At 63.2% G+C, this 97,350-nt stretch carries 87 protein-coding genes and 1 tRNA gene; 59 read left to right on the top strand and 29 right to left on the bottom strand.

What is annotated here, in order from left to right:
* Window positions 1–122: 122 nt before the first annotated feature.
* Complete coding sequence (gene serB / locus LRQ04_RS19570; RefSeq protein WP_235521978.1) at window positions 123–1,016, bottom strand: phosphoserine phosphatase SerB; 894 nt, start codon at window positions 1,014–1,016, stop codon at window positions 123–125.
* A gap of 111 nt (window positions 1,017–1,127) precedes the next feature.
* Between serB and LRQ04_RS19575 the strand changes: the two genes are divergently transcribed.
* The 5 genes from LRQ04_RS19575 (at window position 1,128) to LRQ04_RS19595 (ending at window position 5,117) form a co-directional block, all read left to right on the top strand.
* Window positions 1,128–1,913, top strand: a complete 786-nt coding sequence (locus LRQ04_RS19575; RefSeq protein ID WP_235521979.1) for an ABC transporter ATP-binding protein — start codon at window positions 1,128–1,130, stop codon at window positions 1,911–1,913.
* 17 nt (window positions 1,914–1,930) lie between these two features.
* Complete coding sequence (locus LRQ04_RS19580) at window positions 1,931–2,716, top strand: sulfite exporter TauE/SafE family protein (protein ID WP_235521980.1); 786 nt, start codon at window positions 1,931–1,933, stop codon at window positions 2,714–2,716.
* A gap of 6 nt (window positions 2,717–2,722) precedes the next feature.
* Window positions 2,723–3,532, top strand: coding sequence for an RNA methyltransferase (locus LRQ04_RS19585; protein ID WP_235521981.1), 810 nt, complete (start codon window positions 2,723–2,725; stop codon window positions 3,530–3,532).
* Between the two features lie 141 nt (window positions 3,533–3,673).
* Window positions 3,674–3,931 (top strand): type B 50S ribosomal protein L31, encoded by a 258-nt coding sequence (locus LRQ04_RS19590; RefSeq protein ID WP_066275740.1) that lies wholly within the window; start codon window positions 3,674–3,676, stop codon window positions 3,929–3,931.
* Window positions 3,932–4,007: 76 nt separating this feature from the next.
* Window positions 4,008–5,117, top strand: coding sequence for a lipoate--protein ligase family protein (locus LRQ04_RS19595; protein ID WP_374198985.1), 1,110 nt, complete (start codon window positions 4,008–4,010; stop codon window positions 5,115–5,117).
* Window positions 5,118–5,136: 19 nt separating this feature from the next.
* Here the strand turns inward: LRQ04_RS19595 and pepN are convergent, their stop codons facing one another.
* Window positions 5,137–7,743, bottom strand: coding sequence for an aminopeptidase N (pepN, locus tag LRQ04_RS19600; RefSeq protein WP_235521983.1), 2,607 nt, complete (start codon window positions 7,741–7,743; stop codon window positions 5,137–5,139).
* 4 nt (window positions 7,744–7,747) lie between these two features.
* Window positions 7,748–8,794 carry a YeiH family protein gene (locus LRQ04_RS19605; RefSeq protein ID WP_235521984.1) on the bottom strand — a complete coding sequence of 349 codons (1,047 nt, stop codon included), beginning with the start codon at window positions 8,792–8,794 and terminating at the stop codon, window positions 7,748–7,750.
* 111 nt (window positions 8,795–8,905) lie between these two features.
* Here LRQ04_RS19605 and LRQ04_RS19610 point away from each other — a divergent pair, with 111 nt between their 5' ends.
* Genes LRQ04_RS19610 through LRQ04_RS19620 form a run of 3 tightly spaced genes read left to right on the top strand, consistent with a single transcriptional unit; the run spans window position 8,906 to window position 12,295 of the window.
* Window positions 8,906–10,462: a circularly permuted type 2 ATP-grasp protein gene (locus LRQ04_RS19610; RefSeq protein WP_235521985.1), complete on the top strand. Its 1,557-nt coding sequence runs from the start codon at window positions 8,906–8,908 to the stop codon at window positions 10,460–10,462.
* Between the two features lie 58 nt (window positions 10,463–10,520).
* Window positions 10,521–11,447, top strand: a complete 927-nt coding sequence (locus LRQ04_RS19615; protein WP_144648266.1) for an alpha-E domain-containing protein — start codon at window positions 10,521–10,523, stop codon at window positions 11,445–11,447.
* The gene (locus LRQ04_RS19620) at window positions 11,444–12,295 is read left to right on the top strand and encodes a transglutaminase family protein (RefSeq protein ID WP_235521986.1); all 852 of its coding nucleotides are present in this window, start codon (window positions 11,444–11,446) and stop codon (window positions 12,293–12,295) included. Before LRQ04_RS19615 ends, LRQ04_RS19620 begins: the two co-directional genes overlap by 4 nt.
* A 66-nt stretch (window positions 12,296–12,361) precedes the next feature.
* Here LRQ04_RS19620 and LRQ04_RS19625 read toward each other — a convergent pair whose 3' ends face one another.
* Complete coding sequence (locus LRQ04_RS19625; protein WP_235521987.1) at window positions 12,362–13,813, bottom strand: SDR family NAD(P)-dependent oxidoreductase; 1,452 nt, start codon at window positions 13,811–13,813, stop codon at window positions 12,362–12,364.
* 63 nt (window positions 13,814–13,876) lie between these two features.
* On the bottom strand, window positions 13,877–15,289 hold the full coding sequence (gene glgC / locus LRQ04_RS19630; protein ID WP_235521988.1) for a glucose-1-phosphate adenylyltransferase: 1,413 nt from the start codon (window positions 15,287–15,289) through the stop codon (window positions 13,877–13,879).
* A gap of 93 nt (window positions 15,290–15,382) precedes the next feature.
* On the opposite strand from glgC, the gene glgA reads away from it, so the two are divergent.
* Entirely contained in the window at window positions 15,383–16,579 is a 1,197-nt protein-coding gene (gene glgA / locus LRQ04_RS19635) for a glycogen synthase (RefSeq protein ID WP_235521989.1), read from the top strand.
* A 118-nt stretch (window positions 16,580–16,697) separates the two neighbouring features.
* Here the strand turns inward: glgA and LRQ04_RS19640 are convergent, their stop codons facing one another.
* Both LRQ04_RS19640 and LRQ04_RS19645 read right to left on the bottom strand, forming a co-directional pair.
* On the bottom strand, window positions 16,698–18,800 hold the full coding sequence (locus tag LRQ04_RS19640) for an acyl-CoA dehydrogenase (RefSeq protein WP_235521990.1): 2,103 nt from the start codon (window positions 18,798–18,800) through the stop codon (window positions 16,698–16,700).
* Window positions 18,801–18,846: 46 nt separating this feature from the next.
* A complete protein-coding gene (locus tag LRQ04_RS19645) occupies window positions 18,847–19,611 on the bottom strand; it encodes a TetR/AcrR family transcriptional regulator (protein ID WP_235521991.1) in 765 nt (254 codons plus the stop codon).
* Here LRQ04_RS19645 and LRQ04_RS19650 point away from each other — a divergent pair.
* The 3 genes from LRQ04_RS19650 to LRQ04_RS19660 are packed head-to-tail and all read left to right on the top strand — an operon-like array spanning window position 19,610 to window position 23,234.
* Entirely contained in the window at window positions 19,610–20,962 is a 1,353-nt protein-coding gene (locus LRQ04_RS19650; RefSeq protein ID WP_235521992.1) for an acetyl-CoA C-acetyltransferase, read from the top strand. The genes LRQ04_RS19645 and LRQ04_RS19650 overlap by 2 nt on opposite strands.
* 8 nt (window positions 20,963–20,970) lie before the next feature.
* Window positions 20,971–22,311, top strand: a complete 1,341-nt coding sequence (locus LRQ04_RS19655; RefSeq protein ID WP_235521993.1) for a 3-oxoacyl-ACP reductase — start codon at window positions 20,971–20,973, stop codon at window positions 22,309–22,311.
* Window positions 22,308–23,234, top strand: a complete 927-nt coding sequence (locus LRQ04_RS19660) for a MaoC/PaaZ C-terminal domain-containing protein (RefSeq protein ID WP_235521994.1) — start codon at window positions 22,308–22,310, stop codon at window positions 23,232–23,234. Before LRQ04_RS19655 ends, LRQ04_RS19660 begins: the two co-directional genes overlap by 4 nt.
* 86 nt (window positions 23,235–23,320) lie before the next feature.
* On the opposite strand, the gene LRQ04_RS19665 is transcribed toward LRQ04_RS19660, so the two are convergent.
* Together LRQ04_RS19665 and LRQ04_RS19670 are read right to left on the bottom strand one after the other, a co-directional pair.
* Entirely contained in the window at window positions 23,321–24,292 is a 972-nt protein-coding gene (locus tag LRQ04_RS19665; protein ID WP_235521995.1) for an alpha/beta hydrolase, read from the bottom strand.
* Window positions 24,293–24,408: 116 nt separating this feature from the next.
* Window positions 24,409–24,494: transfer RNA gene (locus LRQ04_RS19670), tRNA-Leu, on the bottom strand.
* 264 nt (window positions 24,495–24,758) lie between these two features.
* Between LRQ04_RS19670 and LRQ04_RS19675 the strand changes: the two genes are divergently transcribed.
* Together LRQ04_RS19675 and LRQ04_RS19680 are read left to right on the top strand one after the other, a co-directional pair.
* Window positions 24,759–26,063 (top strand): M20/M25/M40 family metallo-hydrolase, encoded by a 1,305-nt coding sequence (locus LRQ04_RS19675; RefSeq protein ID WP_235521996.1) that lies wholly within the window; start codon window positions 24,759–24,761, stop codon window positions 26,061–26,063.
* A gap of 27 nt (window positions 26,064–26,090) precedes the next feature.
* Window positions 26,091–27,251, top strand: a complete 1,161-nt coding sequence (locus tag LRQ04_RS19680) for an acyl-CoA dehydrogenase family protein (protein WP_235521997.1) — start codon at window positions 26,091–26,093, stop codon at window positions 27,249–27,251.
* A 19-nt stretch (window positions 27,252–27,270) separates the two neighbouring features.
* Here the strand turns inward: LRQ04_RS19680 and LRQ04_RS19685 are convergent, their stop codons facing one another.
* On the bottom strand, window positions 27,271–27,504 hold the full coding sequence (locus LRQ04_RS19685; protein ID WP_017200923.1) for a DUF5703 family protein: 234 nt from the start codon (window positions 27,502–27,504) through the stop codon (window positions 27,271–27,273).
* A gap of 39 nt (window positions 27,505–27,543) precedes the next feature.
* Between LRQ04_RS19685 and LRQ04_RS19690 the strand changes: the two genes are divergently transcribed.
* The 12 genes from LRQ04_RS19690 (at window position 27,544) to LRQ04_RS19745 (ending at window position 41,252) form a co-directional block, all read left to right on the top strand.
* The gene (locus tag LRQ04_RS19690; protein ID WP_235521998.1) at window positions 27,544–27,801 is read left to right on the top strand and encodes a hypothetical protein; all 258 of its coding nucleotides are present in this window, start codon (window positions 27,544–27,546) and stop codon (window positions 27,799–27,801) included.
* Window positions 27,802–28,071: 270 nt separating this feature from the next.
* Entirely contained in the window at window positions 28,072–29,751 is a 1,680-nt protein-coding gene (locus LRQ04_RS19695; RefSeq protein ID WP_235521999.1) for a sugar transferase, read from the top strand.
* Window positions 29,752–29,808: 57 nt separating this feature from the next.
* Window positions 29,809–30,918 (top strand): Gfo/Idh/MocA family protein, encoded by a 1,110-nt coding sequence (locus LRQ04_RS19700; protein ID WP_235522000.1) that lies wholly within the window; start codon window positions 29,809–29,811, stop codon window positions 30,916–30,918.
* The gene (locus LRQ04_RS19705; RefSeq protein ID WP_235522001.1) at window positions 30,915–31,934 is read left to right on the top strand and encodes an NAD-dependent epimerase/dehydratase family protein; all 1,020 of its coding nucleotides are present in this window, start codon (window positions 30,915–30,917) and stop codon (window positions 31,932–31,934) included. Before LRQ04_RS19700 ends, LRQ04_RS19705 begins: the two co-directional genes overlap by 4 nt.
* On the top strand, window positions 31,931–33,097 hold the full coding sequence (locus LRQ04_RS19710; protein ID WP_235522002.1) for a DegT/DnrJ/EryC1/StrS aminotransferase family protein: 1,167 nt from the start codon (window positions 31,931–31,933) through the stop codon (window positions 33,095–33,097). The genes LRQ04_RS19705 and LRQ04_RS19710 overlap by 4 nt, the downstream gene beginning before the upstream one ends.
* A complete protein-coding gene (locus LRQ04_RS19715) occupies window positions 33,094–33,756 on the top strand; it encodes an acetyltransferase (RefSeq protein ID WP_235522003.1) in 663 nt (220 codons plus the stop codon). Before LRQ04_RS19710 ends, LRQ04_RS19715 begins: the two co-directional genes overlap by 4 nt.
* A 5-nt stretch (window positions 33,757–33,761) precedes the next feature.
* Window positions 33,762–34,826, top strand: coding sequence for a glycosyltransferase family 2 protein (locus tag LRQ04_RS19720; protein ID WP_235522004.1), 1,065 nt, complete (start codon window positions 33,762–33,764; stop codon window positions 34,824–34,826).
* Window positions 34,823–36,331: a lipopolysaccharide biosynthesis protein gene (locus LRQ04_RS19725; protein ID WP_235522005.1), complete on the top strand. Its 1,509-nt coding sequence runs from the start codon at window positions 34,823–34,825 to the stop codon at window positions 36,329–36,331. Before LRQ04_RS19720 ends, LRQ04_RS19725 begins: the two co-directional genes overlap by 4 nt.
* Window positions 36,328–37,599: a glycosyltransferase family 1 protein gene (locus tag LRQ04_RS19730; RefSeq protein ID WP_235522006.1), complete on the top strand. Its 1,272-nt coding sequence runs from the start codon at window positions 36,328–36,330 to the stop codon at window positions 37,597–37,599. The genes LRQ04_RS19725 and LRQ04_RS19730 overlap by 4 nt, the downstream gene beginning before the upstream one ends.
* On the top strand, window positions 37,596–39,056 hold the full coding sequence (locus LRQ04_RS19735) for an O-antigen ligase (protein WP_235522007.1): 1,461 nt from the start codon (window positions 37,596–37,598) through the stop codon (window positions 39,054–39,056). Before LRQ04_RS19730 ends, LRQ04_RS19735 begins: the two co-directional genes overlap by 4 nt.
* Window positions 39,044–39,898 (top strand): chain-length determining protein, encoded by an 855-nt coding sequence (locus LRQ04_RS19740; protein ID WP_235522008.1) that lies wholly within the window; start codon window positions 39,044–39,046, stop codon window positions 39,896–39,898. The genes LRQ04_RS19735 and LRQ04_RS19740 overlap by 13 nt, the downstream gene beginning before the upstream one ends.
* 10 nt (window positions 39,899–39,908) lie before the next feature.
* Window positions 39,909–41,252 carry a hypothetical protein gene (locus LRQ04_RS19745; RefSeq protein WP_235522009.1) on the top strand — a complete coding sequence of 448 codons (1,344 nt, stop codon included), beginning with the start codon at window positions 39,909–39,911 and terminating at the stop codon, window positions 41,250–41,252.
* On the opposite strand, the gene LRQ04_RS19750 is transcribed toward LRQ04_RS19745, so the two are convergent.
* The 3 genes from LRQ04_RS19750 to rfbB all read right to left on the bottom strand — a co-directional run bounded on the left by LRQ04_RS19750 (window position 41,253) and on the right by rfbB (window position 46,532).
* A complete protein-coding gene (locus tag LRQ04_RS19750) occupies window positions 41,253–43,934 on the bottom strand; it encodes a WecB/TagA/CpsF family glycosyltransferase (protein WP_235522010.1) in 2,682 nt (893 codons plus the stop codon).
* Window positions 43,935–44,112: 178 nt separating this feature from the next.
* On the bottom strand, window positions 44,113–45,534 hold the full coding sequence (locus LRQ04_RS19755) for a sugar nucleotide-binding protein (RefSeq protein ID WP_235522011.1): 1,422 nt from the start codon (window positions 45,532–45,534) through the stop codon (window positions 44,113–44,115).
* Window positions 45,534–46,532: a dTDP-glucose 4,6-dehydratase gene (rfbB, locus tag LRQ04_RS19760; RefSeq protein WP_235522012.1), complete on the bottom strand. Its 999-nt coding sequence runs from the start codon at window positions 46,530–46,532 to the stop codon at window positions 45,534–45,536. Before rfbB ends, LRQ04_RS19755 begins: the two co-directional genes overlap by 1 nt.
* A 52-nt stretch (window positions 46,533–46,584) precedes the next feature.
* On the opposite strand from rfbB, the gene rfbA reads away from it, so the two are divergent.
* A complete protein-coding gene (gene rfbA, locus LRQ04_RS19765; protein WP_235522013.1) occupies window positions 46,585–47,451 on the top strand; it encodes a glucose-1-phosphate thymidylyltransferase RfbA in 867 nt (288 codons plus the stop codon).
* Window positions 47,452–47,471: 20 nt separating this feature from the next.
* Here the strand turns inward: rfbA and LRQ04_RS19770 are convergent, their stop codons facing one another.
* Window positions 47,472–48,404: an aldo/keto reductase gene (locus LRQ04_RS19770; RefSeq protein ID WP_235522014.1), complete on the bottom strand. Its 933-nt coding sequence runs from the start codon at window positions 48,402–48,404 to the stop codon at window positions 47,472–47,474.
* A 52-nt stretch (window positions 48,405–48,456) separates the two neighbouring features.
* On the opposite strand from LRQ04_RS19770, the gene LRQ04_RS19775 reads away from it, so the two are divergent.
* Both LRQ04_RS19775 and mshC read left to right on the top strand, forming a co-directional pair.
* Window positions 48,457–49,290: an undecaprenyl-diphosphate phosphatase gene (locus LRQ04_RS19775; RefSeq protein ID WP_235522015.1), complete on the top strand. Its 834-nt coding sequence runs from the start codon at window positions 48,457–48,459 to the stop codon at window positions 49,288–49,290.
* Between the two features lie 15 nt (window positions 49,291–49,305).
* Window positions 49,306–50,583 (top strand): cysteine--1-D-myo-inosityl 2-amino-2-deoxy-alpha-D-glucopyranoside ligase, encoded by a 1,278-nt coding sequence (gene mshC, locus LRQ04_RS19780; RefSeq protein ID WP_235522016.1) that lies wholly within the window; start codon window positions 49,306–49,308, stop codon window positions 50,581–50,583.
* A gap of 79 nt (window positions 50,584–50,662) precedes the next feature.
* Here the strand turns inward: mshC and LRQ04_RS19785 are convergent, their stop codons facing one another.
* Window positions 50,663–51,568 carry a PAC2 family protein gene (locus LRQ04_RS19785; RefSeq protein WP_235522017.1) on the bottom strand — a complete coding sequence of 302 codons (906 nt, stop codon included), beginning with the start codon at window positions 51,566–51,568 and terminating at the stop codon, window positions 50,663–50,665.
* A 30-nt stretch (window positions 51,569–51,598) separates the two neighbouring features.
* On the opposite strand from LRQ04_RS19785, the gene LRQ04_RS19790 reads away from it, so the two are divergent.
* The 18 genes from LRQ04_RS19790 to LRQ04_RS19875 all read left to right on the top strand — a co-directional run bounded on the left by LRQ04_RS19790 (window position 51,599) and on the right by LRQ04_RS19875 (window position 72,624).
* Window positions 51,599–52,411, top strand: coding sequence for an HAD family phosphatase (locus LRQ04_RS19790; RefSeq protein WP_235522018.1), 813 nt, complete (start codon window positions 51,599–51,601; stop codon window positions 52,409–52,411).
* Window positions 52,412–53,575 (top strand): site-2 protease family protein, encoded by a 1,164-nt coding sequence (locus tag LRQ04_RS19795; protein ID WP_235522019.1) that lies wholly within the window; start codon window positions 52,412–52,414, stop codon window positions 53,573–53,575.
* Window positions 53,576–53,691: 116 nt separating this feature from the next.
* The gene (locus LRQ04_RS19800; RefSeq protein ID WP_235522020.1) at window positions 53,692–54,756 is read left to right on the top strand and encodes a tRNA (adenine-N1)-methyltransferase; all 1,065 of its coding nucleotides are present in this window, start codon (window positions 53,692–53,694) and stop codon (window positions 54,754–54,756) included.
* A 97-nt stretch (window positions 54,757–54,853) separates the two neighbouring features.
* Window positions 54,854–56,662 carry a proteasome ATPase gene (gene arc / locus LRQ04_RS19805; RefSeq protein ID WP_235522021.1) on the top strand — a complete coding sequence of 603 codons (1,809 nt, stop codon included), beginning with the start codon at window positions 54,854–54,856 and terminating at the stop codon, window positions 56,660–56,662.
* A 50-nt stretch (window positions 56,663–56,712) separates the two neighbouring features.
* Window positions 56,713–58,332: a depupylase/deamidase Dop gene (dop, locus tag LRQ04_RS19810; protein ID WP_235522059.1), complete on the top strand. Its 1,620-nt coding sequence runs from the start codon at window positions 56,713–56,715 to the stop codon at window positions 58,330–58,332.
* A gap of 116 nt (window positions 58,333–58,448) precedes the next feature.
* Window positions 58,449–58,652: a ubiquitin-like protein Pup gene (locus tag LRQ04_RS19815; protein WP_235522022.1), complete on the top strand. Its 204-nt coding sequence runs from the start codon at window positions 58,449–58,451 to the stop codon at window positions 58,650–58,652.
* A gap of 79 nt (window positions 58,653–58,731) precedes the next feature.
* Window positions 58,732–59,541, top strand: a complete 810-nt coding sequence (gene prcB / locus LRQ04_RS19820; RefSeq protein ID WP_235522023.1) for a proteasome subunit beta — start codon at window positions 58,732–58,734, stop codon at window positions 59,539–59,541.
* A gap of 1 nt (window position 59,542) precedes the next feature.
* Window positions 59,543–60,250 carry a proteasome subunit alpha gene (gene prcA / locus LRQ04_RS19825; protein ID WP_235522024.1) on the top strand — a complete coding sequence of 236 codons (708 nt, stop codon included), beginning with the start codon at window positions 59,543–59,545 and terminating at the stop codon, window positions 60,248–60,250.
* Window position 60,251: 1 nt separating this feature from the next.
* Window positions 60,252–61,616, top strand: coding sequence for a Pup--protein ligase (gene pafA / locus LRQ04_RS19830; RefSeq protein WP_235522025.1), 1,365 nt, complete (start codon window positions 60,252–60,254; stop codon window positions 61,614–61,616).
* A gap of 112 nt (window positions 61,617–61,728) precedes the next feature.
* Window positions 61,729–62,655 (top strand): FKBP-type peptidyl-prolyl cis-trans isomerase, encoded by a 927-nt coding sequence (locus LRQ04_RS19835; RefSeq protein ID WP_235522026.1) that lies wholly within the window; start codon window positions 61,729–61,731, stop codon window positions 62,653–62,655.
* Between the two features lie 86 nt (window positions 62,656–62,741).
* Window positions 62,742–63,137 carry an FKBP-type peptidyl-prolyl cis-trans isomerase gene (locus tag LRQ04_RS19840; RefSeq protein ID WP_017200957.1) on the top strand — a complete coding sequence of 132 codons (396 nt, stop codon included), beginning with the start codon at window positions 62,742–62,744 and terminating at the stop codon, window positions 63,135–63,137.
* A gap of 95 nt (window positions 63,138–63,232) precedes the next feature.
* Window positions 63,233–65,263: a YafY family protein gene (locus LRQ04_RS19845; protein ID WP_235522027.1), complete on the top strand. Its 2,031-nt coding sequence runs from the start codon at window positions 63,233–63,235 to the stop codon at window positions 65,261–65,263.
* Between the two features lie 9 nt (window positions 65,264–65,272).
* A complete protein-coding gene (locus LRQ04_RS19850; protein WP_235522028.1) occupies window positions 65,273–65,623 on the top strand; it encodes a hypothetical protein in 351 nt (116 codons plus the stop codon).
* A gap of 36 nt (window positions 65,624–65,659) precedes the next feature.
* Entirely contained in the window at window positions 65,660–65,929 is a 270-nt protein-coding gene (gene tatA / locus LRQ04_RS19855; RefSeq protein ID WP_235522029.1) for a Sec-independent protein translocase subunit TatA, read from the top strand.
* Window positions 65,930–65,935: 6 nt separating this feature from the next.
* Complete coding sequence (tatC, locus tag LRQ04_RS19860) at window positions 65,936–66,772, top strand: twin-arginine translocase subunit TatC (protein ID WP_235522030.1); 837 nt, start codon at window positions 65,936–65,938, stop codon at window positions 66,770–66,772.
* A 24-nt stretch (window positions 66,773–66,796) separates the two neighbouring features.
* The gene (locus LRQ04_RS19865; RefSeq protein ID WP_235522031.1) at window positions 66,797–69,772 is read left to right on the top strand and encodes an RNA helicase; all 2,976 of its coding nucleotides are present in this window, start codon (window positions 66,797–66,799) and stop codon (window positions 69,770–69,772) included.
* Between the two features lie 48 nt (window positions 69,773–69,820).
* Window positions 69,821–71,479: an amidohydrolase gene (locus LRQ04_RS19870; protein ID WP_235522032.1), complete on the top strand. Its 1,659-nt coding sequence runs from the start codon at window positions 69,821–69,823 to the stop codon at window positions 71,477–71,479.
* A gap of 401 nt (window positions 71,480–71,880) precedes the next feature.
* Window positions 71,881–72,624 carry a polyprenol monophosphomannose synthase gene (locus tag LRQ04_RS19875; protein ID WP_235522033.1) on the top strand — a complete coding sequence of 248 codons (744 nt, stop codon included), beginning with the start codon at window positions 71,881–71,883 and terminating at the stop codon, window positions 72,622–72,624.
* 77 nt (window positions 72,625–72,701) lie between these two features.
* On the opposite strand, the gene LRQ04_RS19880 is transcribed toward LRQ04_RS19875, so the two are convergent.
* The 4 genes from LRQ04_RS19880 to LRQ04_RS19895 form a co-directional block, all read right to left on the bottom strand.
* Window positions 72,702–73,049: an RNA polymerase-binding protein RbpA gene (locus LRQ04_RS19880; RefSeq protein ID WP_011774875.1), complete on the bottom strand. Its 348-nt coding sequence runs from the start codon at window positions 73,047–73,049 to the stop codon at window positions 72,702–72,704.
* A 257-nt stretch (window positions 73,050–73,306) separates the two neighbouring features.
* On the bottom strand, window positions 73,307–74,284 hold the full coding sequence (locus LRQ04_RS19885; protein ID WP_235522034.1) for an SPFH domain-containing protein: 978 nt from the start codon (window positions 74,282–74,284) through the stop codon (window positions 73,307–73,309).
* A gap of 90 nt (window positions 74,285–74,374) precedes the next feature.
* Window positions 74,375–74,836 (bottom strand): NfeD family protein, encoded by a 462-nt coding sequence (locus tag LRQ04_RS19890; protein ID WP_235522035.1) that lies wholly within the window; start codon window positions 74,834–74,836, stop codon window positions 74,375–74,377.
* Window positions 74,837–74,917: 81 nt separating this feature from the next.
* Window positions 74,918–75,760, bottom strand: coding sequence for a methyltransferase domain-containing protein (locus tag LRQ04_RS19895; protein ID WP_235522036.1), 843 nt, complete (start codon window positions 75,758–75,760; stop codon window positions 74,918–74,920).
* A gap of 69 nt (window positions 75,761–75,829) precedes the next feature.
* Between LRQ04_RS19895 and LRQ04_RS19900 the strand changes: the two genes are divergently transcribed.
* Window positions 75,830–77,845, top strand: coding sequence for a S9 family peptidase (locus LRQ04_RS19900; RefSeq protein ID WP_235522037.1), 2,016 nt, complete (start codon window positions 75,830–75,832; stop codon window positions 77,843–77,845).
* Window positions 77,846–77,876: 31 nt separating this feature from the next.
* On the opposite strand, the gene LRQ04_RS19905 is transcribed toward LRQ04_RS19900, so the two are convergent.
* Window positions 77,877–78,551 carry a peptide deformylase gene (locus tag LRQ04_RS19905; protein ID WP_235522038.1) on the bottom strand — a complete coding sequence of 225 codons (675 nt, stop codon included), beginning with the start codon at window positions 78,549–78,551 and terminating at the stop codon, window positions 77,877–77,879.
* Between the two features lie 50 nt (window positions 78,552–78,601).
* On the opposite strand from LRQ04_RS19905, the gene LRQ04_RS19910 reads away from it, so the two are divergent.
* Window positions 78,602–79,009, top strand: a complete 408-nt coding sequence (locus tag LRQ04_RS19910; RefSeq protein WP_235522039.1) for a nuclear transport factor 2 family protein — start codon at window positions 78,602–78,604, stop codon at window positions 79,007–79,009.
* Here the strand turns inward: LRQ04_RS19910 and LRQ04_RS19915 are convergent, their stop codons facing one another.
* The 3 genes from LRQ04_RS19915 to LRQ04_RS19925 are packed head-to-tail and all read right to left on the bottom strand — an operon-like array spanning window position 79,010 to window position 81,997.
* Entirely contained in the window at window positions 79,010–80,143 is a 1,134-nt protein-coding gene (locus LRQ04_RS19915) for an NAD(P)/FAD-dependent oxidoreductase (RefSeq protein WP_235522040.1), read from the bottom strand.
* Complete coding sequence (locus tag LRQ04_RS19920) at window positions 80,136–80,864, bottom strand: class I SAM-dependent methyltransferase (protein ID WP_235522041.1); 729 nt, start codon at window positions 80,862–80,864, stop codon at window positions 80,136–80,138. Before LRQ04_RS19920 ends, LRQ04_RS19915 begins: the two co-directional genes overlap by 8 nt.
* Window positions 80,861–81,997, bottom strand: a complete 1,137-nt coding sequence (locus LRQ04_RS19925; protein WP_235522042.1) for a type III polyketide synthase — start codon at window positions 81,995–81,997, stop codon at window positions 80,861–80,863. Before LRQ04_RS19925 ends, LRQ04_RS19920 begins: the two co-directional genes overlap by 4 nt.
* 130 nt (window positions 81,998–82,127) lie before the next feature.
* Between LRQ04_RS19925 and LRQ04_RS19930 the strand changes: the two genes are divergently transcribed.
* Window positions 82,128–84,521 carry an excinuclease ABC subunit UvrA gene (locus tag LRQ04_RS19930; RefSeq protein ID WP_235522043.1) on the top strand — a complete coding sequence of 798 codons (2,394 nt, stop codon included), beginning with the start codon at window positions 82,128–82,130 and terminating at the stop codon, window positions 84,519–84,521.
* Between the two features lie 32 nt (window positions 84,522–84,553).
* On the opposite strand, the gene LRQ04_RS19935 is transcribed toward LRQ04_RS19930, so the two are convergent.
* Window positions 84,554–85,774 carry an NAD(P)/FAD-dependent oxidoreductase gene (locus tag LRQ04_RS19935; protein ID WP_235522044.1) on the bottom strand — a complete coding sequence of 407 codons (1,221 nt, stop codon included), beginning with the start codon at window positions 85,772–85,774 and terminating at the stop codon, window positions 84,554–84,556.
* 102 nt (window positions 85,775–85,876) lie between these two features.
* Here LRQ04_RS19935 and LRQ04_RS19940 point away from each other — a divergent pair, with 102 nt between their 5' ends.
* Window positions 85,877–86,371 carry a MarR family winged helix-turn-helix transcriptional regulator gene (locus LRQ04_RS19940; protein WP_235522045.1) on the top strand — a complete coding sequence of 165 codons (495 nt, stop codon included), beginning with the start codon at window positions 85,877–85,879 and terminating at the stop codon, window positions 86,369–86,371.
* Between the two features lie 77 nt (window positions 86,372–86,448).
* Here the strand turns inward: LRQ04_RS19940 and LRQ04_RS19945 are convergent, their stop codons facing one another.
* Window positions 86,449–87,264, bottom strand: coding sequence for an RNA polymerase sigma factor (locus tag LRQ04_RS19945; protein WP_235522046.1), 816 nt, complete (start codon window positions 87,262–87,264; stop codon window positions 86,449–86,451).
* 94 nt (window positions 87,265–87,358) lie between these two features.
* On the opposite strand from LRQ04_RS19945, the gene LRQ04_RS19950 reads away from it, so the two are divergent.
* Window positions 87,359–88,342: an Lrp/AsnC family transcriptional regulator gene (locus tag LRQ04_RS19950; protein ID WP_235522047.1), complete on the top strand. Its 984-nt coding sequence runs from the start codon at window positions 87,359–87,361 to the stop codon at window positions 88,340–88,342.
* Between the two features lie 62 nt (window positions 88,343–88,404).
* Here the strand turns inward: LRQ04_RS19950 and LRQ04_RS19955 are convergent, their stop codons facing one another.
* Window positions 88,405–88,830, bottom strand: coding sequence for a VOC family protein (locus tag LRQ04_RS19955; RefSeq protein WP_235522048.1), 426 nt, complete (start codon window positions 88,828–88,830; stop codon window positions 88,405–88,407).
* Between the two features lie 87 nt (window positions 88,831–88,917).
* A complete protein-coding gene (locus LRQ04_RS19960; RefSeq protein ID WP_235522049.1) occupies window positions 88,918–89,376 on the bottom strand; it encodes a VOC family protein in 459 nt (152 codons plus the stop codon).
* A 126-nt stretch (window positions 89,377–89,502) separates the two neighbouring features.
* Here LRQ04_RS19960 and LRQ04_RS19965 point away from each other — a divergent pair, with 126 nt between their 5' ends.
* Together LRQ04_RS19965 and LRQ04_RS19970 are read left to right on the top strand one after the other, a co-directional pair.
* A complete protein-coding gene (locus LRQ04_RS19965; RefSeq protein WP_235522050.1) occupies window positions 89,503–89,892 on the top strand; it encodes a DUF3054 domain-containing protein in 390 nt (129 codons plus the stop codon).
* A gap of 72 nt (window positions 89,893–89,964) precedes the next feature.
* Window positions 89,965–90,243 carry an Lrp/AsnC family transcriptional regulator gene (locus LRQ04_RS19970; protein WP_235522051.1) on the top strand — a complete coding sequence of 93 codons (279 nt, stop codon included), beginning with the start codon at window positions 89,965–89,967 and terminating at the stop codon, window positions 90,241–90,243.
* Window positions 90,244–90,261: 18 nt separating this feature from the next.
* Here LRQ04_RS19970 and trpD read toward each other — a convergent pair whose 3' ends face one another.
* A complete protein-coding gene (trpD, locus tag LRQ04_RS19975) occupies window positions 90,262–91,320 on the bottom strand; it encodes an anthranilate phosphoribosyltransferase (protein ID WP_235522052.1) in 1,059 nt (352 codons plus the stop codon).
* Between the two features lie 112 nt (window positions 91,321–91,432).
* On the opposite strand from trpD, the gene LRQ04_RS19980 reads away from it, so the two are divergent.
* From LRQ04_RS19980 to LRQ04_RS19995, 4 genes are all read left to right on the top strand, one after another.
* A complete protein-coding gene (locus LRQ04_RS19980; protein ID WP_255774424.1) occupies window positions 91,433–92,107 on the top strand; it encodes a heme-copper oxidase subunit III in 675 nt (224 codons plus the stop codon).
* 89 nt (window positions 92,108–92,196) lie between these two features.
* Window positions 92,197–92,985: a c-type cytochrome gene (locus LRQ04_RS19985; RefSeq protein ID WP_235522054.1), complete on the top strand. Its 789-nt coding sequence runs from the start codon at window positions 92,197–92,199 to the stop codon at window positions 92,983–92,985.
* 95 nt (window positions 92,986–93,080) lie between these two features.
* Window positions 93,081–94,151 (top strand): ubiquinol-cytochrome c reductase iron-sulfur subunit, encoded by a 1,071-nt coding sequence (locus LRQ04_RS19990; protein WP_235522055.1) that lies wholly within the window; start codon window positions 93,081–93,083, stop codon window positions 94,149–94,151.
* Window positions 94,129–95,802 carry a cytochrome bc complex cytochrome b subunit gene (locus LRQ04_RS19995; protein WP_235522056.1) on the top strand — a complete coding sequence of 558 codons (1,674 nt, stop codon included), beginning with the start codon at window positions 94,129–94,131 and terminating at the stop codon, window positions 95,800–95,802. Before LRQ04_RS19990 ends, LRQ04_RS19995 begins: the two co-directional genes overlap by 23 nt.
* A 127-nt stretch (window positions 95,803–95,929) precedes the next feature.
* On the opposite strand, the gene LRQ04_RS20000 is transcribed toward LRQ04_RS19995, so the two are convergent.
* Window positions 95,930–96,718, bottom strand: coding sequence for a GntR family transcriptional regulator (locus LRQ04_RS20000; protein ID WP_235522057.1), 789 nt, complete (start codon window positions 96,716–96,718; stop codon window positions 95,930–95,932).
* A gap of 155 nt (window positions 96,719–96,873) precedes the next feature.
* Between LRQ04_RS20000 and LRQ04_RS20005 the strand changes: the two genes are divergently transcribed.
* Window positions 96,874–97,167, top strand: coding sequence for an HPr family phosphocarrier protein (locus tag LRQ04_RS20005; protein WP_235522058.1), 294 nt, complete (start codon window positions 96,874–96,876; stop codon window positions 97,165–97,167).
* Window positions 97,168–97,350: the final 183 nt, after the last annotated feature.

Consider the following 97,350-nt stretch of genomic DNA (forward strand, 5'->3'; position numbering starts at 1 on the left):
AGTGGGACACGAGGACCTCCTGGTATCTGTGTTTGCTCTCGACAAGCTCCACATAACACCCGGAGGTCCTCTTTACTTCGTCAATTCCAGCCCCGTGTCATCAACCTGCCGGGACAGTACACCTAGACGTTGGCGATGTGCCGGACTGCGTCCAGATACGGCATGTTGATGGCGGCGTCCGCCACGGCGCGAACGGCCGGTTTGGCATTGAAGGCAATGCCGATCCCGGCTGCACCCAGCATGTCCAGGTCGTTGGCGCCGTCACCCACCGCAATGGTGTGCTCCAGGCTGATGCCCTCGGCAGCGGCCCATTCGCGCAGGTATTTCTCCTTGGCTGCGCGGTCAATAACCGCGCCCAGTACCTTGCCGGTCAACGCGCCGTCGACAATTTCCAGCTCGTTGGCGATCCAGTAATCCAAGCCCAGCCCGCCCGCAATCGGTTCAAGGATCTGGTTGAACCCACCTGACACAACGGCCACGGTGTGGCCCGCGGCCTTGAACGCCGCAACCAGTTCAGCGGCGCCGAGGCTGAGGCGAACTTCTTCCCGGACGGAATCGACGACGGCGGCAGGCAGCCCGGCGAGCACCGCAACCCGCGCGTGGAGGCTCTGTGCGAAGTCGAGCTCGCCCCGCATGGCTGCCTCTGTGACGGCAGCGACTTCCTCCCGCTTGCCGGCGTGGGCAGCCAAAAGCTCGATCACTTCCTGTTGGATCAAGGTGGAGTCGACGTCCATGATGAGGAGCTTGCGCACTGCCTGCCGGAGCCCCTGGGGAACAATGGCCGTATCAACTCCGGGGCCTGCCACCTCAGCTACCTTGCGTCGCACGCCGGCGAGGTCCGAGGCCGCATCCTCGAGGGGCGTGAGTTCCACTGTGTGAACGGCGAAGCGCTCATCTGCGGAGTGTGATTCGGACGACACTGTGACGCCGGCGCCAGCCAGGGCAAGGCGGACATTTTCCAGGGATTCGGGGGTCAAGTTCACGCCATAGCTGACCGCAGCCAAGTTCGAAGTCATGGACCCAATCCTACTGAGGGCACCGCACCCGCCCGAATTCATTTCATGTCACCGGGCATGCGCCGCAACCGGTTATCAGTCATGTGGATTTTTGTCCTAGTGTCTACTGCTATGAGTGATGTTCTGGAATTGGCTTCCGTCAGCGTTGTCCGAGGCAAAAAGACCCTGCTGGACAAGGTTGACTGGCAGGTCAACGAAGGCGAACGCTGGGTCATCCTGGGCCCCAACGGCGCCGGCAAGACGACCCTCCTCCAGATTGCCGCAGCGCGACTGCACCCCAGCAGCGGCCAGGCAGGGATTCTCGACGAAGTCCTGGGCCGCGTGGACGTCTTTGAACTGCGCCCCAGGATCGGACTGTCGTCGGCAGCACTTGCGACCCAAATCCCGGAACACGAGAACGTGCTCAATGTGGTGGTCACGGCAGCCTATGGCGTAACCGGCCGCTGGCGGGAAGGCTACGAACGTGACGACGAACGTCGTGCTTTCCGGCTGCTCAACGACTGGGGAATGGGCCCGCTGCTTAACCGCACCTTTGCCACCCTGTCCGAAGGGGAGCGCAAGCGCGTCCAGATTGCCCGGGCCCTCATGACCGATCCTGAACTGCTTCTCCTCGACGAACCTGCAGCCGGCCTGGATGTGGGGGGCCGCGAAGAACTCGTCCACAAGCTAGGCGAGCTCGCCAGCGACGAGGACGCCCCTGCCATGGTCCTGGTGACCCACCACCTTGAAGAAGTGCCCCCGGGCTTCACCCACGCCATGCTCCTGCGCGAAGGCGGTGTCGTGGCCGCGGGTCCCATCAAGGAAGTGCTGACCGACGAACACCTGAGCAATACCTTCGGCCTGCCCCTGAACGTTACCGAAAACGCCGGCCGCTACTCGGCCGTCGCCCGCCGATAGGCAGCCCCGAAACCACAATGGAAATCCTTAACGACATACTGGTCTTTTTCGCGGGCCTGTGGGCCGGAACCATCAATGCGGTGGTCGGCTCCGGCACGCTGGTGACCTTCCCTGTACTTATTGCCATTGGTGTGACGCCGGTGGTTGCCTCCATGAGCAATGCCATGGGCCTGGTAGCGGGCAACGCCGCCGGTGCATGGGGCTACCGGCGCGAGCTTGCCGGTCGCGGCAGGCAGTTGATGAAACTGTTGCCGGCCTCGTTGCTGGGCGGTATCACCGGGGCCTGGCTGCTCCTGCACCTGCCGGAGAAGGTGTTCCACTATGTTGCCCCGGTGCTGCTGGTGGTGGCCCTGCTGATGGTGGTCTTCCAGCCCAAGCTGCAGGCCTGGGTGCGCAGCAGGGAACAAAACCCCGAGCATGCGATCCGCGATCGAAGCCACGGCATCCTGCTGGTGGTCCTCGTGTATCTTGCCGGTGTTTATGGTGGCTACTTCGTCGCAGCCCAGGGGATTCTCCTGGTGGGAATCCTGGGGGTCTTCCTCTCGGGAACCATGCAGAACGCGAATGCCATGAAGAACATCCTGGTGCTCGGCGTCAACATGGTTGCCGCCGTTTCCTACCTGATTTTCGCCTTCGACCGGATCGAATGGTTCTTTGTCCTGATCATCGCCGTGAGTTCCACCATCGGTGGCCTCATCGGTTCGAAAGTGGGGCGGAAGCTCTCGCCGAAAGTCCTTCGGGCCGTCATTTTCGCGCTCGGCCTCGTTGCACTGGGCTTCATGATCGCCAACCTGCTGAAATAATCCCCTGTGACCTTTCACTACCTCGAGTCCGCCGATGATCCACGCGTCACGGACTACACCACCCTCACCGACGTCCACCTTCGCAAACTCCGCGAGCCGGAGGAGGGCATGTACATCGCCGAATCCTCCCGGGTTCTCCGCCGGGCGCTGGCTGCGGGACACCAGCCCCGTTCTTTCTTCCTCGCCGAAAAGTGGCTGGCGGACCTCGACGACGTTTTCCGGCAATACCCCGACGTTCCGGTTTTCATTGGCAAGGCCGAGCTGCTGGAACAGATCACCGGGTTCCACCTCCACCGCGGAGCGATGGCAGCCATGCACCGGCCAGCGCCTGTTCCCTTGGAAGAACTCCTCGCGAAAGCCCAGCGGGTGGCCGTGCTGGAGGACATAGTGGACCACACCAACGTGGGCGCAATCTTCCGGTCGGCGGCAGCGCTGGGCGTCGACGCAGTCCTGGTCTCGCCACGTTGCGGTGACCCGCTGTACAGGCGCAGCGTCCGCGTGAGCATGGGCACGGTCTTCCAGGTCCCGTGGGCGCGCCTGGAAAGCTGGCCGGATGACCTGTCCCGGCTGAAGGAGCAGGGCTTCACGGTGGCCGCCATGGAGCTGACGGACAATGCGGTTGACCTGGACGACCTGGCCGCACGGCAGATTCCGAAGCTCGCCTTGGTCTTGGGCACTGAAGGCGCAGGCATGAGCGAGGACACGCTGGCCGCCGTCGACCTCGCCGTCAAAATCCCGATGCGCGCCGGCGTGGATTCACTTAACGTAGCCGCTGCCTCGGCGGTGGCGTTCTGGGAACTCCGGCCGCGGGACTGACGCCGGTTCGTATGGCAAGGCCGTTTCCGCTATGATTGGTTGTTGGCCCGGCCGCTGGAATATTCACTGTCCAGTAACGGACCACCTCCATTCATACCTGGCAGCTGGCAAAATCCAGCTGCGTGAACAAAAGGTCCCATTATGAAGTCTGATATCCACCCGAAGTACGAAGCTGTTGTCTTCAACGACCTGGCCTCCGGTACCAAGTTCCTGACCAAGTCCACCGTGTCTTCCTCGAAGACCATCGAGTGGGAAGACGGAAACACCTACCCGGTTATCGACGTCGAAATCTCTTCGGAGTCCCACCCGTTCTACACGGGCAAGCAGCGCATCATGGACTCCGCTGGCCGCGTCGAGCGCTTCAACGCTCGCTTCAAGGGCTTCGGCGGCAAGAAGTAACCACTTCCCCCGAGTCTTTTCAAAAGCCCGCACTGCCGGATTTCCGGCAATGCGGGCTTTTGCGTTTTCCGGCAAGATGGACAGCATGACTTCCCAGCCCACGCCTGAAACCGTGAACCACGACGACGACACCCGCCTTCACGGCGAATATAAGGTTCCCGGCGGAAAACTGGTGGTGGTTGACCTTGAGGTGGCGAACGGCCACTTCGCCAATGTCTCCCTGAGCGGAGACTTCTTTTTGGAGCCCGACGAGGCCCTGCAGGACATCAACAAGGCACTGACAGGACTGCCGGGCACGTCAACGGCAGCGGACATTGCCGCGGCCGTAACCGCGGGCTTGCCTGAAGGTGCCGTACTGTTCGGCTTCTCCGCAGAAGCCGTGGCCATAACAGTTCGGCGGGCCTTGTCCAAGGCCACCGGCTGGTCAGACCACCAATGGGAAGTCATCCCGCCGACGGTCCTTCCAACGGAGGTCAACGTGGCCCTGGACGAAGTCCTCACTGAGGAGGTCGGTGCCGGGCTGCGGAATCCGACGCTGCGGTTCTGGGACTGGGAAGAGCCCTCCGTGGTGATTGGCAGCTTTCAGTCCGTGCGAAACGAAGTGGACCCCGAGGGCGTGTCCCGGCACGGCATCACGGTGGTGCGCAGGATCAGCGGCGGGGGAGCGATGTTCATGGAGGCCGGAAACTGCATCACGTATTCGCTGTACCTGCCGCAGACTCTTGTGGACGGCATCAGTTTCGCGGACTCCTATGCCTTCCTTGACTCCTGGGTCATGGCCGCGTTGGAGAAGCTCGGCATCAACGCTTTCTACGTCCCGCTCAACGACATTGCAACGGACCAGGGCAAAATCGGCGGAGCAGCACAGAAGCGGCTTGCCAACGGGGGCATGCTCCATCACGTCACCATGAGCTACGACATCGACGCCGACAAGATGGTGGAGGTTCTGCGCATCGGCAAGGAGAAGTTGTCCGACAAGGGAACCCGGAGTGCCAAGAAGCGCGTGGATCCCTTGCGTCGGCAGACCGGCCTGGCCCGGTCCGCCATCCTCAAGGCCATGCAGGAAGTCTTTACCGAACGCTATGGCGCAATCGAGTCCCGGCTCAGTGAAGCGGAGCTCGATGAAGCCCGAAAACGGGTTGACGCGAAGTTCGGCACGGACGAATGGCTGAACCGGGTTCCCTGACGGGTTCTATTCCGCCGGCCTAGCCCTTGGCGGCCTGCGCAGTCAGGGCACGCAACAGGTGGCTGCGCTGTTCGATAATGATGCGCCGCAACGCACGCGGAGCGTCACTGTGTGCAGTGAGCCATTTGTCGGTACGCATTACCACCGGATGCGTCTCAGCCTGCATGCCGGGCGCAAGGTCCTGGGCCGCCGGGAACAGTCCCCGGACGATCCTCCCGGCGATCTCGATGCTCCGCTCCGCCCACACCTTTTCGAGGCAGTCGAAGTACGGCTCCACGTAGGGTTCCAGCATGGCAGCCGGGGCCGTGGCGAAGCCGGCGATGGTGGCGCTCAGGATTTCATTGGAGAGTCCGGTACCCAGGACCGCCGAATCCCATGCCGCGGCCTTCACCGAAGGGTCTGGGCGGGCCGCCGAGGCAAGAGCGTGGCCCTCCCGTCCTGAGGCTGTCTTGTCCGCTTCCAGTTCCCGGTCGAGCTCAGCTTGCGTGGCCTGTCCGTGGGCTGCCAGCGCCTGCCAGAGGCTCCAGCGCAGTTCGGCATCCACTGCGAGGCCGTCAATGACAACGCCGCCGTCAAGGATGCTGCGCAGCAGCGGGAGCTCAGAGTCGCCGTGCCGGGAAACATCCGCGAGAGCCCTGGCCCAGGCGAGTTGGTGGTCCGACCCCGCTGGGGCAGCCTTCAACTGCGCGGCAGCAACGGCCAGGAAGTCCTTGCGGACAACGTCCCGCGTCGCAGCGGGCACGAAGCGCTCAATGGCGGTGGATGCGTTGCCCAGGACGTTGAGCAGGACTCCAATGCCGGTTTCGGCCGGAGCGAACTGTTCCACCGCGGCGACATACCGGGCTGCGGGGGTGACGCCGTCGCGGGCCGAATCCCATAGCGCCGTCCAGCACAGTGCCCGGGCCATGGGGTCCTGGATCTTGTCCAGCGAAGTCCTCACCGTGTGCTCGGATCCGGAGTCGAGCCTGATTTTTGCGTAACTCAGGTCGTCGTCGTTGACCAGCAGCAGGGCCGGCCGGGGCTTGCCGTTCAGCTCGGCCACCAGGGTGCTGGGACCGTCCACATCAATTTCGATACTTTCGGTCCTGACAAGGGCACCGTCTGCGTTGGGGTCATACAAGCCAAGCCGCATGCGGTGGGGGCGGAGTTCCTGGTGCCCTGTGATGGGGTCGATGGCGTCCTGTTGGAGCGTCACCGCGCCCAGCGTCCCGTCGTCTTCGACAATCCCGGCTGAAATGGTGGAGATTCCGGAAGTCTGCAGCCATTGGCGCGCCCACCCGGACAGGTCCCGGCCCGAGGAGGCACTTAGCGCTTCCAGGAGGTCCTTCAGGGAAGTGTTGCCGTAGGCGTGGTCGCGGAAATATTGGCGTGACCCGGCGATGAAGGCGTCAAAACCGACGTAGGCAACCAACTGTTTCAGGACCGAAGCGCCCTTGGCGTAGGTGATGCCGTCAAAGTTCTGCTTGGCCGCCTCAAGGTCAGGAATGTCAGCCACGATCGGGTGGGTGGTGGGCAGCTGGTCCTGCAGGTACGCCCAAGCCTTGCGTTTGCTGGCGAAGTTCACCCATGCGGAGTCCCAGTCAGTGGCACGATCCACGCCAAGGGTTCCCATGTAGTCAGCGAACGACTCCTTGAGCCAGAGGTCGTCCCACCAGTTCATGGTGACGAGGTCGCCGAACCACATGTGTGCCATCTCGTGCATCAGGGTGTTGGCGCGTCCCTGGTACTGGGCGTCGGTGGCCCGCGAGGCGTAGACATACTTTTCCGTGAAGGTGACCAGTCCGGGATTTTCCATGGCCCCGAGATTGTATTCGGGCACGAATGCCTGATCGTACTTGCCCCAGGGGTAGGGATAGTCGAAGAGGGCGTTGAAGAACTCCAGCCCGTTCTTGGTCAAGCGGAACAGCTCGTCGGCGTCGAAAGCGTCTGCCAATGAGGCGCGGCAGTAAAGTGCCAGCGGCACCTCAAGCCGGGTGTCGCCGTCGAGCGTTGCTCCCCAGTGGTCCGTCGCTTTGAAGTATGGCCCGGCCAGCACCGTGGTGATGTACGTGGACATCCGCTTGGTGGTTTCGAAGTTCCATTGGGCCGCTTTGGGGTCATCCACCAAGGGTTTCCGCGCGGACTCCACGCCATTGGACGCGACCTCCCAGCCAGCAGGCGCGATCACGTGGAAGGTGAATTCGGCTTTGAGGTCCGGCTGTTCGAAGTTGGCGAAGACGCGGCGGCTGTCTGCCGGTTCGTACTGGGTGTAGAGGTAGCACTGCCCGTCAGCAGGGTCCACGAAGCGGTGCATTCCTTCCCCGGAACGGCTGTAGAGCGCTGTTCCGGATACCGTCACCTGGTTGTCCGCAGCGAGGTTTTCGAGGATGACCCGGTCCCGGTCCACCACCGCATCGACGTCCAGGGCCTGGCCGTTCAGCACCACCGACTGCACGCCGCCGCTGATGAAGTCCAGGAACGTCGCAGAGCCGGGCTCGGCGGAGAAAGTGATGGTGCTGGTGCTCGGATAGCCGGCGACTGCGGGATCTGCCGCGTCGCGGACATCGAGGATGACGTCGTAGCTGTGGGTGGTGATCAGGGCTGAACGGGTGGCGGCTTCGTCGCGCGACAGATTGTGATTCGACACACGGCTATCTAATCATGATCCAGGCGGCAACCAGGCCCAGCGATGCGATGAGCAGCCAAGAGCCCAGGGCCACCATCACCGCGCGTCCACCCGTGTGGATCAGCGTGCGGACGCGCACGGCGGATCCCAGTCCGAAAAGCGCCGATGCGAGCAGGATGTCCTGGACCAGGGCGGCTCCTTCCAGGACCGCCGGGGGAGCCCAGCCCACGGATCGCACAGCGACCATGGCAAGGAAGCCGAGCACAAAAAGCGGAACGATAGGCGGGAACTTACCGTCGGTCCCGTCATCCTTGCCGGCACCATTGGCCCGCTTCCGCACATGGTCGACGCGCTGATGCAGTCCCGCCGCCGCCACTACCGGAGCCAGCAGGACAACCCGCGTCAATTTCACGACGACGGCGATCGCCAGGGCCGCCGTCCCCGCAGTTTGCGCCGTGGCCACCACCTGGCCCACATCGTGCACGGAAGCGCCGGTCCATGCCCCAAACTGTTCCGGGTTCAGGTTCAGGGGGTGCATGAGGAGGGGCAACACGCCAATGGCAAGGGTGCCGCATAGCGTTACGAGCGCCACCGGGAGCACAGTGTCCTGATGCCTGATGCGCCGTACCGCGGCCATCGCACCGATGGCCGAGGCGCCGCAGATGGAGAAACCCGTGGCGATCAGCAGGGCGGTCTCGCCACGCAGCCGCAGCAAGCGGGCCAGCCCGTAGGTGCCCACAAAGCTGACCAGCACAACACCGGCTATGAGGACCAGCGACAACCAGCCCAGCCCCAGCACGTCGTGGATGCTGACCTTGAGGCCCAGCACCACGATTCCGGCCCGCATAAGGTGCTTTCCGGCGAAGTCCAGGCCCGGGCGGGCGCGCCCTGCGGTGAGGACTGAGGTGCCCGGTATATTTGCTGAGAGCAAGCCCAAGGCAACTGCGAGGGTCATGGCGGGAATCGCTGGAAGCACCGCGTGGATGGTGAAGGCAAGGCCCGTTGCGGCGAAGCACAGGACCAACCCCGGCCCCAACCGGGACAGCTGGGAAGCGGGACTCTTGAAGGGCATGCCTCAACCCTGCCGGATGGGGGCACGGAAAGGCGAACCGGGGGTTCCCGGAAACAGCGACACAATCAACACGAAATGCGCTCGACTCGAAAAGGTGATTGTCTAATTCCCATGTCTGACCTATTCCAGGATTACTCCGAGGCCGCCGCCCGCAGTGGCGCCTACGACGAGATGTTTGCCCCGGGCCACGTAGCCAGAAAATCCTACGGTCAGGTCTCCGGTGCCTTGCGCGAGCTATCCCTCGCCGATGTCACCGCCAGGGCGGACTCCATGGCCCGCACCTTCCTGGACCGCGGAGTGACGTTCGACTACGCGGGGGAGGAGCGGCCCTTCCCGCTCGATATTGTTCCCCGCGTCATACCGGCCGACGAATGGGACGTTCTCGAACGGGGTGTAGCCCAGCGCGTCAAGGCCCTCGAAGCGTTCCTCAACGACGTTTATGGACGTATGGCGGTGGTGGCCGATGGCGTGATCCCACGGCAGCTCGTCACCACCAGCGCGCACTTCCACCGGGCGGTCCACGGCTTTGAACCGTCCGGCGGGGTCCGTGTGCACGTCTCGGGTATCGACGTCGTCCGCGATGCTGCCGGAACATTCCGCGTGCTGGAGGACAACGTCCGTGTCCCGTCGGGCGTAAGCTACGTCCTGGAAAACCGCCGGGCCATGGCAAAGGGCCTGCCCGAAGCGTTCGGCCAGCAGCACATCAGGCCCGTGGAGGAATACCCCCGGCGGCTGCTTTCGGCCCTGCGCAAAACAGCACCGGCCGGTGTCGACGATCCGACGGTTGTTGTCCTGACTCCGGGCGTCTTCAACAGCGCCTACTTTGAGCACACCCTCCTCGCAGGCCTGATGGGCGTGGAACTGGTGGAAGGGCGCGACCTCATCTGCCGTGGCAACCGCGTCTACATGCGGACCACCGCCGGTGAACAGCGTGTGGACGTGATCTACAAGCGCATCGATGACGACTTCCTCGATCCCCTCCAATTCCGCTCCGATTCGATGCTGGGTTGCCCCGGATTGGTCAACGCTGCCCGCGCGGGCGGAGTCACCATCGCCAACGCAGTAGGCAACGGCGTAGCCGATGACAAGCTCGTGTACAGTTACGTGCCTGACCTGATCCGGTACTACCTCCACGAAGAGCCGATCATCGCCAACGTCGACACTTTCCGACTCGAGGAAAAGGAAGCCAGGGAGCAAGTTCTGGACCGCCTCGATGAATTGGTGGTCAAGCCGGTTGACGGCTCGGGCGGCAAGGGCTTGGTTATTGGCCCGGACGCCTCCAAGGACGAACTGGATGCCTTGCGCAAGCGCGTGATCGCCGACCCCCGCGGGTGGATCGCCCAGCCTGTCCTGCAGCTCTCCACGGTGCCGACCCTTTCGGGCGACAAGTTCGGTCCCCGCCACGTGGACCTGCGTCCGTTTGCCGTGAACGACGGCGACGACGTCTGGGTCCTGCCCGGTGGCCTGACCCGGGTTGCGCTGAAGGAAGGGTCCCTGATTGTGAACTCCAGCCAAGGCGGCGGTTCCAAGGACACCTGGGTGCTGGCCAATTCGCCGGAGTTGCCTGCCGAGTTCATCCCGCGCCAGTCGGTGACCGTGCGTGAGCAGGTTTCTGTGTGGCCTGTGGAAAGCAACTGGCGCGACCGGCAGACGGAGCAACAGCAGTGAAACCCCTCCACCAACTACTTGAACTCCGACAGGCACCACGTGAAGGAGGCACAGTTCCATGCTGAGCCGTATTGCTGAGTCACTCTTTTGGATCGGACGCTACGTAGAACGCGCCGACGGTACTGCCCGGATCCTTGACGTGCACCTGGAGCGCCTGAACCATCTTCCCCTCGAGGAGCAGCGCAGCGTGGCGCGGGAACTGCTCGCCGTCATGGGCGCCAAGCCACAGAGTGAGGACTTCGGCCTGCCTGAACTGCTCCATGCCCTGGCTTACGACAAGCAGAGCGCCTCCTCGATCGCCGGTTCCCTCGGGGCAGCCCGGGAAAACGCGCGGCGTGCCCGGGAGACCGTCTCGCAATCCCTGTGGGAAAGCCTCAACACGACGTACTACGGCCTCAACCAGCACCGCAAGGACGTCGTTGGGACATACCGTTTCTGCAACTGGGTGCTTGAACGGACCGCGATGGTACGAGGACTGGCTGACACGACCGTCAGCCACGACGAAAGCTGGCTGTTCATGGTGCTGGGGCGCTCCCTTGAGCGTGCCGACATGACCGCCCGCATGCTGTCCACCCGTGATGTCCAGTCGGCTGGTATGTCCTGGGTCAACATGCTGCGCTGTGCCGGTGCCTACGAATCCTTCATCCGCACCCGCCGGGCAGCCTTCGGGGACCAGCATGCAGCCGAATTCCTGCTCCTGGACCGCTTGTTTCCCCGCTCGATCGTGTACGCGTTGCGCGACGCCGATGAGTGCCTTGCCAAGCTGGACCCCTCGGCGCAGCGCGTTGGTTTCATCAACGACGCCCGCCGGATCGTGGGCCAGGCCCGGACCTTCCTTGAGTTCCACCGCACCGATGACCTCATGTCTGAACTGCCCGAGCACATGGAACGTGTGCAGAAGGCCGTGACACAGGCTTCTGATGCCATTTCCCGTAAGTACTTCAATCAGGCTGATGAGCACGCCTGGGTGGGAGAAGTTTCATGACCCGGCTGAGCATCGTCCACAAGACGGCCTACAAATACAACCGCCGCGTGACCCTGTCCTACAACGAGGCGCGGATGACCCCGTTGACAGACGGCCAGCAGGTGGTCCTGGAAGCGTCCCTCAAGGTCTCACCGAACCAGGCTTCCGTGAGCACCTACCGCGACTATTGGGGCACCCGGGTCACGGCCTTCGATATGCAGATGCCGCACGAAAGCCTGGAAGTGCTCGCAACGGCCACGGTGGAGGTCCACCGCAGTGAGCGCGTGGCAACGGAAGACGACATTGTGGGTTGGGACGTCATCGCCTCGGACAAGATCCAGGACGAATTCAGCGACTGGCTGCCCCAGTCCCGGTTGAGCGGCCCCGGTGAAGAGGTACTCGACATTGTTCCCGGCATTGTCGAAGGAAAGAACCCCCATGAGGCGGCGTTGGCCGTGTTCGCGTGGATGGCTGGCGAGATGACCTACATGAAGGGCACCACCGGCGTGACGACGAATGCCGAGCAGGCGTGGTCGCAGCGCCAGGGTGTCTGCCAGGACCTGGCCCACCTTGCCATTGGAGCCCTGCGCTGCAGCGGTATCCCGGCGCGCTACGTGTCCGGTTACATCCACCCGCGGTCCTCGGCTGACATCGGGGAAACAGTAGCCGGACAGTCACACGCCTGGTTGGAATGGTGGGATGGCGAATGGCGCAGCTGGGACCCCACCAACCACAAACCGGCCGGCGACTACCACGTCACTGTGGCGAGGGGCCGCGACTACCGCGACGTTCCTCCGCTGAAGGGAATCCTTTCCGGCGGCGGAGGCTCGGGGCTCGCCGTTTCGGTGGAGATCACCCGCCTCGCGTAGGGGATTCTTAACAGCCAAGGCCCTTAAGACGAATTCTTAAGGGCCCTGGCTGTACTCAATATTTTTTTACCAGGGGGACGGCTTGTAGTCCTTGAGGAACACCCCGTACTGGTCCTCGCCCTTTTCGCCCATCACGATGGGGTCGTAGACGCGCGCGGCACCGTCCACGAGGTCCAAGGGAGCATGGAAACCTTCTTCCATGAGCCTGACCTTGGTGTAGTGCGGACGTTCATCGGTGATCCAGCCCGTGTCCACGGCAGTCATGAGGATGCCGTCGGAGTCCAGCATCTCCTGGGCGCTGGTCCGGGTCATCATATTCAACGCAGCCTTGGCCATGTTGGTGTGGGGGTGTCCGGGACCCTTGTAGGCGCGCGAGAACTGCCCTTCCATCGCTGAGACGTTCACGATGTACTTGCGATGTGCCGTGGAACGCTTCATCGCACCACGCAGCCGGCTGACCAGCAGGAAGGGTGCGGTGACGTTGCACAGCTGGACCTCGAGCATCTCCAGGGGATCCACTTCGTCCACTACCTGGGTCCAGCTGTTGATCGAGGCCAGGTCCGGGACGAGTCCGCCGGCATCAATGGCTGTCCCCGACTCGATACGCTCCAAGGACGCCGAACCCGTCGAGAGCGCCAAGGACGTGATCGCGTCTCCAGCCAGCACCGGATGTTCTGTGACGCTGCTGGCCAGAGCCAGGGGGTGCTTGTCATGCGCATGACCGAACGTCACCAGCTCGGGTCCGCCGTTGGCCGCTTCCAGGGCGGCAGGCAACGGCTCGTCTTCGGCATCCACCAGCGGTTTGTAGGCATTGCCTGAGCGCCGCACGGTCTGGGCTGCATTGTTGATGATGATGTCCAACGGACCGGCCTCGTTGAGCGAATCCGTGAGCGCCATGACCTGGGCCGGGTCGCGAAGGTCGATGCCGACGATACGTAGGCGGTGCAGCCATTCCGAGCTGTCTTCCATCGCGGCAAAACGGCGGGCGGCGTCCTTGGGGAAGCGCGTGGTGATGGTGGTGTGGGCGCCGTCCCGGAGCAGGCGCAGGGCAATGTACATGCCAATCTTGGCGCGTCCGCCGGTCAGCAACGCCCTCCGGCCGGTGAGGTCGGTGCGGGCATCCCGCTTGCTGTGGCTGAAGGCCGCACATTCCGGGCACAACTGGTGGTAGAAAGCATCCACCTGGGTGTAGTGCGTTTTGCAGATATAGCAGGGACGGGACCGGATCAGGTGCCCGGCGATCTCGCCTGTGGCCGACGGCGCAAGCTTGTTGCCGCGGGTCTCGTCATCGATCCGGTCCGGGGCTGCTGTTGCTGTCAGGGCAATAACAGCACGGTCGGCCTCTGCGATGGAGTCGCGTTTGGTGACACGGCGGTGGCGCTTGACGGCCTTGAACATCTTGCCGGTGGCACGCCGGACGGCAACATAGTCCGGGTGCTCTTCGTCATAGACGTGGATCGTTGTCAGAACCTTGAGGCAGGCCTGGATCTCTTCAGGCGTCAGATCGGTGGAACTCATTGACCTGATTTTACAGCCTTGGGAGCCTCCGGCCTGCCTCGGGTTCTGTCAGTGGACTGCGCGTTAGTGCGCGGCGCCCTGGGATGCAGCGTCCGCCACGCGGGCCTGGATTCCAGCGGCTACCTTTTCGGCGGAGTCACGGATGTCGGGATCGTGGTGTGTGGCTGCCTTGACCGCTTCCGGAAGGCTGCGGCGATGCTGGGCTGACAGAGCGAGCTCGGCTTCGCCTGGCTCCGGGACCACCTGGCCCTTCGCGAGGACAGTGATTCCGGACTCCGTGACCTTGTACCCACGTGCCCTGTCCAGCTCCGGGTCCAAGCCGATGGCAGCACCCGCGGGGACCTTGACGTTCTTGTCCAGGATGGCGCGCTTGATCACGGCGCCTTCACCCACACGGACCTTGTCCATGAGGACGGAGTCCTGGATACGGCTTCCTGCCGCCACGTATGCATCGTTGGAGAGGACGGATCCTTCAACGATGCCTCCGGAAATGACGACGCCGCTGGCCACGATGGAATCGAGGGCGGTGCCCACCGTGTTGTTTTCGCCGCGAACAAACTTTGCCGGCGGGGAAATGCTCTGGCGGGTGTAAATGGGCCATTCGGAGTTGTAGAGGTTGAAGACAGGGACGGGGGAGATGAGGTCCATGTGTGCGTCGTAGAACGAGTCGATGGTCCCTACGTCCCGCCAGTAAGTACGATCCCGGTCCGTAGCGCCGGGGATGTCATTGAGCGTGAAGTCGTACACGCCGGCTTCGCCCTGGTCAACGAAATAGGGGATGATGTCGCCACCCATGTCGTGCTTGGTGTCGAGCCGTTCCGCGTCAACGTGCAGTGCCTCAACCAACGCATCGGCGTCGAAGACGTAGTTGCCCATGGAGGCAAGGAACTGCGTGGGGTCGGCTGCGAGCCCGGGGGTGCTGGCAGGCTTCTCCACGAAGGCGGCAATCTTCTGGGGATCGTTCTGGTCTACCTCGATCACGCCGAACTGGTTGGCCATGTTCAGCGGCTGGCGGACCGCAGCCACGGTGGCCTTGGCGCCGCTGGCGATGTGCTGCTCCACCATCTGCGAGAAGTCCATGCGGTACACGTGATCGGCGCCGACCACTACCACGATGTCCGGGGCGTCGTCATGGATGAGGTTCAGCGATTGGTAGATGGCGTTGGCGCTGCCAAGGAACCAGCTCTTGCCCACGCGCTGCTGCGCCGGAACCGACGCCACGTAACGGCCCAGCTGCGTGGACATGCGCCACGTTTCCGAGATGTGCCGGTCAAGGCTATGCGACTTGTATTGCGTCAGCACAACTATTTTCAAGTATCCCGAGTTAACGAGATTGGATAATGCAAAGTCGATGAGCCGGTAGCCGCCGGCAAACGGAACCGCGGGCTTGGCCCGGTCCGCCGTCAGCGGCATGAGTCGGTTGCCCTCGCCGCCAGCCAATACAATTGCCAAAACTTTCTTCAACGCCATGGTCACTGCTCCCCGTACGTCTTCGTAGCCCCCAAAAGTCCGATTTTCCGGACTCTTTCACACTAGAACACATACGCCGGAACGACTACGTTGGTTAGCGTGCGAATAGACATTGTGACTAAAGAATTCCCTCCGGAAATTTATGGCGGTGCCGGTGTCCACGTTGCCGAGCTCAGCCGGGTGCTGGCAAAGCACGTCGACCTTCACGTCCGGGCGTTCGGTGCGCCCCGTGATGCCGACTACCACGGGGCTACTGTGGCGTCATACGCCACGCCCGAAGACCTCGGCGATGCCAACGCCGCAATCCAAACGCTGGGCGTGGACCTGAGGATCGTTCCGGACATTGCGGGAGCGGACCTCGTCCACTCGCACACCTGGTACGCCAACATGGCCGGCCACCTCGCTTCGCTGCTGCACGGCATTCCGCATGTCCTCAGCGCCCACAGCCTTGAGCCCCTGCGCCCGTGGAAGGCTGAACAGCTTGGAGGCGGCTATGCCCTGTCCTCCTGGGTGGAAAAGACCGCCTATGAGGCTGCCGCTGCCATCATCGCCGTATCCGACGGCATGCGCCAGGACATCCTCCGCAGCTACCCTAACGTGGATCCGGACAAGGTCCGCGTGGTCCACAACGGCATCGACGTCTCGCTGTGGGAGCGTGATGAAGAGGACGATGCGATCCGGGCGTTGGGGATCGATCCCGCCAAGCCGAGCGTGGTGTTCGTCGGGCGCAACACGCGCCAGAAGGGTGTTCCTTACCTGCTTCGCGCGGCTTCGAGCTTGCCGGCGGACGTCCAGCTGGTTCTCTGCCTCGGTGCCGCGGACACCCCGGAACTCGCTGCCGAAACCGCCCGCCTCATCGAGGAACTGCAGGCCAAACGCGAAGGCGTGATCCTGATTGAGCGGATGCTTCCGCGGCGGGAACTGATCCAGGTCCTCAGCCATGCCACCGCTTTCGCCTGCCCGTCGATCTACGAGCCCCTGGGCATCGTGAACCTTGAGGCCATGGCCTGCGGCGCAGCTGTGGTGGCCAGTGCGACCGGTGGCATCCCTGAGGTAGTCCAGCACGGCGACACCGGCTTGCTCGTCCAGTTGGAGCAGGTCACCGACGGTACCGGCACCCCGCTGGATCCGGAAAAGTTTGTCAGCGACTTTGCTGCAGCCTTGAACGAGGTGGTGGCTGACCCGGCCCGGGCCCGCGAAATGGGTATTGCCGGCCGGCGCAGGGCAGAGGAGCACTTCTCCTGGGAGTCCATCACCGAAACAACCCTTGAGGTGTACCGCTCGGTCCTGCGCTGACGCGCAACGTCCGACAAGCAGCCCAAACGACGACGGCGCCGCCCCCTTCGGTGGGGACGGCGCCGTCGTACGTTAACCAAGGTTCCGCAACTGTTCACCGCCTGTCAGCGGAGTACTGCTAACGGGACTTGGCGGCCTTCAAGGCAAGCAGGGCTTTCTCGTCGGCAGGAGCGGTGCCACTGGCGCGCTGCCCACGGAAATGATCGCGGGCCTGGTCCTGACGGGTGGCTTCAGCCCCGGTCGCGATGGCAGCGCGCAGGTGTTCCGGGCCGTATCCAAAGGCATCGACGAGGTCCAGTGCGTGTGGCCGGATCTTGACCAGCAGGCGGTTGATATAGGTGCCCACGGTCCGGCCACGCTGCATGGACAACCTGCCGTTCATGAGGTACCAGGAGAGGTGCTTCTCGATCAGCGACAAGCCGAACAGATCACGCAGCCAGGTCAGGACACGCTTGGTTCCCTCATCGGCAACGTGGGGGAGTGCCTCTGTGAAAGCCTCCCACTGCAGGAGTTCTGCGTGGGCCTGTGCAGCTTCGATGAGTTCGTGCTGGTGCTGGTTGAACAGTGCGGCGGCCTGGTGCTGGGGAAGCTTGTTGGCACCCTTGAGTGCCGCACCCACCTCAGCGACCATGGACTGGACCCGGTCAGCGAGCAAGGTCCGCTGGCCTTCTTCGTCCCGCAGCGCCAGCGCCGCTTTTTGGACCGAGCCAGTGTCGGCAACGAACTGTGCAACCTGCCGCAGCCCCGTCCTGTGCAAGGCCACCCCGGCGGCCTGATCCACAACGTAGCGGGCAAGGACGCCGAAGTCGGCGCTGCGGAATTCCTTGGCGTAATCGGCCAGCAGGCGCTTTGCCACCAGCTGCAGCAGGACGGTGTTGTCGCCCTCGAACGTCACATACACGTCCAGGTCCGCACGCAAGGAGGCGAAGCGGTTCTCGATCAGGAAGCCGGCACCGCCACATGCTTCGCGGCATTCCTGCAGCGTATCCAGGGCATGCCAGGTGCTGAGCGGCTTGAGTGCGGCAGCGAGCGTCTCCAGGTCCTGCCGGTCGGCGTCGGTGTCGTGCGCGCCTGAGAAGACGTCGTCGAATTTCTGCAACAGCTGTTCGTGCGCGAAGCTGGCTGCATACGTTGTGGCCAGCCTGGTGAACAGGCGCCGCTGGTGCCGCTGGTAATCCAACAGTACCTCCTCATCCGTGGCGGACGAGGCATTGAACTGCCGGCGTTCGGTGGCGTACTGGATGGCCGTCTTGAGCGCGAGCTTGCTCGCCGCAACCGCGGCGCCGTCCAGAGAAACCCGCCCCTGGACCAGGGTTCCCAACATGGTGAAGAAGCGGCGCCCCGGGCTCTCGATGGTGGAGGTGTAGGTGCCGTCCGCAGCCACGTCGCCATACCGGTTCAGCAGGTTGGTCCGGGGGATACGGACATTGGTGAAGTGCAGCCGGCCGTTGTCGATGCCGTTCAGGCCACCCTTGATGCCGTCGTCCTCGCCGCCGATGCCGGGCAGGAATTCCTTGGTGGCGGGGTCGCGGAGTTCGACGTAGAAGGCGTGGACGCCGTGAGTGACATTCTTGGTAATCAGCTGCGCGAATACGACGGCGGCAAGGCCGTCAGTGGCAGCGTTGCCGATGTAGTCCTTCCAGGCAGCACGGAAGGGCGTGTTGATGACGAATTCCTGGCTGGCTTCGTCATACGTGGCGGTGGTGGCAATGCTGGCCACATCTGAGCCATGCCCTGTTTCTGTCATCGCAAAGCAGCCGGGTATCTCCAGGCTCATGATGCCGGGGAGCCACTTGTCCTGGTGTTCAGCGGTGCCCAGGTGCATCACGGCGGAGCCGAACAGGCCCCACTGCACACCGGCTTTGATCTGCAGGGAGGGATCTGCGGTGACGATCTCCTCGAAGCCTGCGATGTTGCCGCCGTGATCGTCGGAACCGCCCAGGCGGGTCGGGAAGGCGCGGTGGACGGTGTTGTTGTCCACCAGGAATTTCAACTGCTCGAAGACGCGGGCGCGGTGCTCGGTGTGGTGCAACCCTTCGATCTTTTGCACGGCCGGGTTGCCTGCCACCTTGCGGGCCTCGTGACGGATATGGGCCCACTTGCCGAGGAGTTGCTCCCCGAGCGCGGCCACATCCACGACGGGTTCAGTGGCAGCGGTGGCGGCGTCGTCGCGGCCGGAGGATTTCTGGGCCGATGAGGCCTTGTCCACTACTTCAGTCATGTTGCTTCCTTCTTTGGTTCCGACAACTGATGAGTCATTGCTGGTGTCAGGTGGTGGTCTTGAGGGCCGGAGCGATGCCCAGGCACAGCCAATCGGTAATCTGCCCGGCCATGGTTGCCTGATCGGGCTTTGCGCTGTCCGCGGGGCTTCCCAACCACATCTCGCCGGCATTCCTGACCAGCCCGATTGCGGCCGTGGGCCAATAGACGATTACCGACTCGTGGTGGTCGCCGAGGTATTCACGCATGGGCGTGGCGATCATCCCGGTGATCTGTTCGAAAAAATTGCCCAGCGCACCGGATGCCGCGATGGCGTCCTGGGCGGATGCCTCGCCTGGCGAGAGCCGGGTAATAAAGGCGTAGACATTGGGACTTGATTCGGCCATTTGAAGATAAGCGGACACCATGGCCAGCAAACCTTCCCGGGGCGTTTGGGCCTGTTGGGCTGCTTCCTGCATGCGGCGTTGCATTTGTCCGAGGACTACCTCACCCATGGCCTGCTGCAGCCCTGCCTTGTCACCGAAATAGCGGTAGAAAACCGACTTCGATGTGCCCGCTGCGCTTGCGATGTCCTCCATGGAGGAGTCGCTGCCCAGCTTATGCACGGCCTTGCGGGCCGCCTTGATGAGTTCCCGCCGGCGTTCTTCCCGGTGCGACTGCCAGCGGGCGGCCCGGCCGTCAACCACCCCAACGGCACCGGCTTGCGGGGTCGCTGTTGAGACGGCGGATTCATCGTGGCTGTTGTTCACGATACCCAGCGTATCAGGTACGCTGGGTATCAGTAACCCGCATTGATCGAAGGAGACCAGCATGGCTGCATCAGATCTGAACCCGAACGCTTCCCGGGAACACACCGCTAGGCCCACGGCGAACCGCGCCGCCGTTATTGTCGGCGGCAACCGCATCCCCTTCGCCCGGACCGGCGGCGCCTACGCCAAATCCTCCAACCAGGACATGCTGACCGCCTCACTTGAGGGGCTCATTGCCCGGTTTGGCCTGCAGGACGAACGCATCGGCGAAGTCGCGGCCGGAGCGGTGCTCAAGCACTCAAGGGACTTCAACCTCACCCGCGAAGCCGTCCTCGGCTCGGCCCTTTCACCCGAGACACCGGCCTACGACCTTCAGCAGGCCTGCGCGACCGGACTGGAGACAGTCCTGGGGCTGGCCAACAAGATCAAGCTGGGCCAGATCGACTCGGCGATCGCCGGCGGCGTTGATTCAGCCTCGGATGCGCCCATCGCAGTGAGCGAGGGCCTCCGCGAGATACTGCTGGACCTGAACCGCGCCAAGACCCCGGTGCAGAAAGTGAAGATCCTCAGCCGCATCAGGCCCAAGGATCTGGCACCCGATGCCCCGAACACCGGCGAACCGCGGACAGGCCTCTCCATGGGGGAGCACCAGGCCCTCACCACCGCACAGTGGAAGATCACCCGTGAGGCCCAGGATGAACTGGCTTTCAACAGCCACCGCAACCTGGCAGCCGCCTACGAGCGGGGCTTCTTCGATGACCTCATCACTCCCTACCGCGGACTCAACCGCGACTCCAACCTCCGCCCCGATACCACGCTGGAGAAGCTGTCCACACTGAAGCCGGTCTTCGGCAGGAACCTTGGCGCCGAGGCAACAATGACGGCCGGCAACTCCACCCCATTGACTGACGGCGCCTCCACCGTCCTGCTGGCAAGCACGGAATGGGCCGATACCCACGGCCTGCCGAAGCTGGCCACGGTCCTGGATGGTGAGGCGGCCGCCGTCGACTTCGTCCACGGCAAGGACGGCCTGCTGATGGCTCCCGTCTTCGCTGTCCCGCGCCTGCTGGCCCGCCATGGACTGACCTTTGAGGACATCGACTTCTTCGAGATCCATGAAGCCTTTGCCGGAACCGTCCTGAGCACGCTGGCCGCATGGGAAGACGAGGAATTCGGCCGCACCCGCCTGGGCCTGGACGGTGCACTGGGCAAGGTGGACCGCGCAAAGCTCAACGTCAATGGCTCCTCGCTCGCGGCAGGACACCCTTTCGCCGCAACGGGTGGGAGGATCGTGGCATCGCTTGCCAAGATGCTGCATGAGAAGGGCACCGTCAACGGGCGGCCCGCGCGGGGCCTGATCTCCGTGTGCGCCGCCGGCGGGCAGGGCGTCGTCGCCATACTGGAAGCAGCTTAGGGGGAGTCTTGGCAGATAAATACACACAATTGGTGAGCCAAGGGCTCGGCAAGGACCTCGCCAAAAGGCTCGGCCTTCCCCAGCCGGTGGAACTTCGGCGTTACAGCGCCGGTGCACCGCTGGTCACCGGCCCTGTCCTCGTCAGCGGGGACAGCCCGGGCGCCGACGACATCGCCACAACCCTGCTGGGGTGGGGCCTGGATGTCCGGCGGAACGCCCTGCCCAAGGAAAAACTCGGCGCGATCGTACTGGTCCTGGATGCCGTGCAGCACCCCGACGACCTCGCAAAACCCGTCCTCACAGCGGGGTCCTCGTTGCGTGACCTCGCCGTCAACGCCAGGGTAGTCACCATCTCGCGCACTGCGGACTCCGCCCAGTCTCCGGCCTCCGCCGCCGCGCGGCAGGGCATTGATGGCTTTTTGCGGTCCTTGGCCAAGGAGCTTCGGGCAGGGGCAACGGCCAATGGCATTCTCCTGGCCGACGACCTTGCAACCACCAGTCCCTCGGCACTGGGAGCCCTGCGCTTCTTCCTGTCGGGACGTTCTGCCTATGTTGACGGACAGTTCCTGACGGTCAGCTCCACCAAGGGCATCATGCCGGGCGATCCGGAGAAGCCACTGGCCGGAAAGGTCGCCGTGGTGACCGGCGCGGCGCGTGGCATCGGGGCAGCTATTGCCCGGACGCTTCACCGTGACGGTGCCACCGTAGTCGCTGTGGACATTCCCGCCGCCGGTGACCACCTGGCGAGGGTCGCCAACGAGGTCCGGGGGACCGCCCTGCAGCTGGACATCAGCCGCGACGACGCCGGCCACCGCATCATTGAGCACGCCGTGGAACGCCACGGACGGCTCGATATCGTTGTCCACAACGCGGGGATCACCCGGGACAGGCTGCTGGCCAACATGGATGAGGGCCGCTGGCGCTCAGTTATCGCGGTCAACATTGCGGCCCAACTCCGGATCAACGAGGCCTTGCTGGCCTCGGAACATTTCAAAGACTCGCCCCGTATCGTCTCGGTCGCCTCCACGAGCGGCATCGCCGGCAACCGGGGACAGACAAACTACGGAGCGTCAAAGGGCGGGGTGATCGGCATGGTGCGTTCCACTGCCGACCACATGGAACCATTCGGTGGAACCATCAACGCAGTTGCCCCGGGCTTCATAGAAACGGAGATGACAGCCAAGATGCCGTTCGCCATCCGCGAGGCGGCCCGCAGGCTCAACTCCCTCAAGCAAGGCGGCCAACCCCAGGACGTCGCCGAGGCCATAGCGTTCCTGGCCAGTGACGCCGCCGGCGGAATCACGGGAGGGGTGCTGCGGGTGTGCGGCCAACAACTGGTGGGAGCATGAGCACCCTGCAGCCGGTCCTTCTTGGCGAACTTCCGTCGCTGTCCAAGCTGTACGTGAATGCGGCGGCCACGGCAGCACGGCGCCGGGTCCTTGGTGCGGCGGGTGGGACAGGGCAATTGCCGGCCGTCAGCCATGAGGTACGGAACGTCCATGCCGACGTCGGAAACCTCACCGCCTACCAGCACCTGGTCGGCGAGACCGCCAGCGACACCCTGCCCGCCGGGTACGTGCATGCACTGGCGTTTCCCATCTCCATGAGCGTCATGAACCGGGACGATTTTCCCCTGCCCCTCCTGGGGATGATCCACTTGAAGAACAAGGTGGAGCAAAGGGTTCCCATCGTATTCTCCGAGTCCCTGGACATCCTTTCCTGGGCAGAGAACCTGTCCGGGCACAGGGCAGGGACCCAGGTGGACATTGTGGCCGAGGTCCGTTCACATTCAACCGGTGAATTGCTCTGGCGGGGCGTCTCTACCTACCTCGCCAAAGGAAGCTTCCTTCCTGGCATCGACAAGCCGGGGGCCCCGAATGGCGCCGCTGGGACCGGGGATTTCTCCCCGCCCAACCCTACGGCGCTCTGGCAACTTGGCCTCGATACCGGGCGGAACTACGCCACGGTTTCCGGCGACTTCAATCCGATCCACCTGAGCGTCCTGTCGGCCAAGGCGCTCGGCTTGCGTGGTTCAATTGCCCACGGAATGTACCTGGCATCCCGAGCGTTGGCGGACGTTGGAGCGGTGAAGCCGGATTCGTTCGCCTGGGAGGTGGCGTTCGAGGCTCCAGTGTTCCTTCCGGCACGGGTCGCGTTGGACATCACCACGGTCCCGTCGGAGTCCGGTGGCTGGGAGCGCTCGGATTACGTCGCGTGGAATCCCCGAAGCGGGCGTCGGCACTTCACAGGCACAGTCTCCGCGCTGGCCTAAGACAACACGGACGACGGCGGCGGTCACCTTCGGGGGACCGCCGCCTTTTTCGTACCTGTGTTGTGCATCTGTCCGTGCGGCCTAGGTTAGTCCTTCTTGCTGTCAGCACTTTCCGGCACATATGCGCCAGCCCAGCGGAAGACTTCCTGGAAAAACCGGCTCCTCGCCGGTTCGGCCGAGAGCGCCAGGTCGTGGATGCCGCCGTCGATCCTTGCCAAAGTCACCAGGCGGCCGAGCCGTGTACTGCGGTCAGCGATGTGCCGCACGTCCAGGACGATGTCCGCGGAACTGATGGTCTCCAGCGGTGCTGTCTCTGCGGCGCTGGCCGTCGACGCGCACACCAGGACCGGGCAGCGGATGTCCAGCCCTTTGGCGAGTTCGGCGTGACCGCGCCGGATCGCACGAAGCCAGCCTGCCAGCACCGGAAAGCCTTCGAGCGGCTTCCAGGCGAGGTTGAAATCCCAGGCACCCCCGGTGGTTACGTGCAGGCTCTGGCCGTACCGCTGACCCAGCACGCCCACCTGGCGTCTCGGCTGGTAGTTGGCAAGGCGTTCGACGACGGCGGTACCCACCGTGCGCTGGAAGAAAGGCTTGTTCAGGTCGAACCACGGGCTATTGAGGACCAACGCGTCCACGATGCCATCGAAACGCCGCCGATGCGCCCACAGGCTGGTCACCAAACCGCCCGTCGAGTGGCCAAGGACAACCAGTACGTCGTGTCCGTCCTCGTCCTTGATGATCCGCGCGGCCTCGTCCAGCTCTTCGTCATAGCTTTGGAGTGACTCGATGTAGTTGGGCGTCTGGTGGGGCAGGAGCGAGCGTCCGTATTTTCGGAGGTCCAGGGCATAGAAGTCGTACCCGGCCTTGATCCACTCATCAGCCAGGTGCCCTTGGAAGAAGTAGTCCACGAAGCCGTGAACGTACAGCACCGCCCGCCCGGTCGGCGCCGTGGCTTTCCGCGACAGGAGGGTAGCTGTTACTTCACCCTCGTCATCGGCCTGGAGTGCCAGCGTCCGTACCGTGTACTCGGCGCCGAGGATGACTTCTGAGCTGTCCATCGTTTCCTTATGTGAGCTGGGAAGTGATACGTGTGATCAAACTCGCATTGTATGGGCCGGCGAACTCCCGACAAAACAAACAAGGCCCGGAATCCTTTGGATTCCAGGCCTTGTGTTGGTGCGCGGAGGGGGACTTGAACCCCCACCCCCTTTCGAGGACTAGCACCTCAAGCTAGCGCGTCTGCCATTCCGCCACCCGCGCAGGTGGTGTTCAGAGAAGTGATTAAGGACCTTGCGGTGCTTTGCTTTCCTCCGAAGCAGCGAGAAAAACTCTAACACGGTTTGGGGTTACGGAAAAATCGGGGCTGGTCAGGGCCCCTTCCTTGGTTGTCCGGCGACCCATGGCGCAACGAATTCCTGACTCGTACCGCTGCTGGTGAGTAGGCTGAGGGGACACGGGACGGGCTGCGGAAGCCGCAGAGCGCGTCGCCGGAACCTGCAGCCCAGCCACGCAAGGAGAGTTTCCATGTCTGTCATCCGCCCCGAAGACGAAGTAGTCCGGATCTGCCAGGAGCTCATCCGCATTGACTCCTCGAACTTCGGCGACGACACCGGCCCGGGGGAGCGCGCGGCGGCCGAATACACTGCCGGACTCATCACCGAGGTAGGCCTCGAGGCTGAAATCTTCGAGTCCGCCCCGGGCCGCGCCAATGTGGTGACCCGCCTGGCAGGAGAAGATCCCTCGGCGGACGCTTTGGTGGTGCATGGGCACTTGGATGTGGTTCCTGCATTGAAGGACCAGTGGAGCGTTGATCCCTTCAGCGGGGAGTTGAAGGACGGGCTGGTATGGGGTCGGGGTGCCGTGGACATGAAGGACATGGACGCCATGATCCTCTCAGTCATGCGCGATTTTGCCCGGACCGGCCGTAAGCCCAAGCGGGACATCATCTTCGCCTTTTTTGCCGATGAGGAAGCTGGCGGCACGTACGGTGCCCGCTACGCCGTGGAACACCGGCGCGAGCTTTTCGATGGCGCCACGGAGGCCATCTCCGAAGTGGGTGGCTTCTCCGCCACGATCGGTGGGCAGCGGACCTACCTGCTCCAGACCGCTGAAAAGGGTCTCTCCTGGCTGCGGTTGGTGGCCCATGGACGTGCGGGCCACGGCTCCCAAATCAACACCGACAACGCGGTCACCCGGCTGGCTGCTGCGGTAACGAGGATTGGGGAGTACAAATGGCCAGTGGAACTGACCCCCACCACCCGCCAGTTCCTGGACGGCGTGACGGAACTGACCGGCGTCGAGTTTGACGCCGACAACCCGGACATCCTCCTGAAGGAGCTCGGCACAGTGGCCCGTTTCGTGGGTGCGACGCTGCAGAACACCTCGAATCCCACGCTGCTTCGTTCCGGCTACAAGCACAACGTCATCCCGGAGTCGGCGGAAGCTTTCGTTGACTGCCGCACTCTTCCTGGCCAGCAGGAACTGGTTTTCGAGACGATCAAGGAGCTCTCGGGGGACGGCATCGAGATCAGTTACGTCAACAAGGATGTGTCCCTTGAGGTGCCCTTCGCCGGGAACCTGGTGGACTCCATGATCGACGCCCTGCATTCGGAGGATCCCGGGGCAAAGGTCCTCCCATACACACTCTCCGGCGGCACCGATAACAAGTCGCTGAGCAAGATCGGCATCACCGGCTACGGATTCGCGCCGTTGATGCTGCCCGATGAGCTCGACTTCACCGGCATGTTCCACGGGGTGGATGAGCGGGTTCCGGCCGAGTCCCTCCAGTTCGGCGCCCGTGTCCTGAACAGGCTGCTGAGCAACTACTAGACGCCACCACCAGAAGAAGGCACGTCGATGAATTCCGAAGAAATCCTGCCGGATGTCCTGCTCGAGCGCCTGCGCGGCCGTGCCGCAGGGTACGACCGCGACAACCGCTTCTTCCACGAAGACCTGGAGGAGTTGGCCGACGCCGGGTACCTCAAGCTTTTCGTACCGGAGGCCGACGGCGGACTGGGGCTTGGTCTTGAAGCGGTGGCGGCGTTGCAGCAGCGTCTCGCCACGGCGGCCCCGGCCACGGCGCTGGCCGTCAACATGCACCTGGTGTGGACCGGCGTCGCGCGTGTCATGGCGGCCAGGGGCGACAATTCTTTGGACTTCGTGCTGAAGGAGGCCGGTAAGGGGGAAGTCTTTGCGTTCGGCATTTCAGAGGCGGGCAACGACTCCATGCTTTTCGATTCCGGAACAGTGGCCGAAGCGCTGCCCGATGGGGGCTACCGGTTCACGGGCAGGAAAATCTTCACCAGCCTTTCCCGCGGTTGGACACGCCTGGGGACGTTCGGTAAGGACGCCGCCGCCAGGGACGGGGCAGGGGAGCTGGTGTTCGGCTTCATCCGCCGCGACGAACCCGGCCACGAAACGCTAAGTGACTGGGACACTTTGGGAATGCGGGCCAGTGCCTCGAACACCACCCTGCTGCATGGTGCCCTGGTTCCTCCGGACCGGATCTTCCGCAAACTGCCGGTGGGCCCCAACCAGGACCTGCTGATTTTCGCCATCTTCGCCTGTTTTGAAACGCTTCTCGCCGCCGTGTACACAGGCGTGGCAGAGCGTGCGTTCTTCCTGGGCGTCGAGAACGTCAAACGCCGTGTTTCGGCCAAGAATGGCGGCCGCAGCCTCGCCCAGGACCCCGACATCCGTTGGAAGGTAGCAGATGCCGCCTTGGCCATGGACGGGATCCAACCTCAAATAGCCACCGTTGCCCGGGACGTCGACAACCTCGTGGATCACGGCGCGCAGTGGTTCCCCAAGCTGGTGGGCATCAAGTCCAGGGCCACCGAGAATGCGCGCCACGTGGTGGACCTGGCAATCCGGGTAACGGGCGGTTCGAGCTTCTTCAGGGGTTCTGAGATGGAACGGCTGTACCGGGATGTGCTGGCGGGCATCTTCCATCCCTCCAACGACGAATCCGCGCACAACACTGTCGCCAACGCATGGCTTGGGCCCTTGGAAAAGTAGTGTGGCCGGGCGGTGGCGCCTAGACGGTGCGCTGGACGGAATACACTTTTCGCCGCAGCCAGAAACGGCGCCCACCGCCCAAGTACAGGACGCTGCGTTCGAGTTCCCATTTGCCGTACTCGGAATGCTCGGCCAGCCGGCGGCGGGCCTCAGGCAGTGAATCGTCAGGGCCCACCGTCAATACGAGGTACTCGTACTGACGTGCATAGTCTCGTTGGCGCTCCACGGAGCTGCCCGGAAATTGTTCTCTCATCCCTCTCCATTTTCGTCTTTTTCCGGCTAACGTGAAGTCATGAGCATCGATCCGCGTGTCGCGCTTCAATCACTGACCGCCGCCTTGGAAGAGCACCTGGTTGCCGCATCCGCCCGAAGGGGCGAGGGGGACCCCAATGTCGAGGCCGCGTTCTTCGCGGTTGCCGACGCTTTCGAAGTTTACGAGGACGCACTTTACGAGGCATTCTCCGAGGTCACTCCGCTTCAGGTCTTCGACGACGAGGATGAGGACGACGACGAGGCACTCGATGAGGACCTCGAAATAGTAGAGGACTAAGACTCTCCGCTTTGCACCGGCTGCCTTCGGGTGGCCGGTTTTTTGTGCCCATTGCCGTCACGGCATTGCCGTTGATGACCCATGATTCCGGGCTTTTTTACCCGGCGTGCAGGGCCCGGGACACGTAGTCCCAGCGGTGCCGGCTAGGTACTTGCACGTAGGGGGATTGGGTAATGCTGCGCAAACTTGAGTACACACTACTGGTGCGCCCCCTGACAGCCGAGGCTTCACTGATATGTAGGCAATGGCAGGTCTGCGAAGAAGGCTGACATGGTGAAAGTTCCAGTCTTGCGTCTAGGCAAGGTAGCGGCACCCACGGGTCCAAACCATGCCACCGTGGGATCAGTCTTTCCAACGGAACCTGCCACTGCCGATGTCAATCCGCCGGCGTCTCCCTGGATTGACAAGTCCGTTGCTGCACAACGGACTGAAAAGGCGGGACTGGCGGCGCCGAGGCCGGATGTCACCCTGGACCTTGTGCCGCCAGTCACCCACCGGCGCTCCCGGGTCGCCGCACCGCCCAAGGACCGCCTGACATGGACGCACCGGCTGACCACCAGCCTCCGACTGGCTGACACCATGTTGGTAGCGGCGGCCGTCACCGTCGGGTTCCTGGTGGATACGGCGGGATGGCCGTTCACCGCCGACCCCCCGGCGCAGGCAAACCACCTGGTGCTGGGCGGGATACTGGGCTTCGTTTGGCTGGCAGCACTGGAGGTCTACAGGACCCGGGATCCCAAAGTCCTGGGCGTGGGCCCGGAGGAATACAAGCGGATCTTCTCAGCGAGCATCCGCGTCTTCGGTTTCCTTGCCATCGTGGCTGTAGTCTTCCGCCTTGAAACTGTCAGTTCCTTCGTCCTGGTTTCCCTGCCGCTTGGCCTGATATCGCTGACAGGCAGCAGGTGGGGGTTCCGCCGGTGGCTGAGCCAGGAAAAATCGCGGGGGCGCTGCCTCTCGCGCGCCCTGGTAGTCGGGGAGCCGCAGGACGTCCGGTACGTGATCAAGCAAATCAACAGGAGATCAGGGGCGGTCTACGAGATTGTGGGCGCCTGCCTGCCGGGTGCCCGGCGGGGAGCGGTCCTGGCTGTAGACCACCAGCGCGTCCCGGTCCTGTCATCAATCTACGGGATCGCGCACACTGTACGGCAGACAGGCGCGAACGCAGTCATTGTGGCGGGCCCTGTTCCCGGTGGCAACCAGTTCATCCAGGAACTCGGATGGCGGTTGGAGGAGAACGCCGCAGAACTCGTCCTCGCGGCAACCCTCACCAACGTCGCCGGTCCGCGCATCCACTGGCGGCCGGTCGAGGGGCTTCCGCTGATGCATGTCGATATCCCGCATTACTCCGGCGGCAAGCACACACTGAAACGCCTTATGGACATCGTCATCTCAGCGGCCGCGCTGATCGCCCTGGCACCGGTGTTGATGCTGTTGGCCGCGATAGTCCACGCCGACAGTCCAGGCCCGATCCTTTTCCGGCAAGAGCGGATCGGCAAGCAGGGGACGACCTTCAGGATGCTGAAGTTCCGCTCCATGGTGGTAGATGCCGAATCCCAAGTGGAAGCCCTGGGCAGCCAGGACGAAGGTGCGGGTGTCCTGTTCAAGATCCGGGGCGACCCCCGGATCACGCGATGTGGTCGATGGATGCGCAAATACTCCCTCGACGAACTGCCCCAATTCTGGAATGTCCTCATGGGCGATATGAGCCTCGTTGGCCCCCGCCCACCGTTGTCCCGCGAGGTCAGCGCCTACGAACAACACACGCACCGGCGCCTGCTGATCAAACCGGGCATTACCGGCCTGTGGCAAATCAACGGACGTTCCGACCTTCCCTGGGATGAAGCGGTCCGGCTGGATCTCTACTACGTGGAGAACTGGTCCCTGGCCGGTGACCTAATGATCATGTGGCGAACTTTCCGGGCGATGACCCGGCCATCCGGCGCCTATTAGCGGCGAACTGCAGTACAGACCGAGTACCGGGCTACCAGCACAGAAGTTGAGTGGGAAATGAGCATACGCACTGTTCCAGCAGGACCATTGAACGGACATGACCTCAGGCCGAAGCTTCGCGCGGCGGTGGTAGGGGCAGGCTACTGGGGTCCAAACCTCGCAAGGAACCTCAAAGCAAGCCCCGATTGGGACCTGGTTGCCATCTGCGACCTGGACATCGAGCGCGGACTGAAGCTCGCCGGAACCGTGGGCGGGGTGGCCGTCGTCGAGTCCTTGGACGAACTGCTGGACACCTACAACCTGGACGCGATCGCCGTCGCCACACCGGCGCACACCCATCACGGCGTGGTGATGACGGCCCTGCGCGCAGGAAAGCACGTGCTCGTGGAAAAGCCGCTCGCGGACAGCCGAGCCAAGGGACTGGAAATGGTGGAAGAAGCCAACGCCCGCGGGCTGGTCCTGATGGCCGACCACACCTACTGCTTCACCCCGGCAGTCCTGAAGATCCAGGAACTGGTCTCCAGCGGAGTGCTGGGTGACATCCTGTACGTTGACTCAGTCCGCATCAACCTGGGACTCGTCCAACCGGACGTCAATGTCTTCTGGGATCTGGCACCCCACGACCTCTCAATCCTCGACTTCGTGCTCCCCGGCGGGCTGCATCCCACGGAAATCTCGGCCCACGGCGCGGATCCCCTCGGCACCGGCCGGGACTGCGTGGGACATCTGACCTTCGGCCTGCCCAACGATGCGATCGTGCACATCCACGTGAACTGGCTCAGTCCCACCAAAATCCGCCAAATGATCATCGGAGGGTCAAAGCGGACCCTTGTGTGGGACGACCTGAACCCGCAACAACGGCTCAGCGTCTACGACCGCGGAGTCAGCCTGGACCAGCAACCCAGATCAGCGGCCGACAAGAAGGCCTCAGCGATCTCCTACCGCTTGGGCGACACGTGGTCCCCGGCGCTGCAGGAACGCGAACCCCTCGGCCAAGTAGTAGCGGAACTGGCCACCTCCATCCGGAACCACACCCGGCCCCGCACCAGCGGTGAATCCGGGCTGCGGGTCCTGTCCGTCCTTGAGGCCGTGACACAGAGCCTGGGTACCGATGGCCAGGCAACAGTGGTAGCCGGCAACGAGGTAAATCTCCAGGTCGCACGATGAAGAAACTACTGGGCGCCAACCTGCTGGTCACCGGAGGCGCCGGAACCATCGGATCCACCCTGGTGGACCAACTGCTCGACGCCGGTGCGGCGCATGTGGACGTCCTGGACAACCTGGTCCGGGGACGCCGGGCCAACCTGGACGGCGCACTGGCCACCGAACGCGTCCAACTCGTCGAAGGCGACCTGCGGGACAGGGATCTCGTCCACGACCTCACCCACGGCAAGGACCTGGTCTTCCACCAGGCGGCCATCCGTATCACCCAATGCGCGGAAGAACCCCGGCTCGCCCTCGAAGTGTTGGTGGATGGGACGTTCAACGTGTACGAGGCAGCCGTAGAACACAAAGTGGACAAGCTCATCTCGGCGTCCAGCGCCTCTGTTTACGGGATGGCCGAGCAATTCCCCACCAAGGAAAGCCACCACCACCACAACAACGACACCTTCTACGGAGCCGCAAAATCCTTCAACGAGGGGATGGCCAGGAGCTTCCGCGCCATGTCAGGCCTGGACTACGTCATCCTGCGCTACTTCAACGTCTACGGGCCCCGCATGGACGTGCACGGGCTCTACACCGAAGTGCTGGTGCGCTGGATGGAACGGATCGTCGATGGCAAGCCACCTATGATCTTCGGCAGCGGAGAGCAAACAATGGACTTCGTCCACACCGCGGACGTGGCCAGGGCCAACGTCCTGGCAGCCGTCAGCGACGTGCGCGAAGGGGCCTACAACGTGGCCAGCGGCACCGAAACCAGCCTGGCCGAACTGGCTCAAACCCTGCTGACGGTCATGGAATCCTCACTGCACCTTGAACACGGCCCGGAACGCGCAGTGAATGGGGTTGCCCGGCGCCTGGCGGACGTCACCGCTGCCCGGGAAGACCTCGGCTTCGAAGCAGCGGTCGGCCTGGAAGACGGGCTGCGGTCGCTGGTCTCCTGGTGGCGTCCCCTCCGCGACGAGATTGCAGCGGCCCGGCTGGTGGACCGCCCTGGGGCCCCGGCAGTTGGTGCGCGATGACCATCTCCGGGACACACTTGGGCCGCATCGACGTCATGAAACCCTGGCTGGGCGAGGAGGAAGCCCAAGCCGTGGCCGAAGTGATCGCTTCGGGTTGGGTCGCGCAAGGCCCCAAGGTCCGCCAGTTCGAAGAAGCGTTCGCAGTGGAACAGGAATCCCGTCATGCGGTGGCAACCTCCAGCTGCACCTCGGCCCTTCACCTGGCGCTCGCCGTCGCCGGCGTCGGCCCGGGAGACGATGTGGTGGTCCCGTCTTTCTCTTTCATTGCCACCGCCAACGCACCCACCTACATGGGGGCGCGTCCCGTGTTCGCCGACGTCGATATCCAGACGGGCTGCCTGACCGCAGAGACGGTCGAGCAGGCCCTCACACCGGCCACCAAGGCCGTCATCGCCGTAGACCAGGGCGGGGTTCCAGTTGACTTGGACCCCATCAGGTCCCTCTGCGATGGCCGCGGCATCATCGTGGTCGAAGACGCGGCCTGCGCCATCGGCTCCCGCTACCGCAGCCGTCCGGTAGGCGCCGGTGCCGAGGTGGCCGCGTGGTCCTTCCATCCCCGCAAGATCCTCACCACCGGTGAAGGCGGAATGCTCTCCACCCCGCGCCAGGACTTCGCGGACCGGGCACGGCGCCTCCGGGAACACGCCATGAGCGTTTCAGCCACGGACCGGCACGCCAGCATCCTCGCTCCCGCGGAAGAGTACCTCGAAGTCGGCTTCAACTACCGGATGACAGACCTTCAAGCCGCCGTCGGACTCGTCCAACTGGGTCGCCTCCACGAGGCTGTCCAGCGGCGCCGTGAACTGGCCGCCACCTACGCGAACGCGTTTGCCGGCGTCGAAGGCCTCCGGCTGGTCAGCGACCCCGGATACGGCACCAGCAACTTCCAATCCTGCTGGCTGGAAATCGGTGCTGCATTTCCGTTGGGGAGGGATGCCCTGATGATCCGCCTCGCCGAAGACGGCATCTCCGCGCGGCGCGGCATCATGGCGGCCCACCGCCAGCCCGCCTACGCCGGGAAGGACACAGGCGGAGCCGAACTTCGGGCCACGGAATGGCTGACCGATCACACCCTGATCCTCCCGGTGTACCACCAATTGGCTCTCCACGACCAAGTCCGCGTCATCGATTCCGTACTCCGCGCGGCAGGACAAGGACGATGACCGAGCTACTCCTTATCGCAGCCAGCGGACTCGCCCGCGAAGTCCTGGCGATGGTCCGCAGCAGCGGCCCGTTCGACGTCATCGGCATCCTCGACGACGACGAAGACAAACTCGGGCGCGTGGTCGATGGCGCCCACGTGCTCGGTCCCATCAAGGACGCGCTCCTCTTCCCACACGCCTTGTTGTTGGTCTGCATCGGTTCAGGGGCGGGCCGGGAGAGCGTCGTGATGCGGTTACGGTCCCTGGGGCTTGCAGAGAACCGCTACGCCACCGCCATCGATCCCACAGTCAATGTCCCCGAAGGGTGCGTGATCGGCGCAGGCAGCATCCTCCTGGCCCACGTCAGCATGACAGCCTCCGTCACCATCGGCAACCATGTTGTCGCCATGCCAGGGGTCACGTTCACCCACGACGACATCATCGGCGACTTCGCGACCTTCGCTTCCGGGGTCTCACTGGGGGGTAACGTCCGCGTCGGCCGCGCCGCCTACATAGGAATGAACGCCAGTGTCCGCGAGCGCCGGTCCATTGGCGCGAAAGCCACCATCGGCATGGGCGCGGCGGTCCTCAACGACGTACCCGATGACGAGACGTGGGCCGGTGTCCCGGCCCGGGTGATAAGGCGCGGCAACTCTCCGGCGCTGGAGGGGGCCCAATGAGGGTGATGCGTCCAGTCCCGGCCTCGGCCCCGCCCACTGTGAGTGTGGTGGTTCCCTGCTACAACTACGGCCACTACCTGCCCCAGGCCGTGGGGAGTGCACTGGCCCAGGAGGGCGTGGACGTCGAGGTCATTGTGGTGGACGATGCGTCTACGGACGGCAGTGCCGCGGTGGCCTGGCGGCTGGCTTCCTCGGATCCTCGCATCAGCGTGGTGCATCACGCCACCAACCAAGGGCATATCGCCACCTACAACGACGGTCTTGCCCGGGCCGGGGGCCGCTATGTGACCCTGCTCTCCGCAGACGACCTGCTCGCGCCGGGCGCCCTGGCCCGGGCAGCTGCCCTCATGGAGGCCAACCCGCGGGTGGGCATGGTGTACGGCTTGCCGAAGGACTTCACGGATCAGCCACCCGCCGTGGCCCAGCACGAACGCTGTACATGGACCGTGTGGGGTGGCCGGAGTTGGATCGCGTTGGCGTGCGCCCGTGGCAGGAATTTCATCCTGTCACCAGAGGTAGTGATGCGGACGGAGGCTGTCCTTGGCATTGGGGCCTACAGTTCCACCCTGCCGCACTCCGGGGACCTGGAGTACTGGTTGCGGGCTGCTGCTTCCTGGGACGTGGGACGGATCAACGGACCCGTCCAGGCTTTCTACCGTGTTCACGGGGCGAACATGCACCAAACACAGTTCGCTGCCGCTGCGGTGGACCTTCAGCATCGGTTGGATGCTTTCCGTGTCCTGGAGGACCCCCGGTTTCCGTGCCCTACGGACAAGCGGTTCAGGCAGTTGGAGCGGGCGAAGCGGGCCTTGAGCAAGGAAGCTGTGCGGCTTGGTTCGAAGGAGACCGCCCGGGGCGGGTCAGTGGAAGCGGCCATTGAGCTGCGAAAGTTCATTGAGCGCCTCCAGGATGTTCCAGGCAACGTCCACCGGGCCAACGTCCTCCAAGCCCGGATCTCCCGCCTCTCGCAGGGCAGGGGACCAGGCACAGGACGGGTCGCTGCACAATTCGTCCATACCCAGCTGGACAGGGCCCGTTGGCGTTTCTGGGCCATGACGGGCATCTCATGACCACCGCCAGCGGGCAGGACCGCACCCTGGGTCACCGGGCTGCGAGCGCGACGCTCTGGGGCGGGGTCAACATGGCCCTGGGCAGGGTCGTCCAGTTCGCCACCACCATCATCGTGGCCCGGCTGCTGGCACCTGAACACTTTGGGGCACTCGCAGTAGCCATCGTGGTACAGACGATCGCGACGAACATGGCTGAACTCGGCGCGACGGCGGCACTGGCCAGGGGAGAGGGCGATCCGGACAGGATCGCTCCAACGGTGTTCTCCATTGCCCTCCTGACCAGCGGGATCATGACGGCCGCTGCGGTCATCCTTGCCCCGGCCCTGGCAGCGGCCTTTGACGACCCCGCAGCGACACCGGTCATCCAGGTACTCTCGATCACCATCCTCCTGCAGGGCCTTGGTGCCGTGCCTTCGACCATGGTGTGGCGGGAGTTCCTGCAGAAGCCGCGTGTCGTCGTCGATCTTTGCAGCCTGGTGACAGTGCTGGTCCTGGTGGTTCCGATGGCGCTGGACGGCTGGGGTGCCATGGCGCTCGCCTGGTCCAGGGTGGGCGGTCAACTGGTTGCGATGGCCGGGTACTGGATCATTACGCCGAAAAGGTATGGACCGGGTTTCGACCGCCAGGTGGCTGCCGGGATTTTGACCTTGGGAATGCCGCTCGCGATGGCCAACCTGGTGGTGTTTGTCACCCTGAATGTTGACTATTTGCTGGTGGGGCGGATGTTGGATCCGACGGCGTTGGGCCTGTACCTGCTCGCGTTCAACCTGGCAGGGCTGCCAAGTTCGGTGATCACTGCCGTGATCCGGGCTACAGCGGTTCCAACTTTCGGCAGGCTTTTCGCTGAAGGCACCTTGGGCCCGCTTGCAGCGAAGTTTGTGAGCGGGGTGTCCTATTGCGCCTTTCCGATCTCGGCCATGGTCGTAGCGCTGGCACACCCGTTGATCGTGACCGCCTACGGTGGGCCGTGGGCGCCGGCGAGCGTCGCACTGGCAACACTGGGGGTCTTCGGTGCCACGAGGATCCTGGTGGAACTCTTCGCTGACCTGAGCGTCGGGGCAGGCCGGACCGGTTGGCTGTTCTGGGTGCAGGTCGCCTGGCTCCTCACCCTCACGCCTGCGCTCTTCTTCGGCATCGCGTGGTGGGGGATAGCGGGTGCGGGGGTAGCCCACGCGACAGTGGCCTGCCTGGTGGTCATTCCGCTCTACGTAAAGTCCCTGACGACGGTACTGCACGTTTCAGCGTGGCAGCTCCTGCGCGGCAGTACCGTTCCGCTGCTGGGCGCAACGGTGGCCGGGCTCGCCGCATGGCTGGCCACCCGGGGGATGGAAAACCCGGCAGCAGCGCTCGCCGTCGGGACCGTTCTCGGTACGGCACTGTATGCCCTCCTGACTTTCCGCCAAGGCAAACTCCTGTTCGCCGACATTCGAGCATTACTGAGGCCCAGGGCCGCCGCCTACGATCCGGCCGGCTCCGCCCCTCCCGGAGAGGCGGCAAGACCATGACAACACGGCTCCCGGCAACAACCCGGCTTGCTGCCGACCGTCTGCGCAGGGACGGCTGGCGGGCACTGGCCAGAACAGTGGCCGCGAAAGCAGCAACCATCGCCACCGACAGGTGGAACCTCGCCGAACCGACCCTTCCCTTGCGGGAAGAGGACATCATGGACTCCCGTTCCAGCGTCCGGACTTCCCCTGAACCGAAGATGGCTGGCTCCCTCAACGTCGGCTGGATTTGTACGCCTCCGGCACCGGGCTCAGGGGGGCACACCACGTTCTTCCGAATGGTCGAGGAGATGGAACAACGCGGCCACCATTGCACCCTGTTCCTCTACGACACCAATGATGACGAGGTACGCCGTCACGAAGACACCATCCACAGCCACTGGCCGGCGCTGCGTGCCGGGGTTCGCAGCGCCACACAAGGGATGGAAGGGGTGGACGCCATGGTAGCCAGCTCATGGCCCACGGCACATGTTGCTGCGGGCAGGGCCCCGGCCGGCGTCCACCTCTTCTATTTCATCCAGGACTACGAGCCTTACTTCTACCCCCGCGGGTTCCTCTACGCCCTGGCCGAAGACAGCTACCGGCTGGGACTGACCACAGTCGCCCTCGGCCCGATGATCTCCGAGGTGATGCGCAACGAACTTGGCCAACCTGCCCAGGCCGTCATTCCTTATGGCACCGACACCGCAACGTACCGGCGGCTCAGTCCAGCCCCAGCCGCCAACCGCACGGGCGTTGTGTACTACGCCAAGAAAAAGGTGGACAGGCGCGGCTACCTCCTGGCCAAACTCACGTTGGAACGGTTCCACTCCCTCCGACCCGAACAGGAAATCCACGTTTACGGGGACACTGTCACGGGTTGGCCGATACCTGTGACCAACCACGGCAACCTCAGCCCCGCCGACTTGAACGTCCTGTACAACCAAACAATCGCCGGCCTGGCTGTTTCGTTCACCAACGTCTCCCTGGTTCCCGGCGAATTGCTCTCGGCAGGATGCGTTCCGGTGCTCAACGAAGCGGCCTTCGCGTCGGGGCTGCTCACCGACCCTGACGCCGTCTGGGCCCCGGCAACACCCGCTGGCCTGGCCATGGCGCTCGCAGATGTGGTCGCCACTCCGGGCGTGGAGGCACGCGCGGCAGCCATCGCGGGCAGGAAACGGCTGGACTGGTCCGACTCCCGCCAGGCGTTCGCGCAGCTGATCGAATCGTGGTGCGCGGGCCAACCCTTGGACGTTCCGGGCAGCTCTTTGCGGGGAGCCAGGCCATGAAGTCCCTTCGGAGGACCCTCATCTTCCCGGCCCCACGCGAGGTGCAGCCCAGCGAGCTGTCGGAGTTCACCGGCAAGGGTGGCCACGTGGGACTATTGCTGAAATTCGCAGTTTTCGGCATCTTTTTCTTCCCGTCCAACATGGTCATCAAGCCCATCGGTGCTGCGGGCACGGTTCCGATCATCCTGGCTGTCCTGCTACTGGCGGTCTGGCTGTCGTCGGCGCTTTTTGGACTGCACAATCCGCTGAAGTCCAGTAATCCAGGTCGTCTGGGCCTGGGACTGCTGTGGGTGGGTTCATGCGCCTCCTACGCAGCTTTGTTTTCGGGCTTTACGGGTAACACCAACGTGTCGGCGCAGGCCGCGGCCGATCGCTGGCTGATCCTGATTCTTGCCTGCGGCGGAATAGCCCTGGTGACCAGCGAGGCTGTGCGCACCCTCGACAACGCCATGTCACTGGTGCGGGCCATCCTTGCCGGCGCGTTCTTCTGCTGCATCGTCGCATTGATCCAGTTCCTCTTCCGCGTCAACCCCATGGTGTGGATCCAGGAAGCCATGGTGGGGTTCACGGACAACGGCGGCAACACGGCCTTCCAGGTGCGCGGATTCATGACACGCGTTGCCGGCAGCACCTTCCACTCGATTGAGCTGGCAGTCGTCTGCGCCATGTTGCTGCCATTATCCATCTGGCGCGGGCTCTATGACCGCTCGGGATACAAATGGTTCCACTGGACGGGGACAGCCCTGCTGGTCGTCGCCATCGCATCCACCGTGTCACGGTCCGGTGTTCTCGGATTGTTCCTCGGGCTTGCAGTCTTTATCCCCTTCATGCCCCGGGTGGCCCGCCGATGGGCGGTGATAGCCGCACCAGCAGCCATGGCTGCACTGTTTGTCGCCATCCCCGGACTCGTTGGCACTTTGACGTCATCCTTCACCGCCGGGAACAGTGACCCGTCCCTGACCACGCGGACAAACAACTATCCCCGCGTCGCGGAGATGTTCGGCGAGCTCCCATACCTGGGGCTTGGACCCGGGAACTATATGCCCGACAACGCGCTTTACATCCTGGACAACCAGTACCTCAACTCCCTGGTCACCCTGGGCCTGGTGGGCTTCGTCGGTACGTTGGCGTACCTGGCCTTGCCGGCCATTTCATCGTTCATCGCGGCGCGGGCATCCCGGATCGCTCCGCTCCGCTGCCTTGCCGGGGCGGTAGCTGCGGGCGGGGCGGTGGCTGCAGGCTGCTCACTGACGTTCGACTCCATGGCGTTTCCCGTTTTCGCACTGTCCTACCCCCTCATCGTCGGGCTCGGAGGAGGGACCTGGGTCATGATCCGCCGCGAAATCGAGCTTCGGAACAACAAAGCACCGGATCACCACAACAGCGGGCCGCCCTCGCAGGGACCTCCAAGCCAACCGTCAACACCGAATGCAAAGGCAGACACATGGACCCGGTAGCAGTCATCAGAACGTTATGGCACCACAAACTCATCGTGCTGCCGGTCCTGCTGGTCACGGCCCTAGCAGCAATCTATGTCTACACCTTGGCCCCACGGTCCTACGAGGCCAAGGCGACCTACGCGATCGTCAACCCCAAGATCCCCACAGCAGCAGAACTGGAGAAGAACCCTCAGCTCAGCAACCTCAACTCGGACAACCCCTACCTCCGATCGGCGGACTCTTCCCTGATCGCGCAGGTGGTAGGCACCCGCTTGAGTGACGACGCCACCGGCGACGCGCTGCTCCGGGACGGACTCAGCACCGATTTCACGGTGCAGCGACCACCGGCATCTTTCCTGATCGAGATTTCGGCAGTCTCGAGCAGCAAGGACAAAGCAGTCGCCACGGTCAAGGCGCTCGGAGCGCGGCTGGAGTCCGACCTTTTGGCGATCCAGACTGTCAACGGCGCCGACGCACGGTACCTGTACACATCCCTGATGATCGCCGCACCGGACAACGCCACTGAACAGTTCTCCAGCCGGCTGAGGTCACTCATCGTCGTCCTGGTTGCCGGGGTGGTCCTCACCTTCGGTGCCGTGTCCATTGCCCGGGGCTTGGAATCATCCCGGTCACGGATCCTCTCAGCCGCCCCAGACGGGGATCGGCGGAAGAGAGCACGCCGCCGGCATGAGAAAGACCACGATGACCTGCCGGTGGGCGGAAAGCTTGACGAACTGACCATCGAGGACGTGCTGAATCCCGCCGAGGCTGATCAGTTCTTCGCCGCCAACGCACCCTTGGCCAAGACCTTGAAAACCAGCAGCAACGGGAAAACGCCCGTCAAGGAAACGTCGGCCTGAAAGGTAGTCCGTGAAACGAAGGACAATAGGCGTCCTGGCAGGCACTGCTTTGGCCGGCGTCGCCGTTGCCGTGGCGGCCGCCAGCGGAGTCCCTCCCTTCACCGGCCCTCCTGCACCGGCCAGCAGCCAGCCCGGGACCACAGCGACCCCGCCACCGTCCTATGAGGGCGTCGTGCTGCGACCCGTCGACGGGGGCGCGGACTACTACGGACGATTCAGGAACGGGCTCCCCGCCGATCCCGCCTATTTCCCTCTTGCCGTCTGGTTCGAGAGTGTCCTGGACAAGGGCAACATCGCCCTGGACACCCAAGCCGGCCTCAATACCTATGTCGAGCTGACCGCCAACTCCGACCTCCAACTGGTGCGGGCCTCGAACATGTACGCCATCCCCACCTTCGACTCTGCCTATGCCTCCGGTTTCGCGCTCAGTGATGAAGTGGACATGTGGGCTGGACCGGGCAGCACTCCCTGGACCGGAAAGTACCCCGGGGAGGGGCCACTCTGCATTCCCGAGGAGAGCAAGTGCGGGTACACGGTACAGAAAGAACGCCGCGCCGTTGCCCCGACAGGTGCCATGCTCTACGCCAACTACGGCAAGGGCGTGGCCTTCTGGCTCTCAGATGAAGAATCCGTCGAGTTCTTCAAAGGCGTCCAGGACGTCGTCTCAGCCGACACATACTGGTTTACCGACCCCAGCATCTGCGCCAAAGGCGAAGGAGGCGCCATCGTGGGCTACACACGGGACCTCACCCCTGGCGAATGCCGGCTCGCAGCCAACTACGGCTGGACCATAGACCGGATCCGAAAGCTGCAACCGGCCGGAAAGGCCACCCCCATCTGGGCCTTCGTGGAAGCCGGGCATCCCTTCAAGGATTCGCCCAACGCCACAACCATCACCGCCCCCCAGATCCGCGCTGCCGTATGGAGCAGCCTGATCCATGGTGCAAGGGGAGTGATCTACTTCAACCACAACTTCGGGGGCGACTGCATTTCCCAGCACGTCCTGCGGGACTGCGGCACCCAAGTCCGACCAACAGTGACGGCACTGAACCAACAGATCACTAAGCTCGCGCCCGTCCTCAACGCACCCTTCCTGGACGGTGCCACCACAGCAACCGGCCCGGTGGACCTCAGCACCAAAATGTACGACCATACGGCCTACATCTTCGCCGGTGCCACCAAGCCAGCCGGCGGTCAGGCGACCTTCACCCTCAAGTGCGGCGGCAGCTCCGCCGTCGTGATCGACGAAAACCGGACCATTCCCATCCTCGACGGCCACTTAACCGATACCTTCCAGGACGGCAACGCCGTCCACCTGTACCGCATCGAAGGAGGCGGGAACTGCGGCTTCTGACTAGCGGCTGGTCTCGTCCCGCTCCCAGGCAGTAACGGGCCTACGGCCCACCAGCGGACGACGACGGCCCGCAACGGCGAAGACGGCGTACACGGCGGCGTCAACAGCAGTCAGAGGCCCCCGCACGGACGTAAGCAGCTCACGCAGGGTACGGGAGGCCGATTGCCCCGCGAATCGTTCATCCTGCTGCGCGTTCCCACGATACGTCCGCCGAAGAACGGCCAGCAAGGAAGCCGGGGTGCGTGGCGTCCGCACCACCACAGGTACCGTGGCCACGACTGCCTTCTCCGAACCACTGAACAGACGATCCACGTAGTAGTCGTCCCCGGTCAGGGAAGGAAATACACCCAAACGATCGTGCCCCGCGTGGCTCAGGGCGTACGCCCCCGCACCCCACAGGCCCTGCGCATTGGCCGGCACCCGGCCGCGGGCCCGGTAGTAAGAGCGCACCAACCCAGAAGCGCCACTGGTGTCGTAGCGGAACACCGGGCGGGCAGCAAGCAACGGCCCCTCGGCAAGGGACCGCAAAACGTCCGCCACCGCTTCCGAGCTGACCTCGATGTCCGCGTCCAAATACAGCCGTGGCCAAAGACCCGCAACCTGGTCGGCGGCATTCAACGCCGCAGACTTCGAAGCAGCCTCAACGTGAAGCACACGCACCCCCTGGAACGTCGATGCGATGGCCTCCGTCTCGTCCGTGCACCCATTACAGGCAACAATGACCTCCACCGTGCCCCAAGCAAGGACACCAGCCAGCGATTCAAGCGTCCGCCCGATCACGGCCGCTTCGTTGTGGGCAGGAATGATCACAGCACCCGCAGGAGGCGGCCCGTCCCCCAACGGGTCCGTAGTGGCCCTCGTGGCGTGCGGCAACCCTTCCCACTGTCTCCGGCTGCCCACCGCAAACGCAGCCTCACGATGCCCCGGCTTACCCATGCGTACAAGCTCCCCGGCCAGCACGACGGCGGTAAAGGCCCCCAAACGGGCCGGCGGGAAATACTTCGACGCGTAACGCACACGATTGACCGCCATCAACGCCGTCAACTGCGGCGAAGAACCCGAACCCCCTCGTTCATGCCACATCCGGGCCAGCGGCTCAAACCACATCGAACCGCCGGACTCCCGGACACGCCGGCAATAATCCGTCTCCTCCGAGTAGAGGAAGAACTGTTCATCCCAATCACCCACGGCCCGCGCTGTGTCGCCGCTGATCAACAGCGCAGCACCCGTCGCCCAATCCACCAGGTGTGCGTGCCGGTAGCTTTCCGGGTCGTAGTCCATCTCCGATAACCAACCGGGCCTGCCCTGCACCCGGCTCCCGAACACCGCATCGCCCAGCGCTCGCAGAACACTGGGCTCCCGTCGCAGCGACGGATAGACAGTGCCATCGTTGTCCAGCAAGACCGGCACCACCACTGCCGCCCCGGATTCGGCCATCCGGCGACGCATGGCCAAAATCGCCCCTTCCTCGACCCGCAAGTCAGGGTTGAGGACGAGGTACGCATCAGCGGCCCCGGCGACGCGCATGGCGGCATTGATTCCGCCCGCGTATCCGAGGTTGCCACCTGTCGGCACGGCCACGACATCCCGATGCCGTGACAGTTCCAGCATGGTGCGATCGTCCGGGGAGTTGTCGGCCACCACCACCTTGATGCTTTGCGCAACGGTTTCCTGCCGCAACCCCGCAAGCAGGGGTCCGACGTCGTCGGCATTGTTGTAGGTGACCACCACTACGGCAACGTCGGCTCTGGACTCCACCGGGACAAACGATCCCGGAGCACGGCTGGGCTCATGCTCCGGGTCGGCTGGGACGAAGGCGGCAGCAGCATTCGGCACTGTGTCGGCAGCTGGAAGGGGCGTGGCATCGCTGCGCATCCGCAGCTTGAGATAGGCCCCCGGCCCATCCACAAGGTAGCGGTGGGCGAGCCTCGTGGGCTCAAGCATCAGTCGCCACGCCCACTCAAGGCCATGGGCGCTCACCCAAACCGGTGCCCGCCGGATCCGGCCGGACAGGAAGTCGACAACCGCCCCGAAAGCCAGGAGGACCCTGGCCCCGGTCAATGGCCCATATTCAGCGATCCAGAGTTCCTGACGCGGCTTGCCCAAGCCCACCACCAGGATGTCCGTTCGGCTGGCAGCTATGTCGGCGGCCAGGCGGGAGGACGCGTCGACGTCGCTCAGGACTGAACGCTCGGGGGCCCACCATCCTGCGACCACCAGCCTGGGACGCTCCACGGCGAAACGCTCGCGGATGAGGGCCTGGGCTTCCGGTGATCCTCCCAGGAAACCCACGCGGAGCCCACGCTGCTCAGCCTGGTCAAGCAACGGCCCTATGAGGTCACTGCCGGCCAATCGGGGCCAGTCACGGTGAGTGAGCCTCCGGGCTTGAGCCACCAGTGGTGCCCCATCAAGCAGCGTCAGCCAGTCCACCGGCACGGGCGGGTTCAAGGTGCCCGCCCAACGGCTGCCGGCACCGAAGTGCCGGAGGTGATCGAGGTTGGCCGAGCAGACGCCCAGGGGTTTGGCCCCATCCGCAGAGGCACGATCAACGATGTCGCGCAGGGCGTCCTCGAATCCCATCAGCTCTACCGGTGCGCCGCCGAGCAGCAGGGAGCGGGCGTTGACGGCGGTACCGCGGTGGGGGAGGACGGTCCTCTGCGGGGCGATCTTCGGCAGCAACATTCTTGGCTCTCCAGGCTTCGGGGTCCAGCTCAAGGCACAACACATAGCCGGCGATCCTGGGCCGCTGCACAGCCCTGGGTCGCCGTGGCCAGCGTGGTGCCGGCCTGCCAGTTTGTTTACTTAAGGTGTCTCCCGGCCCGCCCGGACGGGCTGCCGTACGCCAACTCTAGGACGAATGTCACCCCTTCGCTAGGGTTTCCCGCGCAAGGAGGTACTCAACGAGGCGCTGCGACGCGTCCGGGGGAGAGAACCCGGCACCCTTGATTTTTGCCAGGTCCAGCACACTGCTCCGCGGTCTGGGGGCGCTGCCCGGCCCCGCGTAGGCCGCGGTGCTGACAGCGGTCACCTTGAGGGGATCCACTCCGCTCAGCCGATACACCTCCCTGGCCACCTGGGCCCACGAAACCGGCGAGCCGCTGTTGCTGATGTTGTAAGTCCCGTAGGCTGCCTGCGTATCCAGCAGATGCTTGATCCCGGCGGCGAGGTCGTCGGCGAAGGTCAGCCTGCCAAACTGGTCATCCACGACGTTCGGCGACGCTCCGCGTTCAGCCAGGGCGGCCATGGTCCGGACAAAGTTCCGGCCGTCACCCACCACCCAGCTTGTCCGCACGAGGTAGTGCCGCGGCACCGTCGACGCCGCCAGGTCGCCTGCCGCCTTGCTTTGGCCGTACACCCCCAGGGGAGTCAGCGCCTCGTCCTCGCCGTGAACCTCCGCCGAGCCGTCAAAGACGTATTCGCTGGAGAGATGGACAAGCGTCAGGGAATGCTCGACGGCGGTACGCGCCAGGGCAGCCACGGCACCGGCGTTGATCAGCCAGGCAGCGGTCCGGCCTTCAGCGGTTTCTGCGGCGTCCACGGCTGTGAACGCTGCTGCGTTGATAACGGTGGAGTAATGGGGCCAATCGACCGAGTCGAAGGACTCTTCCGAGGTGATGTCGAACTGGGGATGCCCGGCGAAGTCAACTGTCGCGTCACCGGCAAAAGCCTTCCGGAGCGCCGAACCCAACTGGCCATCGGCCCCGAGTACCAAGGTGCGCTTTTTCTGCATCGGACGGACGTCCGCCAGGTGCGGATGCTTCCGGTCCTGCGGAGAGACTGTTGCCTGCTCCACGGGAATTGGCCAGGGGACGGCGACGTCCTCGTCCGCAAGGTTCAGGAAGGTGTACTCCTCCTGGGCTTCCGGGCTCCAATGATCGTTGACGAGATAGGAGTACACGGTGCGGTCTTCAAGGGTTTGGAAGGCATTGCCCACGCCGCGTGGCACGAAGATTGCGTCGCCCGGGGTCAGTTCGGCCGTGAACAACACACCGAAGGTCGGTCCTTCCCGCAGGTCCACCCAAGCACCAAAGATCCGCCCTGCGGCCAACGAGACGAATTTGTCCCAAGGCTCAGCGTGTATACCGCGGGTGGTGCCGCGTTCGGTGTTAAAGGAGATGTTGTTCTGCACCGGACCGAAATCCGGGAGCCCGATGTCCATCATCTTGCGACGATGCCAGTTCTCCTTGAACCATCCGCGGCTATCGGCGTGAACCGGAAGCCGGAACAGAGTCAGTCCCGGAATGGACGTGGCCGAGGACTGCAGCCGGTATGCCCCGTCCATCAGTGGCCTTGGCCTGCGTACTTGGACTCGGTGGCGGCTTTCTGGGGACGCCACCAGTCCTCGTTGTCCCTGTACCACTGCATGGTGTCCGACAACCCGGCGTCGAAATCCCGGTAACCCGGCATCCAGCCAAGTTCGCGGCGAAGCTTGCTGGAATCAATGGCGTAGCGCAGGTCATGGCCCGGGCGGTCATGGACGAGGTCGTAGGCGTCACGGGGTTTACCCGCAATCTCCAGCAGCATCTCCACAACCTCACGGTTGGACCGTTCGCCGTCGGCACCAATCAGGTAGGTTTCACCGATCCGCCCGGCCTCAAGGATTTTCAGCACCGCCGAGGAATGGTCTGCCACGTGGATCCAGTCCCGCACGTTGCGCCCCTGACCGTAAAGCCGGGGACGAACTCCGTCCAGGATGTTGGTGATCTGACGCGGAATGAACTTTTCCACGTGCTGGTACGGGCCGTAGTTGTTGGAGCAATTACTGATGGTCGCCTGAAGTCCGAACGACCGGACCCACGCCCGGACCAACAGGTCCGAACCCGCCTTCGTGGCGGAGTAAGGACTGGTGGGGCGGTACGCGGAGCTTTCCGTGAACCTGTCCGGATCGTCCAGGGCCAGGTCACCGTACACCTCATCCGTGGAGATGTGATGGAACCGGGTGCCGTGCTTCCTCGCCGCTTCGATGAGGGTGAAAGTACCCCCCAAATTGGTGTCAAGGAACGGCCGTGGATCCTCCAACGAGTTGTCGTTGTGTGACTCTGCAGCAAAATGGACCACCGCATCGACCGTGGGAATCAGGGCGTCCACCAAGGCGGCATCGCAGATATCGCCTTGAACAAATTCATAGCGGCGGGACGGCAGCCCCGAAAGCGAATCAATAGTGCCGGCGTAGGTCAGTTTGTCCAGGACAGTGACATGGAGGCGGGTGTGCTCCATGATGAAGTGAACAAAATTGCATCCGATGAATCCGGCCCCGCCGGTGACAAGGATTCTCTGCATGGCCATAGCGTAACCGCAGGATACTGCAGTGCGCAGCGGGAGAGGACAGTAGATGCGCGGAATTATTCTTGCCGGTGGCACAGGTTCCCGGCTTCATCCAATTACGCTCGCCATCAGCAAGCAGTTGGTTCCCGTCTTCGACAAACCCATGATCTACTACCCGCTGTGCACTCTGATGCTGGCTGGCATCCGCGACATCCTCGTCATCACCACACCTGCCGACGGCCCGCAATTCGAGAACCTCCTGGGCGACGGTTCCCAGTTCGGGATCAACCTGACATACGCCCGGCAGCCGACGCCGGATGGCCTGGCCCAGGCGTTCATCCTGGGGGAGGAACATATCGGGGCCGGCAAAGTGGCCCTGATCCTTGGAGACAACATCTTTAACGGCCCCGGAATGGGCAACCAGTTCCGCCACTACGCCGATGTCGACGGCGGCGCCATCTTCGGGTATTGGGTCAAGGACCCAAGCGCTTATGGCGTGGTGGAATTCGACGACGACGGACTGGCGGTATCCATCGAAGAGAAGCCGGCCAAACCCAAGAGCAATTACGCCGTTCCGGGGCTCTACTTTTACGACAACGACGTAGTTGCCATGGCAAAAGACCTAAGACCCTCGCCCCGCGGCGAATTGGAAATCACGGACATCAACCGCAAATACATGGAGCTCGGAAAGCTGCATGTGCAGAAATTCCCACGGGGAACCGCGTGGTTGGATACCGGAACCTTCAGCGACTTGAATGACGCGTCGAACTACGTGCGCACCACCGAGAACCGGCAGGGCCTGAAAATCGGAGCCCCGGAGGAAGTGGCCTGGCGGATGGGTTACCTGAACGACGACGGACTGCGTCAACAGGCCGCGAAGTTGGCCAAAAGCGGTTACGGAAGCTACCTTCTCGATATTCTGGATCGCCATTAGGCAATCCGCGGCAGCCCTGGCTACAACGACGAAACGTCCTCAAGGGCGCGCGATATCTCGGCGGGCAGGTCAGTCAGCGCGGCGTCCAGGAGCTCTTTGAGCTGGACGGCGTTCCTGGCGCCCACGACGGCGGTGGCAACGCCGGGCCGGGACAGCAGCCAGCTCAGGGAGACATCCAGGGGAGATCTGCCGAGGCCGCGTGCGGCCATGGCCACAGCTTCAACCACCCTGGAAGCCCGCGGCTCCAGGTACGGCTCAACGTACGCCGCGAGGCGGCTTTGGGCGGCACGGGAGTCTGCGGGAATTTGTCCGCGGTATTTGCCGCTCAGGACACCCCGGCCCAGCGGCGCCCACGCCATGATCCCCAGCCCGGCGTCCTCCACCGCGGGAATGAGCTCGTCCTCCGCCTTGCGCTGGACCAAGGAATATTCGGACTGGTTGGCCACCAAAGTGAAACCGGCGATGGCCGCGGCCTTCGCTGTCTGCCAACCGTTGTAGTTGGAGATGCCCACGTAACGCGCCCGCCCGGTCCGCTGCGCCAGTTCCAAAGCGGAAAGGGTCTCCTCCAAGGGCACGTTGTGGTCCCACTCCTGGGCGAACCAGATGTCGACGTAGTCAGTTCCGAGCCTGGCAAGGCTGGCGTCAAGTGCAGAGAGCATTGCGCCACGTGAAGCATCGACGCTTCGCCTGGACTCCGTGGACGACACGCCTGCCTTTGTGGACAAAACCACCTCAGACCGTGCCACGACATCACCAAGCATGGAGCCGATCATGGCCTCAGCCCGCCCCTGGCCGTAGGACGCGGCAGTGTCTATGACGGTGCCGCCTGCAGCTACGAACGCGTGAAGGACCTCGGCAGCGTCCTGCTCATCAGTTTCCTGGGCCCAGGACATGGTTCCGAGGGACAAGGAGGACACGCGAAACCCGCTGTTTCCGACATAACGCTGCTGCATAGCTGCTAGCTTACGGGCAGTTCCCAGTCTTCATGACGTAGGGTCTATTCACGTGAACTGGATAGAAGCAGCCTTGCTGGGCCTCGTGCAGGGCCTCACCGAATTCCTCCCGATCTCCTCAAGCGCGCACTTGAGGATCGTCGGATCATTCCTTCCCGGCGCCGCCGACCCGGGCGCCGCTTTCACTGCGATCACGCAGCTGGGAACCGAAACCGCCGTCATTGTGTACTTCTGGCGCGACATCGTCCGGATTGTCCGTGCCTGGTTCGGCTCCTTGAGGGGCAAAGTCGAGCGCAACGATCCCGATGCCCGCATGGGCTGGTTGGTGATCCTGGGCAGCCTGCCGATCATCATCCTTGGCCTGCTGTTCCAGGACCAGATCGAATCGGTGCTTCGCAGCATGTGGATCGTAGCCACCATGTTGATCGTCTTCGGCATGATCCTGGCCGTCGCCGACGCCACCGGGCGGCAGGAGCGGGACCTCACCCAGCTGAGCTACAAGCACGGCATCCTGTATGGCTTCGCTCAGGCAATGGCCCTGATTCCGGGCGTTTCGCGGTCCGGCGGCACCATCACTGCCGGCCTGCTCATGGGCTACACGCGTGAAGCCGCAGCCCGGTATTCCTTCCTGCTGGCCATTCCTGCCGTGTTCGGCAGCGGGCTTTACCAGCTCTACAAGACGGTCTCCCACGAGGGCCTCACCGGACCGTACGGCCTTCCGGAGACAGCCTTGGCCACAGTCATCGCCTTCGTTGTGGGCTACGTCATCATCGGCTGGTTCCTGAAATTCGTCTCGACCAGGAGCTACCGCCTCTTCGTTTGGTACCGGATCCTCCTCGGCCTGGCCTTGTATGTCCTGCTCGGTTTCGGTGTCATCAGTGCCTAGCACTAAGGTTGAGTCGTGAAATCGTGGACTTCCCGCCCTGTTCCTGAGCTGCCCGGCAGCATGCCGCAACTACGCCTGTTCGACACTGCCCTGGGCCGTGTCGTGGAGGTTGAGCGGCAACCGGAGCAATCGATGTACGTCTGCGGCATCACGCCCTACGACGCCACGCACATGGGGCACGCCTCAAGCTATGTTGCCTTCGATCTGCTGAACCGCGCCTGGCGCGATGCAGGGATCCGGGTGTCCTACGTGCAAAACGTCACGGACATCGACGACCCCCTGCTTGAGCGGGCCAATGCCACAGGCGTTGACTGGCAAGACCTGGCCCAGAGCCAGATCGAACTGTTCCACACCGACATGGACGCGCTGAACGTCCTGGCACCTGATCACTACATCGGTGCCGTTGAAGCCATCCCGGACATTGTGCCGGCCATCGAAAAACTCATAGCCGACGGCGTGGCCTACCGGGTTCCCGGCACCGACGGTGAACCCGACGGTGATGTCTATTACGACGTCGAAACGGCCGGGAAACGCTCGGACGCCACGGATGCGTGGACTTTGGGCGATGTGTCGGGGCTCGGCGAAAAGGACATGCTCGCCCTCTTCGCGGAGCGCGGCGGCGACCCGGCACGGCCCGGGAAACGCCACGCGCTCGACCCCCTGCTCTGGCGTGTGGCCCGCGAAGGTGAACCCAGTTGGCCCGGTGCAAGCCTTGGCTCCGGCCGCCCCGGTTGGCACATCGAATGTACGGTGATCGCCCAGAAATACCTTCCGGCACCCTTCACGGTCCAAGGCGGCGGCTCGGACCTGGTCTTCCCGCATCATGAGATGGGAGCCGGCCATGCTTATTCGCTGTCTGGAGTTCCCCTGGCACGGCACTACTCCCACGCGGGCATGGTGGGCCTGGACGGCGAGAAGATGAGCAAGTCCAAGGGAAACCTGGTCCTTGTGTCCAAACTTCGCGCAGCAGGCGAGGAGCCCGCAGCCATTCGCCTGGCCATCCTCGCCAACCACTACCGCTCAGACTGGTCATGGACCAATGAGGGCTTCGCCGCGGCCAAGGAACGCCTGGTGCTGTGGCGCGAGGCGCTGGACCACGCCGAGGATGGTTCGGCGGCCCCCTTGCTCGAAGCGATGCGCGCGGCAATGGCCGATGACCTCAATGCGCCCGCAGCCCTTACCGCCGTCGATCAGTGGGCCCAAGAGGCACTGCGCTCCGCCGCCGAAGGCTCGGCCACGGGGAGGGCAGTCATCGCGGATGCCGTCAACGCGTTGCTCGGCGTGGAGCTGTAACCGGACCTGCTGATGTTCAAACGCCAACGGCCCTGACATTCCTGTCAGGGCCGTTGGCGTTTACCGATAGTGGGAACGGTCAGGGACGGTCTTTGCCACGGCGCTTGAGGTAGCGCTCAAACTCGCGGGCAATGGATTCGCCGGAAGCTTCCGGGAGGTCGGCCGTGTCCTTGGCGTCCTCCAGTTGCCGCACGTACGCCGCGATCTCCGGGTCCTCAGTGGCCAGCTCGTCAACGCCGCGTTCCCACGCCTCGGACTCTTCTGCCAAGGCCTGGCTGTCCAGTGGGACCTGGAGCAGGTCTTCCACTTTGTGCAGGATTGCGAGCTGGGCTTTGGGGGAGGGGGGCTGGGCTACGTAGTGCGGCACGGCAGCCCACAGTGAAACCGTCGGCAGCCCTGCAAGCATCGCAAATTCAGCCAGGACGCCTACGATCCCCACCGGCCCCTCGTACTGGGACGCCTCCATGTTGAGGCGCTCACGCAGCGAACTGTCCTCAGTGCTGGTGCTCACGGGAATGGGGCGGCTGTGCGGCACATCGGCCAGCAGGGCACCCACCAAAATCACTGAGTCCACCTTGAGTGCCTCGGCGTGGACCAGCAATTCCGTTGTGTACGCACGCCAACGGTAGGAAGGCTCGGTGCCCAACACGAACACCACGTCCACGTTGCTGTCCGGAACTGCCGCCTTGTAGATCCTGGTGGATGGCCACTTGACCTTCCGCGCACCCGAGGACGTGCGGCGCACAGTGGGCCGGGTGAACTGGAAGTCGTAATACTCCTCCGCGTCCACAGTGGCAACCTTCTTGCCGTCCCAGAGCTTGTTCAAGTAGTGCAGGGCGTCGCTGGCTGCCTCTCCGGCGTCGTTCCAGCCTTCGAACGCGGCGAGCATCACGGTGACACGTTGGCCTTCCGCGGGTTCCTTGAGGAAACGCTCGGGCTCCGCGGTGATGTCCTGTCCTTCGGGGGTCCCGTCCACACTGTTCATCCACTCACCCTACGTCCAAGACCCTCCGGGATGCATGGCATTTCACGCCGGTGCGTGTCCCCTCTTCGCCCACAGCGCAATGCGCGCACAGGCGCCCGCCCGGTTCCACGTAGACTTGAAGCCATGCATTCCTTACCCAGCCAGCCCCTCCTCAAAGCCGTGCTCTGGGATATGGACGGCACCCTGGTGGACACTGAGCCCTACTGGATCGCGGCTGAACGCGCCCTGGTGGAGTCCCATGGCGGCACGTGGTCGCACCAGCAGGCGATGCAGTTGGTGGGCCAGTCCCTGCTGCACTCTGCGGCCATCCTGCAGGCCGCGGGGGTCAAGCTTGAGGCCCGCCAGATTGTCGATACCCTGAGTGCCCAAGTGATCGAGCAGGTGCGCCAGAACGTTCCATGGCGGCCGGGCGCGCGGGAGCTCCTCGATGAACTCCACCAGGCCGGCGTCCGGTGCGCGCTGGTAACCATGTCCGAAGGTCCCCTGGCCGGAGTGGTAGTGGAGAGCTTGGCCAAACCGTACTTCGAGTTCATGGTCACCGGAGACACCGTCACCAACGGAAAGCCGCACCCCGAGGCCTACCTGACTGCGGTTGAAAGACTCCGCCTGGATGATCCGGCACTGACCATCCACCACTGCGTTGCGCTGGAAGATTCCGTTCCCGGTGCCACGGCCGCCATTGCTTCAGGCGTCGTGACGGTGGGCATACCCCACCAGGTGCCGCTGCCCGAAGACCCACGCATGGTCCTGTGGGACACGCTCACAGGCCGGACCGTCGAAGACGTGAGGCAACTCGTCGTCGATCGCTTCCCGGCTGGAAACGTTCTTGAAAGGGCCAACTAGGTGAGCAGTCCCACCACACCGCACCACGCCTCCGCCAAGAAAGAGGGCATCCCGCTGGGGAGGATCGCCGGCATTCCGGTCTACCTTGCGTACTCGTGGTTTGTTATTGCAGGGTTCACCGTCATTGTTTACGGGCCGGCCCTGCTGGTGCAGATGCCGCGCCTGGGCCTGGGCGCCTACTTCGTAGCATTGGGCTACGCCCTGCTGCTGGCCATCTCCGTCCTGCTCCACGAACTGGCACATGCGCTCAGCGCCAAGGCCTTCAAATGGCCCACCGAGAAGATTGTCCTGAATCTCTGGGGCGGACACACGCAGTTTGAGAACTTCACGGCCTCGCCTGGCCGCTCAGTCGTGGTGGCCCTGGCCGGGCCTGCCTCAAACTTCGTCCTGGCAGCCGCCATGTGGGGTGTCCTCTCCGCCGATGTGCTGGGCGGCGTATCCGAAATCCTGGCCAACATCCTCATGTGGGCCAATCTCCTGATCGGCCTGTTCAACGTGCTTCCGGGTTTGCCGCTCGACGGTGGTCGTTTGGTGGAATCCGCAGTGTGGAAGGCCACCGGAAGCCAGGACAAGGGAACAATTGCTGCCGGCTGGTCCGGCCGCATCATCGTCGCGGCGCTGGTCATCTGGTTCATTGCGTTGCCACTCCTGAGTGGTGCTCCGCTGGATATCAGCCTGATGCTCATCACCGTCCTTGTTTGCGGATTCCTCTGGATGGGTGCTTCCAGCTCCATCCACCACGCGAAGCTCCGCAGCCGCCTGTACCTGGTCAGCGCGGCGGGACTCGCGGATCGCGCCGTCGGGGTGCCTAACTCGGCTTCCGTGGCCGATGTCCTGGCCATCGCTCCGAACGGCATCCCCGCCGTCGTCGTATGTGGACCGGACGGTAAGCCGCAAGGCGTCGTGGACCCGGGCGCCGCCGCTTCGGTCCCGCTTGAGGCCGCTACGACGATGCCGGTCACCGCAGTGGCGCACGCCCTGGGGGCCGGGGCCTATGTCCCCGAATGGTCCAAGGGACAGGAACTCATCCAGTACTTGGCGCGCTTGGAAGGGGGCGAATACGCTGTGGTGGACCACAACGGAATCGTCACCGGACTGCTGCGCCAACAGGCCGTGGTGACCGCCATTACAGGTAAGGAAGGCCGCCGCAGCGGTCGCCCCTGACCCCGCAACCGGTAGAGTTACATGCCGGCCGACTTAGCAAACAACTCCGGGGCCTTTGGGCGCCCACCAGCCAGCAACACGTCGCGGCCCAGCCGTACAACAGCGAGGAACACCACATGAGCAGCGAAAACGCCGCCCCCGAGGCCAGCGCAGGCCCTGACGCGGCAGTTACCGGAACTGCCGAGCAGCCGACGGGCGCAGCGCGCCGCCGTGGCCCTTTCCGCGTGGGCGAACGGGTGCAACTCACGGACGAACGTGGCCGAATGAACACCGTGATGCTGGAAGTCGGCGGGGCGTTCCATACACACAAGGGCTTCCTGAACCACGATGAGATCATCGGCAAGATGGATGGTTCCGTGGTCACCAACAACGTCGGCCAGCAGTACCAGACGCTCAGGCCGCTGCTGTCCGACTTCGTCTTGTCCATGCCTCGCGGTGCAGCCGTTGTTTATCCGAAGGACGCTGCCCAGATCGTCACCATGGCCGACATTTTCCCGGGCGCACGCGTCGTGGAAGCCGGAGTCGGTTCCGGTGCCCTGTCCATTTCCCTGCTCCGGGCTGTCGGCGACGGCGGTTACCTGCACTCCTTCGAGCGCCGCTCGGAATTCGCCGACATCGCCCGCGGGAACGTCGAGACAATCTTCGGTGGTCCGCACCCGGCCTGGCAGATCTCGTTGGGTGACTTCCAGGAAGAGGTCGTCAAGGCCGAAGCCCCCGGATCCGTCGACCGCGTCGTGCTCGACATGCTGGCTCCCTGGGAGTGCGTGGACGCCGTGGCTACCGTGCTGGCGCCTGGCGGTGTGTGGATCAACTATGTAGCGACGGTCACCCAGCTGTCCCGCACTGCCGAAGCCATCCGCGCTGACGGACGTTTCACCGAGCCTGATGCCTGGGAGTCGATGGTACGTGGCTGGCACCTTGAGGGTCTGGCTGTCCGGCCGGATCACCGCATGGTGGCGCACACCGGCTTCCTGCTGGTCACCCGCCGCCTCGCCGATGGCGTCACCGGAATCTCGGTAAAGCGCCGCCCTTCCAAGACCGAGTTCAGCGAAGAAGACCTGAACGCCTGGACCCCCGGCGCAGTTGGGGAACGCGCGGTTTCGGACAAGAAACTCCGCCGCGCGGCGCGTGATGCCATCGCCGGAACCAACGTCCAGGATGACCCCACAGTCACAAACTGACAAAGGTCACAATAGGGTCCGCATTCCGAATGTCACCCAGCACCCTGAGCTTTTCGGGACTAAGGTCTTGTTAAGCGCAGGAAGGGGCTGATGATTCGTGGACACGTCAAACAACGACCTTGGACGGCAGACGCCGGAAGAAGGACACGCCGCACCGGAAGAGGCAGCAAGCCGGGGGCTGGCCCCCGCGCAACCGTCGGAGGCCTCGAGTGAACTGACTGTTGCCGAGCGGCAGATCAACATCCTCCGGGACAAGCTCCGCCACATCGACCGCCAGCTGGCCGCCGCTACGCAGAACAACGGCAAGCTCGTCAGCATGCTGGAAGCAGCGAAGTCCGAGATCCTGCGCTTGAAGGGTGCGTTGGAGCAGGAGGGGCAGCCGCCCTACAGCTTTGGGACCGTGGTGCAGGTCAACCCCCGGAAGCAACCCTCGGCCGGGAGCTCAGGCCAGGCCGCAACCGAAGAGTCGGTCGATATCTTCAACGCCGGCCGCAAGATGCGCGTGGGTGTCAGTCCCTTGGTCAACATCAACCAGCTTGCCGTCGGACAGGAAGTCCTGCTCAACGAAGCACTTCTGGTGGTAGCCGGTCTGGGTTACGAGCGCGCAGGCGAACTCGTCACGCTGAAGGAGATGCTCGGCAAGGACCGGGCACTGGTAGTGGGCCGGGCTGATGAGGAACGCGTCGTGCGGCTTTCCGGGGCCCTGCAGAACATCCACCTGAAGGTGGGCGACGCGTTGTCACTGGACTCACGCACAGGGTATGCCCTGGAAAAGGTCCCGCGCGCCGAGGTGGAAAACCTTGTCCTCGAAGAAGTACCCGACATCACCTACCAGGACATCGGCGGCCTCGGCCCGCAGATCGAACAGATCCGTGACGCCGTCGAACTGCCGTTCCTGCACCCTGATCTTTACCGTGAGCACGGCCTGAAGGCGCCGAAGGGCATCCTGCTGTACGGCCCTCCGGGCTGCGGCAAGACGCTGATCGCCAAAGCCGTGGCCAATTCATTGGCTGCACGTGCAGCCGAGCGTGCCGGCAACACGGAGGTCAAGAGCTACTTCCTCAATATCAAGGGCCCGGAGCTGCTCGACAAATACGTGGGTGAAACGGAACGCCACATCCGTCTGATCTTCTCGCGTGCCCGCGAGAAGGCCTCCGATGGCAGCCCGGTGGTGGTCTTCTTCGATGAAATGGATTCGCTGTTCCGTACACGCGGCACCGGTGTGTCCTCCGACGTCGAAACCACCATCGTTCCGCAGTTGCTCAGCGAGATCGACGGCGTGGAACGGCTCGATAACGTGATCGTCATCGGTGCTTCAAACCGTGAGGACATGATCGATCCCGCGATCCTTCGCCCGGGTCGGCTCGATGTCAAGGTCAAGATCCAGCGGCCCGATGCCGAGGCTGCAGCGGACATCTTCGGGAAGTACATCACCACGGACCTGCCTTTCCACGCCCAGGACCTCGCTGAGTACGGGGGAGACGTGCAAGCCACCGTGGACGCCATGGTCCAGCGAACGGTGGAGGCCATGTATTCGACGGAGAAGTCCAACGAATACCTCGAAGTCACCTACGCCAACGGCGATACGGAGATGCTGTACTTCAAGGACTTCAACTCCGGCGCAGTGGTCCAGAACGTGGTGGACCGGGCCAAGAAATACGCCATCAAGGACCTGCTGACCAACCACCAAAAAGGCCTTCGCATCGAGCACCTGCTGCGGGCCGTGGTGGACGAATTCCGTGAGCACGAGGACATGCCCAACACCACCAACCCGGACGACTGGGCCAGGATTTCGGGCAAGAAGGGCGAACGGATCACGTACATCCGCACGATCGTTCAGGGTAAGGCCGGGCAGGAGCCTGGCAAGTCGATCGAGACTACCGCCAACACGGGCCAGTACCTGTGACAGCAAGAATCGAAGGAACACCGGCCGGGCAGTTGCCCGAAGGTGGCGCGATGCGCGTCATGGGCTCGGAAACCGAATACGGAATCCACGCACCGTCGGCCCCCGGCGCGAACGCCACCATGATGTCTGCCCGGATCATCCAGGCTTACGCCACGGTGACCCGCCAACGCGCCGCCGGGGGAGCGGAGACCCGCTGGGATTACACCGACGAGGAACCCTTGCATGACGCCCGGGGGTGGACCTTGGACCGGGCGGCAGCGGACCCCAGCCAGCTGACGGACCAGCCGCCGGTGCTCGACGCCGAGGCTGTGGCCTTGGCTTATGGCCGCCAGGAGTTGGAACTGGACGGCGCGGACGAGTCCGGCTCCCTGCTGATGAACATGGTCCTGGGAAATGGCGCGCGCCTCTACGTGGACCATGCGCATCCCGAGTACTCGAGCCCGGAAGTCACCAACCCGCGTGACGCCGTCGCCTGGGACGCAGCCGGGGATCTCGTCGCGCTGGCCACGGTCCGGAAAGTCGCGGCTGATACCAGCCTTCCACCCATCAATCTGTACAAGAACAACACAGACAACAAGTCCGTGTCCTACGGGTCGCATGAGAACTACCTCATGCCCCGGTCGGTGCCCTTCGGTGACATCATCCGTGGATTGACCCCGTTCTTTGTTTCCCGCCAGGCGATATGCGGTGCAGGACGGGTCGGCCTTGGCCAGGACAGTTCAACGCCCGGGTACCAGATCAGCCAGCGCGCCGATTTCTTCGAAGCTGAGGTGGGGCTGGAGACCACCATCCGGCGGCCCATCATCAACACCCGGGACGAGCCCCACGCCACCGCTGACAAGTACCGGCGACTCCATGTGATCATTGGGGACGCGAACCTCAGCCAGGTGTCCAACTACCTCAAATTCGGCACCACGGCCATGGTTCTGAGCCTGATCGAGGCCGGGCAGGCCCCAAAGATCGAAGTCCATGAGCCGGTCCAGGCCCTCCAGGCCGTCAGCCATGACACGACACTCACGGCCACCGTGCGGCTCATCGACGGACGCAGGGTGACGGCCCTCGACCTTCAGTGGATGTACTACGAAGCGGCTTCGAAGCTGGCGCAGGAAACAGGGGTGTCGGATTCGGTCACGGGCGACGGCCACACCCACGGGGTCTTGTCCCAGTGGGAGTCCACGCTCACCACGCTCGGAACCGACCTCGACGCCGCCGCTTCCTCAGTGGAGTGGGTGGCCAAGAAATCACTGCTGGAGGGGTACCGCAACCGGGACGGACTCGCCTGGGACGACGCCCGGCTGGGTCTGGTGGACCTGCAGTGGGCTGATATCCGACCGGAGAAAGGCCTCTACTACCGGTTGCTCTCCAGGGACCGCATGGCACGCATAGTCGACGACGGCGACATCGCCCGGGCGGTGAGCGAACCGCCGTCGGACACCAGGGCCTACTTCCGCGGCCGCTGCGTCACCAAGTACGGCAAGGACGTCGTCGGTGCCAGTTGGGACTCGGTTATTTTCGACGTTCCAGGGCTCGGCAAGCTCCAGCGGGTGCCCACTCGGGAGCCTTTGAGGGGGACCCGTTCCCTGACCGGAGCGCTGTTCGACCGCCATCCGGAGGCCGGCCCTTTCCTTGCCGAATTGATGGGGCAAGGCCAGCCACCGGCAAAGGCCTGATCCGGTTCGCCACAGGCGGCTTGGCTGCGGGCCAAAGCCGTCCGCAACGGCCCGCAGCGTGGCAATATTGCAGTAGGAAGTCTCCGTCCCCGGAGACGGACAGTAGGGAGAAGGAAATGGCAGCTCAGGAGCAGCAACAACCGCAGTCACGGGAAACCGAAACTGAAGTGGACCTCCCGGAGGCGCCGCCGGCAGCACCCGAAGCGAAGGCCTCGGAGGCGACCCAGGGCGTGGATGACCTCCTGGACGAAATTGACGGCGTTTTGGAGTCCAACGCCGAGGAATTCGTCCGGGCGTTCGTTCAAAAGGGTGGCCAATAACGCCCAGCCACCACGGGTTGTACGGCCCGGCCGCGTGAGGCCGCCGGGCATCGGAACGCAGAGTCGAAGGAGTGCAGCAATGCAGGACCCATCAACCGGCCCCCTGGCCAACCAGGCAACGTCTTCCTTTACGGAGCATCTCCAACGATCCCGTCCCGAGCTCCTGCCGTTCAACCAACTACTGCCGGCCGGTACCGTGCCGTCGTCCCCCCACGCCACCACGATCGTCGCTTTGACATATGCCGGCGGGGTGCTGATGGCCGGTGACCGCCGGGCTACCATGGGCAACGTCATTGCCAGCAGGCACATCGAGAAGGTGTTCCCGGCTGACGAGTACTCTGTGCTTGGTATCGCCGGGACGGCCGGCCTGGCCATCGATATCACGCGCCTGTTCCAGGTTGAGCTCGAACACTACGAGAAGATCGAGGGAACACTGCTCAGCCTCGTGGGCAAGGCCAACCGCCTCGGGGCCATGATCCGGGGGAACCTGCCCATGGCGATGCAGGGAATGGCCGTCATACCGCTCTTCGCCGGATTCGACCATTCATCCGGAGTCGGCCGCCTGTTTTCCTACGACGTCACAGGTGGACGCTATGAAGAGCAGGAGCACCACTCCGTGGGATCGGGGTCGGTGTTCGCCCGCGGCGCCCTGAAGAAGCTCTGGAAACCGAACCTCCCGGAGGAGGCTGCCGTCGCCGTGGCTGTCGAGGCCCTTTACGACGCCGCCGACGACGACTCCGCCACAGGCGGGCCGGACCCTGTCCGGCAACTCTGGCCGGTGGTGTACACGGTTAATCGCGCTGGTCACCGACGGGTTCCCGAAAGGGACCTGGCGGCCATCGCCGGGGCCATTGTTGAGTCGCGGGCCATCGCCGGACGGGAGGCCTGAGATGACGCAGCAGTTCTATGTATCGCCCGAGCAACTGATGAAGGACCGTGCGGACTTCGCACGGAAAGGCATCGCACGTGGCCGTTCCGTTGTGGTCATCAGTTGCGCGGATGGCATCGCCTTGATAGCCGAAAACCCGTCACCCTCCCTGCACAAGATCGGCGAGATCTATGACAAGATCGCCTTCGCCGCAGTGGGAAAGTACAACGAATTCGAAAGCCTTCGACAGGCCGGCGTCAGGTACGCTGACGTCCGCGGCTACTCGTACGATCGCGAAGACGTGACTGCCCGCGGACTGGCGAGCGTCTACGCCCAGAGCCTGGGTGCCGTGTTCACCGCCGAACAGAAGCCGTTCGAGGTAGAACTGGCCGTAGCCGAGGTTGGCCCCACCCGGGAGCAGGATCACCTCTACCGGCTCACTTTTGACGGATCGATCGCTGACGAGAATGGTTTTGTGGTCATGGGCGGCCTGGCTGACCAGATCTCCGACATCGTCCGTGAGGCTTGGGAGCCGGAAATCACCCTGGCCGGGGCCATGCGTTTGGCGTTGCGCGCCTTGGCGACAGACAAGGAAGCGGATGAACTGCCCGCCACCGCCGTCGAGGCAGCAGTGCTGTACCGCGCCTCCGAAAGCCACCGTGGCTCGCGCAGGGCTTTCCGGCGGTTGCTGCCCGAGGATATGACCCGGTTGCTCACAGAGGAGACCTGAGATGGACAAGCGAATATTTGGCATTGAAACGGAGTTTGGAATCTCCTATTCCAGCCCGGATTCGCGCCCGCTGGCACCGGAGGAAGTCGCACGATACCTCTTCCGCAAGGTGGTCAGCTGGGGCAGGTCGTCGAACGTGTTCCTGACCAACGGCTCCCGCCTGTACTTGGACGTTGGTTCGCACCCTGAATATGCCACGGCTGAATGCGACGACCTCGCCCAGCTCATCGCCCATGACCGGGCCGGCGAACTTATCCTGGACGACCTCGTGGACGAAGCCCAGTCGAGGCTTGCTGCGGAGGGCTTCAACGGCACGGTTTATCTCTTCAAGAACAACACCGACTCCGCAGGCAACTCCTACGGCAGCCACGAAAACTACCTCATCCCGAGGCGCGGGGAGTTTTCCCGCCTCGCTGAGATCCTCATTCCCTTCCTGGTGACCCGGCAGTTGATCGCCGGTGCGGGCAAGGTCCTGAAGACCCCGCACGGCGCCACGTTCGCGTTCTCCCAGCGCGCCGATCACATCTGGGAAGGCGTGTCGTCGGCCACCACCCGATCGCGTCCCATCATCAACACCCGTGATGAGCCGCACGCCGATGCCGAGTTCTACCGCCGCCTTCACGTAATCGTGGGCGACTCCAACATGTCCGAGACCACCGCGCTGCTCAAAGTCGGAACCGTCGACCTCATCCTGCGCATGATCGAGGCCGGCGTCATTATGCGTGACATGCGGATGGAGAACCCCATCCGCAGCATCAGGGAAATTTCCCATGACCTGACCGGGCGCGCACTGGTACGGCTTGCCAATGGCCGGCAACTGACGGCGCTGGACATCCAGCGGGAGTACCTGGCAAAGGTCACCGACTTCGTGGCCAGCAACGGGGCGCACAACGCCCATGTACCGCTCATCCTTGATCTGTGGAAGCGGACTCTGGATGCGATCGAAAGCGGCGATACCAGCACCATCGACACCGAAGTTGACTGGGCCATCAAGAAGAAGCTCATGGATGGCTACATGCGCCGGCATAACCTCGGCCTGGACTCGCCCCGCATCGCCCAGCTCGACCTCACCTATCACGATATCTCCCGGCAGCGCGGCCTCTTCTTCCTGCTGCAGGCCCGTGGAGCAGCCCGCCGCCTCGTGACCGAGACTGACGTGAAGGACGCCGTGGACGCGCCGCCCCAGACTACCCGCGCCAAGTTGCGTGGGGACTTCGTCCGGAGGGCTCAGGAGCTTGGCCGTGACTACACGGTGGACTGGGTGCACTTGAAGCTTAATGACCGCGCGCACCAGACGATCCTGTGCAAGGACCCGTTCCGCAGTGTCGACGAGCGGGTGGACGCCCTCCTGGACTCTATGAGCTGACTCCCAGCTTCACGGGCTATCCTGAGTAGTGGTCTCCTCTAGAGGGGCCACCTGCTTGGATGCGCAGTGCGTCATTCCAAGTCTCCCTTGCCCCGACGAAAGTGTCTTTTTTGTGCGCCGACTCCTAGCAATTCTCCTTCCTGCCCTGCTGCTGATGACCGCGTGCGGAGGAGGAACAACCCCGGCCAGTGAGCCCACCAGCCAGTCGACGGGAGACCTCTCCAAGCTCGACTCCCTCAAAGTGACGGACAACGGCGACAAGAAGACGCCGGGCGTTGAGTTCGCCAAGCCGCTCACGGTCGCCGAGCCCACCGTGAAATTGGTCAGTGCCGGCACGGGTGACGCTGTCAAGGCCGGACAGACGGTACAACTCACCTATGTCGTGATGGATGGCAATGACGGCTCTTCGCTGGAGGACACCTACGCCAGCGACCCCGAAAAGCTGGACATCAACGATCAGTTGAAGTCTTCCAACGCCGCCATGTACAACGCCATCGTCGGCGCCAAGGTGGGAAGCTACATTGCCATCGCCGCTCCGGGCAACGCGACGGCGTCACCTGCAACTTCTGCCAAGCTGATCGTTTTCAAGGTGGTCGGAGCCCAGGACGCGGCACCTGTTCTGGACAAGCCTGAGGGCGAGACCGTGACGCCGCCGGCAGGGCTGCCCACCGTGAAGGAAGACGACAAGGGCATTCCGCAGATTTCCGTGGACGGGGTTGCCGCTCCGAAGGAACTCATCTCCCAGGACCTGATCAAGGGCAGCGGTGCTGAAGTCAAAGCCACTGACACACTCACGGTGAACTACGTAGGCGTCACCCTCGTCGGCGGAACCAAGTTCGATTCCAGCTACGACCGCGGACAGTCCACCAGTTTCCCCCTCAGCGGCGTCATCAAGGGCTGGACCCAGGGCCTTACCGGCAAGACCGTAGGCTCCCGCGTCCTACTGGTCATTCCGCAGGACCTGGCCTACGGCGCTGCCGGCCAGGGCGAAGCCAAGGGCGACCTCGTCTTCGTCGTAGACATCCTCGGCGTCAAGTAATCACCGACGCACGTCGACATCCCTGCCGGGTGCTGGCTTAGGCTGGTATCCGACAACCATTCGTCCATCCTGCAAAAGGAGCAACCATGTCATTTGGTCAGCGTGACTTCGACCGCACCAAGCCTGAAATCGACTTCCCGGAAGGTGACGTCCCCACGGACCTCGTCATCACGGACCTCATTGAGGGCACGGGCCCGGAGGCAAAAGCCGGAGACACCGTCTCCACGCACTACGTTGGCGTCGCCTGGTCCACGGGCGAAGAGTTTGACGCTTCCTGGGGCCGCGGCGCTCCGCTCGACTTCCGTGTCGGCGTCGGCCAGGTCATCCAGGGCTGGGACCAGGGCCTCCTGGGCATGAAAGTTGGCGGCCGCCGTCGACTGGAGATCCCGTCGGAGCTGGCTTACGGCTCCCGGGGTGCCGGCGGAGCGATCAAGCCCAACGAAGCACTGATCTTCGTGGTTGACCTCGTCGCTGTCCGCTAGGACCCGCGTTCCGCGCAAGGCGCGTTGCCCTCCGGTTTTACCGGTCGGTGACGCGCCTTGCTGCTTTCCCGCCGGACTTTAGTAACGTAGCAACCGTGTCTGCATCCCGCACCGAACGACTCCTGAACCTCCTCCTGGCTTTGCTCAATACCAAGGTGGGGCTTCCGCGTTCCGTCCTTCGCGAAAAGGTCTACCACGATTCAGCCGAGAACGACGTCGCTTTTGGGCGCATGTTTGAGCGCGACAAAGTGGACCTGAAGCAGTTCGGCTTCGAAATCGAAACATTGACCGATCCCCGCAGCTTTGGGGCCGACGACCCCGCGTCCACCCGATACCGGATCGGCAAGGACTCCAACCGGCTTCCCGAGGTGAACCTGACACCGGCAGAGAGCACGGTGCTCCTTCTCGCTGCGCAGTTGTGGGAACGCGCTGCTTTGGGTACCGCAGCAGCAAACGCCGTCCGGAAGCTGCAGGCTGCCGGTGGTTTCACGGACGTCGACCTGCCTGCCGGGGTCCAGCCCCGCATCAAGCCCGCCGGACAAGCGTTCGACGACGTCGTGGCGGCCATGCACGGCAGGCATCCGGTCCGTTTCGGCTACCTTGCGGTCAGCACCGGACGCGAAGAAGTGCGTGAAGTGGAGCCGTGGGGTCTCGGGAGCCGGTTCGCCCAGTGGTACCTCGTGGGCTTCGACCGGGGGAGGGGAGCGAAGAGGCTCTTCAGGCTCTCGCGCATGACGACAGCGGTAACGGTCGTAACCGGAGGCAGTTTCGAGCCCCCGGCGGGATTTAACGCCCGGGCCGAGCTCGACGCCCTCAACGAGCTGCCCATCCAACGAGCTATCCTCGACGTCGACAGGGGCCGGCTCCTCGCGCTCCGCAAGAGGGCTGTCCGGCCCGGCTCGACTCCTGCCATCAGCGACCCTGACGGTGACCGTGACCGCATCGTGGTGGAGTTCAGGGATCCTGAGCAGCTCGCCGAAGAGCTGGCATCCTATGGACCACACGCCGTGGTGATCGAACCCGCAGAGTTGCGGTCCGCCGTCGTCCGCCGCCTTAAAGCTGCCTTGGACTTCGACGCCGCGCCTGAGCCACCGGTGATCTTCCCCGAAGCCGGGCCGACGCCGCGGGCGCGCAAGCGTACATCGGAGGACCAGCTGGCCAGGATGCTGCAGCTCGTCCCGTTCCTGGTCCACCACCAGGGCCTGCACATCCAGGAAGTCGCAGACCACTTCGGCATCAGCCGCAAAGCGCTGATAGACGACTTGAAAATCCTGATCTGTTCCGGCTTGCCGGAAGGCTATCCGGACGACCTCCTGGACATCCAATGGGAAAATGACCATGTCTACATTTCCGAGCACCTGGACCTGAACCGCCCCGTGCGCTTCAGCGAAGACGAAGCAGCGGCCCTTCTGACCGGGCTGGCCATGCTGGGGGACCTGCCGGCGCTGGCGGGCATGCCTGAGGACGAACCCGGGAGCGCACTGGAGTCCGTCACCATCAAGTTGACCGGCGCTGCGGGGCAGGCTGGTCGGCTGGCGGGGTCGGTCGCAGGCCAATCGGTGGCGCCCGAACAGTCCCAGGCCTTCGCCACCATTACCAGGGCCATCCGGGACGGGGAGCAGCTCCGGCTGAGGTACTTGTCGCTCCAGCGGGACGAAGTTTCAGAGCGGGATGTCGACCCCCTGCGGCTCTTTTCCCTCGACAACACCTGGTACTTCGAAGCGTATTGCCACAGCAAGGAAGGGCTCCGGAATTTCCGGCTGGACAGGGTTGAGTCCCTGGAGCCGAATGGCCGTCCGGTATCCGGGACGGTGACGGCTCCGGACGCCTTCCCGGCGCGGCTCTACACACCCAGTGATGACGACGTGCTGGTAGTGCTGCAGCTTACCCGGCAGGGCGTGGGGCTGGCTGACGACTACTACGCCGAGCGCACGGCGCAATTGGCCGACGGCGGCCTCCTGGCCGAGGTCCGGTTCGGCAGCGCGGAGTGGCTTCCCATGTTTGTTTCCCAGCACGGCGGGTCGGTGCGTATTCTCGCTCCTGGGGCCTTGCGGCAGGCAACCCGCGCATGGATCAACGAGGCCCTGGCCGGATACGACTCTTCGTCGGCCGGCCGGGCTGGCTAGACTACTCAGATGCCTTGGTGGTTCTGGATCCTGTTGTGGATCGCGCTCATTGCCCTTTCGTTGCTCCTCCACGTGACGCTGGGGTATCGGTTGTTCAGGAAATTCATGACAACTGTTCATGAATTGGCTGACGCAGGTAAACGTTTCAGCAACCTTCCACCGGTCCCGAAAACCTCCGATGTTGAAACGCCTGCGGACCGCCCTGAACCGGGTTCCGCCATTTTTGCCTCCCCGGAGCAGATGCGTCATGATTACCTGACGGCCAAAGCCTCCCGACAGGAAGTTCGGCGTCAAAAACGCGTCAAACGCAAAGCCGAGCGGGGTCAGCCACAATCCCTGCACGACATAGAATTCAGATAGACGTAGGATGTATCCAAAAGGAAAGGACCTCCCCACATGAGGCTCGAAGGCTGGCATCTCATCATCATCATCGTCCTGGCTCTGGTGCTTTTTGCCGCACCGAAGCTGCCGTCGATGGCGCGCAGCATTGGACAGTCGATGCGCATTTTCAAGTCTGAAGTCCGGGAAATGAAGAAGGACGGTTCTTCCGAAACGAAGGATACGCAGCAACCTTCCGACGCCGTTGAAGGCAAAGTGGTAGGGCACCCGGATGTGAAGGCACAGAACAACGGCGAAACCGACGTTCCGCCCGCTAACCGCGTCTAAGAAGAAGTGGTAGAAACGAAGGGGCGCAAGGCCAACCCCGAAGCCCGGATGGCGCTCCTTGACCACCTCAAGGAGCTCAGGAACCGGCTCTTCAAGGCTGCTATCGGCGTCATTGTCGGAACCGTGGTGGGCTTCATCGTCTACCAGCCGCTCCTTGAAGCGCTGATCAAGCCAATCAAGGACCTCAACGCCAAAGAGGGCAGGGCAGCCACCCTGAACTTTGACGGCGTGGCCAGTTCCTTTGACCTCATGGTCCAGGTGTCGGTGTTTCTTGGCGTGATAGTTTCCAGCCCCGTCTGGATTTATCAACTGTGGGCGTTCATTGTCCCCGGGCTTCACAAAAAGGAGCGCCGCCTGGCGCTGTCGTTTGTGGCGGCGGCAGTTCCCCTGTTCGTGGGTGGTGTCCTCCTCGCGTGGCTCGTGCTGCCCAACGCAGTGCGCGTGCTGACCGACTTCACCCCGATCGGCGGTTCAAACTTCATCAGCGCCGAGATCTACTTGGCGTTCGTCCTCCGGCTGTTGCTGGCTTTCGGTATCGCCTTCCTTGTTCCGGTGGTGCTGGTTGGCTTGAACCTCGCGGGAATCATCAAAGGTAAGCAACTCGTAAAGAGTTGGCGCATCACCATCTTCCTTGTGTGCCTTTTCGCGGCCATGGCCGCTCCGGGTGCCGACGCAATGAGTATGTTCTACCTGGCCGCCCCCATGTTGCTGCTGTTCTTCGCCGCCGTTGGACTGTGCCTCGTCAACGACAGGCGCCGGGAACGACGCTCCCTGAAGCGTGCTGCTGAGACTGAAGCCACTGCGGACATCGCCACCTCTGCCGCGGATCTGGAGAATCTCTAGACCTCGGCCTACTAGGCTTGAGGCATGTCCTCCACTTCCGGGTCTCCATCACCGTCCGACCGTTACCAGGCCGCAGCCCAGCGGGCGGCCGAGTCGAAAACGTATCTCGGATCCTTTGCCCGTTCGCTTGATTTCGAACTCGACGACTTCCAACGGGACGCGTGTCGCTCCCTTCAGGAGGGACGGGGAGTCCTGGTGGCCGCCCCGACCGGGGCCGGCAAGACAATCGTTGGCGAGTTTGCCATCTACCTTGCCTTGGAACGCGGCCTTAAGGCTTTCTACACCACCCCCATTAAGGCGTTGAGCAACCAGAAGTTCTCCGAATTGGCGGCCAAGTACGGTGCGGCCAATGTGGGACTGCTGACCGGTGACACCACCATCAACGGCGATGCTCCTGTGGTGGTCATGACCACCGAGGTCCTTCGGAACATGTTGTACGCCGATTCGGAGACGCTCGGTGATTTGGGCTTCGTGGTGATGGATGAGGTCCACTACCTGGCGGATCGCTTCCGCGGGGCGGTGTGGGAAGAAGTCATCATCCACTTGCCCAGCGAGGTACAGGTTGCTTCCTTGAGCGCTACAGTCTCCAACGCCGAGGAATTTGGCGCGTGGCTGGACACCGTCAGGGGCGACACCGACGTCATTGTCTCGGAGCACCGGCCCGTTCCACTCTGGCAGCACGTCATGGTGGGCCGCGAGATCGTTGATCTATTTGCCGGGGACACTACGTTCGATGAAATAGCTCCAGCCGTGCCGGGCCCACTGGACCCCGAGGTGCCTGATCTCTCCGAGAACGCCGAGATCCCTGTCGAGCCAAGCGGCCCCCAACGCCGCAAAGTGTCTTCCGCGCGCTCCGCATCGACCAAGGCGAGCCAAAGCCTCGTTAGCCGGGAATTTGAAGTGAACCCCGACCTCCTGGCCATGGCACGCTCGGAAAGCAGGATGAACTCAGCCGGCCGATACGGGCACGGGGGCCGGAGCCGGCGCCGCCAGGACCGCTCCAGGGATGAGCGGCAACAGTCCGAGCAACGCAGCCCGGTCCGCAAAGCCAGCCGCCCCCAGGTGATCGAAAGCCTGCGTCGCCAGGATCTGCTGCCTGCCATCACCTTCATCTTCTCCAGGGCGGGCTGTGACGCCGCGGTTGCCCAGTGCGCGGCATCGGGGTTGTGGCTCACAACCGAGCGCGAGCAACAGATCATTGCCCAGCGCGTGGACGAAGCAAGCCACGAAATTCCTGCAGACGACCTCGATGTCCTTGGCTTTTGGAGCTGGCGGGACGGCCTGGTCAGGGGCTTCGCCGCCCATCATGCCGGCATGCTCCCTACCTTCAAGGAGGTAGTGGAAAAGCTCTTCGCAGACGGTCTGGTCAAAGCCGTGTTCGCAACAGAAACACTCGCTTTGGGCGTCAACATGCCGGCGCGCTGCGTGGTCCTGGAAAAGCTCGAGAAGTTTAACGGCGAAGCGCACGTCAACATCACCGCGGGGGAGTACACCCAGCTCACGGGTCGCGCTGGTCGACGCGGCATCGACGTCGAGGGCCATGCCGTGGTGCTGTGGCAGCCCGGAACTGATCCCACCGCCGTCGCAGGCCTTGCTTCGCGGCGCACCTATCCCTTGAACTCCAGCTTCCGCCCCACGTACAACATGAGCATCAACCTGATCGCCCAGTTTGGTCGTGTGCGGGCGCGTGAAATCCTTGAATCGTCCTTCGCGCAGTTCCAGGCTGACCGATCCGTCGTGGGCCTCGCCCGGCAGGTGCGCGGCCGTGAGGAGTCATTGGCCGGGTATGCAAAGTCCATGCAATGCCATTTGGGGGACTTTACCGAGTACTCCAAGCTCCGCCGCGACCTCAGCGATGCCGAGAACTTCGCGGCCCGGGATAACCAGCGTGCCCGCCGCTCCCATGTAACGGACTCGTTGACACGGTTGATCCCTGGGGATGTCATCAGCATCTACAGCGGCAGATTGGCTGGGCACGCAGTGGTCCTCGAGGTGGATCGGAATGCCCGCGAACCAAGGCCCTCGGTGCTGACATCCGATAACCAGCTCCGGCGCATCGGTGTCCACGACCTGGAGGGGCCCGTGTCACCGGTTACCCGCATCAGGATCCCCAAATCCTTCAATTCCAAAGTACCCAAGGCCAGGCGGGACCTTGCCGCGGCCATGCGTCATGCCATCAGTGAGGACGTACCCCAGAGCCGTCGCAACAGCAGGCACGAGGACTTCGGTTTGGGTGCCCGGCTCCCGGACCAGGAAAAAAAGATTGCGGATCTCCGGCGTGCATTGCGCGCCCACCCCTGCCACGGATGCAGCGAACGTGAGGACCACGCCCGCTGGTCGGAGCGCTGGTGGAAACTACGCAAGGAAACCGATGGATTGGTTCGCCAGATCCAAGGCCGGACCAACACTATCGCCAAGACGTTCGACCGTGTCTGCGACGTCCTCTCGGCCTATGGTTACCTGGAGACCGACGACGCTGGTCATGTGACGATCAGCGCTGATGGCCAGCGTCTCCGCCGCATCTACGGAGAAAAGGACCTCCTTATCTCCCAGTCGGTCCGGCAGGGCGCCATCAACGACCTTGACGCCGCAGAGCTCGCCTCCCTGGCCAGCACTCTGGTGTACCAGGCCAAGCGCGAGGACCGCGGGCTCAGGCCGAAGATGCCCTCGGTTTCGCTCGAGTCGGCCGTGGACATCGTCGTGCGTGAGTGGTCACAGCTGGAGGACACGGAAGAACACCACAGGCTCCCGCTGACCGGGGAGCCGGAACTCGGACTGATGTGGCCCATGTACAAGTGGGCCAAGGGACGCCACCTCCAGGATGTCCTCAGCGGCACCGACCTAGCTGCCGGCGACTTCGTCCGATGGGCGAAGCAGGTAGTGGATCTCCTGGATCAACTGGCCAAAATTCCCCAACTGGACCCCCGCCTGTCCAGGATCTGCCGCGAGTCCATCGACCTGGTCCGGCGCGGCGTCGTGGCCTATTCCACCGTGGCCTGACGCCACCTCCATGAATTACCGTCTTCAACCGCTCAAGGAGCTCAACGCATGAACCAGCCAGGCGTGCCTGCCGGCCACGACCACCCAGGGACCGGCAAAAAGGTCACCATGTACCGCAATGGTTCGATCTATACAGCTGCGGATCCGTTTGCAACAGCCATGGTGGTTGACGGCGATACCGTTGCCTGGGTGGGCTCTGAGCAGGCTGCAACCTCCATTGCGGATTCATCAATGGACATCATTGACCTTCGCGGAGCCTTGCTGGCACCGGGCTTTGTCGACTCGCATGTGCACCTGACAGAAACCGGGCTGGCCCTGTCGGGCCTTCAGCTGGGCGCCGTGCGTTCGGCCAGGGAACTGCTCGACGCCGTTGCTTCCTCGGGTGGTACGGGAACAATCCTGGGCCACGGTTGGGACGAGACGCTGTGGGATGATCCCACGCTTCCTACCCTCGAAGAACTGGATCGCGCATCGGGGGGCCGCCATGTGTACCTCTCACGCATCGATGTCCACTCAGCCCTGATCTCGCCTTCGCTGGCTGCCGAGGCCAACGTAGCGGGACTGGACGGGTGGTCAGGAACCGCGCAGGCAGTGCGCGCGGCACACACGGCAGCCCGGCTAGCAGCCCGAAAGTTCCCGGAAGACCAGCGGCGCGCACATCAGCAGCGGGCCTTGATGGAAGCATCTGCCAACGGGTATGTGGCGTTGGCAGAGATGTCCGCACCCCACATCTGCGGCCCGGAAGACCTTCGCTTGGCGGCATCATGGAATGGGCAGCCGGGCAGTCCCGAGGTACTTCCGTACTGGGGTGAACTGGCTACCTCCGAAGAGCATGCCCGAAGCGTCCTGGCAGGCCTGGGTACCGATGTGAGGGGACTCGCCGGGGATCTCAACATGGACGGGTCCATTGGTTCAAGGACGGCCGCGTTGCTGGATGATTACTCTGATGCGCCCGGTCAACACGGCAGCCTGTACCTCGGGGTGGATGACGCAGCGAAGCACATCGCAGCTACGTCCTTGCTGGGCATCCAGGCAGGCTTCCACGTTATCGGCGACGCCGGACTGGCCGCGGTGCTGGACGCGCTGGACGTGGCCGCCGCCGAGGTGGGGGAGCAGCGCATCCGTGCCGCCGGCCACCGCCTGGAACATGTCGAGATGGCTGACCAGGCCGCCATCGACAGGCTGGCCAAGTACTCAATCACCGTCAGTGTGCAGCCGGGCTTCGACTCCGCGTGGGGTGCAGCTGGCGGCCTGTACTCGCAGCGCCTCGGCGCGCGAAGCCAATCCATGAATCCCTTCGCCTCCTTCTACGCCAGTGGAGTCCCCATTGCCTTTGGCAGTGACAGCCCGGTCACTCCGTTGCGCCCCTGGTCCAGCGTCCGCGCCTGTTTGGAGCACAGCAACCCCGAGCAGCGGATCTCAGCCAGGGCTGCGTTCCTTGGCCACACCCGGGCCGGCTGGCGGGCCACCAAGCATCGGAACCCCCTGATGGGCCAGCTCGTGCCCGGCGCCCCCGCCAGTTTCGCGGTGTGGGAAGTCGACGAACTCATGGTCCAGGTTGCTGATAGCAGGGTCCAGTCCTGGAGCACGGACCCCCGCGCGCGGACACCCCTGCTGCCTGCCCTGGACACCGGCACCGATCCGCGTTGCCTCCAGACTGTCCGGGAGGGACAGGAGCTGTTCGCCCATGAGGCACTCCGGTCCTAGCCGGCGAATTTTCCGTGGAGAGCGAGTGCTCTGAGCTGGGAATACAGACGGATCCGCAGGTCATTGACTGGTTGACAGCATGCTGTGAGTCCGTAGCATTGAGGCTCAACGGATGATCAACTTAGAGGCAGCACACGGAGCCTAACGGTCCAGCCGTGGCCGGTTTTCCATGTTGGCGGCACATGAGTGGGCAGATCCTCGGTGACCCAGAAAACAGTTTGTCCTGGACTTCGCTTCCCGACACTACTGGCCCTGGGCCTGCGGAGCTGCCCGCACATGTGTTCGGCGCCACAGCCGCCCGAGGAGGTCCCGGCGTCGTCCTATAATGGAGAGTTGCGCCAGAATGCCAGCCGACTGGCTGGTCCGGCACACTGACCGCTCCATCAAGGAAAGGCCTCTTCTTGCGTGTCCTGACGATCATTCCCACCTACAACGAGCTCGAATCGCTCCCCAAGACCCTCGGGCGCCTCCGCGCAGCAGTTCCCGATTCCGATGTCCTGGTGGTTGACGACAACAGCCCTGATGGCACGGGACAGTTGGCCGACGGCTTCGCCGCGGAGGACAGCAACGTCCATGTCCTTCATCGGAAGGGCAAGGAAGGCCTGGGGGCCGCCTACATCGCAGGCTTCAAATGGGGTCTCGCCGCTGGGTATGACATCCTGGTCGAAATGGACGCCGACGGTTCGCACCAGCCGGAGCAACTTCCCCTCCTCCTGGATGCCGTCAAGGACGGAGCAGACCTCGCCATGGGTTCCCGCTGGGTGGAAGGCGGCAGCGTCGTCAACTGGCCGCTCTACCGTCAGGCCATCTCCCGGATCGGCAGCACGTATGCGCGCATCATGCTGGGCGTCAAGATCAAGGACGTCACCGGGGGCTACCGCGCATTCCGTCGCAGCACCCTCGAAGCGCTGAAGCTGGACGAGGTCGAGTCGGTCGGTTACGGCTTCCAGGTTGACCTTGCCTGGCGCGTAGCCAAACTGGGCCTGCGCATCGAAGAGCGCCCCATCACGTTTGTGGAGCGCGAACTCGGTGCCTCGAAGATGAGCGGCAACATCGTTGTCGAGGCCATGATCAATGTCACCAGGTGGGGGCTGGCAGCACGCTGGGCCAAACTCACCCGGAAGTCGCAGGCGGTCACCAAGTAACCGCCACTGCACACCAAAAAGGCCGGCTCCGATTTCCCCTCAGGGAATCGGAGCCGGCCTTTGGTGTAGCTGGATTGCTATGCGGAGCGGCGTTCTCCACGGCGCTCACGCAGAATGTTCAAACGATCCTCAAGGATCTGCTCCAGTTCAGGAAGGCTGCGGCGCTCAAGGAGCATGTCCCAGTGCGTACGGACAGCTTTCTCGTTGGCATCCACGGGACGCTCGCCATCAACCAGGAGTGCTTCCTTGCCGGTCTTGGAAACCCAAACCGGGGGGATCTCGGCTTCTGAGGAGAAGGTCACGAAGACCTGCTCTCCATCTTCGCAACGGTACTCGACCCGCTGGCGCGGTGCCGGCTCAACACCGGATTCGGTTTCCATGCTCTGGGCGCCAAGACGCATACCCCGCAGGCTGCGATCGCTCATGATTACTCCCTCTGTCTGTTCGCGGAGCAGTAACCCCGCGCTAGCCGTAAGCCGTTTTCACGATCCTTACGGACTACTTCTGCACACCTTGCATCACTAATTGCAACGCCTGGCAAAGCTTTTATGTTCCATCCACGCTGAACCAGCCGGACAAATATCCCATTATACGCGGATCGGCGCTCCGTACTCAAAAGGGGCTGGACGCGACGAACGGCCAGCCACTGGGGCTGGCCGTTCGTCGCGTGTTGGCACTGCGTTTACTCGGCGCTCCGGGACGGCGCCACCGGTGCAGTCTCGGCGGACTTGGCTTGTTCGTTGCCGCCAAAGAGACCAGCTACAGGAGACTCTCCCGTAGCGCCCCCGAGGGCACCGCCGATTCCCTTGAGTGCCTCGCCGACTTCGCTGGGAATGATCCACAGCTTGTTGGAGCTGCCCTCGGCAAGCTTGGGAAGCGTCTGCAGGTATTGGTACGCCAACAGCTTTTGGTCCGGGTTCCCCTTGTGTATCGCGTCGAACACCTTCTGGATGGCCTGGGCTTCACCGTCGGCGCGGAGGATAGCAGCCTTCGCATCACCTTCGGCGGCGAGGATAGCGGCTTGGCGCTGGCCTTCCGCTGTCAGGATCTGCGACTGCTTGGTGCCCTCGGCGGTCAGGATGGCCGCACGACGGTCACGTTCGGCGCGCATCTGCTTTTCCATCGAATCCTGGATCGAGTGGGGCGGATCAATGGCCTTGAGCTCGACCCGGGAAACGCGGATTCCCCAACGGCCTGTTGCCTCGTCCAATACACCACGGAGTTGGCCGTTGATCTGGTCGCGGGACGTCAGTGCCTCTTCGAGGTTGAGGCCACCCACCACGTTACGCAGCGTGGTAGTAGTCAGCTGCTCCACAGCCTGGATGTAGTTGGCGATTTCGTAGGTAGCCGCCCTGGGATCGGTGACCTGGAAGTACACCACGGTGTCGATCGAGACCACCAGGTTGTCTTCGGTAATGACCGGCTGAGGCGGGAACGACACGACCTGCTCGCGCAGGTCCAGCAACGGCAGGAGCCGGTCGACGAACGGGATCAGGATGGTGAGTCCCGGATTGAGCGTGCGCTGGTACTTACCAAGCCGTTCAACGACGCCGGCGCGCGCCTGCGGGATGATCCTCACCGAGCGGACCAACACTATGATCACAAAAATGACGAGAACAATCAGCACAATTGCTGCTGCTGTTCCTCCTAAGCCGTCCATACATCTCCTTCGTTCCCCAATTGCGTGGTTTGATGCCGCTGTGCACGGGTGTCCCCGCCGGCCCGGTAACCGGCTGGCGGGCGTCGCGCGCTAGAGCGGGCTGTTTTCGGCAGACGTGGCGACCACTGCCGTCGCGCCGTCGATTCTGGTGACCTGGACTGTCTTTCCGGCGTCCAGGGTGCCGGCGGCGCTGCGGGCAGTCCAAACGTCGCCGCCTATTTTGACGAGTCCACTGGTGCCCGTAACGGCTTCAATGACCAGGGCAGGTTGTCCGATCAGGCGGTCGATGTTGGAACGCTGCTCTCCGGGCCCCTTGTGCAGGTGCCTCAGGGCAACGGGTCGCAGGAAGACGATCATCAAGAGGGAAACCACGCAGAAGACGACGATTTGCAGCCATAGTTCGGCACCGGCGAAGTCGGCCACCAGGCCTGCAAGGGCTCCGCCGCCCAGCATGATGAAGAAGAGGTCGAGAGTCAGCATCTCCACCACTGCAAACGCGAGGAAGAGGGTGAGCCACAATGCCCACCAATTCTCGCCGAGCCATTCGAACATCGGTTCCCCCTTGGTCCCGGACCCCTTCAGGAGGGATCACAGTCGCTGTTCTTCCATCCTAGCCCGGCGCGCCCTCCCACGTCAGGACACGGTGAACACGCTGATCCGGAACATGGCGGTGGTGGAAACGGAACCGTCGAAGGCGGCCAGTTCAGCCAACCGGACGGGGGTCAGGTGGTGCCCCGCAGGTCCCATGAAAGCAAGGTCCGCCATCTCCGGCCCGCGCAGTGTCAGCGGGATATCCAGGTCCGTACTGGACGTTGACGTGAAATGCCCACGCAAGGACTCGGCAAGCCGTTCCGCTTTGCCTTCTTCAATTCCAAGCATGCCCGCGCGCTCGGCGATCCCCTCGAGGTGGCCAGGCCGGGGAGTCACTACCACGAGTGTCCCCCCGGGACGGAGGACACGGGCGAACTCCGCCGGATTCCTCGGCGCAAAGACCACCATGACGGCGTCCACGGTGTCATCCGCCAGCGGCAAGGGGCGCCAGATGTCCCAGACGAGGTTGGCCACGTCCGGATTCAGCCGGGCAGCCCGCCGAAGCGCGAACTTGGAGATGTCCAGGCCTACGGCAGAAGCGCTGGATCCCTGTATGGCCCGATGCAGGTAATGGCCCGTTCCCGTCCCAGCGTCAAGGACCAGGGACTCCGGTCCGTGGAGCACGGTCCGCACCGACTTCGAAACTGCCTCTGCAAGATCGTCATAGTGTCCCGCATCAAGGAAACGCTGCCGTGCTGCAACCATGGCGGCGGAATCGGCTTCGAACACCGTGCCTTTGCCGGTCAGCAGGTTGAAGTATCCCTGCCGTGCCGCATCGAAAAGGTGCCCGCAAGGGCAAGAAAGGGTCCTTAGCGGCTTCTCAAGGAGCCGGAACGGCCTCTGGCAAACAGGACAGCGGAGGGCCGCAACGGCATCAGGCAACATGGCTCCAATCCTACGGCGGGCCGGAGTGTCTGGTGCCGGCGCCGCAGCCGTCGGGCTAGGCTCACCAACGTGAAACCAGAGCAACTGCCTTTGCTGAACTCCGTGTCCGCCCCCGCAATCCACCCTGATGGCAGCAAAGCCGTCGTGTCCGTCACCAGGCCCGACTTCGAAGCGGACAGCTACGTGGGACAGCTCTGGACGGTTCCCCTGGACAGCAAAAAACACTCACGCCGGATCACCCGTGGGTTCCGAGACACCTCCCCGGCGTTTTCGCCCGACGGCCTGGTCCTGGCCTTCATCCGCAGCGAAGCCGACGGCAAACCTCAACTGTTCGTCGTTGAAGCGGCCGGCGGGGAGCCCCAGCGGATCACGGACCAACCGCTGGGAGTCTCCGGCTTCAGGTGGGCGCCGGACTCCCACCGCATTGCCTTCACCTCGCGCGTACCGAAGCAGGGGCGCTACGGAACGGTCGACGGCGTCGGTTCCGGAGCTGAGGACGCCCGCCTGGTCACTGCAAACCAGTACAGGATGAACGGGCTCGGCTATACCGCCGACCAGCGCCAGCAACTGTTCATTGTGGAGGTACCGGAGCTGGGCGGCGAACCGGCCGTCACCCCGCGGGGCAGGGCTGCCCACGATCAGCCGCAGCCTCCCTCTACGGGAATTCCAGCCGCAAAGCAGCTCACGTTCGGCGATTCCGACCACGAGTCCCCGGCCTTCTCGGCAGACGGCAGGGACCTGTTCTTCGTGGCTGCGCTCCATGAAGGACACGACGACGACCTCGTCACCTCCGTGTACCGAATCGCCACCCACGGAGGCCAGCCGACCGCCGTCGAACCTTCCAACGCCGGACTGCAGACCGTGACGGACGTCCTCGCATCCGCCGACGGCAAGTGGCTGTTCTATCTTGCGCAGGATATGGGTGACACGGGCCGGGACTTCGTCGCGCGCAACACTGCGCTCCACGTCATGCCCGTCGGCGGGGGAGAGGCAGTAACCCTGACCGACGTCGAACATTTGGACGTGTCGGGACCGTTGGAGCCCAGTGGTCCTGACAGTGTGCTGGTCCTGAACAACGCGCTGGGCAGCGTTGAACTCTTGGAAGTGTCTGCCGGAGGAGCAATCACCCCGCTGGTGCACGGGGCCAGGGTCGTCCTCGGCGCCACGGTGGCAGCGAACGGTGAAATCGCGGTCAGCTTCTCCGACGCCGCCACAGTGGGCGACGTCGCAACCTTGGAACGCGGTGAAATCCGTCTCCTCACGGACTTCTCGGCCACACTCCGGAACGAGTCGCGGGTTATTGAGCCCAGGGAATTCGAGGCACCTTCCGGAGACGGGCACCCTGTCCAGGGCTGGGTTGTGCTACCAGACGGGCCCGGCCCACACCCGGTCCTCCTCAACATCCACGGCGGGCCCTTTGCCCAGTACACCGGAGCGTTCTTCGACGAGGCACAGGTATATGCTGCCGCCGGTTACGCCGTGGTGATGTGCAACCCCCGCGGTTCGTCCGGCTATGGCCAAGCCCACGGACGTGCACTCAAGGAACGCATGGGCACCGTTGACATGCAGGATGTCCTCGCTTTCCTTGACGCCGCTTTGGCTGGCTTCGGCGCCCTGGATAAGGAGCGGGTGGGAATCATGGGAGGCTCATACGGCGGTTTCCTGACCGCATGGATCATCGCGCATGACCACCGGTTCAAGGCCGCGATCGTTGAACGCGGATACCTGGACCCTGTCAGCTTCGCCGGTTCCTCTGACATTGGCTGGTTCTTCGGCGCGGAATACACCGGAGGGACGGCCGCACGGATGGCGGCGCAAAGTCCTATGGCTGTTGTCACTGACGTCCGCACTCCCACCCTCGTGGTGCACAGCGAGAATGATCTTCGTTGCCCCATTGAGCAGGGACAGCGCTACTACTCGCAGCTCAAGGCGCAAGGGGTGGAAACAGCCCTGCTGGTCTTCCCTGGTGAGGATCACGAACTGTCCCGTTCCGGCACCCCGCATCATCGGAAGCAGCGCTTCGACCACATCCTTCGCTGGTGGGCGCGGTACCTTCCCACGGCTTCCAATCACCTCGCGGATTAGGTCTTTGCCGCGTCCCGGGGCCGGTTCCGGGTCAGGGCTGGAAACCGAGAGTCCTGCGTGCTTCATCGATATCCGGTGCAGCCCACCGCGCTGAATGCTCCGCATTGCTGGACAGTGACCGTAATTCGGCACGGTCCAGGTAAAGGGTTCCGTGGAGGTGGTCCGTTTCATGTTGCACGATGCGGGCCTGCCACCCGGAGAACCACTCTTCCACGGGCTCGCCGGCCGTATCCGTGTATCGCAACTCGACGTTCCGATGGCGTTTCACCACAGCCTGGTATCCGGCGACAGAAAGGCACCCCTCGAAGAATGAGGCCGTCTCCGATCCCAGGGGCTTGTACGTCGGGTTGATGATGGCGAAGAACTCCAGCTGCTCCCGGTGCCGCACAGCTGCTGACGCCGGATCAACCTCGTATTTGTCCTCAAGGACGGCCAGTTGAAGGGGGATGCCCAACTGCGGGGCAGCCAAGCCCACGCCCGGAGCGTCATGCATGACCTCACGCATCCGATCAACGAGTGCCAGCAACTCAACGTCGTCGATCTGGCCATCAAAGGGGGCCGCAACATGACGCAGGACAGGATGACCCGCCTGGACAATTGCCGGAAGCCCCTCTGCGTCAAGCAGCCTTCGGACAGCATCCCTGATCTGCGTGGGGTTGAAGTCGGTGGCGGGGCTGGGCGCCTCGGGATGAGGTTGATGCGTCATGCCTTGAGCCTAGCGCGGAGGTGTCCGCGACGGTGGGCTAGGCTCGACGGATGAGCCATTCCACTCCTTTGGACCAGGTCCTTGCCTTCGTCAGGACCGTAGAAGCCGGCGGCGGGGCTGCAGAACTGCGGCCGTTCCTCGCCGAGGACTTCACGCTCACCGAGTGGCCACACGCACTGTCCAAATCAGGTTCCACCCGCAACCTGGCCGAGACGCTCTCCGGGGCGGACCACAGCAAAGACATCGTTGCCAAGCAAACATTCGACGTTGTCCGGACCACCTGCCAGGGTGACCGGGTCGTGCTCGAAATGAATTGGTCGGCCACACTGCTTCTTGACCTTCCCCATTGGGATCGCGGCGACACTATCCGGGCCCGCAGCACGGCCGTCTTCGAGCTCCGCGACGGGCTCATCATCAGCCAGGACACCTACGACTGCTACTACACCGCGCCGGAATAATCAGCGCATGGTGAAGCGCCGCTCCACCAGCGCTGCCACAGCAGGAAGCTCCAAAGCCGCAGCAAAAAGCCTGTTCCGGGTTTCCATGACGGCCGGAGGCAGCGGCCTGCCCAGCGCCATGTTCAAGCCGGCCTGCCGCGAAGCCCGTAACGCTGTCCTGCGCCTGGTTACCTCAAACCGTGCAAGCCGACGCCCAACATCATTCCCCATGAGGGAAGCGTGCATTATTGGCGCGAGTTCCGCCGCATCCAGCCATCCCAGGTTCATGCCCTGCCCACCAATCGGACTGATCTCATGGGCGGCGTCACCGAGCAAGACCACCCGGCCGTGAACCATCCTCCGTACCAGGCGGGACCGTACTTCAAAGGCACTGATCATGGTGTTGCTGGCCGGGTCAAGCACCTCGCCGGTCCTGGCCCCCACCAGACCGGCCAGCCCGGCCGCCGTCGAGCCTTGATCCGGTTCACCCAACCGCACCACCCACCTTCGCACCCCGCCCGGCAGCGAAAACGACTCCACAATCCCTTCGGGTTCCAAATACAGCACCGCATCGGAGCCATGACCGGTGGCGTCAGAGAAGTCACCCATGATGTAGCTGTCCGGGTAGCTGCGTGCCGGCAGTTCCGGCAGAATCTGCCGGCGAACAGTTGAATGGGCACCGTCGGCGGCTACCACCAGGCGGGCCGTGAACTTTTTCTCTCCGGCGGGTATGGCCGCAGCCACCTCCACCACTCCTGAACTGTCCTCGACGAGGCTCATGACGTCGGCCCCGCGGATGATCGCTCCAGGATCAAGGCGCACTACGGCCTCCTCCAGGACCTTTTCGGTGAGGGGCTGCGGTACGGCGAGGATAAACGGAAAGTCGGGATCGCCGGAGAACGGCAGTTCGGCCACCCGCTTTCCGCGGCTGTACGCAAGTCCACGACGGATATGAACTCCGGCCTCTGTCAGTTCAGCCGCCACTCCTGCGCGTGCCAGCTGGCCCAGCGCCGGGGGGTGGATGCCGATGGCGCGGGACCGATGGCTCCGGGCGGGCCGCCGTTCCAGAATCCTGACCGTATGCCCCTGTTGCAGCAACAAGGCGCCCATGAACAGGCCTACGGGCCCGGCGCCGACCACCACAACGTCAAACACTTTCGCCCTCCTGACTGGCGCCTGCGGCATCGTAGACGAGCAGGGTGTGCCAGGGGCCGTTGGCTTCCACCGTCCAGTTGCCGGGAACGGCTGCCCTCAGTTCCGCACGGGTATAGCTGCGTTTGATGGACACCAGGCCGTCCCCGCAGATGTAGGAGCCGAGGCCCAGGGGCCAAAAGCCCGCCATGAACAGCAGGGAGGAGATATTGCTGCGTACCAGATCGTTGTGGAGGACGAGTCGCCGGCCCAGGAGCTCTGAGTCCCGTAGCACTCCGGCGAGCTGATCGGCGTCGAGGTGGTGAAGGATGTGGTTGGACATCACGACGTCGAAGGTCCTGCCCTCGGCTACCAGCTGGGAGCTGTGCGCACGCCGGTAGGTGACACCCTCGACGCGGGGCGCATGGAGGGCAAATTCGTGCGCCCGAAGGTCCGGGTCGATCGCAGTCACCTCGAGCCGGAACCCATCGCGTTGCGCCCATCGCGCCAGGCTCCGGGCAACGTCACCGCTGCCGCAGCCGACATCCAGCAATGACACCGGATCCGTCGTGGACATCAAGGGCCGGATCCGTTGCACATAGGTGCGATGCCAGCCGGACAAGAGACTGTTGACCACCGGAAAGCGCGCGTAAGTCCGGTTCAGGCGCACGGGATCGCAATCCGGCCTGTCCATTTCCTCTACGGCCTGCAGGTCCCTGTCCTTAAAGGAACCCCACGGGCTCACAGTGCGGGGGAGACCAGCGTGAAGAGGCCAGTTTCCACCGTCAGGCCTGGACCAAACGCCATGGAGCAGATGCGTTCCTCACGTTCGGCTGCGTCCTGTTCCAACATGTACTTCAGGACGAACAGGACGGTGGCGCTGCTCATGTTGCCGTACTCCCGCAGGGTCTCGCGGGCCGGAACCAACTGCTCTTGGGTGAGTTCAAGCTTTGACTCGACCTTGTCCAGGATGCTGCGTCCACCCGGGTGGATGGCCCAGTGCGTGATGTCGCGGTAGGGCAGGCCTGCCAATTGGGGTTCCTTGGCCAGCAGCGGCTCCAGCGCCCCAGTGATGTGTTCCTCGATGATGTGGGGTACGTAGGACCCCAAGACCATTTCGAAACCTTCGTCGCCTATGTTCCAGGCCATCGCTTCTTCGCCCACAGGGGTGAGGACGGTCTCGAAGTGGTCCAGCCTGATGACCGGATCCGGGCCTTCCGGTTCACGGGCGGTGACGATGGCGGCGGCGGCTCCATCACCAAAAATGGCCGAACCCATGATCGTGTCGGGATCATTGGAGGTCCTGACGTGCAGCGAACAGAGTTCCACGCAGATCACCAGGACCACGGCCCCAGGGTCAGCCTGGCAGAATTGCTTCGCCGCCTTGAGCGCCGGGAACGCTGCATAGCAGCCCATGAAGCCCAGGTGGTAGCGCTGTACAGCGGGGTTCAAGCCCAGTGCCCGCACGACTTTGTAGTCCGGTCCGGGATTGAAGAATCCTGTGCACGAAACGGTGATGACATGGGTGATATCGTCCAGGTCGATTCCGGCGGCCCGGGCCACCGCTGACTTGCCGGCCTCCACGAAGAGCTTGGTGGCCTCGGTGGCAAAGATCTCGTTGCGGACCTTGGTGCTGGGGCTCAGCACCATGTTCGTTTCCGGGTCGAAGAACCTGGGATTCTCCGGATGAGAGTCCAGGCTGAGTTCTTCCACGGCCGTATAGCGGGTGTCGATCGCGGCAGAGTCAAAGCACGTGGAGACAAGCCGTGTTCCGAGCCGGGTCAGGCCCGGTTGGGACGCAAAAACCTCCCGTGCTTCCTGCTGGACAAGGATAGTTGGCGGAACTGCGGTTTCGAGGGACCTCACATATACCGGCATGCTCCATTCTTAGCGAGTAATGCGTGGAAGACAATGGCAGAATCGAAGCTACTGGTCGAGGTTGGCCGGTGAGAGCCAGGGGCGCCAACAGGGGACTGTTGGGCAACGCCGCCTAACAGATGGAGAAATCATGAGTATTGCCACGGGCACGCACACGTCATCTCCCGCGTCGCACGTCGCCGACACCCACGATCTGATCAGGGTCCAGGGTGCACGTGAGAACAACCTGAAGGACGTCACCATCGAGATCCCGAAGCGCAGGCTCACGGTCTTCACAGGTGTCTCCGGCTCCGGAAAGAGTTCCCTCGTCTTCGCAACCATCGCTGCTGAGTCCCAGCGAATGATCAACGAGACCTACAGCGCTTTCGTGCAGGGCTTCATGCCGTCCCTGGCCCGGCCCGACGTCGACATGCTTGAGGGCCTCACGACGGCGATCATCGTCGACCAGGAACGGATGGGCTCCAATCCGAGGTCCACGGTGGGTACAGCCACTGATGCCAATGCGATGCTCCGCATCCTTTTCAGCCGCCTCGGCCACCCGCACATCGGTTCGCCCAACGCCTATTCCTTCAACGTGCCAACGGTGAAAGCCAGCGGCGCCATCACCGTGGAGCGCGGGGAAGGCAAGACCAAGACGGAAAAAGCTACGTTCAACCGGCTGGGTGGCATGTGTCCGCGGTGCGAAGGCATGGGATCTGTCAACGACTTCGACCTGACGGCCCTGTATGACGACACCAAGTCACTCAGCGAAGGGGCGCTCACCATCCCGGGTTACACCATGGACGGTTGGTACGGGCGCATCTTCAGCGGCTCAGGGTTCTTTGACATGGACAAGCCGATCGCAAAGTTCACCAAGAGGGAACTCCAGGATCTCCTGTACCGCGAACCCACGAAAATCAAGGTGGAGGGCATCAACCTCACATATGAAGGCGTGATCCCCAAGATCCAGAAATCGATGCTCAGCAAGGACGTCGACGCCCTGCAGCCACACATTCGTGCCTTCGTTGAACGTGCCATCACCTTCACCACCTGCCCCGAGTGTGACGGCACCAGGCTCAGTCCCGAAGCCAGGTCTTCGAAGATCAAAGGCAAGAGCATCGCCGATGTTTGCACCATGCAGATCAGCGATCTCGCCGATTGGATCCGGGGAATCGACGAGCCCTCTGTTGCTCCGCTGCTGAAGGGCCTCCAACACCTCCTGGACTCCTTCGCCGACATCGGTCTTGGCTATCTTTCCTTGGATCGCCCGGCAGGAACCCTGTCCGGGGGCGAGGCGCAGCGGACCAAGATGATCCGCCACCTGGGGTCCTCCCTGACCGACATCACGTACGTTTTTGACGAACCAACGATCGGTTTGCACCCCCACGACATCGAGCGCATGAACCAACTCCTGCTGCAGCTCAGGGACAAGGGCAACACAGTCCTTGTGGTGGAGCACAAGCCCGAAACCATCGCCATTGCCGACCATGTGGTTGACCTTGGACCCGGCGCAGGCAGCGGCGGCGGATCTGTCTGCTTCGAAGGCGATGTTGAGGGGTTGCGCGGCAGCGACACGATCACGGGCCGGCACCTCGACGACCGGGCGGGCATCAAGGCCTTGGTTCGTCCTGCCACCGGCAAACTCGAGGTCCGCGGCGCGTCCACCAACAACCTCAAGAATGTCGACGTCGACATCCCCCTGGGCGTCCTCTGCGTCCTGACCGGCGTGGCTGGTTCGGGCAAAAGCTCCCTGATCCACGGCTCAGTAGCCTCCCGTGAAGGGGTCGTCGTCATCGACCAGGGCGCCATCCGGGGTTCACGCCGCAGTAACCCGGCTACGTACACGGGCCTGTTGGAGCCGATTCGAAAGGCGTTCGGAAAGGCGAACGGAGTCAAGCCGGCGCTCTTCAGTTCCAACTCGGAAGGCGCATGCCCCACCTGCAACGGCGCCGGCGTGATCTATACCGACCTTGGCGTCATGGCTACGGTGGAGTCGACCTGCGAGGAATGCGACGGGAAACGATTCCAGGCGGCTGTCCTGGAATACACCCTCGGGGAGCGCAATATTGCAGAAGTGCTTGCAATGTCCGTGGTCGATGCAGAACGCTTCTTTGCCGAGGGTGACGCCCGCACTCCCGCAGCCCACAAGATCCTGGAACGCATGGCCGACGTCGGGCTCGGCTATCTGACACTCGGCCAGCCTCTCACTACGTTGTCCGGCGGTGAGCGCCAGCGCCTCAAGCTGGCCACCCAGATGTCCGAGAAGGGCGACATCTATATCCTGGACGAGCCAACCACCGGCCTGCACCTTGCCGATGTCCAAAACCTCCTGGGCATGCTTGACCGCCTGGTCGAGTCCGGCAAGTCGGTCATTGTTATCGAACACCACCAGGCCGTCATGGCCCATGCCGACTGGATCATCGACCTTGGCCCGGGTGCAGGGCACGACGGCGGAAGGATCGTTTTCAACGGAACGCCGGCTGACCTCGTGGCCGCCAAGGGGACGCTGACGGGGAAGCACTTGGCTGCCTACGTGGGTGCCTGAGCTCTTGGTCAGTTCGCTGGTACGTCCGTTCGTCAGGAGCCCGCGGTGCTTGCCGTGTCCCAGTCGATGTGGTGGTGATACAGCCAGTCGAAATTGTCAGCGGACTTGCGTGAGAGGGCACGGAATACCAGCGGCAGGGTCATGTCCTCGAACACCCGCTTGAATTGGCCCCTGATCTTCGGTGCCGCATTCCGTCGCCCCCACTGGACCACCAGCTCCGCCCGGTTCCTGCGTTCGGCTTCGTAACGGGCCAGGGCTTCAGGTATCGGTTCCGGCCCGGCGCCACGCAAGGCGCGCCCCAACGTGACGGCGTCCTCTATGGCCATGGACGCTCCTTGTCCGGAGGACGGCGAGGCCGCGTGGGCGGCGTCTCCCACCAGGACCATTCTTCCGCGCCACCAGCGCGGGATGCCCGGAAAGTCGGAGGTCCTATACGGCCGGATGACGTCATCAGTCGCGGCAACGATCGCAGCCATGGGTGTGCGATCGCGTTCCACGAGCTGTGTCAGCCACGCTTTGCGGGCCCCGGCATCCAAAGTGGCAGGATCTTCCGAGGACCGTTCCATCGGGTTGGCGAACCACCACACCCGCCCGTCGGGATCCCGCATGTAGCAATAGAAACAGCGTTTTCCAAAAACCATCTTCATGCGGCCAACCTCCACATCGATCGTCCCCGGAGGGAGGACTCCGGCTGGCACGATGCCGCCGGTGTTGAGCAGCGGAATGCTCCTGGGCGCAGGGGAGGAGGGGTCGATGAGGTCCCTCACCTTCGACTTGAGTCCATCGGCACCGATCAGGACGTCTCCGGCGACTGAGGTTCCGTCGGCGAATACTGCGGTCACGCCGTCGGGCCGTTCTTCCACCGCGGTGAGCCGTTTGCCGTAGACGATGCCAATGCCACGTCGGCTGGCCTCTTCACGGAACATGCCGTATAGCTCCGAGCGGGTCATGGTTCGGGCGGTGGTGCCGTCCGGCAAGGAGCCGCCATAGTCGAAGTCGATGAGGTGCTTCCCGTTGCTGCCCAAGTACATGGACATCAGGGGAGTGGGGAAACCCAAGCGACAGGCGTCGTCTTTGAGGCCAAGTGTTTCCAACGCGTCAAAGCCGTTGACGGCAACTGTGAGGAAGCCGCCAATACCGTCGGAGGGTGCGTCGTAGGCTTCAAAGATGACCGGCCGATGTCCGGCTTTCTGTAGTGCAATTCCGGAGGCCAACCCGGCGATCCCAGCTCCAATGACCAAACAGTTCATCATGTCGCACTCCATTTTATTTCGTTCGGACAAACGAAATATATAGCTGGAGCATGCGGAGTGCAATCCTTTCGGGAAAACGAAATAACTTGCTAGCCTCGTCGCATGGAATCCGAAGCCAAGCACAGCGCCCACCGGCAAGCCCTGATGGACGCCGTTTTCACTTCCGGAAGGGAGCTTTCGACGGCCGCCGTCATGTTCCACACCAAGCTGTCCGAGCTGCGCGGGTTGTCCGCCACGGAGGGTAAATCCATCGATATCCTGTTGCGCTTTGGGCCCATGACAGCAGGGGAATTCGGACAGCATTCAGGGTTGGCGCCTGCCTCAGTCACCGGGCTCATGCAACGGCTGGAGGCCAAGGGAGTCGCCAGAAGGGTCCGGAGCGACGAGGACAAACGAAAGGTACTGATCGAGCTGATCGGCGACCAGGTCACCGCTGCGACACCGTATTTCGTCGACTTCATGGACGGACTCGGGCGCCTTCTTGAGGGGTACAGCGACGACGAACTGCGGACCATCGCCGACTACTCAACCAGAGCTGCAGAGATCCAGAAGAAAGCCGCGTCGCGCTTGGGCAATCCGGGAACTGCTGGGACCTAAGGGCACCCACTTCCGGCTCTCGACATTAAGTGCCGATAATCTACATTATGTAAAGTAAAGGTGAATCGGGGCTCCCCTCAGGCACCAGCCATACCTGCGTGGATCTCCTTGAGATCCTGCACTGTTTCATGGCAGCGACGACACACAGCCACATGGCGATCGAGCCTCTGCCGCGCGGCCTTACGAACGGCGTTCCTGACGAACTTGCCCAAATGTCGGGAAAAATCGATGCAGGGATCGTCCGGCGAGAATTGCACATGTTGTTGGAGATACGCCTGCCGGAGCCCTTCACGCGCCCTGATAAGCAGCGAAGAAACTCCATTGGGGCTCAGTTCCATGACCCGCGCCGTTGCCGCAGGTTTCAGGCCTTCAACTTCCACGCACCACAGAACCGCCTGCAATCGCACGGGCAACGAGTGGAAGGCCCTCATCAGGGTCGTGGATTCGAAAGCCTTGATGCTCGAGTCCTCGCTGAGAACCAGGGAATCCACGGCGCTGCCGTAGCCAAGCGTTGCACGTCGTCGGCCCTGGATGTTGCGCCGATGGGCAATTCGCCTGACAGTTGTCGTCAGGTACGCCTGGAACGACTCGCGGGGCCCGCCTCCTTTGGCCAGTGATCCAAACACCGAACCAAAGGCTTCTGCCACGACGTCGTCCGGATCGTTGCCGGTGTCGCACTCCGCGCGGGCCACGTAACCGGCCACTGCCAAGTGGCGACGATACAGCTCGGCGAACGCGGACAGGTCCCCCCGACGTACAGCGGACAGCAACAAGGCATCGGACCAGCTTCCATCGGCCGGATGCGCAGCCCCACCTCTCCCCCACGCTTTCCGTACGTCGGCGGCATGAGCCTGCGCAGTAATGGCAGCCGGGTCGGCGGTTTGAGTGGACATGGGAGGGGCCTTTCAGGTGGGGCGGCCCCAAACCTAGGCAACAAGTGGTTGAATACACTCAAAACGCAGGTTTTTTGCTGAAAGAGCAGGAAAAATGCAGGAATATCATCTCGACGAGCGGGATCTTCGGCTTCTGCACGCCCTCCAGATCCGTCCTCGTGCACCGTGGGCCGCTTTGGCTCCTGTAGTTGGAGCCGACGCCGTGACATTAGCCAGGCGCTGGAGCGCGTTGGAAGACGCCGGGCTGGCCTGGATCACGGCCTATCGGCGGCCCGGAGCGAGATACACCGGCGCCATCATCGAGATTGATTGCGCGCCTGCGAGTATTGCTTCCGCCACTGCGGACCTCGCCGACGATGACGAGGTCCTGTCGATCGACCAGACAGCCGGCGGTCGGGACCTCGTACTGACTTGCCTTTGCCAGTCCGATGCTGACCTGGGCCGCTTTGTCCTGGACAGGCTCCCCTCCATTGCCGGCGTCACGACTACCCGCACCCACCGCGGCATCAGGTTGCTTGCGGACGCGCAGCAATGGAGATTGCGTTCGCTGCAGGAACGGGAAATCACCCGGCTCGAGCTTGGACTCCCCCAGCCCACTGCAGCCCAGCGGGGTTTTCCTTTAGAAGTGGAAAATAACGTTGCCGCAATTCTGCGCGACGACGGCCGCGCGTCCGTCGCCCACATCGCCAAGAGTGCCGGTATCAGCCCTGTCCGCGCGAAGAACGCCCTCTTAGCGCTCCTTGCCGAAAAGCGCCTCATTGTGCGCTTGGAGGTGGCCCGCGCTTATGCTCCCTGGCCCGTATCAGTGTGGTACTTCCTGCGCGTTCCCGTCACGCAGGTTGAAGCAGTCGCCGGACGGCTCGTGGGCCTCCAGGAGGTCCGGTTCGTAGCCACCACTGCTGGGCTGTACTCCATCTTGATGATGGTCTGGCTTCGCCGCATTGAGGACATGACCGTCCTGGAACGGCAGCTCGGCGAAAGGCTTCCTTTCGCCGAGATCATGGACCGCTCCATCGTGTTGCGCACACCAAAACACATGGGCAAGCGACTTACCACGGACGGCCGGCGGATCAGCTGAAGCCACGTGGATGCCCCACCGGGAATCCGGGCGGGGCATCCAGTGAAGGCGGAACCGTGGAGCTACTGTTGCTGTTCTCCTGCGATGTTGATCAACCAGTTGATACCGAACTTGTCGACGCACATTCCAAAAATGTCGCCCCAGGGTGCCGATTCGAGCGGAACGGTGACCGTACCGCCGTCGACGAGCTTGTCCCAGAACCCACGCAGCTCAGCTTCGTCTGATGCGTCACCGCTGAGGGATACAGAAATGTTGTCGCCGGGGTTGTACTCCATGCCGTTCGGCGTGTCAGCCGCCATGAGGGTCAGACCGCCAGGAGTTACCAGCATGGCGTGCATGACCTTATCGGCTTCGGCTGGGTCCTGACTCCCGGGCATGTCACCGAAAGTGCTGATGTTCAGCTCACCGCCAAAGACGGATTCGTAGAACGTGATTGCGTCCCGGGCATTGTCCCGAAACGAGATGTATGGGTTGAGGCGCGTTGTCATCGGTCGGTTCTCCTCACGGTTACCAGGTGCGTGAATACGGCACCCTGCGCACATGCTAGCAGCGCGTCCAGCGCCTGTCCCCCATGGTTACTCAACGCCGTCGTAAGCCCTTTGGAGCTCATTGATGTCGAGCTTGCGCATCTTCATCATCGCTTCCATGGCGCGCTGGGAACCTGCCGGGTCCGGCCCATTGAGGATCCCGGCCATAGCGGTAGGAACAACCTGCCACGACAGGCCAAACCGGTCCTTCAGCCAACCACACTGACTCTCCACTCCCCCGACGAGCAGGGCATCCCAATAGCGGTCCACTTCTTCTTGGGAGTCGCAATTGACCACCATGGAAACCGCCTCGGTGAACTTGAACAATGGGCCTCCGTTGAGGCCCATGAACTGCCTGCCCTCGATCTCGAATTCCACGGTGAGTGCCTTGCCGCCGGGCCCAGGCATAACCTCACCCATGGACGAATTGTCGAACGTGGAAGTGTAGAACTCCGCTGCCTCCTCAGCCTGGCCGTCGAACCACAAACAAGTGGAAATCTTCTGCATCTGCCATCCCTCCAAGGAACCGGGGAACTCCTTGTCCCCCGTCCGAGGCTAATACCGGGGCTTTCACCCCCACAATGGCCCGGAGCGAATTCCCGCCTGATCGCAATGGCCGCTAATGTCGGAGGCATGCCTTCCCCATCCAAGCCGTGGCTTCCAGCCGCAATCGCCGACCTTTTGTTTATTCTTGTCTTCGCAGCCATTGGTCGCGATGCTCATGCCCGTGGCGACATTGTCCTCGGGGCCTTCACCACGGCGTGGCCCTTCCTTGCCGGCGCCGCCATCGCGTGGATGGTCCTGCGTGCATGGCGGGCGCCGCTCTCCCTATGGCCGGTCGGCGTGGGCGTCTGGCTCAGCACGGTAGTGGTGGGAATGCTCCTGAGGGCAGCCACCGGGCAGACAGTCGTACTGCCGTTCATCGTGGTAGCACTGATCAGCCTCGCTGTTTTCCTGCTTGGATACCGTGCGCTGGTGGCCTTGGTGGTGCGGGTCGTGCGCAAGCGGCGCAGCCGGGTGTGATCCAGCCCGGGACATGGTGGATGCACTAGGCTGGAAAGCGTCCGCAATGATGCTTTTCCGGAAGGGCCCCACGTGATCACTGCTTTCGTCCTGATCAAGACCGACGCCTCGCGCATCCCGGAGACGGCCGAGCAAATCTCCGCCATCCAGGGCATCAGCGAGGTCTACTCCGTGACGGGCGAATGGGACTTGATCGCGGTGGCCAGGGTTTCAAAGCATGAAGAGCTTGCCGACGTTATCGCCGACAAGCTTTCAAAGGTTGGTTCTGTGGTCCACACCACCACGCACATCGCGTTCCGCGCGTATTCGCAGCACGACCTCGATGCGGCATTCGCACTCGGCTTCGAATAAACAGGACCGGGTCAGCTGTCAGCTCTGGCTGAGCGCTGTCCACTTCTCCAGGACCGCGGCTGCCTTACCCGAATCAACAGATTCAGCTGCGCGGGCGAACGCGGCACCCATCCGCTCCACCAGGCTGCCCTGGGCATGAAGGTCGAAGGACACCAGCCCTGCTGCCGCGTTCAGGAGAACAGCGTCGCGCACGGGCCCGACCCTACCGTCGAGGATCTCCCGGACAACGGCAGCGTTGGCTGCGGCGTCGCCGCCCCGGAGGTCGGCCACGGTAGACGGACCTATTCCCAGGTCCGCAGGAGTGAAGACCTGCTCTGTAACAGCTCCATCCCTGATTTCCCATACCGTGGACGGCCCGGTGGGCGTGAGCTCATCCAGTCCGTCGTCACCCCTGAACACCAATCCGCGGCTTCCACGCCGGGCCAGAACTCCAGCCACCAACGGGGCCATCCTGGCATTGGCCACACCAACAGCAGATGCCTGCACATGGGCCGGGTTGGTCATCGGCCCCAGGAAATTGAAGGCTGTTGGAACGGCCAGCTCCCGCCTTGGGACGGCCGTGTGACGGAATGAAGGGTGGAAAACCTGGGCAAAACAGAATGTGATTCCTGCCTCTTCGGCGTTCCGGGCCACCTGCTCAATCGAGAGGTCAAGGCGCACGCCCAGGGCTTCCAGGACATCAGCAGAACCGGACGTCGACGATGCCGCCCTGTTGCCGTGCTTGACCACCTTGGCACCCGCACCCGCAGCAACGAGCGCGGCCATGGTGGATATGTTGACCGTATTGAGGCGGTCGCCTCCCGTTCCAACGATGTCCAGCTTCTCCCCGGTGATCCCGATGGGATTGGCGTGCTGGACCATGGCCTCGACAAGGCCGGCCAACTCTTCGACCGTCTCGCCCTTTGCACGCAAGGCCACAAGGAAGCCGGCGATCTGCGACGGCGTGGCTTCACCGGACATGATCGTATTCATGGCCCATTCGGTGTTGGCCACCGCAAGGTCGTCGCCGTTGATCAGTGCTGAGATGAGCCCTGGCCAGGTGTTGCTGGCTGCAGGTGCCGATGCCGGAGAAGTCACTCCCTGATGCTATCGAGCCAGCCACGCCGATGACCAATGTGAACCGGGCCGGGAACTTTTCCGCGCGATTTCGCGTCTTTGTAGAAAAAGTCTCCCGAATCGGTGGTTTGCATTGGGAACTCTGGACTTTTACAGACATAATGTCCTTGTGACATCTGCGACCCATGCCCCCAGTACCCCGGCGCACCCGACGCTGAACCGCCCCAACTTGGTTTCTGTTGGAACCGTAGTTTGGCTGTCCAGTGAGTTGATGTTCTTCGCCGGCCTCTTTGCCATGTACTTCACCCTGCGCTCCACATCGGGAACGATGTGGGCCGAGGAGACGGCCAAGCTCAACTTCCCGTTTGCGCTCGTCAACACCATCGTCCTTGTGGCAAGTTCCTTTACTTGCCAGATGGGCGTCTTTGCCGCTGAGCGGCTGGAGCCCCGCCGCACCGGCAGGCCGCTTCAGTTCACGCGCTGGGGCATGTCGGAATGGTTTGTCCTCACGTTCATCATGGGTGCCTTCTTCGTAGCCGGCCAGACCACGGAATACGCCATGCTCGTCTCCGAGCACGTTTCCCTGTCGTCCAACGCCTACGGCTCCGCCTTCTACATGACTACAGGCTTCCACGGCCTTCACGTCATCGGCGGTTTGATCGCGTTCCTGTTCATCATTGGACGCGCCTTTGCAGCCAAGAAGTTCGGACACTTCGAAGCGACGTCGGCAATCGTCACCTCTTACTACTGGCACTTCGTCGACGTCGTGTGGATCGGCCTCTTCCTGGTCATCTACGTCCTCAAGTAAGCCCCAGCTTTGACTCTTTTTCTACAAGAGGCAGAATTTAAAGAAGCGGCTCCCGGAGCCGACGCAGGATCGAAAAAAGGAACCACCACGTGAAGGCACTCTCGCAGAAGCGACGTCACCCACTGGCAGCCATAGCGCTGCTGTTGATGGGCCTCCTCCTCACTGGTGGGCTTTACGCCGTTGCCACAACCGTCAACCAGGCCAAGGCCGACACCACTAGCTACAGCGCCAGTGACGTAGAAGAAGGCGGAAAGCTTTTCGCCGCCAACTGCGCCACCTGCCACGGTATGGGTGCAAGCGGAACCAACGACGGCCCCTCGCTGGTCGGCGTGGGTGCTGCTGCTGTTGACTTCCAGGTTGGTACCGGTCGTATGCCCATGCAGATGAGCGGCCCCCAGGCCCAGAAGAAGCCCGCCCAGTTCAATGAGGAACAGACCAAGCAGCTCGCTGCTTACGTTGCCTCCCTCGGTGCAGGCCCGGCTATTCCCGAGGAAAAGCTCCTCGACGGTAAGGGAGACGCAGCCAAGGGCGGCGAACTCTTCCGCGTCAACTGCGCGATGTGCCACAACGCAGCAGCCGCTGGCGGTGCGTTGACCCGCGGCAAGTTCGCTCCCGGCCTGGCAGGTGTCACCGAAGCCCACATCTACGAAGCCATGGCCACGGGGCCGCAGAACATGCCCGTCTTCAACGATTCGAACATCACGCCTGAAGACAAGCGCGACATCATCACCTTCCTGAAGACGATTGAAGCCAATGGATCGCCCGGTGGAGCTGAACTTGGTTCCCTTGGTCCGGTATCCGAAGGCCTCTTTGTTTGGGTTGCCGGCCTGGGTGTCATCATCGCCTTCACCATCTGGTTGACGTCCCGCACGTCCTAGCCTGCAGGCAAAAAACTTCTGCTGCACAGTCAGCAGTTTGAAACTGAAAATAACTCGGCCCCGGCCGAGACAACGAGAGAAGGATGAGGCGAATTATGGGCAACCATAGTGACGGCAGTCCGAACCACTCGGGCACCGTAGCTACGGCTGGTCAGAATGAGGTGGAGAAGTTCCAGGATCCTGGACTTCCTCCGCATCGTTTGCGCCTGGCTGACACGGACCCGGTAGCCGCGAAGCGCGCCGAGCGTCAGGTAGCCATTCTGTTTGGCACCTCCGTCATCGGTACGTTGGTCTTCCTGGTGGCGTACTTCGCCATCGATTTGGGCGACGACACCACCATTGCGACCATCCGCACCCAAAACCTCCTTCTGGGACTGGGTACGGCTTTCGCCATGCTGGGTATCGGAACGGGCATCGTGCACTGGGCCAAGGCCCTGATGCCCGATCATGAAGTGTCGGAAGAGCGTCACGCCATCCGCACCGAGGAAGACCGCCAGGCTGCGGTCCGTATCGTCGACGACATCGTAGAGGAGACGGGCATTAAGCGCCGTCCTCTGATCCGCAACACCCTCCTGGGCGCCGTTGCATTGGCTCCCCTGCCGGCCCTCGCCATCTTCGGCGATTTGGGTCCGCGGCCGGACAAAGCCCTTGCACACACCATGTGGGCACCCGACGGCGACAAGCTTAAGCGACTCACCCGCGACCCTGATGGCACCCCCATCAAGGCTTCCGATGTGACCATTGGTTCGGCATTCCACGTGATTCCCGAGGGACTCAACGAGCTGCACGAAGGCAAGTTGAATGAAAAGGCAAAGGCAGTTGTCCTGCTCATGCGCCTCGACCCGAACTCGTTGAACCCCTCCAAGGGCCGTGAAAACTGGAGCTACAACGGCATCGTTGCATACTCCAAGATCTGCACGCACGTTGGTTGCCCCGTTGCTCTCTACGAGCAGCAGACGCACCACCTCCTGTGCCCCTGCCACCAGTCCACGTTCGACCTTACGCAGGAATGCAAGGTCATCTTCGGGCCGGCCAGCCGTCCGCTCCCCCAGCTGCCCATCGCAGTTGACGCAGAGGGCTACCTCGTCGCAACCAGCGACTTCAGAGAACCTGTAGGACCGAGTTACTGGGAGCGTGACGAGCATGAGCGCCTCATCAACAGCTGAAGCCCCCTTCGTTCCGAAAACCAAGGTTGGTAGTTTCACCAACTTCGTTGACGAGCGCGTAGGCGGCTCCGGCATCCTGCGTGAGTTCGGCCGGAAGGTCTTCCCGGACCACTGGTCATTCATGTTTGGCGAAGTGGCACTGTACTCCTTCGTCATCCTTTTGATGTCGGGTACCTTCCTGACGTTCTTCTTCGATCCGTCCATGGCGGAGACCCACTACCAGGGCTCGTACACCCCGCTGTACAACGTCGAGATGTCGGTCGCTTACAACTCGTCGTTGAACATCTCGTTCGATGTGCGTGGCGGGCTCTTCATGCGCCAGGTCCACCACTGGGCAGCACTGCTCTTCGTGGCCTCCCTCGGCGTTCACATGCTGCGTGTCTTCTTTACCGGTGCGTTCCGCAAGCCCCGTGAAATGAACTGGGTAGTGGGCGGCGTCCTGCTGATCCTGGCCATGGCAGCCGGCTTTACGGGCTACTCGCTCCCTGATGACCTCTTGTCCGGTAACGGCCTGCGCATCATCGACGGCGTCATCAAGTCCATCCCGGTGATTGGTACTTACATCTCGTTCTTCCTCTTCGGTGGAGAATTCCCGGGAACGGCCATCATCGGCCGACTCTACGTACTGCACATCCTGCTGGTGCCAGCACTTATCCTCCTGATGATTGTCATCCACCTCTTCATGGTCGTCGTACACAAGCACACCCAGTACCCCGGCCCCGGCCGTAATGACGGCAACGTCGTCGGCTACCCCCTCGGCCCGGTATACGCAGCCAAGGCCGGTGGATTCTTCTTCATCGTCTTCGGCGTCCTGGCCCTGATGGCTGCAGCATTCACGATCAACCCGATCTGGAACTACGGCCCGTACGATCCTTCGCCCGTTTCGGCTGGTACACAGCCTGACTGGTACATCGGATTCGTGGACGGCGCCTTGCGTCTCATGCCAGGTGTCGTGAACAACTTCCACTTCGAGTGGATCGTCTTTGGCCACACCCTGACCCTGAACGTGCTGCTCCCGGCCCTTGTGCCTGCCGGCATCATCTTCACCGTTCTGTTTACGTACCCCTGGATCGAACGCTGGGTCACCAAGGACAACCGGGAACACCACGTCCTCGACCGTCCGCGTAACGCTCCAACGCGTACCGCAATCGGCGTTGCAGGCTTCACCTGGTACTGCGTTATGTGGGCAGCGGCTGGTTCCGACCTCATTGCAACGCACTTCCACGTGTCGTTGAACGACGTTACCTACTGGCTCCGCACGCTGTTCTTCATTGGCCCGATCATCGCGTTCATCGTGACCAAGAGGATCGCTTTGGCTCTCCAGCGCAAGGACCGCGAAATTGCACTCCATGGCCGCGAAACCGGCCGCATCGTGCGCCTCCCGCACGGTGAGTTCATCGAGGTTCACGCCCCGTTGGACGAGTACAAGCGATACAAGCTGGTTGGCTTCGAGTCACCTGCTCCCCTGCCGGCCCAGCCGAACGAACACGGTGTTGTCACCCGCAAGGAAAAGCGCCGCGCGGCACTCTCCAAGTGGTTCTTCGAGGACCGGGTCGCACCGGCAACCCCGGCCGAACTGGAAGCAGCACACGCTCATGGCCACCATGAAGCAATCACCTCCGGTGAAGACCAGAAGAGCCTGAGCCACTAGCGCCCAGTAGCCTCTGTCAGATCACGTAAAAAGCCCGGCTGGATTTCTCCAGCCGGGCTTTTGCGTGCCCTGCATTGCACCGGTACAACAACGACGGCGGTGGGCCGGCTTTGGCTGGCGTCCTCGCTTAGGGCGTCCTGTAGCCCGACGAGTAATTACGGGTAGGGCGGACGCCAGGACGCTGGAGGGGTACCCACAGCTTGTACCGGTCTGCCCGGTAATACGACACGGAGTAGTCCACCATCGCCCGGGCCACGAAGGCATGGCGCTGGATCTTGAGGAGGGGCGAACCGACGTCGACGTTAAGAAGGCGGGCCGTGGAGGGTGATGCGGCGGTGGCCTCAATCATGTCCTCGCCCCACTCCATAACCAGTCCGAAACGTTCGCTCAATACGTTGTAGAGCGATGTGGGTGGGGCCTCGTCCAACAAGCCAGGCACACGGTGGGCTGGGATAAAGTTCTCATCAACGCTCATTGGCTCGTTATCTGCCAGCAGCAGGCGCCGGAACCGGACCAGCGGCGTACCCTCATCCAGTTGCAATTCGCGTGCCAGGAAGGCACTTGCAGCGATCTGCTCAAAGCTGAGGACCTTAGCGGCCGGAACCATGCCTCGTCGCTGCATCTCCTCGCTGTAGGAGGTCAACTTCACTTGGAGATCCAGTTTGGGCTTCTTCACGAAGGTGCCGAGGCCGACGACGCGCTCTATGACATCTTCGCCGACCAAGGCGTCAATTGCTTGGCGCACAGTCATTCGGGCCAAGCCGAAACGTTCGGAAAGGTCCCTCTCGGACGGCAGCGAAGACCCGGGCGGACAGGACTGTGCGATGAAGGTCCGGAGGATTTCGCGTAGCTGAACGTAGATGGGTGTTCCGCTGGTCCGGTCTATATCCCCAGCGATACTCGCCGCTTCAGGCACGGCCGCTATCCATCATGTGAGTCATGGCTTAAGGATAATTCACTGGCACGTCAGGTCTAGACCACTGCCTTCGGTACGTACTGGTAACGGCTGGGGCAGCTACGCTTATATGGATCATTTCACGCGGAGCATCCGTCGTAACAAAGGAGTTGAGGTTGCCGGAGCTGAAGACCTACGTCGCTGCCGGGATCGGACTGCATGCGCGGGCCGCCGCCGTATTCGTTCGTGCTGTCACGGAGACCGGGCTGCCTGTGACAATTCGGAAACGGGAGGGTCGTCCTGTTGACGCACGCTCATTGTTGGAGGTCATGACAGAGGACTTTGCCCACGGCTGCGAGGTTTTCCTGGAAGTAGCTCCAGAGGCCCTCTCTGACGACCACAGCATTCCGAACGTCCAGAGTGCCCTTGTACAACTTTCGTCCGTCCTGGAGGCCTCCGAGGGCCACTGAACAGAGCTCCAGCTGCTCGGAACAACCTGCGGGCAAATAAAGAGGGCCCCACCTTTTGAACTGCTCCCCGAAAGTTGGACTGAAAATTCAGTTCTGACTTACGGGGAGCAGTTTGATGTTTAAGAGCAGTTCATTGTCCGAGGAACAGCGTGCGGCCGCGGTGGTGTTGTTCGGACGCGGTTG

Source organism: Paenarthrobacter sp. AR 02, assembly GCF_021538675.1.
Taxonomy (GTDB): domain Bacteria; phylum Actinomycetota; class Actinomycetes; order Actinomycetales; family Micrococcaceae; genus Arthrobacter.

Bases quoted from the DNA above. Each gene is read 5' to 3' on its own strand.
- serB (WP_235521978.1), bottom strand. From the start codon at position 1,016: ATGACTTCGAACTTGGCTGCGGTCAGCTATGGCGTGAACTTGACCCCC.
- LRQ04_RS19575 (WP_235521979.1), top strand. From the start codon at position 1,128: ATGAGTGATGTTCTGGAATTGGCTTCCGTCAGCGTTGTCCGAGGCAAA.
- LRQ04_RS19580 (WP_235521980.1), top strand. From the start codon at position 1,931: ATGGAAATCCTTAACGACATACTGGTCTTTTTCGCGGGCCTGTGGGCC.
- LRQ04_RS19590 (WP_066275740.1), top strand. From the start codon at position 3,674: ATGAAGTCTGATATCCACCCGAAGTACGAAGCTGTTGTCTTCAACGAC.
- LRQ04_RS19595 (WP_374198985.1), top strand. From the start codon at position 4,008: ATGGACAGCATGACTTCCCAGCCCACGCCTGAAACCGTGAACCACGAC.
- LRQ04_RS19605 (WP_235521984.1), bottom strand. From the start codon at position 8,794: ATGCCCTTCAAGAGTCCCGCTTCCCAGCTGTCCCGGTTGGGGCCGGGG.
- LRQ04_RS19610 (WP_235521985.1), top strand. From the start codon at position 8,906: ATGTCTGACCTATTCCAGGATTACTCCGAGGCCGCCGCCCGCAGTGGC.
- LRQ04_RS19615 (WP_144648266.1), top strand. From the start codon at position 10,521: ATGCTGAGCCGTATTGCTGAGTCACTCTTTTGGATCGGACGCTACGTA.
- LRQ04_RS19620 (WP_235521986.1), top strand. From the start codon at position 11,444: ATGACCCGGCTGAGCATCGTCCACAAGACGGCCTACAAATACAACCGC.
- LRQ04_RS19625 (WP_235521987.1), bottom strand. From the start codon at position 13,813: ATGAGTTCCACCGATCTGACGCCTGAAGAGATCCAGGCCTGCCTCAAG.
- LRQ04_RS19640 (WP_235521990.1), bottom strand. From the start codon at position 18,800: ATGACTGAAGTAGTGGACAAGGCCTCATCGGCCCAGAAATCCTCCGGC.
- LRQ04_RS19650 (WP_235521992.1), top strand. From the start codon at position 19,610: ATGGCTGCATCAGATCTGAACCCGAACGCTTCCCGGGAACACACCGCT.
- LRQ04_RS19645 (WP_235521991.1), bottom strand. From the start codon at position 19,611: ATGCTGGTCTCCTTCGATCAATGCGGGTTACTGATACCCAGCGTACCT.
- LRQ04_RS19660 (WP_235521994.1), top strand. From the start codon at position 22,308: ATGAGCACCCTGCAGCCGGTCCTTCTTGGCGAACTTCCGTCGCTGTCC.
- LRQ04_RS19665 (WP_235521995.1), bottom strand. From the start codon at position 24,292: ATGGACAGCTCAGAAGTCATCCTCGGCGCCGAGTACACGGTACGGACG.
- LRQ04_RS19675 (WP_235521996.1), top strand. From the start codon at position 24,759: ATGTCTGTCATCCGCCCCGAAGACGAAGTAGTCCGGATCTGCCAGGAG.
- LRQ04_RS19680 (WP_235521997.1), top strand. From the start codon at position 26,091: ATGAATTCCGAAGAAATCCTGCCGGATGTCCTGCTCGAGCGCCTGCGC.
- LRQ04_RS19685 (WP_017200923.1), bottom strand. From the start codon at position 27,504: ATGAGAGAACAATTTCCGGGCAGCTCCGTGGAGCGCCAACGAGACTAT.
- LRQ04_RS19690 (WP_235521998.1), top strand. From the start codon at position 27,544: ATGAGCATCGATCCGCGTGTCGCGCTTCAATCACTGACCGCCGCCTTG.
- LRQ04_RS19695 (WP_235521999.1), top strand. From the start codon at position 28,072: ATGGTGAAAGTTCCAGTCTTGCGTCTAGGCAAGGTAGCGGCACCCACG.
- LRQ04_RS19700 (WP_235522000.1), top strand. From the start codon at position 29,809: ATGAGCATACGCACTGTTCCAGCAGGACCATTGAACGGACATGACCTC.
- LRQ04_RS19705 (WP_235522001.1), top strand. From the start codon at position 30,915: ATGAAGAAACTACTGGGCGCCAACCTGCTGGTCACCGGAGGCGCCGGA.
- LRQ04_RS19710 (WP_235522002.1), top strand. From the start codon at position 31,931: ATGACCATCTCCGGGACACACTTGGGCCGCATCGACGTCATGAAACCC.
- LRQ04_RS19715 (WP_235522003.1), top strand. From the start codon at position 33,094: ATGACCGAGCTACTCCTTATCGCAGCCAGCGGACTCGCCCGCGAAGTC.
- LRQ04_RS19720 (WP_235522004.1), top strand. From the start codon at position 33,762: ATGCGTCCAGTCCCGGCCTCGGCCCCGCCCACTGTGAGTGTGGTGGTT.
- LRQ04_RS19725 (WP_235522005.1), top strand. From the start codon at position 34,823: ATGACCACCGCCAGCGGGCAGGACCGCACCCTGGGTCACCGGGCTGCG.
- LRQ04_RS19730 (WP_235522006.1), top strand. From the start codon at position 36,328: ATGACAACACGGCTCCCGGCAACAACCCGGCTTGCTGCCGACCGTCTG.
- LRQ04_RS19735 (WP_235522007.1), top strand. From the start codon at position 37,596: ATGAAGTCCCTTCGGAGGACCCTCATCTTCCCGGCCCCACGCGAGGTG.
- LRQ04_RS19740 (WP_235522008.1), top strand. From the start codon at position 39,044: ATGGACCCGGTAGCAGTCATCAGAACGTTATGGCACCACAAACTCATC.
- LRQ04_RS19750 (WP_235522010.1), bottom strand. From the start codon at position 43,934: ATGTTGCTGCCGAAGATCGCCCCGCAGAGGACCGTCCTCCCCCACCGC.
- LRQ04_RS19755 (WP_235522011.1), bottom strand. From the start codon at position 45,534: ATGGACGGGGCATACCGGCTGCAGTCCTCGGCCACGTCCATTCCGGGA.
- rfbB (WP_235522012.1), bottom strand. From the start codon at position 46,532: ATGCAGAGAATCCTTGTCACCGGCGGGGCCGGATTCATCGGATGCAAT.
- rfbA (WP_235522013.1), top strand. From the start codon at position 46,585: ATGCGCGGAATTATTCTTGCCGGTGGCACAGGTTCCCGGCTTCATCCA.
- LRQ04_RS19770 (WP_235522014.1), bottom strand. From the start codon at position 48,404: ATGCAGCAGCGTTATGTCGGAAACAGCGGGTTTCGCGTGTCCTCCTTG.
- LRQ04_RS19785 (WP_235522017.1), bottom strand. From the start codon at position 51,568: ATGAACAGTGTGGACGGGACCCCCGAAGGACAGGACATCACCGCGGAG.
- LRQ04_RS19790 (WP_235522018.1), top strand. From the start codon at position 51,599: ATGCATGGCATTTCACGCCGGTGCGTGTCCCCTCTTCGCCCACAGCGC.
- LRQ04_RS19800 (WP_235522020.1), top strand. From the start codon at position 53,692: ATGAGCAGCGAAAACGCCGCCCCCGAGGCCAGCGCAGGCCCTGACGCG.
- dop (WP_235522059.1), top strand. From the start codon at position 56,713: ATGCGCGTCATGGGCTCGGAAACCGAATACGGAATCCACGCACCGTCG.
- LRQ04_RS19815 (WP_235522022.1), top strand. From the start codon at position 58,449: ATGGCAGCTCAGGAGCAGCAACAACCGCAGTCACGGGAAACCGAAACT.
- prcB (WP_235522023.1), top strand. From the start codon at position 58,732: ATGCAGGACCCATCAACCGGCCCCCTGGCCAACCAGGCAACGTCTTCC.
- prcA (WP_235522024.1), top strand. From the start codon at position 59,543: ATGACGCAGCAGTTCTATGTATCGCCCGAGCAACTGATGAAGGACCGT.
- pafA (WP_235522025.1), top strand. From the start codon at position 60,252: ATGGACAAGCGAATATTTGGCATTGAAACGGAGTTTGGAATCTCCTAT.
- LRQ04_RS19840 (WP_017200957.1), top strand. From the start codon at position 62,742: ATGTCATTTGGTCAGCGTGACTTCGACCGCACCAAGCCTGAAATCGAC.
- LRQ04_RS19850 (WP_235522028.1), top strand. From the start codon at position 65,273: ATGCCTTGGTGGTTCTGGATCCTGTTGTGGATCGCGCTCATTGCCCTT.
- tatA (WP_235522029.1), top strand. From the start codon at position 65,660: ATGAGGCTCGAAGGCTGGCATCTCATCATCATCATCGTCCTGGCTCTG.
- LRQ04_RS19865 (WP_235522031.1), top strand. From the start codon at position 66,797: ATGTCCTCCACTTCCGGGTCTCCATCACCGTCCGACCGTTACCAGGCC.
- LRQ04_RS19870 (WP_235522032.1), top strand. From the start codon at position 69,821: ATGAACCAGCCAGGCGTGCCTGCCGGCCACGACCACCCAGGGACCGGC.
- LRQ04_RS19880 (WP_011774875.1), bottom strand. From the start codon at position 73,049: ATGAGCGATCGCAGCCTGCGGGGTATGCGTCTTGGCGCCCAGAGCATG.
- LRQ04_RS19885 (WP_235522034.1), bottom strand. From the start codon at position 74,284: ATGGACGGCTTAGGAGGAACAGCAGCAGCAATTGTGCTGATTGTTCTC.
- LRQ04_RS19890 (WP_235522035.1), bottom strand. From the start codon at position 74,836: ATGTTCGAATGGCTCGGCGAGAATTGGTGGGCATTGTGGCTCACCCTC.
- LRQ04_RS19895 (WP_235522036.1), bottom strand. From the start codon at position 75,760: ATGTTGCCTGATGCCGTTGCGGCCCTCCGCTGTCCTGTTTGCCAGAGG.
- LRQ04_RS19905 (WP_235522038.1), bottom strand. From the start codon at position 78,551: ATGACGCATCAACCTCATCCCGAGGCGCCCAGCCCCGCCACCGACTTC.
- LRQ04_RS19910 (WP_235522039.1), top strand. From the start codon at position 78,602: ATGAGCCATTCCACTCCTTTGGACCAGGTCCTTGCCTTCGTCAGGACC.
- LRQ04_RS19925 (WP_235522042.1), bottom strand. From the start codon at position 81,997: ATGCCGGTATATGTGAGGTCCCTCGAAACCGCAGTTCCGCCAACTATC.
- LRQ04_RS19930 (WP_235522043.1), top strand. From the start codon at position 82,128: ATGAGTATTGCCACGGGCACGCACACGTCATCTCCCGCGTCGCACGTC.
- LRQ04_RS19935 (WP_235522044.1), bottom strand. From the start codon at position 85,774: ATGATGAACTGTTTGGTCATTGGAGCTGGGATCGCCGGGTTGGCCTCC.
- LRQ04_RS19940 (WP_235522045.1), top strand. From the start codon at position 85,877: ATGGAATCCGAAGCCAAGCACAGCGCCCACCGGCAAGCCCTGATGGAC.
- LRQ04_RS19945 (WP_235522046.1), bottom strand. From the start codon at position 87,264: ATGTCCACTCAAACCGCCGACCCGGCTGCCATTACTGCGCAGGCTCAT.
- LRQ04_RS19950 (WP_235522047.1), top strand. From the start codon at position 87,359: ATGCAGGAATATCATCTCGACGAGCGGGATCTTCGGCTTCTGCACGCC.
- LRQ04_RS19955 (WP_235522048.1), bottom strand. From the start codon at position 88,830: ATGACAACGCGCCTCAACCCATACATCTCGTTTCGGGACAATGCCCGG.
- LRQ04_RS19960 (WP_235522049.1), bottom strand. From the start codon at position 89,376: ATGCAGAAGATTTCCACTTGTTTGTGGTTCGACGGCCAGGCTGAGGAG.
- LRQ04_RS19965 (WP_235522050.1), top strand. From the start codon at position 89,503: ATGCCTTCCCCATCCAAGCCGTGGCTTCCAGCCGCAATCGCCGACCTT.
- LRQ04_RS19990 (WP_235522055.1), top strand. From the start codon at position 93,081: ATGGGCAACCATAGTGACGGCAGTCCGAACCACTCGGGCACCGTAGCT.
- LRQ04_RS19995 (WP_235522056.1), top strand. From the start codon at position 94,129: ATGAGCGCCTCATCAACAGCTGAAGCCCCCTTCGTTCCGAAAACCAAG.